Source organism: Streptosporangium sp. NPDC051022 (assembly GCF_040683035.1).
GTDB lineage: Bacteria > Actinomycetota > Actinomycetes > Streptosporangiales > Streptosporangiaceae > Streptosporangium.
Genome location: NZ_JBFBCF010000029.1, coordinates 2,287 through 117,629, shown reverse-complemented (window position 1 = coordinate 117,629; position 115,343 = coordinate 2,287). Strand labels below are relative to the sequence as shown.

Genomic DNA, 115,343 nt, shown 5'->3' with positions numbered 1-115,343 from the left:
TTATCGTTTCACAGGTTTTGCGGGCAGAGCCTTGCCCGTCGCGATGCCCCTGCGGCTCGGCGAGAGGCCGCTTTCGTCCGGGAGCGGAGGAGCCACGAGTCAGCCCCATGCCAGCCCGCTTCCGGCGGCCGTCGACGAGCTGTGGAAACGCAGGGCCCTGCTGGACCGCGGTGACGCGCAGGCACACAGCGTCGTTGTGAGCGCCGTCGACATGCTCGACACCGGTGACGCCCGGGTCGCCGCCGTCTCCGGGGACGGCGAGGTGGTCGTCGACGAACGGGCCAGACGGGCCGTGGCACTGGCCTTCCAGGTGCTCGGCATGGCCAGGTCCCAGGTGGGTGACTTTCACCACAACGATCGGATCCCGCTGAAGACGTCCTTCGACGGTGTCCACGTGGTCCCCGGGGCGATCGCCCGATGGGGCGCCCATCTGGCGCCCGGCGTCGTGCTGATGCCCTCGTTCGTGGACATCGGCGCCCGCGTGGACGCCGGGGCCAGGGTGGACACCTGGGTCTCGGTCGGCTCGTGCGCCCAGATCGGCCGCGACGTCCACCTGCGCTGCGGGGCCGGGATCGGCGGGACGGAGGAGTCCGGCCTGGGCGACGGCGCCGGCGAGGTCGCCGGGTTCTCCCGGACGGACGGAAACGACGGGCTCTCCGGGGCCGACGGGCTCTCCGGGGTCGGCGGGATCGGCGGGGGCACGGTGCCGCCGGGTGCCGCCCGGGACGTCCCGGCTGTCCCGGCCGTCCCCGCCGTCGTCGAGGACGGCGCGCTGGTCGGCAGCCGTGCGCTGGTCGCCGAGGGGGCCAGGGTCGGCCGGGGGGCGGTGATCGGCGCGGGCACGATCCTGACCGCCCGCACACCGGTCGTCGACGCACGGACCGGCGAGGAACTGGGACGCGGGCACGTCCCCGACCGCTGCGTGGCGGTCGGCGGCACCAGGAGCGCCGGGTTCGCCGGGGGCGTCTTCGGGCTGCCCTGCGTCCTGGTGGTCGGGCGCCTGCGACGGGATCCCCGGCACGACAGGGCCGAGCTTGACGAGATCCTGCGCGAGCACGGGTTCGGCGTGTGACCCGCCGGTGACCGGGGCCGCCGCCGTACGGCCCGCCCCGGGAGGTCGCGGCCCGGGGGAGGACGCGACCGGGGACGCCGGGGATAGGGTCGCGAGCATGAGTACGCGTCTGGATCTCACACAGGACGTCGGGGCGCTCACCGCGCGGATCGTGGACATCGAGTCGGTCAGCGGTCACGAGAAGGTCCTGGCGGACGTCGTGGAGGAGTCGCTGCGGGCGCTGCCGCACCTGCGCGTCGACCGCGACGGCGAGTCGATCGTGGCCCGCACCGAGCTGGGCCGGGGTGAGCGGGTGGTGATCGCGGGCCACCTCGACACGGTCCCGGTCGCGGGCAACCTGCCCAGCCGGGTCGAGGACGGCCTGCTGTACGGCTGCGGCACCTCCGACATGAAGGCGGGCGTCGCGGTCGCCCTGAAGCTGGCCGCCGCGCTCACCGGGCCGAGCCGGGACGTGACCTACGTCTTCTACGACTGCGAGGAGATCGAGGCCGAGCGCAACGGCCTGCGCAGGCTCAGCCGCGACCACCCCGACTGGCTCGCCGGGGACTTCGCCGTTCTCATGGAGCCGACCGACGGCGAGATCGAGGGCGGCTGCCAGGGCACGCTCAGGGCCGAGATCACCACCAGGGGCAAGCGGGCGCACAGCGCCAGGTCCTGGCTGGGGGTCAACGCCGTGCACGGGGCCCTGCCGATCCTGCGGGCCCTGAGCGACTACCGGGCGAGGACGCCGGTCGTGGACGGGCTGGAGTACCACGAGGGCCTGAACGCGGTGGCGATCCGCGGCGGCGTCGCGGGCAACGTGATCCCCGACGAGTGCGTGGTGACCGTCAACTACCGCTTCGCCCCCGACCTGTCCCTGGAGGCCGCCCAGGCGCACGTGCGCGAGGTCTTCGACGGGTTCGAGATCCGGTTCACCGACGGGGCCCCCGCCGCACGCCCCGGCCTGACCCATCCGGTCGCCGCCGCCTTTGTCACGGCCGTCGGCGGCACGCCGCGGGCCAAGCTCGGCTGGACCGATGTTTCGCTGTTCTCCGGACTCGGGGTTCCCGCCGTGAACTACGGGCCCGGCGATCCCAATCTGGCCCATCAGCGCGGAGAGTTCGTCTCGCTGGAGAAGATCGCCGACTGCGAGCGGAGAATGCTCGGCTGGCTGGGGTGACACCCGGCTGAGCTGGGCGTCGGCCGGGAGAGGGCGGCCGGAGGGCCGGAAGGCGGCGCCGGTCACCGTGCCGGCACGGGCCGGGCACAAATGAAAGTGGCTTTCCTCGCCGGCCATTTGGCGGGGAAAGCCACTTTCAGTCCCGAGCAGCACCCTCGGCTGTTAGACGCGACCCCCCGGAAATCCGGTTCCCAGTTTTCCGGGAGATTTTTCAAGATTTTTCTGGTAGCGGCGCTAGCGTGTTCGGCATGAAGAAGACACGTCCGGAACGCCGTCAGGGCGCCGCCGTCGTCCGCGGCGACCTCGTCTCCGACTCCACCCATGACCAGCGGCTTCTCGACCGCAGGGGCCCCGCCGACTGGCTGCACATGGACCCGTGGCGGGTCATGCGCATCCAGGCGGAGTTCGTGGAGGGGTTCGGCCAGCTCGCCGAGCTGCCCGAGGCGGTGACCGTCTTCGGATCCGCGCGCACCCCCGAGAACTCCCCCGACTACGAGCTGGGCGTCAAGCTGGGCCGCAGGCTGTCCGAGGCGGGCTACGCCGTGATCACCGGGGGCGGCCCCGGTTGCATGGAGGCGGCCAACCGGGGGGCCAGGGAGGCGGGCGGGGTCTCCGTGGGCCTGGGCATCGAGCTGCCCTTCGAACAGCACATGAACGAGTACGTGGACCTGGGCATCGAGTTCCGCTACTTCTTCGTCCGCAAGACCATGTTCGTGAAGTACTCCTGCGGCTTCGTCGCGCTGCCCGGCGGCTTCGGCACGCTGGACGAGCTGTTCGAGGCGCTGACCCTGGTCCAGACCCGCAAGGTCACCTCCTTCCCCGTCGTGCTGATGGGCACGGAATTCTGGGGCGGCCTGGTCGACTGGATCAAGACGACCCTCGTGGACTCCGGCAAGATCTCCCGGGACGACCTGGACCTCGTCCAGGTGACCGACGACGCGGACGAGGCCATACAGATCATCGTCGACGCCGACCGGGAGCGGAATCGGCTCAGGACGGAGCAGCGGGCGGCCAGGCACACGATCGGCGACGCCGAATAGGGTCTTCCCGTGTTCATATGCGTATTCCTGGCGTCGAGCCAGAAGATCGACCCGAAGTACCTGACGTTGGCGGAGGAGGTCGGGGCCGAGCTGGCCCGGCGCGGACACACCCTGGTCAGCGGGGGCGCCAAGGTCTCCTGCATGGGTGCGGTCACCAGGGCGGCCCGCGCGGGCGGCGCCCGTACGGTGGGGGTGATCCCGCAGGCCCTGGTGGACATCGAGGTCGCGGACGAGGACTCGGACGAGCTGATCGTCACCACCGACATGCGTGAGCGCAAGGGCGTCATGGACGCCCGCTCGGACGCCTTCCTGGTGCTGCCCGGCGGCATCGGGACGCTGGAGGAGTTGTTCGAGGTCTGGACCGCGCGCACGATCGGCCTGCACGACAAGCCGCTGGTCGTCCTGGACCCGTGGGGCGTCTACCGGCCGCTGCGGGACCTGGTCGACGGCATGCACGAGCAGGGCTTCACCCGGCCCAACGTCTTCGACGCGATCTCCTGGACCACCACGGTCGAGGAGGCCTTCGAACTCCTGGAGAAGCGCACCACGCATCTGGTGCCCAGCCCCGAGGAGCTAGGCGAGGCCACGGCGGGTTAGCGCGGGCGGTCGCCGCCCGGCCAGCGACTCGGTCATCTCGACCGCGAGACGCACCTGGTCGGGGCGGGCGGTACGGAAGATCCGGGCACCCGCCCAGGCGCAGAGCGAGGCCGCGGCGAGCTCGGCGGCCTCGCCGGGATCCTCCGGATCCCCGGAGACCCCGCTCCGCCCGCCCTCCCGGGCGAGCTCGGCGGGCGTGACGACGACGGTGCGTCCCGCGCGGACGAGCTCCTCGACCTCGGCGATCGAGTGCGCCTCGGCCCAGGAGGGGTCCCCCCGGTCGCCGGGGGCCAGCACCCTGAGAGCGGTCATAAGGCGATCCTAGATCAGAGGAGTTGTGGCACGATTCGTATGTGCTGGTCGTACTCGCCCTCGCTGCCCTAGTCGTTCTCGCCGGTGTGGTGGTGGTCGCCATGGGCCAGGGAGGTGAGCTGGCCGGATTCGCCCCCGACATTCCTCCACTGGACCTGCCGGAGGCGGCCCGGCTCGGCGCCGCCGACTTCATGGCCCTGCAACTGCCGGTGAGCCTGGTGGGCTACCACACGCAGAGCGTGGACGAGGCGCTGAACCGGGTCGTGAACGCGCTGAGCGAGCGCGACACCAGGATCGCGGTGCTGGAGCAGCGGGTGGCGGAGCTGCTCGCCGGCAGGCTCCAGGCGCGTCAGGAGCTCCACGCGGCCCCGTTGAGCGCGCCGCGCACCGAGCACGAGCCCGCGGAGCCCAGGGGGCCCGAGGGACCCGCCGAGCTTTCCGAGGTGTCAGAGCCTTCTTCGGTGTCTCCCGGTGACGGGGACGAGCCCGACGAGCCCGACGAGTCCGCGGCGCTGGAGGCGCCGGAGGGGCCGGAGGGGCTCGCGGAGCTCTCCGAAGAGCCGCGGCCTTCCTCGGAGTCCTCCGACGAGAGGGACGAGCCCGCGGAGCCGGAAGGACCCGTGCGGCCGGAGGGATCCGTGGATCGGCCCTCCGGGCTCGTGGAGCCGGAGGGGCCCGTGGATCGGCCCTCCGAGCTGCCGGGGTCTCCCTCGGTATCCTCCGGTGAGAGGGAGGGGTCCGAGGAGCTCGCCGAGGTGCCACGTTCTTCCTCGGCGTCCTCCGGAGAGGAGAGCGACGACTCCTCTCCGACGACCGACGCGAAGGAATCCCTGTGGCCGGACGCCAAGAAGCAGCCGTGACCGAAGCCGTGACCGAACCGGTGCGGTGCGGGTGGGTGAGCTCGGCCCCCGAGTACATCGCCTACCACGACGAGGAGTGGGGCCGTCCGGTCACCGGCGACGACCGGGTGTTCGAGAGGCTCAGCCTGGAGGCCTTCCAGTCCGGCCTCTCGTGGATCACGATCCTGCGCAAGCGGGAGAACTTCAGGGCGGCCTTCGCCGGGTTCTCCATCCCCGCGGTGGCCGCGTTCGGCGAGGCCGACGTCGAGCGCCTGCTCGCCGACACGGGCATCGTCCGCAACCGGGCCAAGATCGAGGCCTCCGTCGCCAACGCGCGGGCCGCGCTCGACGTCGGCCTCTCCGAGCTGATCTGGCGGCACGCCGACCCCGACGCCCCCGTTCCGAAGGCCCTCGCGGACGTGCCCGCCCAGACTCCCGGCTCCAAGGCGCTGGCCAAGGAGCTCAAGTCTCGGGGGTTCCGGTTCGTCGGCCCGACCACCGCGTACGCGCTGATGCAGGCCATCGGCCTGGTCAACGACCACCTGGCCGACTGCTGGGTGCGCGGCACCTACTGAGGGGCCGCCAAGAGTCACTGATGGGCCGCTGATGGGCCACTGAGGGTCGCCGAGAGTCACCGAGGGGCGCTGATGGGGCGCTGATGGGGCGCTGAGGGGATCACCGCGGGATCCCGCGAGGCCGCCGCGGAGCCCGGGGAACCCGGGAGCCGCGCGAGGCCGCCGGCCGGGAGGTCCGCCCGGCGGCTCTTCGCTCAGCGGCCCTCGAAGACCGGGCGCTTCTTGTCGAGGAAGGCGTGGGTCGCGTTCAGGTGGTCGGCGGTCTTCGCACACGTGTCCTGGAGGTCGGCCTCCAGCACCAGGGCGTCGGCCAGGGAACTGCTCGCCGCGAACTCCAGGGCGTGCTTCGTCGCCGCGTAGGCGCTCGTCGGGCCCTGCGCCAGCCGTACGGCCAGCGCCCGGGCCTCGGCGGCCAGCTCGCTGGCGGGGACGACCTTGGAGACGATCCCGAGCTCCAGGGCGCGGGCCGCGTCGAAGGGCTCGCCGAGCAGCAGGAGATCGGTCGCGCGGGCCCGGCCGACCAGGCGCTGCAGCGTCCAGGACGCGCCGGAGTCGGGGGCCAGGCCGATGCCGGAGAAGGCCATCGCGAACTTCGCCCTGTCGGAGGCGATCCGCAGGTCGCAGGCGAAGGCCAGGGCGGCGCCCGCGCCCGCGGCGACGCCGTTGACCGCGGCGACGACCGGCTTTCCCATCTCGGCGATCGCCATGACGATCGGGTTGTAGTGCGTGCGGACGGTGCCGTTGAGCCCCAGGCCCGCCTCCAGGTTGGCGGCGTGCTCGTTGAGGTCCTGGCCGGCGCAGAACGCCCGATCCGTCCCCGTCAGCAGTACCGCCCGCACCGCGTAGGCCTGTGAGGCCATGGTCAGCGCCTCGAGCAGTTCGGCCTTCATCCGGGTCGTCAGCGCGTTCATCGCCTCAGGGCGGTCCAGGGTGATGGTGGCGACGGCGTCGTCGACGGAGTAGCGGACGTCGTTCAACGGAAGACTCCTTCTGGGGCTGCTGTGGTCGCCCGGACCTGTCCGGGTTCCGCTCCGAAAGATCTGTTCGTGTGAGGCTGTGACTTCCCACGGTAGATCCGTGGTCTTCCGCGGTCCCGCCGGGTCCCGCGGACCGGTCCAGATGATCGTCTCGACTCGGTAAATTCTCCGTGCCCTCCCGCCGGGGCGGCGCACAGGCTGGGAAACCGCCTCGTAGCGGGCTTCCCGGCGGCCGGGCCGGGGCGGGCAGGACCGGTTGTACGGCTCGCGAGGACAAGTTTGGCCGTCCGAGGGGGCTCGGACAACGGTCTTGATTGCCCGATGAGTCGATGCTGAGGCTGATCGTTCCCATTCCGAGCGCGGAGACGGGATAATAGGACATCACAGAAGACGTGAATGCGTCGGCCACCCTCGGGTCAGTCGGAGATCCGGAGCCCGAAGCAGGAAGGGATACACGCATGGCGGCTATGAAGCCGAGGACCGGTGATGGTCCGCTGGAGGTCGTCAAGGAAGGCAGGGGCATCGTCATGCGGGTTCCCTTGGAGGGTGGCGGCCGGCTCGTCGTCGAGCTCTCGGCGGACGAGGCCAGCGCCCTTGGTGAGGAATTGAAGAAGGTCGTCGTCTGACCTCGATCCGCGACCAGCGGTGAAGCCGGGCCCTGATTCGCTCCGCTCACGGAGCACGACATCCGCCGTGGCCCGCGCGGTTCCGATCGACGAACACGGCCCTGGCCGCAGGACCGCCCGCACGCGGCTCGCGCCAGGGCCGCGGTGTGCCACCCGGCCGATGACTGGAGTTCACATGCCCATCTCCCCGTACGTGCTGCTGCCCCGCGCCTCCTCCGTCCAGGAGACGCCCGCTTCCGAAAAGGGGGGCGGCGGCGCGCCGGCCCCGCTCCTCGGGGACGCCGGTCTGCTCGCGGTGCCCTTCTCCCCGGACCTGGAACCCGAAGTCGGCCTGCCGGTGCCCGTGGCCGCGCTGCTGGCGCACTACGAGGCCGAGGGGGCGGCGGGAGAGATCGTCGAGGTTCCGGTCGCCCACGGCGACGCCGTCGGCCGGGTGCTGCTCTACGGGATCGGCGACGGCTCCGCGAGCGCCCTGCGCAAGGCGGGCGCGGCGGTCGCCCGGCGGGGCAAGGGCAGAGACGCGATCAGGATCCTCCTGCCCGAGGGGCCGGTGGCCGCGCTCGTCGAGGGCGCGCTGCTGGCGACCTACAACTTCCGGATCGGCGAGGCCAAGTCGGCCCCGGTGGCCATCGTCGAGTTCGTCGGAGACGACGTCGAGGCGGAGGTCACCAGGGGCGGGACGATCGCCGAGGCCGTCTCGTTCGCCAGGGACCTGACCAACACCCCCTCCTCGATCAAGACGCCGGCCTGGTTGGCCGAGCGCGCCGTCGAGCACGTCGTCGGCACCCCGGAGGGCGGGGAGAAGGACGGCGGCGACGGCGTCCGGCTCGCCGCGAAGGTGTGGGACGAGGCGGCGCTGCTGGCGGAGCGGTTCGGCGGCCTCCTCGCCGTCGGCCAGGGCTCGGTGAGCCCGCCGCGGCTGGTCGAGCTGTCCTACCGTCCCGAGGGCGCGACCCGCCACGTGGTCCTGGTCGGCAAGGGCATCACGTACGACACCGGCGGCCTGTCCCTCAAGCCGACGGACAACATGAAGTTCATGAAGACCGACATGGCGGGCGGCGCCGTCGTCGCCGCGGTCATCGGCGCGCTGGCCTCCCTCGGCACGCGGATCCGGGTCACCGGCCTGATCGCCGCCGCGGAGAACTCCTTCTCCGGTACGGCCCAGCGCCCCTCCGACGTGATCACGCAGTACGGCGGGCGGACCGTCGAGGTGCTCAACACCGACGCCGAGGGCCGTCTGGTGCTGGCCGACGCGCTGGCCTACGCCGACGCGGAGCTGGAGCCGGACGCCGTGGTGGACATCGCCACCCTGACCGGTGCGATCGGCATCGCCCTCGGCAAGGACCTGGGCGCCGTCTTCGCCACCGACGACGGCCTGGCCGCCGAGCTGACCGAGGCGGCCGAGAGCAGCGGGGAGGGCCTCTGGCGGATGCCGCTGATCGAGGACTACGTCCCGGCCCTGGAGTCGAGCGTGGCCGACCTGGCCAACATCGAGTCCGGGACGACCTTCGGCGCGACCTACGGCGCGGGCTCCATCACCGCGGCGCTGTTCCTGCGCGAGTTCACCGGCGGGCGGCCGTGGGCGCACCTGGACATCGCCGGGGTCGGCCGCAGCGGTGCGGACGAGGGCATCTTCAGCAAGGGCGCGACCGGGTACGGCGTGCGCCTGCTGCTGGAGTGGCTGTGTTGATCCGCGACGCCTGACGGCGTCGCGGACCTGGGCGCTCCCGGGGCGGTGGAACCCCTAGCCGCTGATCTTGATGGCGGCCAGGACACCCTCGCCGAGGGGGATCATCAGGGGCCGTAGCCGTTCGTCGTCGCGGACCAGCTTGCCCAGCTCCCGGATGGCGACGGTGTCCGGGTCGCGCTGCGTGAGGTCGGCGACCCGGTGCTGCCACAGCGCGCCGTCGAAGACCACGATGCCGCCGACGCGCAGCAGGCGGATGGACTCGGCCAGATAGTCGGCGTACTCGTGCTTGGCGCCGTCACAGAAGACCAGGTCGTAGCCGCCGTCCGACAGGCGGGGAAGGACGTCGAGGGCCCGCCCGGCGATCAGGCGGGTCCTGCCGCCGGAGAAGCCGGCCTGGGTGAAGCCCTGCCTGGCCAGGCGCTGGTACTCGGGCTCGGCGTCCACGCTGGTGAGCGTGCCGTCCTGGCGCATGCCCCGCAGCAGCCACAGCCCCGACACGCCACAGCCCGTACCGATCTCCACGACGGCGCGGGCGTTGATGGCCGTGGCGAGGAAGCAGAGCGCGGCGCCGGTGCCGGGCTGGACCGCGTGAGCTCCGACCTCCGAGGCGCGCTGACGCGCGGTCCACAGGATCTCGTCCTCCGTGTGGAATTCCTCGGCATAGGCCAGAGTGGCCTCCAACGGACTTGTCGGCGTCTCGGCCATCGGCCTCTCCTCCCGCTTTCTCCGTACAGAGTCATATAGGGACTGGGTGGCAGCCTAAGGGAGGCAGGCCCGATCGGGAACTCATGTAACGCCCGGTGCGTTGCACGGTTTAAGCGGCCTTTGCCGGTCCTGAAGGTAGTGAGTGCGCACGAAGGGACGAAACCAGGCACTATGGCGATAGCGGTGGTCCCGGAGAGAGGAGTGCTGGTGGACGACTTCGACCACCAGACGGATGCTCCCGTGTCTGACTGGACACCTCCCACATGGGAGGAGGTGGTCCGGACGCACGGTGCGCGTGTCTATCGGCTGGCCTACCGGCTGACCGGCAATGTTCACGATGCCGAAGACCTCACCCAGGAGGTCTTCGTCCGGGTTTTCAGGTCTCTGTCGAACTACACGCCGGGCACTTTCGAGGGCTGGCTGCACCGCATCACCACCAACCTGTTCCTCGACATGGCGCGGCGCAAGCAGCGCATCAGGTTCGAGGGGCTCGCTGACGACGCCGCGGAGCGGCTGCGCGGGCGCGAGCCTTCTCCCGCTCAGGTGTACGACGACACCCATCTGGAGCCGGACATCCAGGCGGCACTCGACGCGCTCGCGCCGGAGTTCCGCGCGGCCGTCGTTCTATGTGACATCGAGGGGCTGTCCTACGAGGAGATCGCCGCGACGCTCGGCGTGAAGCTCGGCACGGTCCGCAGCCGCATCCATCGCGGCCGGGCACAGCTGCGTGACGCGCTGGAGCACCGCGCGCCCCGTGGAGACCAACTCCCCCCGACCATCACCCGCGGGGAGGAATTCGCATGAGAAACCACAGTCATGACACATGTCACGACGAGCCGCTCGGCAAGGAGTGATCATGAGTCATCTCGGAGAACGCGTTTCCGCACTGGTAGACGGTGAACTGAACCATCACGAGCGTGACCGAGCGCTGTCCCACCTCGCCTTCTGCGCCTCCTGCCGGGCCGAGGTCGACGCCGTGCGGGCGCTGAAGAACCGGCTGAGGTCCCTCGACGGGCCGGCCATGCCCGCCGACCTGACCATGGCCCTGCTGCGGATGGCCGACCCCGGCGACCCTTTACCGCCGCGTGACCGGCCCCTCCCGAGCGGGCGGACGTTCGGCGGGGCGCCGATTCCGGGCATGCACAGCGTCGCGCCGCCGGACAACCGGCCGCGGGGCCGCGCCTCGGGGCCGCGCCGCGCGCGCAGGGTCGGCTACGTCGCGGTCGGCGTCGCCTCGGCGGCCGTCGCGCTCGGCACGCTGTTCGTCGTGGGCGGGCCCGACCCCAACCCGCGGGTTCCCCCGGTCGACATGTTCGCCAACCAGCACCGCAACACCGCGCCCTACGGAGGGTCGGCGACGCCGACCTTCTCGCCCACTCCGTGATCCGGCTGCCCGCCTCCCTCATCCTCGCGGTCGTCATGCTGCTGGGGCTGGTGGCGGGCAGTCCGGCGCACGCCGCGCCCCCGGACGACGCCGAGAGCGAGGACCCGGGGCTGCACCTGCTGCGTGAGGCGGCGATCGCCAGCCGGACCCGCGGGTACGCGGGCACGCAGTACGTCACCACCTGGGGCCGCTCCGGCTCCTTCTCCTCCGTGACGGAGGTCCGCAACATCCCCGGGCAGGGGCTGACGGTGCACGCCCAGCCCTCCGGGGTGACCACGAAGGTCGATCCCGGCACTCCCGCGGGGAGCATGGCCGCTCCGTCCGAGACCATGCTGGAGGTGCTGGCCCGCAACTACCGGGTGGTCGTCGCGGGCGTGGGACAGGCCTGCGGCCGTCCCGCGAGCCTCGTGCACGTCCTGCGCGCCGACGGCACGCTCGCCGCCCGCTACTGGCTGGACCGGGCCGCCGGGCTCGCGCTGCGCCGCGAGCTGTTCGACGGCCGCGGCCAGATCGTCCACGTCGGCGCCTTCGTCGATCTGAGCCTCGACCCGGCCAGGAAGATCGCGGGCGGCGCGCTGGCCGCCGGTGGCCTCGACCTGGGGGAGACGCCGCGCCTGCTCGCTCAGGGCTGGCGGTTTCCCGCCGCGCTGCCGGGCCGTCTCGAACTGTTCGCCGCGCACGCCGCTACTACCGGATACTTGTATCTGGGATATTCAGATGGTTTGTCAGTCGTGTCGGTTTTCGTGGAGCCTGGGGTGCTTGATGAGGATCGGCTCCGCGGATGGCATGCCCAGCGGCGCGACGGGCATACGATCTGGATGCGAAACTCAGCCGAGCAGGAGACGATCTGGGCGAGTGGGGGTCATGTCTACACCGTCTTCGCGGACGCTCCGGCCGACACGGTCGACGCCGCAGTGGCGGCACTGCCCCATGAACCCGTACCCAGCCTGTGGAGTCGGCTCGGCCGGGGCGCGCACCGCTTGCTGTCCTGGGTTAACCCTTTCGGGTAAAGCGCGCTTTACGTCTCTCGTATGCCGTTCAGGGGAAAATTACTGGGTTATTCCGGTGAGCGGCCTCGTACGAGGCAAGGAGTGGTGAACATTCGATGACCGACGAGATCCGTCCCCAACAGGCGAACGACGCCGAGGGGCGCGCGCCGTCGGACCTCACCGACGACAGAGGACCGGCCAGGGAGATGTCCCGGCCGGACTTCCTGCCCGCGGGCGAGACGGCTCCCCCCAGCGCCACACAGCCTCGTAACGACGGCTGGAGCCAGCTCGGAGAGCCTCCGCGCTCCGGTGCCTGGGGCCGGCCGGTGGCCCCGGAAGGGGCCGGACAGCCCGGACAGCCCGTACAGCCCGGATACGACGACTGGACCGGCCGTCAGGATCGGCCCGGCCCGGGAGGCGGATCCGGTGGCGCCGGCTGGGGAGATCCGTCGGGCAGGCCCCGGCAGGACACGGCGGTCTTCGCCGTCCCCGGAGGCCCGCAGCCCCAGTTCCCGCCGCCTCCGCCGTCCCAGCCGTTCGGGCTGGGGCCGGGCTGGGCGCCGCCCCCGGCGGTCCCCGGCGTCCCGCAGGGGCCGTACGGCGGCTTCGGGGGAGTCGCGGCACCCGCCCGGCGCGGACCGCGCACCGGCACGTTGGTCATCCTCGCCGTGATGATCGCGTTGCTCGCCTCGATGCTGGGAAGCGTCGGCACCTACCTGCTCACCCGTCCGGCGAGCTCGGGCCTCGATCCCTCCTACCGGCTGGGAACGGCGCCGAGCGGCTCGACCGCACGGGCCCCCGAGTCGATCGCGGGCGTCGCCTCGAAGGTCCTGCCCAGCGTGGTCTCGATCTCGGTCGACGCCGGGACCGGCTCCAGTACCGGCTCCGGCTTCCTGATCAAGGGCGGCTACGTGGTGACCAACAACCACGTGGTCGCCGCCGCCGAGCCCAACAGCGACCAGATCCGGATCCAGTTCAGCAACCGAAAGTCCACCACGGGCCGGATCGTCGGCCGTGACCCCGAGTCCGACCTGGCCGTGGTCAAGCCGGGTGAGACCTTCGGCGCGCCGGAGATCGCCCTCGGCAACTCGGACAACGTGGTCGTGGGAGACCCGGTCGTCGCCATCGGCTCTCCGCTGGGCCTGAGCGGTACCGTCACCTCCGGCATCGTCAGCGCGCTCAACCGCCCGGTCCAGGCCGGGGAGGAGAACAGCACCGACACCACCTGGCTCAGCGCCATCCAGACCGACGCCGCCATCAACCCCGGCAACTCCGGCGGCCCGCTGGTCAACTCCAGCGGCGAGGTCATCGGCGTCAACTCGGCGATCGCCACGCTCGGCAGGTCGGTCGGCGGCCAGAGCGGCAGCATCGGCCTCGGCTTCGCCATCCCGGTGAACCACGCCCGCCGGGTCGCCGAGGAACTGGTGACCACGGGTTCGGCCAAGAAGTCGCGGATCGGCATCACCATCGACTCGACCTACCAGGGCACCGGGGTACGCATCGAGACCGAGGCCAAGCAGGGCAGGCAGCCCGTCGAGCCCAACGGTCCCGCGGACAAGGCCGGCCTCAAGCCCGGAGACGTCATCCTCGAGGTGAACGGCACCGTGCTGCAGGACGGCAACGAGCTGATCGCGCTGATCCGGAACAAGGCCCCCGGCGAGAAGCTGGCGGTCAAGTTTCAGCGCGGCGGCCAGGAGAAGACCGCCACCGTGATCATCGGTGCCGAGCCCACGCAGCCCACGCCCAGTCCATCCTGACCGGTTATGCAACTGGTGCGTGCTATAGCGTGTGGGCGTTAGTCTGGAAACTCTCCGGGCGTGTGTCCGGAGAGCCGCCCTGTCGTTGTCCCGGTAGGAGATCACCGTGTTCGGACTCGGCTGGCCTGAGATCATAGCGCTGGTGGTCATCGCTCTTCTCGTCTTCGGCCCGGAGAAACTTCCCCAGGCCGCCGCCCAGGCGGGTAAGACGTTGCGCAACCTGCGGCAGATGGCCAACAACGCCAAACAGGATCTGCAGACCGGGCTCGGGCCCGAGTTCGCCAACTTCGACCCGTCCGACCTCAATCCCAAGAACTTCGTCCGCAAGCACCTCACCGGTGACATCGAGGACGAGTGGAACGGCGCCAAGAGCGCCGCGGCGTTCAGCACCGCCTCCGCCTACAGCGGCTCCTCCGACACCGCTGTGGATCCGGAGCACGAGCTGGGATACGGCGAGATCCCGCCCTACGACTCCGAGGCCACCTGAGGAGGCCACCTGAGCCTCCGGCCCGTGGGCCGAACACGGCGAGGCCCGGAGGTCGGCGATCGGCCTCCGGGCCTCGGTGATCCGCGGGACGCGGACCGGGTCTAGCGGCCCCGGGTCGGGGAGATGCCGAGCTGCATGCCCTTGAGGCTGCTTGACCTCTTGCCCAGGCTCGCGGCGATGCGGATCAGCTCGGCGGCGGCCGGGGCGTCCGGGTCGGTGAGCACGAGGGGCTTGCCCTCGTCGCCGCCCTCGCGCAGCCGCATGTCGATAGGCACCTGACCCAGGAGCGGCACGCGGGCGCCGAGGGTGCGGGTGAGCGCGTCGGCGACGGTCTGGCCGCCGCCCTCGCCGAAGACCGGGATCCGCTCGTCGCAGTGCGGGCAGGGCATCCAGGCCATGTTCTCGATGACGCCCGCGATCTGCTGGTGGGTCTGGACGGCGATCGTCCCGGCGCGCTCGGCGACCTCGGCGGCGGCCTGCTGCGGGGTGGTCACCACGAGGAGCTCGGCGGACGGCATCCGCTGCGCGACCGAGATCGCGATGTCGCCGGTGCCCGGGGGCAGGTCCATCAGCAGGACGTCGAGGTCGCCCCAGTAGACGTCGGCGAGGAACTGGTGCAGCGCCCGGTCCAGCATCGGGCCGCGCCACACGACCGGGGTGTTGCCGTCGGGCTTGAACATGCCGACCGAGATGACCTTGATGTCATGCGCGACCGGCGGCATGATCATGTCTTCGACCTTGGTGGGGCGCTCGGACACGCCGAGCATGCGCGGCACGCTGTGGCCGTAGATGTCGGCGTCCACGACGCCGACCTTCAGGCCGTTCGCGGCCATCGCGGCGGCCAGGTTGACGGTCACGGAGGACTTGCCGACGCCGCCCTTGCCCGAGGCGACCGCGAACACGCGGGTCAGGGAGCCCGCCTGGGCGAAGGGGATCTCCTTCTCCGGGCCCCGGTTGCCGCGCAGCTTGGTCTGGAGCGTCTTGCGCTGCTCGGTGCTCATGACGTCCATCTCGACCTGGACGCCGGTCACTCCGTCGACCTTGGCGACCGCCGCGGTGACGTCACGGGTGATGGTGTCCCGCATGGGACAGCCCGAGACCGTGAGGTAGATCCCGACGCGCACCGCCCCTTCGGGGGAGATGTCGACGCTCTTGACCATGTCCAGCTCGGTGATCGGCCGACGGATCTCAGGGTCGTTGACGGTCGCCAGCGCGGCCGTCACCAGTTCCGGGGTAGGTGCCATCGAAGTGTCGGCAACAGGCCGTCACCCTTGGGCGACGCGGGCTGCCGTCCCTCCTTGTCTTTTTGTCGTCCAGGCTTTCATCTACGGGGACGTCCGTCGCGACGCCGTACGGCTTGGCGAGGGACCGCTCCCGGCTGGGAGCGGAGGTCACGGCCCCAATGGTATGAACCCGGGGGTGGTACGCGGAATTCCGGATCCCGTTGTCATTTCGGATCCGGACAATTCACTATGTAGATGCACGTGCAACGTTCTAAGGTTACTGCGTGACCGTGACGGCGAGCGAGCCGGTGGAAGCCGTCGGTTCCGGCGAGCCGGTGCTCCGGCTGCCGCTGCGGCGTGTCCGGGCACGCGTCACCACCCGGGGGCGCCTGGGGGGCACCTGGGGGCGCGGAGGGAGACGGCCGCCGGCTAGAGGGTCGGCTGGGGGGCGCCGGGCTGGGATGCCGGCTCCTCGCCCGGTCGCTGCAGGTCCTCCTGCAGGCGCTGGAGCTCCGAGCGAAGGTAGTCGCGGGTGGCCACCTCGCCGAGCGCGATGCGCAGGGCGGCGATCTCCCGGGTCAGATACTCCAGGTCGGCCTGGTTGCGCTCGGCCGCCGCGCGGTCGAGCTCGTTCTGGATCCGGTCGCGATCGTCCTGCCGGTTCTGGGCGAGCAGGATCAGCGGCGCGGCGTACGAGGCCTGGAGCGAGAGCATCAGCGTGAGGAAGATGAACGGATAGGGGTCGAATCTCCCGACTTCCAGCGCGAAGACATTCCATAGCACCCAGAACGTCACGAAGACGGTCATGTACACCAGGAACCTGGCGGTGCCGAGGAAGCGCGCGATCCGCTCCGACAGCTGTCCGAAGGCCTCGGGGTCGTAGTGCGGGCGCAGGCGCAGGCCCTGCTCCCTGGGCTGGTCGAGCCGGTCAGCCATGCTCAGCTCCCGCTTCCTCCTGGTCCCGCTCCCGCCAGTCTTCGGGCAGCAGGTGATCGAGCACGTCGTCCACGGTGACGGCGCCGACCAGACGACCGAGCTCGTCCACCACGGGTACCGCCATCAGGTTGTAGGTGGCCAGGTAGGAGGCCACCTCGTTCAGGGTGAACTCGGGCCTGATCGGGTCGAGCGAGCTGTCCATGACGCCGCCGAGCAGGGTGGAGGGGCGCTCGCGCAGCAGCCGCTGGAAGTGGGCCAGCCCGAGGAAGCGGCCGGTCGGGGTCTCCACGGGCGGCCGGACCACGTAGACCTGGGCTGCGACCGAGGGGGTCACCTTCTGCTGGCGGATGTGGGCCAGCGCCTCGGCGACGGTGGCGTTGGGCGGGAGTATCACCGGCTCGCTCGTCATCATGCCGCCGGCGGTGTTCTCCGGGTAGACCAGCAGCCGCCTGATCGGCGCGGCCTCCTCGGGCTCCATCAACGCCATCAGCGCCTCGGCCTGGTCGGGCGGGAGGTCCTGCAACAGGTCGGCCGCGTCGTCGGGGGACATCTCCTCCAGCACGTCCGCGGCCCGCTCGGGGGTGAGCCTGCTCAGCACGCCGATCTGGTCGCGTTCGGGGAGCTCCTCCAGGACGTCGGCCAGCCGTCCGTCGTCGAGGGCGGCGGCCACCTCGGCGCGCCGCTTGTCCGGCAGCTCGTGCAGGGCGCTGGCCAGGTCGGCGGCGCGCATCGTCTCGAAGGCGACCAGCAGACCGGCCGCGCCCTGGTCCTTCTGCACCGCGCCGAAACCGCTGACCTCGGCCCATTCCACGATCTTGGTCGGGCCGCGCCGCCGCAGTCCCAGTCCCGATCCGCCCCTGACCACGGCGACCTTGGTGATGCTCCACTCCGCGCGCCTGGTCTGCTCCATGGCCAGGTCCAGGACCGTCACGCGCTCGCCGCCGACCTCGACCTCCAGGTCGAGCATCTCGCCGATGGCGAGGGTCTCGGTGGTCCGCTGTTCGAAGCGCCGTACGTTGATCCGGCCGCTGAAGACGACCGATCCGGCCTCGATGCCGCGCACCCGGGTGATCGGCAGGAAGACCCGCCGCCGGGGCTGCACCTCGACGACCAGACCGTGCACGCGTGGCGGCGTGGTTCCGGCGATCGCCACGACCACGTCCCTCACCCGCCCGATCTGGTCGCCGGCCGGGTCGAAGACCGGGGTGCCGGCGAGCCGCGCGACAAAGATCTTCACATTTGCAGCGTAGGTCGCGTTCCGGGGTGGATGGTTCAAGGCGCGCTCACATTTCGGACGCCCCTTGCCGTGCCCCGGCCTGGCATGACAGCATCAAAGCACAGGAACGGTAGTTACATGGAGGATGGCTCGTGAGACGTGACGGTCTGCTGATCGCCTTCGCGTCGTCGTGGTGTTTCGCGTTCTCCGGGCCGATGGCCAAATATCTCGGCGCCGCCGGGCTGAGCCCGCTGGAGGCGGTCTGGGTGCGGATGGCCGGCGCCGGGCTGCTGCTCGTCGGGGTCCTCGTGGCCGTCAGGCCCGGCGCCCTGCGCATCCCACGGTCGCGGCTGCCGTTCTTCCTGGCCTACGCGGTCGTCGCGGTCGCGGGGGTGCAGGCGCTGTACTTCGCGGCGATCACCAGGCTGCCGGTCGGCGTCACCCTGCTCATCGAGTTCACCTCGCCGGTGCTGGTCGTGCTCTGGGTGCGGTTCGTCCGCCGGGTACGGCTGCCGCGCGCCGCGTTCGTCGGCGCGGTGGTCGCGGTGGTCGGCCTCGGCATCGTGGTCGAGGTCTGGACGGGGCTGGCGCTGGACCCCGTCGGCCTGCTGCTCGCGTTCGGGGCCGCGGCGTGCTGCACCGGATACTTCCTGCTCAGCGACGGCTTCGGCGACGACGTCGACCCGCTCGGCCTGATCGCCTGGGGCCTGGTGGGCGCCGCCGTCGCGCTCGCCCCCCTCTCCCAGCCGTGGAACATCCAGTGGGCGGCGTTCGGCCGGACCGTGGCGCCGGGGGACGGGGTCGCCCTGCCCGCGCTGGCGGCGGCGCTCTGGATGATCGTTATCGCCACGGTCACCGCCTACATCCTCGGCGTCACCGCGGTCCGCCGCCTGTCGGCCGCCGTCGGCTCGACCGTCGCCTCACTGGAGGTCATCGCCGGGGCGGTGGTCGCCTGGGTCCTGGTCGGGGAGGCGCTCGGCCCCTTCCAGATCGTCGGCGGCCTCATCGTGCTGGTCGGCGCCTATCTGGCCCAGCGGGCCACCGCGGCGCTGCCCGATCCCGTCGTGGAGGTCAGGGAGCCGGCTCACGTGGCGTGAGCCGTACCACCTGGGAACGCGCGGCCCAGCGCTCCGTCAGGCCCGCGCCGTCGACGGCGTTGAGCCGCTCCTTGGCGAGCGCGGCCACCACCTCCGGGGCCCCCGCCTGGTCGACGACCTCGACGGAGGCCTCGAAGGTGATCAGCCGCACGCCGTTGTCCTTGCTCCTGAGCGTCACCTGCACCCGGTCCGACTCGGTCAGGCGCGGCAACTCCTGCTCACCACCCCCGGTGACCAGGTAGATCGCGCCGTCGTGCCACACGTGCCAGGCCAGCCGGGGCCGGTCCAGTGACAGCCACAGGACCCCCGACTTCCTGGCGCCCTCCTCGATCACACCCATATGACGAATGTACGGCCTGCGCCCTCCCCGGGACCGAGCGCATGGGCCGTGTATGGCCGCCATAGAACGACCCTGTCTGCCGCGTCCGCCCGGATGACCGCTAGCGTGAGGCCATGCGCTCGCGACGTTCGTGCCTGGCGGTACCCGGCAGCAACCCCCGCTTCCTGGAGAAGGCCCAGGGGCTGCCCGCCGACGAGGTCTTCCTCGATCTGGAGGACTCCGTGGCGCCGCTCGCCAAGGAGGAGGCGCGCAAGAACGTCGTGGCCGCCCTGCGCGAGGGCGACTGGTCGGGCAAGACCCGGGTGGTGCGCGTCAACGACCTGAGCACGCACTGGACCTACCGGGACGTCATCGAGGTGGTCGAGGGCGCGGGGGAGTTCCTCGACTGCCTGATGCTGCCCAAGGTCGAGGATCCGGGCCAGGTGGCCTGGCTGGACACCCTGCTCACCCAGATCGAGCGGGCCAACGGCCTCCAGGTCGGCCGGATCGGCATCGAGGCCCAGATCGAGAGCGCCAGGGGCCTGGTCAACGTGGACGCCATCGGCGGCGCGTCCCGGCGTCTGGAGACGCTGGTCTTCGGCCCCGCCGACTTCATGGCCTCGATCAACATGCGGACCCTGGTGGTCGGTGAGCAGCCCCCCGGCTACACCGAGGGCGACGCCTACCACTACATCCTGATGCGCATCCTGATGGCCGCCCGCACACACGGCCTGCAGGCCATCGACGGCCCCTATCTGGCGATCAAGGATCTCGACGGCTACCGCCGGGTCGCCGGGCGGTCCGCGGCGCTCGGGTTCGACGGAAAGTGGGTGCTCCACCCGACCCAGGTCGAGACCGCGAACGAGGTGTTCTCGCCGTCCCAGGAGGACTACGACCGCGCCGAGCTGATCCTCGACGCCTACGACTACTACACGACCGTGGAAAGGCGTGGCGCGGTCATGCTCGGTGACGAGATGATCGACGAGGCGTCCCGGAAGATGGCTCTGGTGGTGACGGCGAAGGGCCGGGCGGCGGGTCTGGCCCGCACCACCGCCTTCACCCCTCCCGCCGTGTGACCTCCGGCAGTCGTTCCCCCTTCACCCCTCCCACGGCGTGACCTCCGGCCGCCGTCCCTCCTTTCACCGTCCCCCCTTTGCTGTCTCCTTTTCGCGGTTCCTCACGGGTTCCGCCGTGTCTTCCCGGCACCCTTCTCCCGTGACGCCTCCCTCTTCCCGAGGGGGTCGGCGGTCTGCGATCTCAGAATTAAAGCCCCAAACCGCGATAAAACCGGCGCTTCGCCGATAAATCTGACTAGAGAGGTCTCGTCATCGCGGCTCCAACGTGCTGCTCTGGAGTGGTACGGCTGGAGCCTTCGCCGTCCGCCCGTTGGAGGTGATCATTTCGGCGGAACGGGGTAGTAATAAGGTCTCGTGCGATTCGCCGTCGCCACAGGGCGCGACGGAAGAGTGTCACGGAGACGAATGGAACGGTCCGGAGTGCCGACTTCGGGCTGAACGGGCTTCCCGCAAGGAGGTGCTGAGCGTGGTCCCGGGCCCCCACGACCCGCGCTCGCGAGAGTGGCCGGCGGATGACGGCGTCCACGGCGACGGGACATACGAAGGCAGGTCCCGGCGGCATCAGGACTCCCCGCCGACGATCCAGCACTTCCCGCCCGGCCCCCAGGACGACAGCCCCCGAGGACTCCCGCTGGCGTCCCCCTGGATGCTGCCCCCGTTCGCCGCCCCGACGCCGGACGACGACGAGCCTCCCCGCGCCCGTCCCGAGGGACTGGGCGGTGAGCGCCGTCGTGCCCACACCCAGCCCTACGCGTCCCCCACCGGCCTCCCCCAGACCGATCCCGTCGCGCGTGCCGCCCCCTTCGACCCCTCCGGCCCGGCGCCTGAGGACACCGAGGCCGGGCAGGGACGCCGCAGGAGGACGACCGACCGGCCCGACCTGCTGGTCGCCTCGGGGGCGCCGCGCGGGCCCGAGGACGCCGGTGGCGCGGACCGCCCCGGCGGGTCCCGTGAGCCGGACGACGGGGACTACGGGGATCTCCTCGGCCCGTCGCGCGGGTCCGGCGACGGCCACGCCGACCCTCTCGGCCCGTCGGGTGGCCGAGGTGACTTCTCGGACACCTCCGGCCGATCGGGAGACGGCGGCTACGGAGACCTCCTGTGGCCGCCGTACGGCTCGGAGGAGGCCGGTCGGGGGGATTCTCCCGGTGAGGCGCGTTCGTCCGGTGACGGCGACTACGGAGACCTCCTGGGGGTGACGTACGACTCCGGCACCGACGGTCGTGACGCCGGCGGTGACTCCGGCGGTGGCCATGGCCGTGACGACGGCCGTGACGACGGCCACGGCGCGCCGTACGGGACCGGGGACACCGGCCACGCCGAACCTCCCGGCGCGCCGCCCGAACCCGGCGGACGCAGGCGCCGGAACCGGCCCGACCTGCTGGTCGCCTCGGGGCCGCCGCGCAGGCCCGCGGACCCGGATCCCCTTGACGGGCCCGACACGCCCGTGACCGCCGTGCCGCACGGGGCCGAGGAGCCGTATCCGGCCGAGAACGATGGGCCGTCCGGCACGGCAGGGGACGACCCGCGGGCCGGACAGCCGGTCCCGGAGACGCGGGAACCGGAGAGCGGGGAGCTCGCCGTCCCCGAGGCCGACGACGACTTCGAGCCGGTGCGCCGCGTCGGCCGCCCGCCGGGCGGCAGGCCGGCCAGACCGGACCTGCTGGTCGCGGAGGGCCCGCCCGGCAGGCGCGGGGCCAACGGCGGCAGGCACCACCGCCCGGCGACCGCGCCCTCCGCGCTGCGGCGCTCCAGTCCGACCAGGCGCGGGCGGCGCAGGGGCCTGGTGGTCCCGGCCGTGATGATCGCGGTCCTCGCCGCCGCCGTGGGCGGCGGCGTGGTGCTGTGGGGCTGGACGAACGGCTCGTTCACCACCGGCCTCCAACTGGTCGGAGACGAGGTGGGGTCGGGCGACGCCGACTTCGTCTCGCCGTCCAACGCCGTCGGCAACGGGTCGAGCCAGGTGCTCAACGCCGTCGCCTCGGCGGGCTCCCTCATGGTCGCCGTCGGCAGCGACACCACCAGCCCCGTCCCCAGGCCGCTGTTCCTGATCTCCCCGGACGGCGGCGCGACCTGGCAGCTGGGCAAGGTGACCGGATCGGCGGGTTACGGGAACGGGCCGACCACGGTCGGCCGCGTCGCGGGCGGCGACGGACTCTGGCTGGCGGCGGGCAACGACCTGCTGGGCTCCGGACGCGGTCTGTGGACCAGCGAGGACGGCTACACCTGGGCCGCCGTCGACCCGGGGAAGCTGGGCGCGTTCACGGCCGGTGACAAGATCATGGATCTGGCCAGGACCTCGTCGGGCTTCGTCGCGGTCGGCACGGCCGTCCTGCAGAACGGCGCCGTCGGCGCCGTCGCCTGGGTCTCGCCCGACGGGCAGAGCTGGGACCGGGTGGACAGCGGGAAGATCGGGGCTCCGGACAAGGTGCGGGGCCTGAAGGCGGTCGTCGCCAAGGGCGACGCCGTGGTGGCCCTGGGAGATCCGGCCCAGGGGCAGTCGAGTGCGGTCGTCATGCGCTCGGCCGACGGAGGCAGGACCTGGACGCGGGCGGGCGCGGCACCGGCGGGCGTCATCCCCGAGGCGGGCGCGCTGGCCACGGCCTCCGACGGGTTCGTGCTCGTTCCCACCCAGCAGCGCAACGACAAGGGCGGCGTCGACGTCTACTGCTCACCGGAGGGCGTCGACTGGACCCGGTGCGGCACCATCACCGGCCTGGCCCGTGACGGCTCCGGGGTCAAGCGGCTGGCCTCGTCGGGCGCGGGGGTGGCCGCGGTCGCCGAGTCCGGCTTCGAACGCTACGCCGTCTACACCAGCGAGGACGGCCGCGACTGGCGTAAGACGACCGACCTCGGCGAGGTGCCGGGTTCGCTGCGAGCCCTGGCCATCTCCGACGACGGCACGCTCGTCGTCGGCGGTGACGAGCGCGCCGCCGACGTGGACAACCGCCTGGTCCTCATCACCGCCCCCAGGGGCGGCCAGGCCACCCCCGTCGCCCTGGACCGGATCGACGGGCTGGCCCGGGCCGCCCGCGACACGGCCAGGGTGGCCGCGGCAGGCGGCGGGTTCGTCGCCGTCGGCGCGGTCTCGGGCGACGCGGGCATCTGGACCAGCGCGGACGGCCAGAGCTGGAAGGCCGCCGGTCCGGCGCAGGTCCTGGGCGGCCCGCGGCGGCAGGCCCTCAGCGACGTCGCGCAGGGCAGGCGGGGCTGGCTGGCCGTGGGCGGCACCATGACCGACGCCTCCTCGACCGGTCCCCTGCTCGTCACCTCGGCCGACGGCAGGACCTGGCGCCGGATTCCGGTCACCGGCCCCCTCGCCCCGGCCGCCGAGCACGACTTCCTCGCCCCCCACGCGGTCGCCGCCGGCCCGTCCGGCTACGTCCTGGCCGGTGAGGACCGCGGCCCGTCGACCACCGTTCCCGTCCTGTGGTTCTCCTCCGACCTCAAGCGCTACACGCGGGCGGCGAAACTTCCCGCGGGCGGTGGTGGGGTGCGCCTCTACGACGTCTCGGCGACCTCGTCCGGATACGTCGCGGTGGGCGGCATGGGCACGGCGGAGCGGGAGACCGGCGTCGTCTGGGTCTCGGCCGACGGGGTCAACTGGGTCGCCCGCAAACCCGTCCTGCCCCCGGGGGCGACGTCGGCCGGCCTGCGGCACGTGGTCCAGCACGGCACCACCATCGTCGCGGCCGGCACGGCCACGACCGGTGACGGGCTGCGGGCCTTCGGCGCGGTGTCCGGCGACAACGGGTCGTCGTGGGAGTTCTCCTGGCTTCCGGCCGACCAGGCGGCCGCCGTGTACGACCTGGCCGCGACGGCCGAGGGCGTGGTCGCGGTCGGCTGGCAGGGGACTCCGGGCGAGGGCGACAGCGTGGCGTGGACCTCGGAGGACGGGCTGAAGTGGCAGCCTCACGCCCCGACCCAGGGCAACCTGAGCGGGGACGGCGCCCAGTGGCTCGGGGCGGTCACGGTCTCCGGGGACCGAGTCGTGGCCCTGGGACGGTCGACCACCTACGACAGCGACCACCTCACGCTGTGGCGTTCGACCCTGACGGCCTCCCGATGATCTCCCAGTCGGTGAGGGCGTCCACGAGGCCGGGGGAGAGCGGCAGCCGTACGAGCTCGTCGTCGGCGAACCACCCGGCCTCGGCGGCGTCGTCTCCGGCGCGGAGTGTGCCGTCGCGGGCCTCGGCGAGGTAGTCGCGGATCTCGTAGACGACGCCGCCGGGGCCGGGACGGTCGACCGTGCCCACCAGGCGCCCCGGCGTGACCGTCAGGCCCGTTTCCTCCAGCACCTCGCGGACCAGCGCCTCGGCGTCCGACTCGCCGGTCTCGACCCGGCCGCCGGGGACGGACCACAGGCCCTGACCCGGTGGGCGGCCGCGACGGATGAGGAGCAGCCGCCCGTCGTCGTCACGGATGATCGCTCCAACACAATTTACGCGCACATGGGCAAGATTACGGCTGTATAACGAGGAGTGCCCTTGACGGAGGGGGCGAGGACAAAGCACCGTGGGTAGGCGTGAGAGCCGAGCCCATCTGCCCGCGTTGTTTCGGCCCCTTGCGTCCGCCCAGTGCCTGGTCGAGCGCGTGGCGGTGTGGGCCGCACGGCGACGTCCTGCCGCTGCAACCGCCCAGGCACCCCTCCGGGGCCGCGGTCGAGGCCCTCGGCGTAAGCGCCCAGGTGCCGGTCTGGCTGCCGTGGCCGTTGCCGCAGGGCTGGCTGGTCACCGGGCTGGCCGAGGCCGGCGACGAACGCAGCGGCGTCAGGGCGACCGTGGTCGCCCTCTCCGGTCCCTCACTGACCCACGGCCCCGCGGACATGTTGATCATCGCGGAGGAGACCGGTGTCGGCCTCGGCGCCGGGTTCGCCGGGCTTCCGGGCACCGACCCCGGCGAGGGGTTCGGCGAGGGGCCGCCGCACGCCAAGGTCGAGATCATGGGCCACCCGACCCCGCTGTGGTGGGTGGACGCGGCTCCCGACCGGGCGGTCTACGCGGGCGAGGCGCTGGGCAACTGGCTGTGGGTGGTCATCTGGCCCCCCGAGGCGGGCTACCTGATGACGCTCGGTGAGCTGTCGATGCGCGACCTGCGGGACCGGGACCAGGCCCTCGATCTTCCCTTCGGAGCCTTCTCTCCGCGCCTGGGTGACGACGGCACCTGAGGCGTCCCGCCGGAAACATTGCATATGTGCCCCTAATACCGAAATCACTCCCTGCTACGAAAGACACCTATGACGGGCCTTTTCGCTATGCAATGATTACTCTATGTGATGGAGTGTCTGGTTTACCATGGGCGTACCCCTCACCGATCGTCGGGGGAAGCGCGTGTTCGACGTCCAGTTCTTCGTTGAGGCGTTCGTCACGATGTTCGTCATCATGGACCCGCCCGGGATCATCCCGCTCTTTCTGGCCTACACCGGCGGGCGTACGGAGAGTGAGCGCAGACGCGTCGCCTGGCAGGCCCCCATCGTCGCCTTCTGCCTCGTCGTGCTCTTCGCGGTCTTCGGCCGGGCCATCCTGGGATACCTGCACGTCGAGGTCGCCTCCATGCAGATAGCCGGTGGCCTGCTGCTCCTGCTGGTCGCCCTGCAACTGCTCACCGGGGAGACCGAGCCCCCGGCCAACACCCTGAAGGCCAACGTCAACGTCGCCCTCGTCCCACTGGGCACCCCCCTGCTGGCCGGTCCCGGAGCGATCGTCGCGACGATCGTCTTCGCCCAGCAGGCCGGACGCAAGGACGGCGGCATCCTGGCCCTCGCCCTGGCCATCGCGGCCGTGCACATTCTGCTGTGGGTCTTCATGCGCTTCTCGGTGACCGTCATCCGCCTCATCAAGGAGAACGGCGTGGAACTCGTCACCCGCGTCTCAGGCCTGCTGCTGTCCGCCCTGGCCGTCCAACTCATCATCACCGCGATCCGCACCCTGGTGGGAGCCCCCACCTGATCTCCGCCGGACCGCGACGCCACGGGTGTCGAAACAACACGGCCCGCGACGCCGACAAGCCTCGCAAAGAAACGCAGTAAAGTTCGGAAGCGTGACAGCGCGTATCGAACGAGTGGTGACCGAAGGCGTCGTCGATGTCGACGGCGTCGAGCACAAGGTCGAGAACAACACCTGGATCGTGGGTGACGATGAGGAGGTCATCGTCATCGATCCCGCGCGTGACGCGGAGCGGATCCTTGAGAAGGTCGGTGAGCGGGAGGTGCTGGCGGTCGTCTGCACCCACGGCCTGCCCGACCATGTGGGCGCGGCCATCGAGGTGGCGGCGCGCGACGAGGCGGTGGTGGCCCTGCACCCGAAGGACCGGCCGCTGTGGAGGCTGACCTGGCCGGAGACCTGGCCGGACATCGAGATGGAGGATGAGGGTCTGTTCGGCGTCGCCGACGTCCAGCTGGAGGTGCTGGCGACCCCCGGCGTCTCCCAGGGCGGTGTCTCGCTGTACTGCGAGGCCCTCGACGCGGTCTTCACCGGCAAGTCCCTGCAGGCCGACGGCCCCGGCAAGATCGGCGGGGAGTACCCCGCGCTGGCCGACCAGCTCACCGCGATCGGCGGCAGGCTGTTCACGCTGCCGCACCGCACCCGGGTGCTGCCCGTGCACGGTGAGGAGAGCACCATCGGCGATCTGGAGCCCCAGTTCGACGCCTGGCTCTCCGGCTCGCTGACCCGTGGTGAGGCGGGCGAGGCGGGCGAGGAGGCCCAGGGCCCGCTGACCGACGGGACGAAGGCGGCCGGGATCCGGCTGAACCGCGACGCCAAGTAGTCCTCCATGGACCAGTTGCCTCTGGAGGGCATGCCGCGGCGGCTGTACTCGTGCACGCCGTCGCGGCTCAACACGTGGCTCGACTGCCCCCGGCGTTACCGGTTCACCTACCTGGACCGTCCGGCGCCGAAGAAGGGGCCGCCGTGGGCGCACAACAGCGTGGGCGCCAGCGTGCACAACGCGCTGGCGGGCTGGTGGCGGGAGCCGTACGACCGGCGGACCCCGGCGATGGCGGGCATCCTGCTCGCCAACGGGTGGATCGGCGAGGGGTTCCGCGACGCCGAGCAGTCCACCGCCTGGCGTGACCGGGCCCGCGAGATGGTCATGGGATACGTCGCCGGTCTCGACCCCTCGGACGAGCCGGTCGGCGTCGAGCGCACCGTCGCCACCAGGACCTCCGTGATCGCCGTCTCCGGCCGCGTCGACCGGCTCGACCGGCGTGGCGACGAACTGGTCGTGGTCGACTACAAGACCGGCCGCCGTCCTCTCACCGCCGACGACGCGCGTTCCTCGCTCGCGCTCGCGGTGTACGCCGTCGCCTCGTCCAGGATGCTGCGCCGTACGTGTCACCGGGTGGAGCTCCACCATCTGCCGACCGCGTCGATCGTCGAGTGGGAGCACACCGACGAGTCGCTCGGCCGTCACCTGGGCCGCGCCGAGGAGATCGCGACCGAGGCCGCGGCGGCCGACGACGCCTACCGGGCCTGGTCGGGGCCCGCGCCCAGGGGTTCCCGTACGGCCTCCGCCGCGTCCGCCGAGCGCGTCCCGCCCTCGGTGCCCCCGCAGGTCGACGCGCTCTTCCCGCCCAAGACCGGCCCCCTCTGCTCCTGGTGCGACTTCCGCGGGCACTGCCCCGAGGGACAGGCCGCCGCCGGCGACCGTCTGCCCTGGGGCGGCCTCGCCGACGAGTGAGGCGGTCTCGCCGCGATCGGGCGGGACGGCCTCACATCGGGAGTGTGTCCGAAGGGGGCGCCCGGAGCCGATGTCTGGGGCACGCGTGTCCGGAATTTGGCGCCCAGGGCACGATGACCACGATCACACGTCGCCGCGTGGCCCGAATACATCGGATGAAATATGTATCAAAAGTGGTAGTTTATTATATTTGCGGCCAATAACGCGAAATAGGTCGGACGTAATTGCCTGCAGCCATTGACGAAAGCGGTGATTTCGGGTCATAACGGTTGTGACCCAAACCGCGCGTCATATGGAAGGCGGGTGCACGCTCATGGCGGAGTCCAAGGAGCAGAGCGTCAAGCAACCTCTCCGGACCCACGGCAAGCAGGTGAGGAGCCGAGGCGAGGAGACCACCTGGCACAAGCCGGGCTACCAGGTCGTCGAGGCGTCGATGGAGATGTCGGCGTACTTCCTGGCGACCAGGTAGGCAAGGGGGGACCTCACGCCATGCGATTGCGAATTCTCGGCACCGCGGCCGGCGGTGGCGTCCCCCAGTGGAACTGTGCGTGCCCCGGGTGTGCCGGGGCACGCACACATCCCGGATGGCGGCGCAGCCACGCGTCGCTGGCCGTCGACGACCACATCGTCAACGCCACCCCCGACATCGCCCAGCACATCGAGGCGTGCGAGTGGCTGCGCCCCGCCCCCGCCGCGAACCCCTCAGGTCCCGGTACCGCCCCCGCCTCGAACCCCGGTTCCACCGCGGGCCCCGATCCCGGACCGGGTTCCGCCACCGGCCCCGGTGGCCCCCTGCGGCCCAGGCCCGTCGTGCGGGTGATCCTCACCGACGCCGAACTCGACCACACGCTGGGCCTGCCCCGGCTGCGCGAGGCCGACGGACTGGAGATCATCGCCACGCCCACGGTCCGCGAGGCGCTCACGCGCGGGCTCAGGCTCCAGGAGGTCCTCTCCCCGTACGCCGAGCTCCGCTGGCGCGACCTGCCGCCGGGCGGCACGGTCTCCCTCGCGAGCGGTGTGCGGGTCCAGGCGGTGCCGGTCTCGGGCAAGCGGCCCCGCTACGCCGCCGGGGAGGGGCCGGACTCGGGCTGGGTGGTGGCCCTGCGCCTCACCGACCCGGCCACCGGCGGGACGTGCCTGTACGCCCCCGCCCTCGGCGTCTGGTCCCCCGCGATGGAGGAGGCCATGGCCGAGGCCGACTGCGTGATCGTCGACGGCACCTTCTGGGACGACGAGGAGCCCCGCCGTACCGGGATCTCCTCCCGCACCGCGACCGAGATGGGGCATCTGCCCATCGAGGCGACGGCCGAGCGCCTCGCCGAACTTCCCGGCCGGTGCCTCTACACCCACCTCAACAACACCAACCCCCTCGTCGACCCGGGCGCGCCCCAGCACAAGAAGCTGGCCGAACTGGGCGTCGAGGTGGCCGCCGACGGAATGGTGATCGAGCTTTGAACGCCGAACCCTGGACGCCCGCCGAGTTCGAGGCCCGCCTGCGGGCCGTGCCCGAGTCGCGCTACCACGACCGCCACCCCTTCAACCTGCGCATGCACGCCGGAGAGCTGACGCAGGAGGAGATCCGCAGGTGGATCCTGAACCGCTTCCACTACCAGCGGCACATCCCGATCAAGGACGCGCTCATCCTCGCCAAACTGGAGACGACGGAGCTGCGCCGCATGTGGATCCGCCGCATCCAGGACCACGACGGCAGGCGCGCGGGCGAGGGCGGCATCGAGCGCTGGCTGCGCCTCGGCGAGGCGGCGGGCCTGGACCGCAAGGTCCTGCTGTCCGGGGAGGGCGTCCTGCCCGGCGTACGGCTCGCGGTCGAGGGGTATGTGAACCTGTGCAGGCTCGGCACGCCCCTGGAGGCCGTCGCGGCCTCGCTGACCGAGCTGTTCGCCCCTGATCTGATGCGGACCAGGATCGACGCCTTCGAGCGGCACTACTCGTGGCTCGACGCCGAGGGCCTGCAGTACTTCCGGGGCAGGATCACCCAGGGGCGCCAGGACAGCGGGGAGGCGCTCGAACTGGTCCTGGAGTGGGCGCGCGACCGCGACGACCAGGAGCGGGCCGTGGCCGCGCTCGCCTACAAGTGCGACGTGCTGTGGGTGCTGCTCGACGCCGTGGACCGGGCGTGACGACCGGCCGGGCGGCGGTGACGGCCGGTGGCCCGGAAACGGTGACCGGCGGCGGCCGGGCGGCGAGGGAACCGACGGCGGGAGAACCGGTGACGGTGACCGCCGGGGCAGGTGATGAGATGGGCGGTGTGACCGGCGAGTGGCGTCCCGCTCTCGCCCCGGCGATCGTCCTGCGGCACGACTCGGTGCGCGGGGCCGACCTGCTGGTGATGCCCGAGCGGATCGTCGTGCTGAACGGCGAGGCGGCGGCCGTGCTCCGCCTGTGCGACGGCGGCAGGACCGTCGCGGAGATCGTCGACGAGCTGCGCGACGCCTTCCCCGGCGCGCCGGTCGCCGACGACGTCCCCGAGTTCCTCGGCCGGGTGCGGACGGAGGGGTGGGTGCGATGAGCGATCCGGTGACCGCGAACCCGTCCGCCGTCCCGGGCGCCCCGGAGACCGCGCGCGAACCCCTCGTCGCGGACGGCCCGGCGGTCGCGGACCGGCCCGCGCCGCCGTGGGCCATGCTGGCCGAACTCACCCACGGCTGCCCGCTGCACTGCCCCTACTGCTCCAACCCGGTCGGCCTCATCCCGCGCTCGCGCGAGCTCGGTACCGCCGACTGGGTACGGGTCCTGGAGGAGGCGGCCGCCCTCGGGGTCATCCACGCCCACCTGTCCGGCGGCGAGCCGCTGCTCCGCGCCGACCTGGTGGAGATCACGGCGGCCGCCGCGGGCGCCGGGATCTACACCCAGCTCGTGACCAGCGGCGTCGGGCTCGACCGGGCGCGGCTGGCGGAGCTGGTCGCGGCGGGGCTGCACAGCGTCCAGCTCTCGGTGCAGGACGCGACGGCCGCGGCCTCCGACCTCATCGCGGGGACCCGCTCCTTCGCGGCCAAGGAGCAGGCCGCGGGGGTGGTGCGCGAGGCGGGACTCCCGCTCGGCCTCAACGTCGTGCTCCACCGGCGCAACCTCGACTCCATCGAGCGGATCGTCGAGCTGGCCGTGGCCTGGGGCGCCGAGCGCGTCGAGCTGGCCAACACCCAGTTCTACGGCTGGGCGCTGCGCAACCGGCGCGCGCTGCTGCCCTCCCGCGACCAGCTCGCCCGCGCGAGGGAGACCGTGGAACGGCTGCGCGAACGCGTCGAGGGCGTCGAGCTGATCTGGGTCGTCCCCGACTACTTCGACGGCGTGCCCAAACCGTGCATGGGCGGCTGGGGGGCGATCTCGCTGACCGTCGGGCCCGACGGCTCCGCGCTTCCCTGCCCCGCCGCCTACGACCTGCCGCTGGAGTTCCCGAACGTCCGCGAGCACTCGCTGGCGTGGATCTGGGAGAGGTCGCAGGCCTTCGAGGCGTACCGGGGCACGGCCTGGATGAGCGACCCGTGCGCGAGCTGCGCGCGCCGTGACCTCGACTTCGGCGGCTGCCGCTGCCAGGCGTTCGCGCTCACCGGCGACGCGAGCCGTACCGACCCGGCGTGCAAGCTCGCCCCCGACCACCACCTGATCACCGAGCTGGTGGAGTCGGCCGGGGACGGGGAGCTGGTCTACCGGCGTCCCGAGCGGGTCACGGGAGCCCGGTCGCACCCGGTGGCCGGCGGCGGGGGACGATCGGCCCCCTGAAACCCTCGCTCACGTCGTGGCCCGCCGCCTCCGGCCGGACGCGGGAGGCGGCCGGCACACTCGGCTCCACGGCCGTGACAGGCTCGGCTCCGCAGCCGTGACAGGCTCAGCTCCGCAGCCGGGACTCCGCCGCGTTCCAGAAGCGGACCAGCGCGGCCGCCGTCGTCTCCGGGGCCTCGACCGCGGGGGAGTGGGCCGCGCCGGGGACGACCACGCACTCGGCGCCCAGCCGGTGGGCCATCTCGGACTGCGTCCGGGGCGGCCAGCCGTCGTCGTGCTCGCCGAACAGGACCAGGGTCGCGACCTCGACCTGGGTGAGCTCGTCGCAGCGGTCGGGGGCCGACAGCACCTCCCTGGTCATGGTGCACATGCCGGTGGGGGAGTTGGCGAACAGGCGCTTGCGCAGGAACGCCATGATCTCGTCCGTCACCCCGGCGGCCAGGGCCTCGGGCTCCATCCGGGTGTACCACAGCTGCTCCAGGCCGGCCTGGGGAAGCTCGCCGAGCATGGCCCGGCCCGCGTGCTCGCGGGGGCCGACGATCGCGGCGGGCCCCGTGCTCATCAGCGTGTAGGAGGCGAACTTGGTGCGGCCGTCGATGACCGCCTCCCGGGTGACCAGCCCGCCGAAGGAGTGTCCCACCAGGTGGACGGGCTCACCTCTGCCGATCAGCTGCGCCAGCACGTCGACGTCGTTGCCGAGCGCCGCGCGGGTGTAGGCGCGGGGATCATCGGGGCCGTCGGTCTCGAACTGCCCCCGCATGTCGATCGCGACGACCTGGCGTCCCGACTGGGCGAGCGTCTGCAGGACCGCGATGAAGTCCTCCTTGCTCCCCGTGAGACCGGGCACGAGCAGAGCGGGCCAGCGCTCGGCGACACCGCTGACCGGCAGCGCCTCCAGTACGGAGAACGGGCCCACGGTCGTGTCGATCCGGCGGGCATGGACGCCTGGAGGCAGGGTCAGAAATCGCGGCGTACTCACGTGGCCCCACGATACCTCTCTTGGAGACATGACTCTGTGCGTCGGAACGTGCGTTCCCAGACGCGAAAAGGGGCGCCACCGTCACGGTCGCGCCCCTTTTCTCATGGTACGACTACCCCTGGCGGCGGGGACCCCGCTGCTGCCCCCTGACCGGCGGGCGACGGCGGTTCTGCGCCCGCTCCGAGGCGGCGGACGGCGCGATCTCGTCGTCGTCGGTCGCGAGGTCCGGCGACTGGAAGATCACCGTGAACGGACTGGCAGGAATGATCTTCTCCGGCTGGGGCCGGGGCGTGGGCGCCTCGTCCGGCTCGTCCTCCCACTGGTCCACGGCCGGTTCGTCCTCCCACCGGGAGACCTCGGCGACCGGCTCACGCCTGCGGCGCTGCCTGACGGTCTCCTCGGTCACCGACTCCTCGCGGGCGTCGGCCCCGGCCTCGCCGGTGAGGCTCACCTCGGGGTTCAGCCCCGCCTTGCGAGGACGGCCGCGGCGCTGCGCGGTCTCGGTCGGCCGGTCGTCACGGATGTCCTTGCGGGCGGTCACATCCACATCCACCTCCAGCTCGGCGAGTTCGACGATCGGGCTCTGGATCTCCGGTGTCCCGGACGGAGCGGCGGTCTCCGCGGAGACACCCGAGACACCCGAGACACCCGAGACGCCCGAGACGCGGCGTGCGCGGCGGCGTCTGGGCTCCTCGGCCCGGTAGGCGGGTTCCTCGGCGGCGGGCGCCGTCTCCACCGTCTCCACCGTCTCCACCGGCTCGACCGGCTGCGCGGACTCGGAGGCCTCCTCCGCCAGCGCGCCGAGCCGGCCGCCGCGGGTGCGGCGCCGTTCCCGGGGAGCGCGGGCGGGGCGCTCGCGGCGCTCCTCCCGCTCCTCGTCACGGCTCCTGCGGGAACCGCGCGAGCGGACCCGGCCGGTCTCGCCGAGATCCTCGACCTCTTCGGCCGCCAGACCCGCCCGGGACCGGTTGGCGTGCGGCAGCACACCCTTGGTGCCCTCGGGAATGCCCAGCTCGGTGAAGATGTGCGGGGAGGTCGAGTAGGTCTCGACCGGCTCGGCGAAGTCGAGCGAGAGCGCGTTGTTGATGACCTTCCAGCGGGTGAGGTCCTCCCACTCGACGAAGGTCACCGCCACGCCGGTCTTGCCCGCCCGGCCCGTACGGCCGATCCGGTGCACGTAGGCCTTCTCGTCCTGCGGGCAGTCGTAGTTGACGACGTGGGTGACGTCGTCGACGTCGATGCCGCGCGCCGCGACGTCCGTCGCGACCAGGACGTCGATCTTGCCGTTCCGGAAGGCGCGCAGGGCCTGCTCGCGCTGGCCCTGACCCAGGTCGCCGTGCACGGCCGCGGCGGCGAAGCCGCGCTCCTTGAGCTGCTCGACGACCATGTCGCAGGCCCGCTTGGTCTCACAGAAGATCATCGTGAGACCGCGGCCCTCGCACTGGAGCAGCCGGCCCACAATCTCGATCTTGTCCATCCGGTGCGCGCGCCAGACGAACTGGGTGGTCTGCGGGGTCGCCTCGGCCTCGGCGTCGTTGTTCTCGGCCCGTACGTGCGTGGGGCGGTTGAGATAACGCCGGGACAGCGCGACGATCTCACCCGGCAGCGTCGCGGAGAAGAGCATCGTCTGCCGCTCGGCCGGGATGAGCTTGATGATGCGCTCGATGTCGGGCAGGAAGCCCAGATCGAGCATGCGGTCGGCCTCGTCGAGGACGAGCGCGCTGATCTGGCCGAGGTCCAGGTGCTTCTGCTTGACCAGGTCGAGCAGACGGCCCGGGGTGCCGACGATCACGTCGACGCCCTGCTTGAGCGCCTCGATCTGGGGCTCGTAGGCGCGGCCGCCGTACACGGTGAGGATCCGCGAGCCGAGCTTGCCCGCGGCGGTGACCAGGTCCTCGGTGACCTGTACGGCCAGTTCGCGGGTCGGCACGACGACCAGCCCGCGGGGCTTCTTGCGGTTCTTCCTGGGCTTGCCGACACGCTGGAGCATCGCCACGCCGAAGGCGTAGGTCTTGCCGGTGCCGGTGCGAGCCTGACCGATGATGTCCTGGCCGTTCAGGGCCAGGGGAAGGGCCATTTCCTGGATGGGAAACGGCGTGGTGATGCCCTCGGTCTCGAGGGCGTCTGCGATCTCTGGTGTGACTCCGAGGTCTCGGAACGTCGTCAGCTTGGCCTGCCTAGTTCTCCGTTGAAGGCAGTCCTGCCGGGACCGCGGGCTGCACAAAAGTTCCCCGTGCCGTGTCCTCGCGGAAGGGCTAGCCCTCTCAATGCCATCAGCGACCGCTGCGGCGTCATGCCGACTTTGGGGGCTTCCAGGGACAGATCCCCCGGATTAACACAGGGCGGTCGCACTTTCACAGAGCAGTGTACTCGATACCACAACGCAGAACCGATTTCTTGGTATTCCAGCTGAATCGGCAGGCGGCTCAACTCATAGGCTGCCTGCATGAGTGATTCCCCTCCCGGCGTCGTCGACCTGCTCGGCGTCCTCGCATACGCCGAGCTGACCGCGTTTCTCAGGCTCGCCGAGGACGCGGCCAGACACGCCCCGACACTGACCGACCGGGCCGCCCTCGGCGACCTGGCCGCGACCGAATATTCTCACTTCCGCCTGCTGCACGACCGGATCGCCTCGCTCGGAGTCGATCCGGAGGAGGCGATGGCGCCCTTCGTCGGCCCGCTGGACGACTGGCACACCCAGACCGCGCCGGCGGACTGGCTGGAGGCCCTGGTCAAGGCCTACGTCGGCACCGGGATCGCGCTCGACTTCTACCGCGAGGCCGCCACCTACGTCGACGCCGGGACGCGTGAGCTCGTCGAGGAGGTGCTCGCCGACGAGGGCCGCTCCCAGTTCGCGGTCGACCGCGTCGGCGCGGCCATCCAGGAGGACCCCAGGCTGGCGGGACGGCTCGCCCTGTGGGCCAGGCGGCTGGTCGGGGAGGCGCTGAGCCAGGGCCAGCACGTGGTCGCCGCCAGGCCGGAGCTCGCCAAGCTGCTGGTCGAGGCGGCGGGGGAGGACATCACCCGGATGTTCGGGCGGCTCACCGAGGCCCACGGCAAGCGGATGGCCGCCCTCGGCCTGACCCCGGGGCCCTAGGAGACGCGTGGGGCTCGGCGGGGTGTCGCAGGTCTCGGATCCGAAGCATCCTGGCGAGACCCACGCGTTGGGGCGTCAAACGGTTGTACCGTGCGAGACATGAGGGCCTCGCGCCGCTACGGCAGTTCCTTGACGAGATGTGGACCGAACCTCTGGACGTCGCGTCCGGTGTTGCGAAGGGGGAGCGCCGACTGTCCGGCCGTCCCCTCGGACGGGCATCATGTCCGCCGGCTTCGCCGTCCCCGCGGCTGCGGCTTCGGGGAACGGGACGAATGTCCCGGAGGGTGCTGAAAACCCTGACGGCCGGTCGGGGACGCGGCCTGCCGGGGAACCGGCCGCCGGTGGTGCGGCCGGTTCACGGACCGCGCCACGGCCGGGGGTGACGACCTGGCGCGAGCCGTACCGGATCCGTCAGAGAGTGCCGCCGAAACCGACGGGGCGCGTCTCCTGTTCGCCGATCTCGACGAAGCCGAGTGCGGCGATGGGGACGAGGACCCTGCGGCCGTTGCTGTCCGCGATGGAGAAGATCCCGCGGTCGGCGGCGAGTGCCTTGCCGAGCTCGTCCTCGACCTGCTCGGCCGTGAGGTCTGTCTCCACCACGAGTTCACGGTGCACTGAACGCACGCCGATCTTGATTTCCATGTTGCTCCCTTTCGACGAGGGCTGCTCGTCCCATGGTCGCCCCAACGGGGACGCGGCGCGCCGGTTGATCGCGTCAAGCGAACAGCCGGGTCAGTGATCGGCGTTGGTCCGGGGAAAGCCCGAGATGCCCCGCCAGGACAGGCGGGCGATGAGCTGGGTGGCGGCGTCCTTGGGGATGGAGCCGGCGCTGCTGATCCAGTAACGCGCGCTGACCTCGGCCATGCCGACCAGGCCGACGCCGAGCAGGCGGGCCTCGTCGCTGGAGCAGCCGGTGTCCTCCTGGATGACCTGGCTGATCATCTCGGCGCTCTCGCGGAGGTTGCGCTCGATGCGCTGGCGGACCGGGGCGACGTTGCGCAGGTCGGACTCGAAGACCAGGCGGAACGCCTCGCCCTGGCCGGAGACGAAGTCGAAGAAGGCGCCGATCGCGGCCTGGACGCGCTGTTTGTTGTCCGTCGTCGAGGCGAGGGCGTCGCGGCAGCGGGCGATCATGTCGTCGACGTGCAGGTCGAGCAGGGCCAGATAGAGCTCCTGCTTGCCGGGGAAGTGCTGGTAGAGGACCGGCTTGCTCACTCCGGCGCGTTCGGCGATCTCGTCCATCGCGGCCGCGTGGTAACCGTTCTCGACGAACACCTCCTGGGCCGCGCTCAGCAACTGACGGCGACGGGCCAGCCGGGGCAGCCGGGTGCCCCGGGGCTTGGCGTCCGGGGTAGTCGTCACGGCGCTCTCCTCGCGAATGCTCTTGCTGTCCTGCCTCATCCTACGCGCGAGTAACGCAGGTCAGCGATAATCGTCCTCGTCGAGATCCACGGCCCGGCTCTGCTCGGCGGCGTCCGCGGGATCGGCCTCCGGCGGGATGTGGTCGGGCCAGCCGGAGCCGTCGTCCCGCAGCGGGCGGTGCTGTTCGGCCGCGTCCGCCTCCGGCGCCCCGAGGTCGATCTCCTCGGCGAGGAGCTCGTCCGGCTCCTCCTCGGACCCTTCACCACGAATATCCATCTCTGACATTCGCCCTCCCCGATCGTTCTCCGCCACTCTCCCGTGAACATCGGACATCGCCCAGCGTACGGCCTCGCTCACCGCCTGCTGAGAAAGGCAGGGCATCGGATCCCCCATGACGGGTACCTGCCCCATTGGTAAGGGTTTGCATCCACGGGTCAATATTTCCGAACACCCGTGCGAAACTTGATGGGAAGTTCCGAGCCGGGGAGACGCCATGCGGAGCATCTGGAACGGCGCGGTCTCGTTCGGGCTGGTGACGATCCCGGTCAGGATGTACGCCGCGACCGAGCAGCGCAACGTCACGTTCAACCTGGTGCACCGGGAGGACGCGGGACGCATCAGGTTCCGCCGGTTCTGCTCGGCCTGCGAGGAGGAGGTCCCCTACGCCGAGGTGGCCAAGGGATACGAGCTGCCGACCGGCGACGTGGTGGTGCTCGACGGCGACGACTTCGAGGGACTGCCGCTGTCCACCGCGCACAGGATCGAGGTGCTGCAGTTCAGCCCGGCCGACCAGATCGATCCGATCCTGCTCGGCAGGTCCTACTACCTGGAGCCCGAGCCCTCCGCCGTCGGGCCGTACGCCCTGCTGCGCGACGCGCTCGAACGTTCGGGACGGGTGGCGATCGTGAAGGTCGCGCTGCGGCAGCGCGAGTCGCTGGCCGCGCTGCGGGTCAGGGAGGGGGTCTTCGTGCTGGAGACCATGCTCTGGCCCGACGAGGTGCGCCCGGCGGACTTCGCCCTCCTGGAGGAGGGCGTCGACGTCAGGCCCCAGGAGCTGGGGATGGCCGAGTCGCTGATCGAGAGCATGGCCGCGGACTTCGACCCCTCGCGATACCGCGACACCTACCGGGAGGCGCTCCAGGAGGTCATCGAGGCCAAGGTCGCCGGCCGGGAGGTCGTCTCCACGGGGCCGCCGCCGGAGCCGGGGCCGACGGCCGACCTGATGGCCGCGTTGCGGGCCAGCGTCGAGGCGGCCAAGAGCAGGCGCCCCGGCGCCTCGGAGGAGACCGGCGCGTCCGCGGAGGGGGGCGTCTCCGGGAGAAGGGAGGGGCGTCCGGCCGGGAGCGGTGAATCCGGTGAATCCGGTGAATCCGGGAGCGGGAAAAGGAGCGGGGGCGGTCCGGGGGCCACGGGGAAAAGCGGATCCGGCGGAGAAAAGGCGCCGGGAAGGGGAAAGGCGAGCCGCCCGGCCTGAGAACGGGGTCACGGGAAACGGTTTTCCGGCGCGGTGCGGGCTCCGGGGACTGTGGAAATCCCCGGAGCCCTTTTCCGGCCGGTCACGGACAACCGAATTCCGTGCCTTCTCGGAAAGCGGAGTCTAGAGTTCGGCTCCCGGGTGCCCGCGTTTCCTGGCGATCATCGTTCCCCGCAGGGACGCGATCGTGGTGAACGCGGGCACCGTACCCCTCCGCCATGGGCCGGGAGCTCTTCGCATCTGTGAATTCAGCCGCGCTCGGTCACATGTCGTGGCCTCGCGCCGCGCTCACCCGAGGCGCGTTCCGCTCAGGCGGCCGGCTGTCCTGGAACTTAACGCTCGTCGCGGTCGCGGTCGCGGTCACGGTCCTCGTTGAAGTTCCGGGCGGCGCCGCCGCCACCGCCACCGCCACCGCCGGCGCCGACGTTGTTGGTGTTGATGATGACGAGCCTGCGGTGGCTACGACGCCAGTTGCTGCCGCCCCAGCCCCAGCCGCGCCGCCTGCCCCAGCCGCAGCCGCAGCTGGTGAAGCCGACGCTGGTCTGGAAGGAAGAGGCGGTGGCCGCGTCGGCGGCGGTCGTCGTGGTGGCCGCGCCCAGGGCGACGACTCCACCCGACAGCGCCGTGCTGACTGCGAGCCCCGTCAGGACACTCTTGAACTTGGGCATTGCGTTTCCCCCTTGATAAGGATCGGTTGCCCCGTAATCGACATTTTCCGAACTAGTTAGAAAATGCCCCGGATGGCCGTTAATGGGTCATCCTTCGCAGTCTTGATTTCCTCGTACGTCCAGCACCAAACGGCGATCGGTCGCTTTTACTCTCTCCTTATCTCTTTATTGACGGCGTTGGACTCTTATTAATTGTTTTGATGCGATAAGTCTTTAATGTCGCTTTTGTGCCCAAGTCGTACGGCGAGGGGCTATCGTCGAAACGGAAGGCGAACAAGGGAGGAAGCGTGGTTGCCGAACCGATTCCGAGCTGGCCGGGAGAGCTGATCGATCTACGGGTCGACCAGGGAAAACAGCGTGTGTACGTGCGGTCGACCCCGCGCGGGCCCGCGGAGACGGCCGTCTACGTGCACGGCCTGGCGGGCTCCGCGACCAACTGGACCGACCTGATGGGCGAGCTGTCCGACGTGGTCGTCGGCCACGCGGTCGACCTGCCCGGCTCCGGGTACTCGCCGGAACCGGCCGACGGCGACTACTCCGTCGCCGCCCACGCCAGGACCGTCGTCGCACTCGTCGAGCACCTGTCCGCCGGTCCCGTGCACCTGTTCGGCAACTCCCTCGGCGGCGCCGTCTCGGTGCGGGTGGCCGCGACCAGGCCCGACCTGGTCCGCTCGCTCATGCTCGTCTCCCCGGCCCTGCCCGACCTGCTTCCCCGGTACGGCCCGACGCGAGTGGCCCTGTCCGCCCTGCCCGGGTTCGGCCGGTGGGTCGCGGACCGGCTGCGGATCGTGCCCGCCGAGCGCAGGCTCAACGCCACGCTCGGCCTGTGCTACGCCGACCTCGCCCGCATCCACCCCCGGCGGCTCGCGGAGGCGGCCGAGGAACTGCGCCGCCGGGACGGCCTGCCGTACTCCACGGGTGCGCTGGTCAACTCGGCGCGGGGCATCGTGTGCGAGTACTTCAGGCGTGGCGAGGACAACCTCTGGAGTCAGGCGGCCCTGGTGACCGCGCCCACGCTGGTCATCCACGGCCGCCGTGACCGGCTCGTCGACCCGCGCATGGCGTTCCGGGCCGGGCGGGCGTTCCGGCACGTCAGGCTGATACTGATGCCCGACGTCGGCCATGTGGCGCAGATGGAGGTACCGGAAAGGGTGGCCCGAGAGGCCCGCCGTCTGATAGGTGAGACTGCCCTTATCCCGATTGGGGAATGACAGGGGCACCGCACTAGGTTGTCAATGGTGCGTGCTGTGCTAGCCGTACCGTCAAGACCCCCTGAAACGGGAGCAGAACTGTGTCGTTGCCACCGCTGGTAGAGCCGGCAGCCGAGCTGACCGTCGACGAAGTGCGTCGCTACTCGCGCCACCTGATCATCCCCGACGTGGGCATGGCAGGACAGAAGCGCCTGAAGAACGCCAAGGTGCTCTGTGTGGGTGCCGGCGGTCTGGGCTCCCCCGCCCTGCTGTATCTCGCGGCCGCGGGTGTGGGCACGCTGGGCGTCATCGACTTCGACGTCGTGGACGAGTCGAACCTGCAGCGTCAGGTCATCCACGGCCAGTCCGACGTGGGCCGCCTGAAGGCGGAGAGCGCCGCGGCCAGCGTCAAGGAGATCAACCCGCTGGTCAACGTGATCGTCCACAACGTGGCGCTCACCACGGACAACGTCATGGAGATCTTCTCCGGCTACGACCTGATCGTGGACGGCACCGACAACTTCGCCACCCGCTACATGGTGAACGACGCGGCCGTCCTGCTCGGCAAGCCCTACGTCTGGGGTTCGATCTACCGCTTCGACGGCCAGGCCAGCGTGTTCTGGGCCGAGCACGGCCCCTGCTACCGCTGCCTCTACCCCGAGCCCCCGCCGCCCGGCATGGTCCCCTCGTGCGCCGAGGGCGGCGTGCTCGGCGTGCTGTGCGCGTCGATCGGCTCCATCCAGGTCAACGAGGCCATCAAGCTTCTCACCGGCATCGGCGAGCCCCTGGTCGGCCGCCTGATGATCTACGACGCCCTGGAGATGAACTACCGCTCGGTCAAGGTCCGCAAGGACCCCGAGTGCGTGCTCTGCGGCAAGAACCCGACCGTCACCCAGCTCCTGGACGACTACGAGGCCTTCTGCGGCGCGGTCTCCCAGGAGGCCCAGGAGGCGGCCTCCGGCTCCACGATCACCGCGGCCGAGCTCAAGTCCTGGCAGGACACGGGCGAGAACATCTACGTGATCGACGTCCGCGAGCCGAACGAGTACGAGATCGTCTCCATCCCCGGCGCCGTGCTCATCCCCAAGGGTGAGTTCCTCAACGGCTCGGCGCTGGAGAGGCTCCCGCAGGACAAGCGCATCGTCCTGCACTGCAAGTCCGGCGCACGCTCCGCCGAGGTCCTGGCGGTCGTCAAGAACGCCGGATTCTCCGACGCGGTCCACGTGGGCGGCGGCGTGCTGAGCTGGGTCAAGACGGTCGACCCGAGCCTGCCGACCTACTGACCGGCCTGCTCCTCACGGCCGGGCCGCCCCGTACGGCCCGCCACCCGCACCACCGGCGCCCCGCCGAGCCACACCGCTCGGCGGGGCGTCCGTTATCCGCGGCTCGGACGGGTGGAACCCCTCTGGCCGCATTAAGGTCGGGGATGTGAACGAAGTCCCAGGTCAGCGGCGACCTGTGTGGCCGGCGCTGATCGTGGTGTCCGCGCTGACGCTGATCTGCGCGGCGGTGGCGGGAGTCGCGCTGAGCACCGCGGCGGCCGAGCTCACGCGCGGTCCCAGCCCGGTGGAGCTCGAACGGGCCGCCGCGGCGGAGATGGCCGGGCGCTGGCTGTTCTGGCCCGCGGAGCGCGTCTTCCCCGAGAGCATCGACTACGCCGCCGAGCAGGGCGGCGAGGAGAAGGCGCACCGCGTGGGCATCTCACCGGAGACGCGGTGCGACAGGGCCGTGGACGCCGGGCTGCGCGATGCGCTGCGGCGGGCGGGCTGCCAGGGGATCCTGCGCGCCACCTATCTCGACGCGCTCCAGGGCGTCGTCGTCACCGTCGGCGTCGTGGCCTTCGCCGGGGAGGAGGGCGCGGCCGCCGCCAAGGCCGCGCTGCCCAGGACGGGACACCCCTCGCCCGGCCTGCGGGCGCTGGCCTTCCGGGGAACGGTCACCGACCGGTTCACCTCGGCGAGCAGGCAGAGCGGCCTGGTGCGGCAGGCCGGGCCGTACGTGGTGATGGCCACGGTCGGCCAGGTCGACGGCAGGCCCGCCCAGGCCGTGGGAGAGCAGCGGCCGACCCTGTTCGCCTTCACCGGCGACATCGCCGACCACATCCTCGCCGACCTGTCGACGCCCGCGCGGCCCGTCTGCGGCTCCGGGCGGTGGCGATGCTGAGGAGAGCCGCCCCGGCCGTCCTGCCCGCCCCGGCCGTCCTGCCCGCCCCGGCCGTCCTGCTCACCCTGGCCGCCCTGGTCGCCCCGGCCGTCCTGCTCGTCCCGGCCGCTCGCGCCGCCCACGCCGACGACGTGCGGGGCAGCCAGCGGGAGGTGATGCGGACCCTGGACCTGCCCGGCGCCTGGCGGATCTCCAAGGGCGGGAACGTCACCGTGGCGGTGCTGGACTCCGGGGTCGACCCCGACCACCGCGACCTGGCGGGCTCGGTCGTCGAGGGCAGGGACTTCACGGCGGGGGCCAACCCGCCAGGCGTGGCCCCGTCGCGGCTGCACGGCACCTACATGGCCTCGCTCATCGCGGGGCACGGGCACGGCCCCGGCGGGACCAGCGGGATGATCGGCGTCGCGCCGATGGCGAAGGTGCTGTCGGTGCGGGTGATCCTGGAGGACGAGGAGCCGGGTTTCCGGGAGTTCAACACCGCCGAGCGGTTCGAGAACGTGGTGGCCAGGGGCATCAGGTACGCCGTCGACCACGGCGCGGACGTGATCAACATGTCGATCTCGAAGGAGCTGGCGACCAGGGAGGAGCGGGCGGCTGTCCGCTACGCGATCTCCAAGGGGGTCGTGCTGGTCGCGGCGGCGGGCAACGAGGGGGCGCGCAAGCCCGGCTCCAGCGGGTACGCCCCCTACTCGTATCCGGCGGCCTTCCCCGGCGTCGTCTCGGTCGCCGCGGCGGACCGACGGCTGCACCGGGCCTCCTTCTCCAACTGGAATCCTTCGGTCCTGGTGGCCGCGCCCGGGGTGGACATCCTCGGCGCCGGTCCCGGCGACGAGTACTGGGTCGGCCGGGGCACCTCCCAGGCGACCGCGCTGGTGTCCGGCGTCGCCGCCCTGATCAAAGCGAGATATCCGAAGATGCCGCCCGCGCTGGTCGCGCAGGCGCTCACCGCGGGGGCGACCAGGCGGCCGCGCGGGGGCTACGACACGGGGATGGGCTTCGGCGTCGTCAACGCCCCGAGGGCGCTCGCCGAGGCGGCCAGGATCTCCCGGCACACCCTCACCGCCAAGGGGGAGGGCACCCACGTCCCCGGCCGCCCGATGGGCGGGGCGCCCGAGCCTCTGCAGGTGATCCGCCGCGACCGCGGAAAGATCGACTTCTACGGGGGAGTGGCCATCGTCGCAGGACTCGGCGCCGCCGCGTCCCTGACGGTGATCGTCGTGTCGGCCGGCCGGACACGCCCGGCTGGCCCGCCAGGCCCTGCCCCGCCGGACTCCGGGGGGCAACGCAACGCGACATCGTAAACACACTCCGGCGATAGGGCGGCGGAGGCTTGCGACGTAGCATCGAACTATGTCGAAGCCCGGGGGGTCCCAGGAGCCTGAGCGGCGGCTGGAATCCTCGGGGCCGCGCACCGGCGGCGGCCGGCCTCCGGCCGGTTCCCGGGCGCCGCGCGTCGGCGGCGGGTTCCCGGCCGGTTCCCGGGTGCCGCGGGCCGGGAGGACGCGAGAGCGGCAGGACGCCGGTTCCGGGACCTCCGCCAGGCGGGTCCGCGCCTGGCCCGCCGCGGGCCGTGACCGCCTGGCCCTGGACCACGCCGAGCGGATGGCCCTGGAGCAGGGGGTCCGCCTGCGCGCGATCTTCCTGATCCTGCTGGGAGTCATCCTGGCGATGGCCGCGAGCGACGTGCTGACCGGCGCGGTCGGGCTGTTCCGCGAGACCAGGGCCCGTCCGCTGACCGCCGCGGAGCAGGACCGCTACATCCGGGACGACATCGCCAGGCGCTGGCACACCTGGTCCGCCGACGTGATCTTCCCCACCGAGCTGCAGTACGTCGGCCTCGGCCGTACGCAACAGTACGCCCGGCGGATCGGGATCGCCCCCGAGACCTCCTGCAGGTCGGGCCTGGATACCCCGGTCGGCTCCGTGCTCACCCAGTACGGCTGCCGCACGCTGCTGCGGGCCACCTACGTGGACCAGACCTCCACGTTCGTCATCACCGTGGGCATCGCCGTGCTGGACGACGAGGAGAAACGGGCCTCGGCCACCGCGCAGCTGGCGGCCGACGACCGGGTGGGGGTACGGCCGGTGGCCTTCCCCGGCACGGCGGCCGCGCTGTTCGGCGCGGCCCAGCGGCAGCGCAACGCCTGGGTGGCCGTCGGCCCGTACGTCGTCTTCTCCACGGCCGGTTACGCCGACGGCCGTACCCGCGAGGCCATTCCCCCCGAGGAGATCCTGCACAGCGAGCTGTGGCCGACCGCCCAGGCGATCACCGGGCGCATCGCCCGCGCCCTGGGAGACGAGCCCAGCGCCGTGCCCCAGTGCACCCAGGGAAACGTGTGTTGAGGCGGCGGCTGCGGGCCGCGGGTGCCCTGGTCGCGGTCTGCCTGGGGGCCTTCGCGCCGGTCGCCGGACCGGTCGGCGCGGCCGGCGCGGCTGGCGCGGCCGATGTGCGCCAGGCCCAGCGCTGGGTGCTGGAGAAGCTGAACATCGAGCAGGCGTGGCGGGTCACCAGGGGAGCGGGGACGACCGTGGCCCTGATCGACAGCGGGGTGGACGCCCAGGTCGCCGAGCTGCGCGGCCGGGTGACCCTCGGGCCCGCCATGGGCCCGGCCGGTCTCGGCGAGGGCGGGCCCGAGGCGGGCTGGCACGGCACCGCGATGGCCTCGCTCATCGCCGGGGCAGGTAAGGGGGAGAGCGGACTGCTGGGGATCGCCCCGGAGGCCCGGATCCTGTCCCTGCCGCTGGTCCTGCGGCAGTCGCCCGAGGAGAGCCCGCCGCCGGGGGAGGATCTGCGGACCCGCGACGACAGCCCGCTGGCCCGCGCGATCCGCTACGCCGCGGAGCACGGCGCCAAGGTCATCAGCATGTCGCTGGGCGCGTACGGCCCGCACAGGGCCGAACGCGAGGCGGTCTCCTACGCGCTGTCGCGGGGGGTGGTGCTGGTCGCGGCCGTCGGCAACGACGGCGGCTCCGCCTACACCGCCGGCAACTCCACGTCCTTCTGGAACTTCCCGGCGGGCTACTCGGGGGTCATCGGCGTCGGCGCGGTCGGCGCGGACGGCAGGCCCGCCGAGTTCAGCAGCGACAACCTGTCGGTCCTGGTCTCGGCGCCCGGCGTCGACGTGCCGGTGGTGATCCCGGGCGGGGAGTACGGCTCCGCGGACGGGACCAGCTCGGCGGCCGCCCTGGTGGCCGGGGTCGCCGCACTCATAAAAACGAAATATCCAGACATATCGCCATACATGGTGTCGCAGGCGCTGACCTCGACCACCACCTCCGCCCCCACCGCCGGATACGACGACCACGTCGGCTTCGGCGTGGTCGACGCGGGCGCCGCGCTCGTCAGGGCCGGGGAGCTCGTGCGCGGTGCGGCCGAGGTGCCGGACGCCGGGAGCAGGCACTTCGGTCAGGGGGTCCCGCTCAGGGAACCCGCCCGTCCGGGACCCGACTCCCTCAGGCTCTGGCTGTTCGGCACCGGCGCGGGCGCCGGGCTGCTCGCGTTCTGCTGGGCCGTGGTGGCCCTCACCCGCCGCGCCGAACGCCCGGGGCGGTCCGCGCGGTTCCCGGAGGAACTCGCCGGGCGTTTCCCGCCGGGGGGCGGGTAGGAGGAGGGCCGACCGGCGCGTACGCCGCCCCCACCCCGGATGTGAGCTCCGAATATGAACCTCGGGCACAAGTCTCGGATACGAACAAGGTTTAATGCGATTCGAACGCGTTTTGGACACTGTTCGGACGCGGTCGGCCCGATGTCGGCGTTCATGGTCCGACAACCTTCGAACATTCGCTAAGGTCCCGCATCATGGGGTACGAGTTGCGCGTGGAGCGCCCGGCGCCTCTCGGCTTCGCGGAACTCGCGACTGTGCTGGGGCAGGCGGGGTTCGAGTTCCGTGGTTCGCAGGAAAAGGGCGAGGTGCTGGCCCGTCACGGTGACGGTGTCCACGCCATCGCGATCTGGGACGGTGCCCTGTCGGGCACGCCGGAGTCCGACTGGCAGGTGGCGCAGCTGGCGCGGGCCTCGGCCCTGCTGGGCGCGCGCCTGGTCGGCGAGGACGGCGAGTCCTACGCCATCCGCGACGGCCTTGTCGAACAGCTGAACGGTTCGGCGGCCTACGAGTTCGGCAAACTCAACGAGATCCTCGCGGCCGGTCCCACCGTGTGGAGGCAGTAGGCCACCTATGGAAGCGGCAGGCCACCCGACCCCGTACGCCGAGCGGGTGCTCGACCTGGTCGAGCGCATCCCGCGCGGCATGGTGATGTCCTACGGCGACATCGCCGAATACCTCGGAGAGGGAGGCCCGCGGCAGGTCGGGAGGGTCATGTCGACCTGGGGCGGCGGTGTGCCCTGGTGGCGGGTCGTGCACGCCGACGGAACCCCTCCCCCCGGTCACGAGGCGCGGTGTCTGGCCGGCTGGCGCGAGGAGGGGACGCCACTGAGGGGCGAACGCGCCGACATGCGGACGGCCAGGTGGGACGGATCACCGGAAATCACAACGTAACCGGCTTCTGTGCGGCCCACTACCATTGCCTAGGACAGCGCTCTGTCCGAAAGGCGGTGCCTCCCCCATGGCCACCGGCGTCACGCCCGCCCGTGCAGGCGGCGATCCCGTCGTCGATCGTCTCCGGGCTGTTCAGGATCTCTGTGACCGGGGAGAACCACTCGAATCGATCGTCTCGGCGGTGCTGGCCGAGGGGCTGACGCCCGCGCAGCGCCGCCGCTTCGACGCGGGGGTGCTCGCCGGTCCGCTCGGCTCCCGCCTGGATCTGGCGGTCAAGCGCGGCGCGGACCGCCGCCGCGAGTTCGTCACGCTCTTCAAGCCCTATCTCACCGGGGTGGACGCGCGGGTCAAGCGGGACCTGCCGGTCGCCCGCAGGATCGTCTTCCACCTGGTCGAGCACCGCGACGTGGACGACCTCGCCGAGGGCGACACGCTGCAGAGGCTCACCACCGCCGCCGCCGAGCCCTCGAAGCGGGTTCGCAGGCGCATGCGTTGGTACGCCGACCTGCCGCTCCAGGACGAGCTTCCCGAGGCCATGTACCGGCTGCGCGCCACCGACCTGATCCCGGTGACACAGGTCGAGGACGTCTCCTGGTCGGACGGGCGGCTGCGGATCAGCGGCCACGCCTACCTGGCGGGCCTGTCGGTCCGCGGCCCCCGCCTCAACCGGGCCACCGTCGTGCTGCGCGGCCCCCGCTGGCTCCCCCCGGTACGGCTGCGCACCCGCCGGGTCTTCCATCCCGAGGCCACCCACGGGGCCAGTGAGCCGGGCTGCAACTACGACTGGTCCGGATTCCTCGCCGAGTCGAGTCCCTGGCCGCTGCGCTGGCGCGGAGGGGTGCGCTCCTTCGTGCACGGGGTCAGGAGGATGCTCCGCCACCGGGCCACCGTCCCCGACGCCACCACCTGGCGCGCCGAGATCGTGATCTGGAGCCGGGGCGCCCGCGCGACCGGCCTGCTCCGCGGCCCCTCCATCGGGCGCACCGAGCGTCCGGCCGGGCTTGAGCTGGGGGGAGGCTGGTGGATACGTCCGGTCTGGACCTCTGACCGCGCCCTCCAGGTCGTGCTCCAGCCGACCAGGGCCGAGCTGACCGGGGTGAGCCTGAACGGCGAGCGCCTCGAACTGACGATGTTCCTGCCGGGTAAGGGCGAGGGGAGAGGACAGGCACGCCTCGACGGCCACCGGATGTCCGCCGACTTCACCAAGGTCGAGGGGGGCACGCAGGTCGTCGTGCCGCTCGCGGTGTCCTCGCTGCTGCAGGAGCGCGACGGCGGCAGGCTCTGGATCGAGCCCAAGGGCGACCCCGCGGCTCCCGTCATGATCGGCACCGCCACGGAGAGCCGCACGATCGTCGGCGACCGGGAGATCACCGTGCTGGGCGACCGGCGGGACCGCGTGATCGTCTCCGCGCACCGCATCCGCCCCGTCATCTCCTCGGCGGTCTGGGACGCCCAGGGCACGCTCACCCTTGAGGGCTCCTACCCGGGCTCGGGGTCGGCCGAGCTGACTCTCAGGCATCGCGGCGGGGTGACCCATGCCGTGGAGATGGAGCGTGCCGACGGGCGCTTCTCCGTGCGGTTCACGCCCTCAGCCATGCCCCGCTTCGGAGAGACCGTGTCGCTGGGCAGCGGGAGCTGGAGCATGTCCACCCGCGCCCCCTCGGGGGAGGTGGTGCCCTTCCGGGTCGATCACGCCATCCTCGCCTCGCTCGACGAGGATCCGAAGATCCGCGAGGGCCGGTCGTACCGCCTGCTCTCCACCCGGTTCGACGTGCCGGTGCTGTCCGTCGCCGAGGAGCGCCCTGACGACGAGAAGGGCGCGGGTGGCCTGTACGCCCTGCAACGCTCGTTCTACCCGGCCGAGCGGGCCCGCGAGCTGACCGAGGCGACGGTCTACGTCGCCTACGACGGCCGCCAGTACGAAGGCAACGTCCGGGCGATCTACGAGGAGCGGGTGCGGCGCGGCGACGACCGTGAGCACATCTGGGTGGTCAAGGACGGCGCGTTCACACCGCCGGGCTCCGCCGAGCTCGGGTTCGGCTCCGACATCAGGCCGAGGGTGGTCAGGGCGGGCAGCCGCGAGCACTACGCCGCGCTCGCGCGCTCGCGGTACGTGGTGACCAACAGCTTCCTGCCGCAGTGGTTCAAGGCCCGCGACGACCAGAGGGTCGTGCAGACCTGGAACGGCAGCCCGCTCAAGCGTCTGGGCAACGACCTGCCGCACATGTCCCGCGACCCGAAGCCGCCGGCCTGGCACCGGCAGGCCGCGGAGGTGCGCGGCTGGGACCTGCTGCTGTCCCAGAGCCCGTGGGCGACCCCGATCCTGCGCAAGGCGTTCGGTTACCAGGGCGAGGTCCTGGAGTCCGGCTTTCCGCGCAACGACGTGCTTTCCGCTCCCGACAGGGACGAGCTGGCGGTACGGGTGCGCCGCAGGCTCGGCGTCGCCGAGGATGCCAGGCTGGTCCTGTACGCGCCGACCTTCCGCGACTACGACCGGAAGAACTCCACGGTCAAGCTGGACCTGAAGCGGGCGCGTCAGGCGCTCGGCCCGGGGCACGAGTTCCTCATCAGGGCGCACTCCATGCAGGCGGTGCCCAACGTCCTCAAGGGACTCGGGCACGATGTCACGGCCTATCCGGAGATAACGGATCTGCTGCTGGTCGCCGACGTGCTGATCACGGACTATTCCTCCGTCATGTTCGACTTCGCCGCCACGGGCCGCCCCATCCTCCTGTTCACCCATGACATGCAGCGTTACTCGGGCAAGCGCGGCCTCTACCTCGACCTGGCCGCCGAGGCCCCGAGCCCGCTGCTGACCACGAGCGCCGACGTCATCGAGGCCCTCCGGACGATCGACGACGTGGCCGCCGCCCACAAGGAACGGTACGACCGCTTCCGGCGCCTGTACGCCCCCCGCGACGACGGCAAGGCGGCGGCCAGGGTGGTCGACCATGTCTTCGGCTCCTGAGGGGCGGGTCAGGTAGAGCGGGCCGAGTAGGGCCGAAAGGGGCGACGAGCTGGTCGGAGCCCCGATCGGTCGCCCTTCCTCAACTGCCGGGAAGACGACTTCCCGCACGTCACCGGCCTGACCGGCCGCGAGAAACCGTCGCGAGCCGAGGACGGGTTCGGTGAATTTCGCGACTGCTACGGGAGGGGACCCCGGCCGGTTAGGATACGACTGTATCCATTCCGAGGGGATGAGGTTCACCGTGCGCGCACCCGACCGGCCGTCGGCCTTCACCGGCGACTCCGCCCGTGACAAGTACCTCGCCGCCTATGACCGAGCGCTCGGCGAGCTGTGGCCGGTGCCGGTGGATGCCATCGACGTCGAGACCCGCGCCGGCAGCGTGCGGATCCACCGGGCCGGGCCCGCCCAGGGGGATCCGGTGATCCTCCTGGCCGGTGCCGGTGGAAACGCGGCGGCCTGGTACCGCTACATCGAGCCGCTGGCACGCACGCGCCCGGTCTACGCCGTCGACCCGCTCGGCGAGCCCGGCCGCTCGGTTCAGAGGCGACCGCTCGCGACCGGCGCCGAGGTCGGTGGCTGGCTCACCGAGGTCCTGGCCGCGGCCGGTGCCGAGCGCGCACATGTGGTGGGGTCCTCCTACGGCGGCTGGACCGCGGTGGAACAGCAGCTTGGCGGGGGCGGCCGGGTCGCGGCGCTGACGCTGGTGGATCCTGTCGGTTTCGCGCCGTTGACCGGGCGGTTCTACCGGTGGCTCATCGTCGGTGGTATGGCCGCCCTGCTTCCCCGCGCGCTGCGACACCGTGTCGCCGGCGCGGTGGGCAACGGGGCGCTGCGCGAGGACGCGCTGATGGAGCTGATGCTGGCCGGACGGTCATTCCGCCGGCGGCTGCCCATCCCGCCCGCCTACACCGACCAGCAGGTGCGTGAGCTGTCCGTGCCCGTACAGGTGCTGCTGGGCGCCCGCAGCGCGGTGCACGACGCGCGGGCGGTGGCCGCGCGGCTGGCCGAGATCGCGCCGTCGTGGCGGGTGGAGATCGTGCCCGACACCGGACACGCGCTGCCCGTCGAGGCCCCGGACCTGGTCACAGAGCGGATCCTCACCTTCCCCGGCCGAGCCCAGGCCGGGATCGCAATGCCGGAGCACGGCACGGACCGCGGCTAGGAAACCGAAATGCCCAAACAGGTGGACCACGACGAGCGGCGACGCCTGCTGACCGAGGCGCTGCTGCGCATCGCCGGCACCCGCGGCCTGCAGGCGGTGTCGATGCGTGAGATCGCCGCCGAGGCCGGAGTCTCGCTGCGCGTCGTCCAGTACTACTTCACCGACAAACAGGCCCTGCTCGACTCCGGCCTCACCGAGCTGACCGCCCGCCTGGACCGCCGGGTCCGGCGGCGGGCCGCCGCCGCCACGGGTGGGCTGTCCACGCGAGGTGTCTTCGAAGCCGTTCTCGGCGCGATCCTGCCTTCCGACGAACAGAGCCAGCTGGACTCGCTGGCCTGGACCGCCTACTACACCGCCGCCCTCACCGACCCGGCGCTCGCCGCGGCCGCGCTCACCCGGCCCGACGCGCTGGAGGACTTCCTCACCACCCGGCTCACCACCGCGCAGCAGGCCGGGGACCTCGCCTCCGATCGCGACCCGCGCACCGAGGTCGCCGCACTTCTGGCTCTCGCCAACGGCCTGACAGCCAGTGTCCTGGGCCGGCAGCGCAGCCACGAGGCCGCCATCGCGATCATCGACTACCAGCTCGACCGTTTCTTCGGACCGGCGGCCACACCACGGCCGCCCCCGGACTGAGCCGCACCGCCGTAGGCTCCTCGTCCGCACCCCGGCCTGCTCTCGACCGTTTGACACGGAGAGGTGCTACATCAATGCGGATCGGTGGCGGGTTCGTACCGCCTGCCGGCGGGAGCCGTCCGGTGCTGCGGTACCGGCGGCGCGGCGGCCGTGGGAACGGGGAGTGTCACCTCCACCGTGGTGCCCTCCCCGGGCCCGCCGCTGACGAGGCAGAGCCCGCCCAGTTCCGCGGTGCGCTCGCGCATGGAGGTCAGGCCGACGCCCGCGCGGCGCTCCGGCGACAAGCCCACGCCGTCGTCGGCGATCAGCAGGCGCAGCGCCTCGGGCTCGCGGCGCAGCTCGACACGGACGCGCGTGGCGCGCGCGTGCCGCCGGACGTTGGTCAGCGCCTCCTGCGCGATCCGGTAGACGGCCACCTCGACGGCGGCGGGCAGGTCGGTCAGGTCACCCTCGACGCTCACCTCCGTGGCGGGGCCCTCGGGGGCGGCCGGTCCGGCCAGCGCCCGTACGGCGGCGGCCAGGCCCAGATCGTCCAAGACGGGCGGGCGCAGGCCGTGGACGAGCTGCCGGATGTCGCCCGTGACCGCGTCCATGCCGGAACGCAACTCGCGCAGCAGCCCGTCCGCCGTCTCCGGGGAGGACTTCAGGGTGAGGCGGGCCATGTTGATGGTCATGGCCATCCCGCTGAGCGTCTGCCCCAGGCCGTCGTGCAGGTCGCGGCGCAGCCGCCGCCGCTCCTCCTCCCGGGTGGTCAGGATGCGCTCCCGGGAGCGCTGCAGGTCGGCCGCCATCCGCAGCGCGTGCGCCACGTCGGCCGCGTACGGGACCAACGTGGCCAGCACCCGCTCGTCGTGCGCGGCGGGGAAGCGGCGCGGGGCGGGCGGGCCGACCAGCAGCCGCCCCACCCGCTCGCCGTGCCAGACCAGCGGCACCTCGCGCGGGGAGTCGCCGACCTGCCCGCTGGCCGTGCTCACCAGGCTGACCTGCTGCCCCGGCTCGCCGCCGGTCACCTCCACCGTGACCCCCTGTACCGCCAGGCCCTCGCGCAGCACACCGATCACCGACGCCAGCGCCTGCGCCGGATCTCCCCGGCGCAACTCCTGGACCAGCCGCTCGGCGAGCACGCGTGGATCGCCGACCGGGCCGTAGAGCAGACGGTCGATGGCACGCTGCAGTATCCGGCGCAACGGCTGGAAGAAGGCGCCGGTGACCAGGGCGGCGGCCAGTCCGGCGATCTGGCCGAGCCCGGACACCAGCAGGCTCGACAGCGCGGCCACGCCGAAGTAGACCCCGGCGACCACGCCGAGCAGCCCCGCGGCGACGAAGGCCCGGCTGATGATGGTGTCGATGCCGTACAGCCGGTAGCGCATCACCGAGAACACCATCGCGATGGGGATGAGCGTCGCCCAGAGGATCGACAGCCATTCCAGCTCCAGTGAGACGACGCTCACGAGCATGAACACGATGTAGCCGGCGAACGCCATCAGCGGCCAGCCGATCTGCCGCCTGCCCACCGGGTCCGCCCGGCGAAAACGCAGCAGCATGGACAGTGCCGCCAGCGGCAGCGTCGCCAGGATCGCCGTCCAGGTCAGTATCCCCAGCGTCGAGTAGTACGGCGCCAGGGCGGGGACCTGCAGCGGGTTGTGGATGACGGCGGGCAACGGGTAACCCACGAGCGGCGGATCCGGCCGCATGAACTGGCGCGCGGTCTCGGCACCGATGGAGACCACACCCAGCAGCACCACCGCCCGCCAGCGCGGCGAGGGCAGTCTGCCGTCCGGGGAGTACAGCGGCAGCAGCATCTCCAGTGCGAGCCCGCTCACCGCCCAGCCCACCTGCGCCGGGAACCTCAGGAACCCCGCCAGCGCGAGATCCCCGCGCGCCGCGGACGCCAGCATCATCGCCTGGCAGAAGTCGTGGACGGCACCGCCGAGCCCGCCCGCGCACATCAGCCACGCCAGCTTGAGCCGAGGCCGATGCGCGATGAGGAACGCGCCGACCGCGGGAAAGATCACCCCCGCCGCCGTCAGCGGCGTGGCCGTCTCCGGCAGCCGCCACTCCTTCGGAAGCCACGCGAAGGTCACCATGGCCGCGACCACGAGCACCGGAGACACCACGGCCAGGACGGCGGCGACCGCCCGGGCTGCCCACGCCATCCCGCCCCCGCCTCCCGTTTTCGCCTGACCTTTAGCGTGCCCGTGGACCGTCACAAATGCCGTGATTCACCGCCATCGTGGCAGGGTCGTTACCGGCACTCCCGGAATCCGGGCAGCCGCCCATCGTCACGTCGAATCTCAGGGATTTTCCTTTGCCGCCGTTCATCGTCTTCAGGAGGAACGCGGACTGCGTCGGACACTGTTCGTTCGCCGGGTGCGGGGTCTGTGCTCGGGGTGATGACGTCATGGTCTCGGCGGTGGTGACGGCCTGATCCGGTTCGCGACGCTCGGCCAGGACGAGCATGAGGCCAGGCCGACAGTGGTCGCAGAGTATGGCGCACCGGGGGCCTTGTGGCAAGACCCGGGGCGTGCTGCAGAATCTCCGACTGAAGCCAGAACCTGCGGAAATCAGGGATTCACGAAGTACATGTGCTTTTGGCGACGTATGGGTCTCGCGGAAGAAAAGGCGGAGTCGATCGGGCAGTCCCGTTCACGCGGTCTGCTGGAGCGTCTGAACAAGTAACCCGTACGCGGCACCCGCCGAAGGCGGGAGCCCGCCGCCCGTGTGACCGTTGCGCGGGCCGGGCAGACCAACTCGTCTGTTCCGTGCACTCCGAAGGAACTGGTGCGGAAAGCCGGGCCAACGGCCTCCCTAGGCGCCGGCCGGACTTGTATCAGATCTGATCAAACCACACTGATAATCAGCATGTTTAGCTGGAAGGCGAACCAGAATGAGGAGAGTCATGATCTCGGTTGAGGAACCGTATCGGAAGCGTCGTATTGAGATAGACGGGCTTGAAATGGCATACGTCGAGGAGGGAGAAGGTGATCCGATCGTCTTTCTTCACGGCAACCCGACTTCGTCGTACGTATGGCGAAATGTAATCCCGTATCTGACGGGCAAGGGGCGCTGCATCGCCCCGGACCTGATCGGGATGGGCGATTCCGCGAAACTCCCGGCCAGCGGGCCGGGCTCATACCGCTTCGTCGAACACCGCCGCTATCTCGACGCGTTCCTTCAGGCCCTCGGCGTACATGAGCGAGTGGTCATGGTACTGCAGGACTGGGGCTCGGCTCTGGGTTTCGATTGGGCGTACCGCCACCCTTCCGCACTCCGGGGTATCGCCTACATGGAGGCGTTCGTGGCCCCGATCCCCTCGTGGAGCGACTGGCCGGAGCCTGCGATCCGGCTCTTTCAAGCGATCCGCTCCGCCGCAGGTGAAGAGATGGTTCTCGACCGGAACTTCTTCGTCGACGACGTCTTGCCCGCAGAGGTGCTGCGAGGGCTGTCGGAGGCGGAGATGGCCGTCTACCGCCGTCCCTACACGGAACCTGGCGAGTCACGCAGGCCGACGTTGACCTGGCCGCGCGAGGTGCCCGTCGCGGGCGAACCACGCGATGTCCACGACGCCATCACGCGTTATGCGGCATGGCTCGCGAAGTCTCCGGTTCCCAAACTGTTCATCGAGGCCGTTCCAGGAACGATGTTCGAAACACACCGGGCCGTCGCCCGGTCGTGGCCGAATCAAGCACACATCACGATTACGGGTGGCCACATGGTTCAGGAAGACGCTCCCGATCAAATCGGAGCGGCCATCGCCTCCTGGCTACGAGATCTCTCCTGAAAACGATGCAATGAGCCCTTCTTCGTGACCTGGCCGTGCCAGGTGAGAATGTTGCGCCCCCGCCCTCCCCTTTTACTCGTTGGAGATATCACCCCTTGCCCTGATACGCAGGTGCATCCCCGGGTTTTATCCTCTACCGGGGCGCGCCGGCAGTCATGGCCTCACCGCGCGTAGACCGTCATGGATCACGCTGCTTAAGGTGGACAAACAATTCGGTCGTCGACCCCAGTGTACGGCGAGTATGTTTTTGGGCAGCTCGTCGCCATTGCGAGTGGAGATGAGCACCGAAAAAATCGCATCACTCCGGCCGGGAACATCGCTTCTCCCCGGGCTGGTCCAGGGCCAGGAGCGGATAGCCCCTTCCTGCGTCACCGGTCACATTGCGTTGGCGGGCACCAACGTCAAGTCGGCGCGTACCAGCTGCTCTACGACGCGGCCCGCAAGGCCCTGTGCGCCGTACTGGAGAACCAGGGACTTCGGGCCAGTAGCCGGGGTGGGCACATCGCCGTGTACGAGGCGGTCAGCGCGCAACTTGATCCACCGCTGGGTCAGAGTTTGCGGCCTTTCGACCGGATGCGTCGGCGGCGAAACGAAATCGCCGATCGTGTTCATCGGCCGTGCCGAGCATCGGTCAAGATCGATCGCTACCCACGCGCGGGGTCACGAGGATCTCGCCCGTCGGCAAAGACAGTGAGTAGCTGGTCGAACTGTCAGCGCTGGGGCAGGCGTTCCGGCGGATCCTCCACGTCCGCGACCCCCTCGTATACCCGGACCGCCAGCTGTACGGCAAGGCGTTCGTCGGCAGCGTCCAGGTCGACGGGCAGCAACCGGCGGATCCGGCCCATCCGGTGCACCACGGTGTTGCGGTGCACGCCGAGCACCGCCGCGGTGGTCGTGGTCGAGGACTCGTGGTCGAGGAAGCAGCGCAGGGTGCGCAGGAGCACGCCGGAGGGGTCCTCCTTCCTGACGGGCTCGATCAGAGACAGCGCGGTGTCGCGCATCGGTCCCGCCTGGTACCAGCCGAGCAGCAGCCGGTTGACCGACATGGAGTCGGTGAGCTCGACGGCGGCGGCCACATCGCGCGTGCGGGCCAACATGAGTGCCTGCTGTGCCTCGTGCAGCGAGGTGCCGATACCGGAGATGCCGGAGTGCGTGCCACCGACACCCGCGCGTACGTCGATCCCGGGGAAAGCCCGGCCGACCGCGATCAGCACTCGCCTGGTCACGGCGGCGATCTCCGCGATGTCCGCCGGGCTGGCCGGGCGGTCCCTGGTGATCCAGAACGCGGAACCGACCGGCCGGGCGACCAGGCCGACGTCGATGCCCGCGCGCCGCAGTTCCTCCTCGACGAAGGCGTTGAGCTCGCCCGGCAGTCGTTGCCCGCCTGCGTGGACACCGATCTGGATCGCGTTGTGCCAGCCGAACAACCGCCAGCCGAGGGCGGTGGCCCGTTCGATGCTGCGGGCGCGTGCGTTGTCTCCGTGTTCGAGGATTTCCGCCAGCAGCAGCGCGCGCTGTCGTTCCTCCCGCTCCACCCTCATGCCCTGGTCGGCCACGTAGACGGAGAACGCCAGGGCGGCCACGGACAGCACCGTGCGGACCGTGTCGGCCATCGCCGCCCCTACCGGCGACAGCAATGCCACCAACCAGAGGTTGGACGGCGCCCCTGGCTGGAGCGTGGCTGGAGAGATCACGGCCACGCCCCCGCCATCCAGGTCGACGATGCGAGAGCGCGTGCCGACCTCCTCCAAGCCGGCCGTCAGGGCAACGAGCGTGACCGGTTCGGCTTCTCCGCCGGCCTGTAGGACGCGACCGCTCCCGTCGATGAGTGCGACAGGTGTGCGCAGCAAGTCGGCCAGGCGCTGGACGAGGTCGCGCTGGTCGCGCGGGAGTCGCAGCATGCGCTCGACCGCCGTGCGCAACGTGTTCGCGGCAGCCAGGGCGGGCGCGCGCACCAACGGGTCGAGCGTGCCGGCAAGCGCGGCCGGGTCAACGTGCGGCAACAGGATGACGGGAAAGGCGAACTTCTCCGCGAGCCGGCGGGTGACCACGGGAACGCCGCTGCGTGGCGTCTCGGCAATCAGCCCGGCGAGGCCCGCGGTCACGGCGCGGCGAATGGCAATGTCGGCCGGTGGTTCCTCCATGGCCAGTTGAGCGCGGGAGAAGACGGCCAGCGCACCGGCCGGCAACCTGCCGACCTCGGAGAGAGATGACCCAGTGGTCACGAGATGCGCCGTCCGGTCGAGGGCGCTCTCACCGCCCAGCACCTCATATTCGCCAACCGTGCCCACGAGCCGCCGGATTGTCACACCATCTGTCCGCATTGTCATACTTTATCGATGATTGTGCACATCGCACAGCTCCACCTCCGATCTTGGGCACTTTGGTCAATGACGGCCTTTCGCGCCACGGGTCTACTGGTCGCAATCACGCAGAGGAGTCGTCTTGCGTCTCGTTCGGGAGTCAGACATCGAGGATCTCGCACTGGGTGCGGTGGTTCTCGGTACTGGCGGCGGCGGTGACCCGCTCATCGCCAAGATCATGCTGCGGCAGGCCATCGAACGCCATGGCCCCGTGCGTGTGATCTCCGCCGGTGAGATCGACCCCGACGGGTTGGTGCTACCGATCGGCATGATCGGAGCTCCGACCGTGATCGTGGAGAAGTTCCCCAGCGGCGACGAGGCACGTACCGTGCTGCACGCCATGGAGGCCCGGCTGGGCCGTACGGGCGTGGCGATCATGCCGATGGAGATCGGCGGCATGAACTCGCTGTTCCCGCTGGCCGTCGCCGCCGAGTTGGGGCTGCCGGTGGTCGACGCCGACTTCATGCGCAGGGCGTTCCCGCAGCTGGAGATGACGCTGCTGACGCTCGCAGAAGTGCCGGCCTCGCCCGCGGCGTTGTGCGATACCAAGGGTAACAGCGTGCTGTTCGAGGCCGTGGACAACCGGATGAGCGAACGGCTGCTGCGCGCCAGCGTGGCCGAGATGGGGATGATCGCCGTCTTCAGCGCCTACCCGATGACCGCGTCCCAGGTGGAGCGGCACGCCGCCACCGGCTCGCTGACCCTGTGTCATGAGATCGGGCGCTCCCTCACCGCCATCCAGGCCAGCGCACCCGGTGCTTACGAGCGGTTCCTTGCCGTGAGCGACGCTGTGATCCTCTTCTCCGGCAAGGTCCTCGACATCGAGCGCCGGACCACCGCCGGCTGGGCCCGCGGCACGGTGGCCCTGGAGCACCTCGATCAGCCCGACCGCGTCATGCGGGTCGAGATCCAGAACGAGAACCTGATCGCCCTGGAGGACGGCGAGCCCGTCGCCACCGTTCCCGACCTGATCTCGCTGATCGACATCGAGACCGGCATCCCGATGACCACCGAAGCTCTTCGGTACGGCCAGCGTCTGCACGTCATCGGCATGCCGGCCGAGCACCGCTGGCACACCCCCGAGGGCATCGCCCTGGCCGGCCCGCGCGCCTTCGGCTACGACCTCGACTACTTCCCGATCAGGCGTGACCGATGAGGCGCCTACGCATCGGCGTCGACGTCGGCGGAACCAGCACCGACGCCGCGGTGGTGGACGGTGCCGGTCAGGTCGTCGCCACTCACAAAGCCGCCACCACACCCGACGTGCTGGAAGGCATTCGCACCGCGCTGGCCGCGGTCCTGCGCCCGTTCGCTCCCGGCGACGTCGAGCAGGTCATGCTCGGGACCACTCACCCGGTGAACGCGATCATCGGACGCAGCGGGCTGGCCCGGGTGGGCATCCTGCGCATCGCGGCGCCCGCCACGCTGTCAATCGAGCCGCTGGCCGGCTGGCCGAAGGACCTGGCCGCGATCGTCGGCGGGCACCGGGAGATCATCAGGGGCGGTCACGAGTTCGACGGGACCGAGATCGTCCCGCTGGACGAGGGCGCCGTGAGCGCCTTCGCCCGTGCCTGCCGGAATCGTGTCGACGCCATCGCGATCACCGGCGCCACCTCGCCCTCCAACCCGGACCACGAGATCCGCGCCGCACAGATCGTCCGCGACGTCCTCGGTCCCGGCACCCCCGTCACACTCGGGCACGAGGTGGGCGGCCTCGGCCTGCTGGAGCGCGAGAACTCCGCCACCCTCAACGCGGCGCTCACCTTCATCGGCCGCGGCGTGGTCGCCGCGCTGGAGACCGCCTTGCTCCACCACAACCTCAACGCCGACATCTACCTGACCCAGAACGACGGCACGCTGCTGTCGGCGGTCGAGGCGAACCTGCGTCCGATCCTGACCATCGGCTCGGGCCCGACCAACTCCATGCGCGGCGCGGCCTTCCTGACCGGACTGACGGACGCCGTCGTGATGGACGTCGGTGGCACCTCGACCGACGTCGGGCTGCTGGTCGACGGATTCCCTCGCACCTCCGCGATGGCCGTGGAGATCGGCGGCGTGCGCACCAACTACCGCGTCCCGGACCTCATCTCGATCGGCATGGGTGGCGGCACGATCGTCCGTCCCGGCGCCGATCCCCTGGTCGGCCCCGACAGTGTCGGCTATCGCCTTCACGAGGAGGCCCTGGTGTTCGGCGGGGACACGCTGACCCTGAGCGACGTCTCCGTGCTGGCCGGTCGCGCCACCTTCGGCGACCCTGCTCGCGCGGAGGGTACGAACCCCGCCCTCGCGCGCCGGGCGCTGGCCTGGGTGGACGAACGGGTGCAGCAGCTCGCCGAGCGGATCAAGGCGGCCCGAGCCGAGCTACCGCTGATCGCGGTGGGCGGCGGAGCGCATCTGATCCCCGGGGGCGTCCCCGGTATCAGCGAGGTCGTCAGGCACGAGCACGCCGCTGTCGCCAACGCGATCGGCGCCGCGATCGCCGAGGCCTCGGGCTCCGTCGACCGCATGTTCCAGTACGACAAGTCCAGTCGGCAGGCCTGTCTGGCGGCGGCCAAGGAGCTGGCGACCGAGGCCGCCATCCGCGCCGGAGCCGACCCCGCACTGGTGCGGGTCACCACGGTGGACGAGATCCCCATGTCCTACATGCCGGGCAACTGCGCGCGGCTGGTCGTGCGCGCCGCCGGCCCCCTGCTCAGCCGCCCCTGAATCCCCCCGAAAGGTAGCCCCATGCCGAACAGAGTTCTCCCCGCCGTCGCCGCGCTCGCGGTGGCCTGCCTGGCCACCGCCTGCGGGGGCTCCACCGCTGCCACCGAATCGGCTGGCTCGTCCTCGTCCGCCTCGGGCAAGACGATCTGGTACGCCGATGTCATCGAGGCCAACCCGGTCTCGCAGGCCATCACCCAGGCCGTCAACACGCCGCTCACGTCCGCGGGCGTCACCATGACCCGCTCGTTCTCGGTCAACAACACGACCGGCTCGATCGACCCCGCGGTGCAGGCCGAGGCACTGACCCGCGCGATCGGCACGCAGCCCGCCGCCATCGCCTACTTCGTGCTCGACTCCAAGTCGATGAAGCCGCAGGTGCAGCGGGCCCGCGACAAAGGCATCCCGGTCTTCGCCGCGCTGGGCAAGCCGGAAGGCTTCGACGTCAACGGCTACATCACCAACCCCGACGAGGAGCAGGGCTACCAGGCGGCCAAGTACCTGGCCGATCATCTGCCGAAGGGCGCCAAGATCGCACTCATCGGCGGGCCCGTGACGCCGAACGTCACCGCCGAGCTGGCCGGCGCCCAGCGCGCGCTGGAGGAAGCGGGCGCCACCATCGTCGGCAACCTCGACCAGCAGCGCAACCTGCAGGACAACGCGGCAGGTGGCCAGACGGTCATGCAGGGCATCCTGCAGCGCGAGCCGGACGTCCAGGGCGTCTTCGTCTACAACGACGACAGCGCGCTCGGGGCCATCGCCGCCGCCAAGCAATCGGGCAAGAAGATCGTGTTCACCAGCCGGAACGGCACGGCCGACGCGGTCGCCGCGATCAAGGCCGGAGACCTGCTGGCCACCTGCGACCTGAAGCCGGTCGAGGTCGGCAAGGCGCTCGGCCAGGCCATGGTCGACCACCTCAGCGGCGTCAAGTCCTACGACAACAACGCGCAGATCCCCGGGCCGCCGGCCGACCAGTGCATGGTCGACAAGGACAACGTCGCGAACTGGAAGCCCGCCGAGGAACTGATCAAGTTCCAGACCATCAAGACGGGCTGAGACCGGATGCGCCCGCTGATCGGCCTCGACCAGGTGTCGGTGGCCTTCCCGGGAACGCTCGCGCTCGACCGGGTCTCGTTGCAGGTGTTTCCCGGTGACGTGCTCGCCGTGATCGGGGCCAACGGCTCCGGCAAGACCACGCTGCTCACCACGCTCACGGGACTGCGCGCACCAACCGGCGGCACCGTGGTCGACGCCGACGGCCCGGTACGGCTGCGCGGCCCGGCGGACGCTCTCGCCCGGGGCGTGGCGCTGGTGCCGCAGGAGCCGCAGCTCGCCACCTCGCTGCCGGTCTGGGAGAACCTGCTCATCGGGCACGGCGGTCTGCGCGGCGCCGCTCCCGGGCGTGCGGCTCGGGCCAGAGCGCGCGCTCTCGTAGCTGAGGCGCTTCCGTACGTCGACCCCGGGACGCCTGCTGGGCAACTACGCAAGGCCGACCGGGCGATCGTGGCGTTGCTGCGCGCGCAGTCGTCGCAGCCGAAGGTGCTCGCTCTGGACGAGCCCACCGCTGTGCTCGGCGACCGCGGCGTGGAGATCGTCGCGGAGGCCACCTCCAGACTTCATGCCGAGGGTGGGGCGGTGGTGCTGGTCAGTCACCGGTTGCGGGACATCGTCCGGCTGGCTACCCGGGTGGCTGTGCTGGTGGACGGCCGGCTCGTGCACGACGCCCCCATCGGCGAGGTGTCCGTCGAGGAGCTGGTGGAGACCATGGCCGCGGGCCGTCCTGCTCCGGCGCAGGTCACCGCCCGCGTCACCGGTGAGCGCCCCAGCGGCGGCTCCGCCGTACCCAGAGCACGTGAACACAGGCTGCCGGTCGAAGTACTGGCCGTACGCGGGCTTCGTGAGCACGGCCTCTCCGTGGACGAGCTGAACGTGCGGGCGGGCGAGATCGTCGGGCTGGCCGGGCTGGCAGGCAGCGGACGGTCGCGGTTGTGCCGGCTCGTCGCCGGAGCGTCGGGCGGGTCGGCGTCGGTGACGTTCCTCGATGGACCGCTCCCGAGCGACACCCGGGCCTCGCGCCGCGCAGGCATCGCCTACCTGCCCGAGGATCGGGCGAACGAGTCGGTGTTCGCCAGCCTGACCGTCGCCCGCAACCTGGAGATCGCCGACGTGGTGCCGTCCGGGCTGGGCGCCCTGTTCGGCCCGAGGCCCGACCGGAGCCGCACAGCCCGGACGATCTCCGAATTCGGGATCAAGACAGCCTCCCCCCAGACCGAGATCACCGCGCTGAGCGGCGGAAACCAGCAGCGGGCCGTACTCGCGCGAGTTCTCGCCCACCAGCCCAGGCTCCTGGTCGCCGACGAGCCCACCCAGGGTGTGGACCGGACCGGCCGCGCGGCCATTCACACGATGATCCGGCGGTTCGCCGAGTCCGGCGGCGCCGTACTGGTGGTCAGCTCCGAGTTCGAGGAGCTGCAGGAACTCGCCGACAGCCTGCACGTCATCAGTGACGGCCGGGTCGTCGCGCGGCGACCGCCTGACTGCGAGTACCGCGAGCTGGTGGCTCTGGCCACCGGAGCCCGCGACGAGAAGGAAGCAGAGCAATGACCGTCGACCAGGCCGTGACCACCTCCAGCCGCCCGAGGTTCCGCGCCTCGGTCGAGCTCGCCTTCCCCGCGGCGCTGCTGGTGCTGCTGGTAGGAGCGGTGATCGCCTTCCCCTCGTTCCGGGTGGTCGGCACCTACCTGGACATCCTGTCCTTCTCCTCCGTGCTCTTCATCATCGCGATCGGCCAGACGCTGGTGGTCATCGGCCGCGGCGTCGACCTGTCGGTCGGGTCGATGGCGGGCCTGGCCGGCGCGGTGTTCGCCACACTGACCATGAGCGGCTGGCCGTCGGCTGCGGCTGCCGGAGTCGCGCTGCTGCTCGGGCTGGTCGTCGGCGCGATCGCGCACGGCCTGCTGATCACCAAGCTGGGCATCTCCTTCATGATCGTGACGCTCGGTACCTACTCCCTGCTGCGCAGCCAGGCCCAGGTGGTCCTGGAGGGCAAGAGCATCACGATCGACGTGGGCTGGCTGGACGCGCTGTCGAACGGCCGCGTGCTCGGCATCCCCTCGGTGGTGCTCCTCGCCGCCGGCCTCTACCTGGTCGCCGTGCTGATCCTGCGCTGCACCGGCTTCGGCCGGGCCCTGTACGCCACCGGCTCCAACCCGCTGGCCGCCAGGCTCGCCGGGCTGCCGATCGACCGGGTCACCATCATCGCCTTCGCGGTCAGCGGCCTGTTCGCCGCGCTGGCCGGGCTGCTCACCGTGGGCCAACTCGGATCGGCCCAGCCCGGCGGCGGCGCCGGGCTGGAGCTCACCGCGATCGCCGCGGTGCTGCTCGGCGGCACCCGCTTCTCCGGCGGGTTCGGCAGCGTCACCAGGACCCTGGTCGGCGTCCTGTTCCTGGCCGTGCTCAACAACGTCCTGTACGCCGCCGGGGTCTCCTCCTTCTGGCAGGGGACCGCCTCCGGCGCCGTGCTGATCGCTGCCGTCGCCATCGACCGCAGCCGCAAGGAATAAGCCCCCTCAAGGAGTCTGTCAGTGAAACTCGGAATCGATGTCGGTGGCACGAACACCGACGCGGTCCTGCTCGACGGGCATGCCGTGCTCTCCTCGGCCAAGGCGCCCACCAGCCCCGACGTCACACGCGGCATCGTTGAGGCCATCCAGGCCGCGGCGGGCGAGCGCGACCTGTCGCGGATCGAGGCGGTGCTGATCGGCACCACCCACTTCATCAACGCGATCACGCAGGCCAGGGGCTTGACCGAGGTCGCCGCGATCCGCATCGCCACGCCCCCGCAGACGCTCCCGCCCATGGTGGACTGGCCCGCGGACCTGGCCCGGGCGCTCGGCCGGCACGTGTTCGTGGTGCGCGGAGGCTCTCAGTTCGACGGCCGTCTGCTCAACCCGCTCGACGAGGACGGCCTGCGCGAGATCGCCACCGAGATCCGCGGGCTCGGCCTGACCCAGGTCGCGCTCAGCTCGGTCTTCTCTCCCGTGAACGGCGAGGCGGAGGAGCGCGCGGCGGTGATCCTGCTGGAGGAACTGCCGGGCGTCTCGGTCACCTCCTCGGCGGAGCTCGGCCGGATCGGCATCCTCGAACGCGAGAACGCGGCCATCCTCAACGCCGCGCTGCGCCCCCTGGCCGAAGAGGTCGTCGGCGGCTTCGAGCGGGTGCTTCAGGATCTCGGCATCGCCGCGCCCATCTACCTGTCGCAGAATGACGGCACCCTCATGAGCCTGGACGAGGCGCGCCGCTACCCGATCAGGACCATCGCCTCCGGCCCGACCAACTCGATGCGCGGCGCGGCCTTCCTGTCCGGCGTCGAGGACACGCTGGTCGTGGACATCGGCGGCACCACGGCCGACATCGGCGTGCTGCGCGGCGGGTTCCCCCGCGAGTCCACCGTCGCGGTCAGCCTGGGCGGCGTCAGGAGCAACTTCCGCATGCCCGATGTGCTGTCGCTCGGCATCGGCGGCGGCAGCGTCGTGCACGACGATGGGCGCAGGGTCGGCCCGGACAGCGTCGGCTACCGCCTCACCTCGGAGGCGCTCGTCTTCGGCGGCGACACGCTGACGCTCACCGACATCGCGGTGGCGGCCGGCCTGGCCGACATCGGCGATGCCTCCCGCGTCGCCGACGTTCCCGAGTCCGTGGTCCAAGCCGCTCTCGCCGACGTGCGGACCCGGATCGGCCTGGCGATCGACCAGGCGAAGCTGGCCGCCGCCGACCTGCCGGTGGTCGTCGTGGGCGGCGGCGGGGTGGTCATCGACGAACTGCCCGGCGTCACCACGCTGCTTCGTCCTGCTCACTCCGGGGTGGCCAACGCCGTGGGCGCCGCGTTCGCCCAGGTCGGCGGCGAGGTGGACAAGATCTACACACTGGCGGAGATGACCCGGGCGCAGGTCGTGTCCGACGCGCGCGAGGAGGCGGTACGGCGGGCGGTCAAGGCCGGCGCCGTACCCGAGACGGTCCGGATCGTGGACACCGAGGACGTACCGCTCACCCACATGGCGGGCGGCACGGCGCTCCGGGTCAAGGCGAAGGCGATCGGCGAGCTTCGCCGAGAGGAAGGAAACTGATGCGTTACATCGACGAGGCCGCGCTGGCCGACATCACGATCGGCTCGACGATCCTCGGCGCCGGGGGCGGCGGCGACCCGTACGTCGGCATGCTGCTCGCCCGCGAAGCCATCCGCGAGCACGGCCCTGTCGCGATGTGCGACCTGGACGAGGTGCCAGACGACGCTCGGGTGGTGTTCATCGCCGGGATGGGTGCGCCGGGTGTGCTCGTGGAGAAGCTGCCGCGCAGCGTGGACGCCGTGGCCGCCCTGCGCGAGCTGGAGGCCTACGTCGGCTACAAGTTCACCCACGTCGCCCCCGCCGAGGCGGGCGGCCTGAACGCGGTCACGCCCTTCTCCACGGCCGGTGCCGGACTCCCGGTCGTGGACGCCGACGGCATGGGCCGCGCCTTCCCCGCGCTCGAACTGGTCACCCCCACCCTCTACGGTGGCAAGGCCACCCCGCTCGCCATGGTCGACGAGCACGACAACCGGATGGTCATCAACACCTCCGACAACACCTGGGCCGAGAACCTGGCCCGCGCCGCGACGCTGACCTCCGGCTGCGTCACCATGATGGCGCTCTACCCGATGACCGGCCGCCAGGCCAAGGACTGGCTGGTCAAGGGCGCGCTGTCGCTCGCCGAACGCATCGGCAGGACCCTGCGGGAGGCCCGCGCCGCGCACGAGCCCCCGGTCGAGGCCGTCATGCGCGCCAACTCGGGCGTCTCCCTGTTCGAGGGCAAGGTGACCGAGGTCGACCGGCGCAATGAGGGCGGCTGGACCATCGGCGAAGCCGTCATCGAGGGCAGCGGCGCCTACGCCGGCTCGTCGATGACGCTGCACTTCCAGAACGAGCACCTCGCCGCCGTCCGCGACGGCCAGATCGTGGCCACCGTACCCGACCTGATCATGGCGCTCGCCGTCGACTCCGGTGAGCCCATCCCGGCCGAGGAGATCCGGTACGGCTACCGCGTCGCGGTCATCGGCATGCCGTGCGACTGGCACTGGAGAACCCCGGAAGGGCTCGCCCTCTCCGGCCCCCGCCGGTTCGGCTACGACATGGACTTCGTCGGCGTCGAGGAACGGGCGGTGACGTCGGCATGAGGACGGTCCTCACAGGCGGCGACGTCTTCGACGGCACCGGCGCCCCCGCCGCACGCGCCGACGTCGCCGTCGAAGGCGACCGGATCGTCGAGGTCGGCACCGGCCTCGACGGCGACGTCACCATTGACGCCACCGGCTGCACGATCATGCCCGGCCTGATCGACGCCCACGTTCACGTCATGTTCTCCGGGATGGATCCGCTCGCGCTCGCCTCCGAGCCGTTCTCCTACGCCTTCTACAAAGCCGAACAGAACCTGCGCACCTCCCTCGACCTCGGCGTCACCACCGTCCGCGACGCCGGCGGCGCCGACCTCGGCGTCAAACAGGCCGTCGCCGACGGCCTGATCGACGGCTCCGACCTGGTCATCGCGGTGACCCCGCTCAGCCAGACCGGCGGCCACGTCGACGGGTGGACCGTGCACGGCGAGGTCCACTCCCTGCTGGTCCCACACCCCGGTCGCCCCCACACCGTGGTCGACGGTCCCGACCAGATGCGGCTTCGAGTCCGCGAGATCATCCGCGCCGGGGCCGACGTCATCAAGATCTGCACCTCCGGCGGAGTCATGTCGCCCCGGGACGATCCTCGCCACCCCCAGTTCAGCGAGGAGGAACTGGCTGTCTGCATCTCCGAGGCCGCGGCCTCGGGCATCGGCGTGATGGCCCACGCCCAGGGCACGCCCGGCATCCGAAACGCCGTCCTGGCAGGTGTCCGCTCCATCGAGCACGGCATCTTCCTCGACGACGAGTGCATCGACCTGATGCTGGCCCGCGGCACCTGGCTCGTGCCGACCCTGCTGGCGCCGGTCGCACTCATCCGCATGATCGAGGCAGGCACCCGACTGCCTCAGGCCGTGGTCGACAAGGCCCACTCCGTGGCAGGCACGCACATGGACGCGATCAGGCGGGCTGTGGACGCTGGTGTGAAGATCGCCATGGGCACTGACAGCGGAGTCTTCCCGCATGGGCTCACGCCCGAGGAGCTTCAGCTCATGGTCGAGGCTGGGATGTCACCGTCACGCGCCCTGGCCGCGGCGACCTCCTCCGGGGCTGACCTGCTCGGGCTGGGTGAGCTGACCGGGCGGATCACCCCCGGCCTCCGCGCGGACATGGTCATGGTGGACGGTGATCCCTATGACTTCGGCACCCATGCTCAGCGGGTGCGGCATGTCATCAAGGGCGGCCGCATCGTCCGCAGTCGCCTGGCAGCGGCGTGAACGTTTGACCCGACCGCTCGAACGTTGGTCATCGCCATGCCGGAGGTCTTTCCCCGGGTGCGTCACCTCACTCCCTCCGAACTGCGAGCCTTCACCCTCGAGCTGGTCGAGGCCATATCGGCGGCACCAACGTCAAGCTAGGCGACCCGTCGGGGTGGGGCGCCTGCCAGACAGGCTTGGTCCCGACCGAGGAGCAGCTTCACGGTGCTCCGCCGGACGGCTCACGCTCGCCTTCCAGGCGTGAGCCGTCCTGCCGTCCGGCCACACTTGATCCGCGATCGTCCGCCGCGTCGGCTTTCCGGCGCGTCGGGGGCGAACCAGGTGATCCGCCTGGCCGTCTCAACAGAGAACAGCGGACGCGGAGCCTCCGCGCGATCCCCAGCTACGGGCAGAACGGATTGTCATGCGTGTCGCCACCTTCGTCACCGCCGCCACCGTGGTCGTGGTCGTGGGAGCCTGTTCCCCCGCCCCGTCAACGCCCGTCAACGCCCGGTACGCGCCCGCGAGCGGCACATCGCGGCCCGGCGCGATCCAGCATGCCGCGCCCGGCTGGTGGATCGCCAAAGTCAGCGACCTTCCCGGGAACGACGTGTTCAACGACGTGACGGTCCTGCGTGGAGGAACGGTATGGGCGGTCGGGCACCGAGAGGAGGACGGTGTGAAGCGCGGCCTGGTCGAGCGGTTCGACGGCAGATCGTGGAAGTCGGTCGCGGACGGCCCGCCCTTCGGCCTGAAGGTGATCACCGCCACCTCGGACTCGGACGTGTGGGTGTTCGGCAGCAGTCTGGGGGTGCACTGGGACGGGCGCTCCTGGACGAACCACTCCCTGGGTGGTTCCCTGGGCGGCGGCTTCACCGCCACCGACGCGGCCGGCGTACGTGGGACGGACGTGTGGGCCGTCTCATCGTCGCTGCTCGCGGCCAGGCACTGGGACGGCACCAGGTGGACGTCCGTACCCGTGCCGGGCACCCTCCAGGCCATCGACGCGCATGCCGACGGAGAGGTTTGGGCGGCGGGGTCCAAGGGGCATCAGCCCCTCGTCGTCCGCAGGAACGGTACGGCCTGGGCGGAGGTCCCCCTTCCCGAACTGAAGCTCCCGTCGACTGACGCCCTGGCAGACCTGGACGACATCGCGGTGCTCGGGCCGAAGGACGTGTGGGTGGTCGGCAGTCTCAGCTGGAACAGACACGAGGACAAGAAGCCGCACTCCCGGAGGCTGAGTGCGCATTGGGATGGCACCGCATGGACGATGGCAGTGGGCACGGCCGACGGCCGGCGGCTCAGCCAGGTGGAGGCGGACGGCACCGGCGGAGTCTGGATCGTCGAGTCCACATGGAGCCAGAACACCATCCTCTGGCACGTGACCGGCAAGACGTGGACGAAGGTGCCGCTACTTCCCAACGCTGGGACGGGCACCGTGCTGTCCTCACTCGCGCGTCAGCCCGGGACGTCGACAGTGTGGGCGGTGGGGTCCACGGCCTCGCCGCGGGGCAACCCGGACGGCCTCTCTAACGGTACGTTTTGGCGCATCTTGTGAGAACGCGCATGACGGCCTGAGATCTCCTTGACTCAGGGCGAGCTTCCCCTGCTTCCACGAAGCGCTCGTAGTCAATCTCCTGCCCGAACGGCTCTGAACATGGGATCGAAGACGCGTCTCGTGCCATGTACACGTGGTGGTTACCGCGGTATAGGGGGACGAACGTAACCGGATCATGAGGTCACCTGCCGGGAGATCTCCTCCCTATGCGGCTCTTGCCACGGCGAGCTGGGAAAACGGATTGTCCGGCGGGTTCCTCACCTGTGAGGATGCGAGGGTGGGACGTGCTTTCGAGGAGTTGGTGGCCGAGGCCGAGGCCGCACCGGTCGAGGGGTGGGACTTCTCCTGGCTGGACGGGCGGGCGACCGAGCAGCGCCCGTCATGGGGATACCAGCGCCTCATGAGCACCCGGCTCGCCCAGGTCACCGCCGCGCTGGACGTCCAGACCGGTGGCGGGGAGGTACTGGCGGGCGCCGCGAAGCTGCCGCCGACGATGGCCGCCACCGAGTCCTGGCCGCCGAACGTGGCCAAGGCCACCGGGCTGCTCCACCCGCGGGGTGTCGTGGTCGTCGCGGCTCCGGACGAACCGCCGCTGCCGTTCGCCGACGAGGCGTTCGACCTGGTGGTCAGCCGTCATCCCGCGACCGTGTGGTGGAGGGAGATCGCCCGGGTGCTCCGGCCGGGTGGGACGTACTTCGCCCAGCATGTCGGCCCCGCCAGCGTGTTCGAGGTGGTCGAGCACTTCCTCGGGCCGCAGCCCGAGGAGATCCGCCGCAGGCGCCACCCCGACGACGAGAGCGCCGAGGCCAGGGAAGCCGGCCTGGAGATCGTCGATGTCCGCCTGGAGCGGCTGCGGATGGAGTTCCTCGACGTCGGCGCGGTCGTCTACTTCCTGCGCAAGGTGATCTGGATCGTGCCCGGTTTCACCGTCGGCCGTTACCTCGACCGGCTCCGCGAGCTGCACGAACGAATCCAGGAAACCGGCCCGTTCGTCGCCCATTCATCCCGGTTCCTCATCGAGGCTCGGAAACCGGCCTGACCCCGGCCCGAGGCGGGACCCGCGAGGAGGGGGTGCGGCCCAGGCCCCTCCTTCCCGGGCCGCACGATCATGAGGTACGGCGGCGCGGCCGTACCGAGGTTTCGCCAGTGGGGTGGTCGCTTACCTTCGCCGTGTTCGTGACCGTCTGCGCGCCGGTACGGTGAGTGGTGAAGCGGGGCGGATCGGCGCCGATGAACGGCGTCCGGCCCGGTGAACGTTCCCGGTCACAGCACTGGCCGGGATGGTTTCCGGCGGGGTGTCGGGGCTCAGGCGGCTCTGAGCTCGGAAGGGCGCGCGATCTCCGTCTCCCACATCCGGTCCCGTACCTCCTCGGCGGTGTCTCCCTCGACGATCACCGGTCGTGGGGCGGCCCAGGTGGCGATGGCGTAGAAGCGGCGGTTGCCCAGGCTGTAGAGCACGACCCAGCAAGGATGGGAACGTTCCAGAAGCTCGGCCTCGGCGCGGGGCGGACCGTCCCAAACCCTGCGATGCACAGGGGAGTACGGCTGACCGCTACGGTGACGTCCCGGCGTACGGGAGGAACGTGGCCGGATCATGAGGTCACCTGCCGGGCGATCTCCTCCTGTTGCTCCACCGCCGCCTGGACCTCGGAGAAGGTGTCGGCGTCCACCGCCGGGTCCGCTCCGGCCCGCATCGCCTCGATGCGGAACGGCGTCTGACGTAGTGCCCAGAACCGTCCGGCGTCACTGATGATCAGCCGCCACCCGGGAATCGTCTGTCGTGCAGGGGCGGGCATAGCATTTTCCACGGATCGCACCTCCGTTGCGATCAAGGCCCCGTCCGAGCGTCGCGAGCGCCGGGCGGGGCCGTCGTTTTGATGTATGGCCATTTCAGTGGAGCGATAACGTGACGTCGAGGTATGGCGGTGGGGATACTGGGAGTAAGAGCAGCGTTTACCCACCTGCGGCGAGGTATCGGTGGCCACAAACGACAAACTTCCTAAATGGGCCAGGCAGCTACGAGCTGAACGCGAAATACGTGGTTGGGGGCGTACCGATCTCGCCCGCGAGATGCTGAAAGCGGCTGACCCATACACTCTGCCCGGTCTGAAGTCAGTGGTGGCCAGCATCAAGGGGCACGAGGCTGGGCGGCACAAGCCGGACGAACCGTATCGGCCGCTGTATCGCAAGATATACGGCAAGACCGACCATGAGCTCTTCGGTGCTTTCCCTGGGAGTCATGCGCTCGTCTCTCGGAACGATGGTGACGTGCTGTTTGGGGGTGATTTTTCCCCATTTATGGATTTGACGAAACCGCGTCCCGCCGATACCGAATATGTGCTCACTCTGCGAACCGTCAATCAGCAGCTCGTCGCGCTGGACAATACTTATGGCGGGGCAGATCTGGTGCCGATCGCCTGTCGTGTTTTCCGTAGTGCATACAACAGACTCGCCACGGGCCAGTACCTATCCGCCGTCGAGCGTGACCTCCAGGCAGCAGCCGGTGAGACCGGAGAGATCGCCGCATGGATCGCCTATGACGCCGACCGTCAGTCTTTGTCTCGCCAGCTCATCCATGAGGCCATGTTGATAAGCAGACTCGCAGGCGATCGTGGCATGGAGCTGTTTCAGACCTCTCACCTGAGCATGCAAGGCGTCTACCTTCGCCGATCGCGTGAAGCCCTACGGGCGGCGGACTCGGTGCTCGACCGAGGACGCGTGTCGGGCAGGACCGCAGCACTCTTTCACTTGCGACGGGCGCGGGCGCTCGCACAGCTCGAAGAGGAAACGGGGGCCTTCAACGCTCTCGGCGCCGCCCGCGCACAGATCGGTGACGGTGTACATGGCGACGACCCGCAGTGGACATGGTGGCTTGACGATCACGAGTTGTCCCTTCACGAGGCTGTATGCCACAGCGGTCTCGGCTCGTGGGGTCGCGCGGTTGAGGCGATCGGGCATGCCGTGGAGGGGTGCGAAGCCGGGAGAACACGCTGTCATTTCAACGACCGGTCTCAGCAGTTGGAAATCCTCGTCCAGGCGGGCGCATGGCAGGAGGCCGAACCGGTGTTGATCACGCTGCTACCGGACGTCGGAGAAGTGGGCTCGCTACGCACTGTCGGCATCCTGGCTGCCGCCGCCAAGCGGCTTGAGGCGTCGCGGGCAGCCTTGTCATCCACGCTTTCCGATGCCACCACTGAGCTGAGAAAGCGGGTGGAAGCGGTACAGACGGGCATCTGATGTCATCTTCGAGCCGGGCTCTGGAAGCGTTCACCGGGTTGAGCGCCGTTCATCGGCGCCGACCCGCTCCGCCTCACTGCTCGCCGTACCGGCGCCCGAACGGCTGCGCACGCGGTGAGGGAGGGGTGCGCGTGGTGAGGGAGGGGGTGTGCGCGCGGGGATGACGAGGTGATTCCGCTGGCCGGTCTCGCTGCGCGGAGTACCACGCGGGAAGGTGAGTTCCCTTGCAGTCCCGTATGGCACGAGCCTGTCGGGAAGCGGCCATCTCCCACATCGGTGGCGACTATTTCACCGCGAGCAAGGCGACCATCTCACCACCAATCGCTGGCTGCCCGGTCCGGCCAGCTTCTCGTCGTTCAGTCACTGGGCCGGGACCTCGGTCTGCCCGGCACCACCACCGCCAGATTCCTGGCGCTGCTGGAAGAGGTCTTCCTGATCAAGCGAGTCCCCGCCTGGTCGAAGAACATCAGCAGCCGGGCTGTGCACACCCCCAAGGTCGCCTTCGTCGACTCGGGCGTGGCCGCGAACCTGCTCGGCGTCGATGCCCGCAGCCTCCTCCGGCCCGGTTCCGCGTTCGGTCCGCTGCTGGAGGGCTTCGTCCTGATGGAACTGGCTCGCCAGGCGACCTGGGCGGACACCCTGGTCGACCTGTACCACTACCGGACCAAGGACAAGGTGGAGGTGGACGCCGTCTTGGAGAGCCGCCAGGGGCAGGTCGTGGGCATCGAGATCAAGGCCGCCTCCACCGTGCGGCCGGACGACTTCAAAGGGCTTCGCCACCTAGCCGAACGGGTGGGCACCGACTTCGTCGCCGGACTGGTTCTGCATACCGGCACGCAGACCTTCTCCTTCGGGGACCGGATGCTGGCCGTTCCAGTCAGTGCCCTATGGGAGACGGCGCCCAAGGGCCACCGCATAAACGCCTGACCGGACACGCCGCCACTTCAATGACCGGTCCCACTCGCCATGTCGAGTGCCGCCCTTTTGCCGCCGCCCTGTGTCCAGCGCTGGTCCTCGGGGTGTCCGTGCGTGGCCGGACCTGCTCCACCCCGGCCGTCGCCGTTCCGGGCGCCGCTCGCCCAGCCGGCACCTCTCCCCGCCCGGCCCCTGGTAGCACCGGTCTTTCAAACTCAGAAGCGGCCATCGGAAATGTTTCAAGCAGCCATCAGAAATGATTCGGGCACGTATCAGGAATGTCGCGAGTAGCCATCAGAAATCAGGACTTTACTTAATTCATTGCCCTTACTTCATGGCGCGAAGTACGGTCTTCCCCATGCCAAGAAGATCATTTGCGGCCATACCCATGGCCGCCCTGCTGGCGTGCGCCCTCGGCGCCGCCCCGCTTCAGGCACAACCCGCTCTCGCCGAACCCTCCGGCACGGGCAGAACGAACGGCCCCTCGGGCGCGAGCGGAACGAACGGCGTGACCCTGATCACCGGCGACCGGGTCACCATCGCCGGCAGGGGATACCACATCGAACCCGGCCAGGGCAGGAACGTGGGCTTCACCCGACAGGTGCTCGGAGGACACCTGTACGTGATCCCGTCCGACGCCCGCCCCCTGATCGCCGACGGCACCCTGGACCAGCGGCTGTTCGACATCACCCAGCTGCTGGAGTGGAGGTACGGCGACGCCGACCGCACCGACATCCCGCTGATCACCCAGACCACCGGCGAGCAGGCTCCCGCCGCCCCGCAGGGCGCCCTGCAGGCCCGGCCCCTGGCCGGCCTGGGCATGACCGCCCTGCGAGTACCCAAGGCGAACACCGCCCAGGCCTGGAAGGACCTGACCGGCGGACCCCACGCCCTGTCCGCGGGCAGGACCAAACTCTGGCTGGACGGCCGCCGCTCCTTCACCCTGGACCGGAGCGTCGAGCAGATCGGCGCCCCCCAGGCCTGGCGGCAGGGCCTGACCGGCAAAGGTGTCACCGTCGCCGTACTCGACACCGGCTACGACCCCACCCACCCCGACCTGAAGGGCGTGGTGACCCAGGAACGCAACTTCAGCGACGAACCTGACATCCGCGACACGTTCGGCCACGGCACCCACATCGCTTCGATCATCGCCGGCGCCGGGCAGAAGTACCGGGGCGTGGCACCGGACGCCAAACTCGCTATCGGCAAGCTCGGCGGCAGGGACGGCGGCACCGACTCCGCCATCCTGGCGGGCATGGAGTGGGCAGCCGTCGAGGTCAAGGCCAAGATCGTCAACATGAGCTTCGGGTCGACCGACACCCCGGAGCTCGACCCGGTGGAGCAGGCGGTGAACACGCTGTCGGAGCGGACCGGCACACTGTTCGTCGTGGCCGCCGGCAACTCGGGGAACGACGGGCCCACAGTGGGCAGCCCCGGCAGCGCGGACGCGGCGCTGACCGTCGGCGCGGTCGACCACCGGGACAAGGTGGCCGGCTTCTCCAGCGCGGGGCCGCGCAAGGGCGACCACGCCATCAAACCGGACGTCACCGCGCCGGGCGTGGACATCACGGCCGCGGCGGCCGCGGGCACCGCCGACGGCCCCTACGTCACCAGGTCCGGCACCTCCATGGCCGCCCCGCACGTGGTCGGGGCCGCGGCGATCCTGGCCCAGCGCCACCCCGACTGGACCGGGCAACAGCTCAAGGCCGCCCTCATCGGCAGCGCCGCCCCCGCCGCAGGCGCCACGGCCTACCAGCAGGGCGCGGGCCGCATCGACCTGGTGCGCGCCCTGGCCCAGCAGGTCACCGCGGAGCCCGGCAACGTGTGGGCCGCCTTCCCCTGGAACACCGAGCGGGTGAACACCAAGACCATCACCTACACCAACTCCGGTGACTCACCGGTCACTCTCGACCTGACCGCCGAGGGCGAGGTGCTCAAACTGCCGACCCGGCGTCTGGAGGTGCCCGCGGGCGGAAAAGCCTCGGTCACCCTCACCCTCGACGCCACCGGTAAAGCACCGGGAGACTATCCCGGGACCATCACCGCCAAGTCAGGCCAGACCGTGGTACGTACGCTGGCCGGGGCCTACGTCGAGCCGGAGTCCTACGACGTGACCGTCACCCTCCTGGGCAGGGACGGCGAACTCTCCGACGGCTCCGCTGAGCTGTACGACCCGAAGACCGGCGACCGCCGCCCGCTCTCCTTCGAGAACGGCACGGCCAGGCTCCGGGTGCCCGAGGGAGAGTGGGGTCTGCACGCATCCATCTCCCAGCAAGAGAGCGGGATCACGATCGCGAACACCACGCTGAAGGTCGACGGCGCGGACCAGCGGATCACGGTGGACGCCCGCCAGGGCAAACAGGCCCGTCACGCGATCGACGACCCCGCTGCGGCGCTCCGCCCCGGAGTGGAGATCGGGATCGCCGAGGGCGCCTGGAACCAGATGGAGTGGGATCCCACGTTGAACGCCAACGAGGAGGTCTTCTTCGTTCCCGCCCGCAAGGCGGGGCTGGAGTACATGATGCGAACCGTCTGGGACGGCGCTAAGAGCTCGCAGGCCCCGTATCTCTACGACCTCGCCGACCACCGCACCGGCGGAATCCCGGACAGCCCCACCTACGCGGCAAGGCGGCACGACCTCGCGAAAGTCACGACGGCTTACCCGGCCTCCGGCGTGACGGCCACCGGCGTCTCATACTCCGGCCCCCGCTTCCACGACCTGGACTTCTCGCGGCGCCAGGGAGAGGTGAACCTGCCGGGCACGTTCACCTACTACCGCACCCCCGGGCTGGTATGGGACAGCGCGCTCCGAGTCGGCACATCATGGCTGTACGACAACGGCGGACACGCCAGGCGTGGGCACACCCACGAGACGTGGAACGCCGCGGTGAGCGGCCCCTCCTTCACCCTGCCCGGCGGTGAACGCACCGGCGACCACCTGATCTTCCCCGCGGACAACCTTTTCGCTGACGGCGCCACCGGCAGGCTCGGCGCCGACGACGCCGCCACCGGTACCGCCACCCTCACCCGTGACGGGCAGGTCCTCGCCAAGACCGACCTGACCGGCTGCGCGACCGAGCAGACCTGCGAGCTCGACGCCGACCTGCCCGCCGAGGCCGCCGCCTACACCCTCACCACCTCGGTGCGCAGGCAGGTGCCGCACTCGACCCTGTCCACCGCCGTCGAGGCCGTCTGGACCTTCCGCTCGGCCAGGACCGACGAGGCACAGCCGCTGCCGCTGAGCGCGGTGCGCTACGCCCCCGCCGGACTCGACGAGTTCAACCGCGCCAAGCCCGGCTCGCTGACCCGGCTGCCGATCCGCATCGAGCGCAATCCCGGAGCCGCCCAGGCGGCAACGGCCCTGACCAAACTGGAGGTCTCCACCGACGACGGCACCACCTGGCAACGCGTCCCCGCCATCAGGACCACCACCGGCTGGACCGCCACGGTACGCAACCCCGGCACGCCGGGATTCGTCTCCCTGCGCGCGACCGTGACCGGCCCCTCGGGCACCGGCCTCACCCAGACCATCACCCGCGCCTACGCCATCGGGTAAACGAAACCGGCCCCGGCCTCGCGCGACGCGAGGCCGGGGCTCCGGCCGAGACATCAAAGGAAAATCACACGTCATTCGCCCCGGAAGCACGCCCGTCCTGGGTGTCCTGACCGGGGTACGCCATGCCGTGGCGGCCGACTCGGCACGATCATCGCCCGGGATCTGGTGGAATGACGAGTTGTGAGTGGTCAAGGCTGGCGGTTGGTACGTCGTGAGGATGCGGGGAAGGCTGTTGTCCCCGTGCTCGACGAGCACCAACGGGCCGTGGTCGCCCACGGGAGCGGTCCGTTGCTCGTCCTGGCAGGCCCCGGGACCGGCAAGACGACCACGATCGTGGAGAGCGTGGTCGACCGCGTCGAACGCCGCGGCGCCGACCCCGAACGGGTGCTCGTCCTCACCTACAGCCGCAAGGCGGCCGAGGAACTGCGCGAGCGCATCACCGGCCGGATTCGCCGCACCACCCGCACCCCCCTCGCGCTCACCTTCCACAGCTACGCCTACGCGCTGCTGCGCCGCGAGGCCGTCCACAGGGGAGAACCCGCGCCCAGGGTGCTCACCGCGCCCGAGCAGCTGTTGGAGATCCGCCGCCTGCTCCACGGCGAGCTGGAGGACGGAGGCCTGCTGTGGCCGCAGGACATGCGCGAGGCGCTCAAGACCCGCGGTTTCGCCCAGGAACTGCGCGACTTCCTGGCCCGCGCGGCCGAGCGTGGCCTCGACGGCGCCGACCTGGTCGGGCTGGGCCGCGGGCACGGCCGCGCCGACTGGGTGGCCGCGGGCTGGTTCGCCGACCGCTACCAGGCCAGGTTCGACCTGGACCTGGAGCCCGTGCTGGACTACTCGGAGCTGATCCGCGCCGCCGGGGGCCTGCTCACCGACCCCGAGGTACGGCTGCGCGAGCGCTCCGCCTACGACGTCGTCTTCGTGGACGAGTACCAGGACGCCGACCCCTCCCAGGAGTTCCTGCTCCAGCAGCTCGCGGGGGAGGGGCGCGACCTCGTCGTGGTCGGCGACCCCGACCAGTCGATCTACGGTTTCCGTGGCGCCGAGGTGCGCGGGATCATGGAGTTCCCCGACAGGTTCCGTGACGCGGACGGCGAGAAGGCCCCCGTCATCGCCCTGCGCGTCTGCCGCCGCAGCGGTTCCGAGCTCCTGAAAGCGACCAGGCGCGTCACCGCCCGCCTGCCCGTGACCCCCGGCGGCGCTGCGCACCGGGACCTGAAGGCCCTGCCCGACGCCGACCCCGGCGAGGTGCGGGTGCTGGTGGCAGACGGGGCCACGCAGGAGGCCGCGCTGGTGGCCGACACGCTGCGCAGGGCCCACCTGCTCGACGGCGTCCCCTGGTCGCGTATGGCGGTGCTGGTGCGCTCGGCCACGCGCCAGGTGCCGCTGCTGCGCAGGGCCCTGGTCACGGCCGGGGTCCCGGTCGTGGTCGGCGGCGGTGAGCTGCCGCTGTTCCAGGAGCCCGGCGTCCGTCCACTGATCAGGCTGATCCAGGTCGCGCTCCACCCGGAGACCCTCGACGAGGCGATGGCGGAGGAACTGCTGACCGGGGTGCTCGGCGGTACCGACATGATCGGCGTGCGGCGGCTGCGCAGGGCCCTGCGCATCGCCGAGCACGAGGCCATGACGAACCCCGACGAACGCGACCTGGAACGGGGCCGCGACCGGAAACCCGGCCGGGACCCCGAACAGGACCCCGAACAGGATCTTGGACAGGATCTTGGACAGGACTCCGAACAGGGCTCCGGGCGGGACCTCGGACAGGGCCTCGACCCGGATCCCGGCCGGATTCCCGAGCGGGACCTTGAGGAGGATCCCGCCCGTGAGCTTGAGCGCGATCCCGACCCGGACCTTGAGCTTGAGCAGGACGCGCATCTTGAGCTTGAACGGGACGCGGATCTTGAGCTTGAGAGGGACGCGGACGGGCGGCCGGACGGGCGTGACGCCTCGGGGCCGCGCTCCTCGGGACAGCTGCTGGTCGCCGCGCTGAAGGACGAGCGGGAGCTGATCCGCGTCGAACCGCACGTGGCGCTGCCCGCCGAGCGGCTCGCCCGGCTCATCGCGGGCGCGGCCGACGTCGTACGGCGCGGCGGCACCGCCGAGGACGTCCTCTGGGGCGTCTGGAACGCCACCGGCCTGGCCGAGAAATGGACGGAGACCAGTGTCTCCGGCGGCTTCCGGGGCACGATGGCCGACCGCGACCTCGACGCGGTCGTCGCGCTGTTCGACTACGCGGCCAGGTTCGTCGACCGGCTGCCGCACGCGGGCGTCGAGGTGTTCGTCGAGAACCTGATCGCCCAGGAGATCCCCGGCGACTCCCTCGCCGAGCACGCCCCCGACAGCGACACGGTGCGCATCATGACCGCCCACCGTTCCAAGGGCCTGGAGTGGGACGTCGTGGTCGTGGCCGGCGTCCAGGAGGGGGCGTGGCCGGATCTGCGGCTGCGCGGATCCGTGCTCGGCACCGACGACATGGTCGCCAAGGCGGCGGGCTCCGAGCACGAGAACCCGGCCGCCGTCTCCGCCGCGCTCGCCTCCCAGCTGCTGGCCGAGGAGCGCCGCCTGTTCTACGTGGCGGCCACCAGGGCCAGGACCAAGCTGGTCGTCACCGCCGTCGGCGGAGAGGACGTCGAGGAGCGGCCCTCCAGGTTCCTCACCGAGCTGGCCCCGGGCGAGACCGGGGAGACGGTCATCGACGAGCGCTCCCGCTGGCTGAGCATGTCCGCCCTGGTCGCGGACCTGCGCTCGGCGGTCTCCGACCCGACCAGGCCCGGCCCGCTCCGCGAAGCCGCCGCCCGGCACCTGGCCAGGCTCGCCGCCGCCGGGGTGCCCGGCGCCCACCCCAACGAGTGGTACGCCCTCACACCGATCTCCGACGACCGCCCGCTGAGCTGGCCGGACGACATCGTGCGGATCTCGCCGTCGGCGGTCGAGAGCTTCAGCAAGTGCGGCCTGCGCTGGCTGCTGGAGACCTCCGTCGGCGCGGGCGGTACCGACGTCGCCCGGGGGCTCGGCACGGTCATCCACGCCCTGGCGGTGCTGGCCGCGACCGGCATGCCCACCGAGGACACCCTCGGCAAGCGTCTCGACGACGTCTGGCACGAGCTGGACTTCGGCGGCGCGTGGTACAACCGCAAGCAGCGCAAGGTCGCCGAGGAGATGATCTCCAAGTTCGTCCGCTGGCACCAGGACAACCCCAGGGAGCTGGTCGGTCTGGAGGAGGCGTTCACCGCCATGGTTTCCGAGGGCGTGCAGATCAAGGGCCGGGTCGACCGGGTCGAGCGCGACGGCGAGGGCCGGGCGGTGATCATCGACATCAAGACCGGCAAGAACGGCCCCAAGGACGTCGACCTCGAACGTCACCCCCAGCTCGGCGTCTACCAGCTCGCCGCGCTGCTGGGCGCCTTCGAACGGCACGGCATGACCGAGCCGGGCGGCGCCGCCCTGGTCCAGGTGGGTGACGCGGCGGGCAGGAAGGACGCCAAGGAGCAGATCCAGGGCCCGCTGTCGGAGGACGCCGATCCGGGCTGGGCCCGCGACATGGTCGACACCGTGGCGATCGGCATGTCGGGGCCGTTCTTCCAGGCCAAGGTCAACGACGGATGCCGCACCTGCGCCGTGCGGTCCAGCTGCCCGGTCAGCAAGAACGGAGACCAGGTGTGCTGAGCCGTACCGCCGGGGCCCGGGGCGGGGTCCCGTGCTGAGCCCTACCCAGCTGGCCGCCAAGCTCGGCATCCTCCCGCCGACGCCCGAGCAGGCCGAGGTGATCGAGGCCGGGCTCGAACCGATGGTCGTGGTCGCCGGGGCCGGATCGGGCAAGAGCGAGACCATGGCGGGGCGGGTCGTCTGGCTGGTGGCCAACGGGCTGGTCCGTCCCGAGCAGGTGCTCGGCCTGACCTTCACCAGGAAGGCCGCCGGAGAGCTGGCCGTGCGCGTCCGAGAGCGGCTCAACGGCCTGGTCGCGGCCGAGCAGGTCCCCGCCGACCTGCTGGCGGGCGAGCCGACCATCTCGACCTACCACGCCTACGCCGCCCGGCTGGTCACCGACCACGCCCTGCGGGAGGCGCTGGAGCCGACCATGCGCCTGGTCAGCCCCGCTGTCTCCTGGCAGCTGGCCGGGCGGGTGGTCAGCGGCTACGACGGGCCGATGGAGCAGATCGAGTGGGGCCCGGCCACCGTCACCCGCGCCGTGCTGGAGCTGGCCGGAGAGCTGGCCGAGCACCTGCGCACCCCGCGGGACGTGCGGGAGATCGGCGCCTGGCTCACCGAGCGGCACCAGAGGCTGCCCGGCCGGCCCATCCAGCTCCAGAACAGGCCCCTGGCCACGCAGCGGGCCAGGGAGCAGCTGCTGCCGCTGGTCGAGGCGTACGACCGGCTCAAGCGGCGCCGGGAGGTCGTCGACCACGGCGACCAGATGGCGCTGGCCGCCCGGATCGCCGCCGGGCACCCCGAGGTCGGTGAGATCGAGCGGGGCAGGTTCGCCGTCGTCCTGCTGGACGAGTACCAGGACACCAGCCACGCCCAGCTCGTCCTGCTCCGCTCGCTGTTCGGCGGCGGACACCCGGTGACCGCCGTCGGCGACCCCTGCCAGTCCATCTACGGCTGGCGCGGCGCCTCCTCCGGCAACCTCACCCGCTTCCCCCGCGACTTCAGGACCGCCTCGGGGGAGCTCGCCCCTGTCCGGCGCCTGTCGGTGAGCTTCCGCAACGGCGACGCCGTCCTCGACGTCGCGGCCAGGGTGCAGATCCCGCTGCGTCTGGAGGCCCGGGAGGTGCCGGTACTGGTGCCCGGGGGCAACCGCGTCGAGCGGGGCCGGGTGGTGTGCGCCTTCCACGAGACCGCCGACGAGGAGGCGGAGTGGGTCGCGGACAGGATCGACAAGCTGCTGGGGACCGAGAGCGCCCCCGACGGGCTGCCCTGGGGCGACGGCGAGCGCAAGAAGGCCAAGCAGAGCGCCTGGGGCGGCCCGCAGTGCCTCCAGCCCAACGACGTGGCGATCCTGGCCCGCAAGCGGTCGCAGTTCCCCGCGCTGCGCCGGGCGCTGGAGGCGCGCGGCATCCCCGTGGAGGTCGTCGGTCTCGGCGGCCTGATGACCGTGCCCGAGGTGGCCGACATCGTCGCGACGCTGCGCGTGATCTACGACCCGTCGGCCGGGGACGCCCTGGTCAGGCTGCTGTCGGGCCCCCGCTGGCGGATCGGTCCCGCCGATCTGAAGGAGCTGGGGGAGCGGGCGCGGGAGCTGAACAGGGAGAACCACGAGAGGGGGCCGGGAACGGCCGACCCGCTGGACCAGGTCGTGGCGGACATGGCCGAGGAGCGCGGCAGCCTGGTCGACGCCCTCGACGAGCTGCCCGACCGGCCCGAGTGGCAGGACCTGTTCTCGCCCCTCGCCCGGGTACGGCTGGTGGCCCTGGCCCAGGAACTGCGGATCCTGCGCGCCCACACCGGCCAGCCGCTGCCCGACCTGATCGTCGAGATCGAGCGCAGGCTCGGCCTGGACATCGAGGTCGCCGCCCGGGGGTCGGCCGTCGGGGTGTTCGCCGCCCGCGCCGACCTGGACGCCTTCCTGGACGCCGCCGCCCGTTTCGCCGGAGACTCCGAGGACCCGACGCTGGGTGCGTTCCTGGCCTTCCTGAAGGCGGCGGACGAGGAGGAGAACGGTCTGGACGTGGGCCGGGTCGGCGAGAGCAACAGCGTCAAGCTGATGACCGTCCACGCCTCCAAGGGACTGGAGTGGCCGGTCGTCGTGGTGCCCGGCATGTCCCAGGCGCTGGCCAAGTCCGGGGCCCTGACCGTCGGCACGATCTTCCCCGCCCGGCCCGTCACCAGCCCCAAGTGGACGGAGAACCCGCGCAAGCTGCCCTACCCGCTGCGCGGCGACGCCTCCGACCTGCCGCAGCTGGCCGGGCTCTCCAAGGAGGAGCTGGTCGAGTTCGACGAGCGCTGCCGTGACCGCGACCTGATGGAGGAGCGCCGCCTGGCCTACGTCGCCGTCACCCGGGCCCACTACCTGCTGATCGCCTCCGGCTACCGGTGGGGCAGCGCCTCCAAGCCCCTGGAGCCCTCGGACTTCCTGATGGAGATCCGCGAGACCTGCGGCCGGGTGGCCGTCTGGGCTCCCGAGGCCGAGGAGGGGGCGACCAACCCGCTCCTGGCCGACCCCGCCGAGTCCCCCTGGCCGGTCACCCCGGACGGCCTGCGGTACGAGGCCGTTCTCGACGGCGCCACCATGGTCGAGGCGGCCCTCGCCGCCCTGTCCGCCTCGTCGTCCGGCCCGGCCGTATCGAAGGGCAGGACCGTCCCGGCGGGTTCCCGGCCGACGGGACCGGTCGTAGACCTTCCCTTCCTCGACTCCTTCCCCGATGATCCCGGCGCGGACGGCTCCGTCCCGGTGGACGAGGACGTCCCGTTCCCCGAGGACTTCGCGGATCACGGGGATTTCGCGGCGTACCCCGACGACGGGGACGAGGACCACGGCGGCTTCGAGGCCTACGGGAACTTCGACGACCTCCCGGAGGCCCCGCCGAACCGGGGCCCGGCTTCGCGCCCGGGAGACCGGGACGCGGCCTCAGGCACGGTGGACGACGCCCCCGCCCTTCCCGCATCCGGACACGAACCCGCACGGGACACCGAAGACGGACCCGAGCATGATCGGGGCCCCGAAGACGGACCTGAACGCGATCGGGGCCCCGAAGACGGATCCGAGCGCGAGCACGGGCGTGGGCCCGTGGCCGACCCCGCCACGGCTCTCGCGGAGCTGCGCGGATGGGACAGGGAACGGGCGAAGGCCTGGGAGCGTGACATCGAGTTGCTGCTCAGGGAACGCGAGACGCGCCGGCGGCGTGGTCCGGGCAAGGTCGAGCTGCCCGTCCACCTGACCGTCTCGTCCCTGGTCACCCTGGCCTCCGACCCCAGGTCGCTGGCCCGCCGGATCCGCCGTCCCGTGCCCAGGAAGCCCGCCCCGCTGGCTCGCAGGGGCACCTCCTTCCACAGCTGGCTGGAGTCCCGCTGGGGCCAGCAGCGGCTGATCGACGAGCTCGACCTGCCCGGCTCCTCCGACGGTGTCGAGGAGCTCGCGGACGCCCATCTCGACGAGTTGCGCGAGCGGTTCGAGGAGAGCGAGTGGGCGGGCAGGGAGCCACTGGACATCGAGGTCCCGTTCGAGACGATGATCGCCGACCGGCTGGTCAGGGGCCGGATGGACGCGGTCTTCGAGACCCCCGACGGCGGCTACGAGGTCGTCGACTGGAAGACGGGACAACGGCCCCCGGGCAGGAAGGCCGAGGCGGCCGCGGCCGTACAGCTCGCCGCCTACCGTCTGGCCTGGTCCCACCTGGCCGCCGTGCCACTGGACCGGGTGAGCGCCGCCTTCCACTACGTCCGCTCCAACGAGACGGTCCGCCCGGCCAACCTCCTCGACGAACGCGGCCTGGTCGCCCTCATCGAGTCGGTCCCCACGATCGGCTGAGCGGCCGACGCGTCAAGTCGCCGTTACTCCAGCCGTCCTTCGTGATCGGGTGATGGGCCGTCGCAACGACGGCCCATCACGGGCTCGTCTTCGGTGACGGAAACCGGCGGTCACCAGGGGAGTTCGAGGAGGTATTCCTCGACGGTCTCCCCGCGTGCGTTGGAGAATCCGCTGTCCTCGCCGTAGATGCCGAACCCGCACTTTTGCAGGACCCGCAAGGATCCCAGATTGTCCTCCGCGACCCGGGCGAACAGCGGCCGCACCGGATGACGGGCAAGGAACTCCGCAAGTGCTCGGGTGGCGATGCCGTGACCCCAGTGCTCCGGGGCGATCCAGTAGGTGACCTCCAGCTCGTCGGCCTGGCCGTAGGTCAGGACATGACCCACCACCTCGCCGTCGAGCACGATCGTCTTTTTGACGCTGCCGTCGTCGTTGAGAATTTTGGTCCAGCGGGTGGTGAAGGCGTCCAGGTCCGCCGGGTCCTTGACGGTGAAGGCCGCCATCCGGTTGGCCACCGGGTCCAGCTGATGCCGGTAGAACGCCTGAAGGTCGCTCTGGATCATGTCACGCAGTACGAGATCGCTCATGCCGTGCTCTCCTTGCTGTCTTGACGTGTCCCGAACTCGTCAGACCTCGCGTGACCAGAAGGCTCCCGAGGTAAGAGTGAGCCGAGAGGAGGGTACGGACAGGAACCGACAAACCGTGGGGACCCGGCCAGGCGGCGGGCGGGGGATCCGTCCAGGCGTGCGCCCGGCTCAGGCCGACGGGGGATGTGGCCGGAAGAACGCCCGGAGTTCGGCCGCGACGCGTTCGGGGGCTCGTTGGGGGCCTTCGTGGGACAGACCGGGCATCACGGTGATCTGTGAGTGGGGGATCAGCGTGGCCAGCCGTTCGGCCGCGCCACGCAGGTAGCCCGCCGTACGGTCGCCCGCCAGGAGGAGGACGCGCGCGGTGACGCCGGCGTACTCCTCGCCCGTCGAGTCCAGTCCGAGCCCCGCGTCGACCTCCGGCGGCATGGTCGGCATGATCTCCCTGAACTCGCGTCCCATGCCCGTGACCACCATCAGGCCGCCCAGCCAGGTCAGCACCGGCAGGGGGAGGCGGCCGAGCGGCCCGGAGAGCCCCAGCCCCTTGACGAGCAGCGCCATGGCGCGGGCCGGTCGGTCCGCGGCCACGGCCTGCTTGAAACCCGGTACGAACCAGGTCGGGAAGGAGCCGTCGATCGACACCGCGGGTTCGAACACGGCGGCCGCATCGACGGGGTGGCGCAGTGCCGTACGCAACACGACGAGGCCGCCGTAGCTGTGCCCGAACAGGTTCCTCGCGCCGGTCCGCTCCATCACGGCGACGACGTCGTCGCACTCCTTGCCGATGTCGTAGTCGCGTCCCTGCGGCCCGCTGGCTCCCCGTCCGCGCCGGTCGACGACGTGGACGGTGAGGGGGTCGGCGAGACGCGTCGCCAGGTCCCGGTAGTAACGCCCGGAAAGCATGCTGCCACCCACGACGACGACTCCGGGGTCGTTTCCGGCGCCTTTGTAGGTTTCGTAACCGATAACCGTCCCATCGGCAGACTTCACGTATGAGCTTTCGGCCATCACAAATCCTTTCGTGTCCGAATATGCGGCGGTATGCCCGCCTGGCGTGGATCGAACGGTCTCCCGGCGGCTCCCGGTTTCCCGGTCGGCCGGTCGAATCCGCTGTCGGGGAAAGCCGAGGAATGTGTGCCCTTCTTCGGAGGAGGACGGGGGTGGCCTGTCCGGCCGTTCACTTCCCCCGGTGAATCCGCCCGCCCGGGGGAAGTCGCTCCTTTGATGTAATTCCATTCTGTTCGCCGAATGCGCTTCCGCGTCGTTTCACCCTGGAGAAGTGGAGAATTCTTCTCCCGGTTCCCCGTACGGCAGGTTTCTCGTACGGCGAGCCGCCGGCCCGGGCGCCGCCGGGATCGGCGCGGGAGTCACCGGTCGACGTCGCCCTTCCCCGCAAGGCCGCCCAGATGGTGGGCGAGGATCCGCAGTCCCTCGGCGACGCGCTCGGTGCGGGCGGCGCCGTAGCCGAGCACCAGGCCGGGGCGCGGCCGGTCTCCGGGATCTCTCCCCGGTCTCTTGGGACGCCGTCGACCGGAGGCCCCGTTGAGCTGGGGCTTCACTTTTCCTGTCGGGGCGGTGGGCGGTTCCGCCCGGGGGACGCCCGGCCGTACAGGGAGCGTGAAGCCCCTCGATCCAAGCTGCTCCCCATGGCGGCGGGCATGGCCGCCCTCGACAGGAAGGCTCGTGAGATGAGCATAGGAGTTAGGATCACCCGGCTCTTCACGGTCGGCGCGTTGTCGGCGATGGCGCTCGCGGCCGCTCCGATCGGCTCCGCGAACGCCGCCGCCTACACCCCCGAGGGGGTGTGCGGTTCGGGGTTCTCCCGCGTCAGCGACGGCACCCGGGCCGTCAAGGAGGTTCACACCGGCGAGGTGCTCGGCTACGTCTACCTGCTCTACAACAACGGCACCGGATACAACTGCCTCGCCACGATCAAGACCAAGTACGTGGGAGTCGCCACCACGGTGACCGCCATCCTGGGCATCCAGGGCGGTGACGGCGGCTACGACTCCGACGAGTACAAGTACTTCGCCAAGGCCGTCGCGTATGGGAAGGGCAAGTGCGCCAGCATCTGGGGCGGCATCCACGGCACGTCCTCCTCGGTGTACGGCGAGGGCGTCAGGGGCTACGGCAACTGCGGCTAGCCGGAACAACGGGTGCCGTGCCCGGCCGACCGGGCACGGCACCTCCCGCGTCGTCGACGATTTCGGAGAATCAGGACTCCGGTGTGGATCTTCGTGGGCCCTCCCGCACGGACGGCCTACAGGTAGTGGAAGCCCGGCGCCGGATGCATCAGGAAGTCGTGGTGGGAGATGTTCCACGCGTACGCGCCGGCCATGGCGAACTCGACGACGTCCCCGACGGCCAGGCGCACGGGGACGTGGCGGGCCAGGACGTCCTTGGGCGTGCAGAGCTGGCCGACGATCGTGATCGGCTCCCCCTCGGGAAGAGCGCCGGGCGCGGACAGGGGCTGGGAGTGCCCCTTGGCCGCCGGGGTGCGCAGGTGGTGGGTGCCTCCGGCGACCACCGCGAACAGCTCGCCGTGGACCCGTTTGACGTCGATCACCCGCGTCACGTACCGCCCGCAGTAGGCGGTCAGCGCCCGCCCCGGCTCGATGCGCAGCACCTCTCCCGGGCGGCGCAGCTCCGCCAGGCCCTCGCCGTAGGAGCGCCAGTCGAACCGTGCGCCGGGATCGGCGTAGGACACCGCCATGCCTCCGCCGAGGTTGATCTCCGAGACGCCCAGTTCCCTGGCGTGCTCCAGTACGGCCCGCGCCAGTTCCAGCAGCGCCGGGGCGTCGAGCCCGCTCGCGAGGTGGGCGTGGATCCCGCGCAGCCGTACCGGACTCCGACCGGCCAGATCCGCCTGATCCGTCCGATTCACCTGATCCGCCAGGGCCGCCCGGTCCATCTGATCCGGCCGATCCGCCGGGGGCGTCCGGTCGTCCGGCAGGAGGGCCACGCACTCGGCGATCCCGTCGGGGTCCATGCCGAACGGGGTCGCTCCGCCGCCCATGGCCAACGCCGCCCCGGTCACCGGAACGTCGAGGTTGACCCGGAGCAGCACATCGACCGGGCGCCGATCCTCCTGCCGAGTGTCCCCCAGCCGAGCGTCCCCGGGCCGAGCGTCCCCTCGCGGGACATCCCCCCGCGAGGCGTTCTCCCGTAGACGCCCCTCCAGCAGGCGCCGCAGCTCGCCGGGGCTCTCCACGTGCAGGCGGGTGACGTCGGCGGCCAGGTCGGCATCGGTCTTCCCCGGACCGCCCAGGGCCACGGGCATGCCGGGGAACAGCGCGCGCACGTGGGCCAGTTCGCCTCCCGACGAGACCTCGAAACCGTCCACGTGCCGCGCGAGCACCCGCAGCAGCCGGGGATCGGGGTTGGCCTTGACGGCGTAGTAGATCTCGACCTCTCCCATCGCGGCCCGTACGGCCGCCGCGTGCGCGTCGAGCGCGCCCAGGTCGTAGACGTAGGCGGGCAGGTCGTCGGGGACGACATGGGCGGGCAGGCCGTCGGGAATCGGGATCAAGACAGCACCGCCAGCGGGTTGGCCACCGGGACGTACCCGGCGGAGCGGTCGGCCGAGCGCGCCCACCTGACCGAGAGGTTGGCCTTGGCGGGCAGCGGCGCCCCGGCCAGCAGGTCGGCCAGCGGCGGCGGCCACCCCAGGGAGCCCGCGTATCCGGCCAGCACCCCCCCGGCGACCGCCCACAGCTCCCGCACGGAACCCGTCCCGGCCAGGGAGGCGGCGACCTCGGCGAGATGGTTGACCATCAGGCAGTAGACCACCCGGTCCCAGCCGCTGCCGGGATCGTAGGTGAGCGCCTCGGCGACCCGGCCCGGCAGCCCCGACAGGTCGTGGCGCCCCGCGACGAGCTTGGTGCCCTCCAGATCGCGGAAGACCGCCTCGACCGGCAGTCCCGACGCGTCCACGCCCACCAGCACGTTCTGCAGGTGGGGTTCCAGCACCACGCCGTGGTTCAGGTACGCCTCCAGCACCGGCGGCGCGACGCGCTCCACGTAGGCGCGCCACCAGCGCACGGGGTCCGCCGGGGGGCCGCCGGGAACGGCCCGGAACCCCTCGGGGACGGCCAGCGCGCCGCTCAGCAGGGGGGTCACCCCCGGCCTGCAGACCGACCACGGACTGGCACGGATGATCACGCCGAGTCCCTCCAGGAGCCGGACGCCCAGGTCGGCGGAGCGGTATCCGGGCTCGGGAAGCCATCCGGTTCCGGGAAAGGCGGCCGACAGCTCCTCGAACACCGGCCCGAGGCGACGGGTCAGCTCGACCGCCCCCGCCAGCTCGTACCAGGAGTTCTTCCTGACGCAGTTGGTGATCCGCACGTCCAGGCTGAACTTCAGGCACCGGTCGAGGCGCGGCTCGTAGACCGTGCGGACCGACGAGGTGGGGATCGCGGGGCGGGAGCCGTACCCCAGGTCGACGAGCCGCCCGTCGGCCAGCGGCGCGGCGAGTTCGGCGGCGAGCAGGTCGAGCTGCCACGGGTGCGCGGGGAGCGTCGAGTAGCCCGGCGGCGCCGGGGCGAGGTCGTCCAGCGGGCCGGTCTCACCCGCCTCGGCCAGCACGTCGTCGCGGACGCCGAGCAGCCTGAGCGGGAAGCTCGCGTGCGCCTCCGGGGCGTAGCGCAGCCAGCCCGCGCCGTCACGCGCCTTGGGGCTGGGGTGGAAGGGGTGCCCGAAGACCAGCCGCTGCTCGGAGGCCAGCCACGGGTCGGCGGGCGCGGGGGTCCGACGCCTGGCCGTGAGCAGCGCGGCCATGGCCTCCCGGCTGGCGCCCACCTGGGCGGCGAACTCCTCGTTCGTCCCGCCGAGCTCGGTCTCCACGAGCCCGACGAGCCGGTCGGCGTCCAGCGGCTGCCAGCACCCCCGGTCCAGCCACTCGGGCCGCCCGTCGAACCGCAGCGCGAGCCCGCCGTGGGTCCTGCCCCGCAGCAGGGTGTCCGCCACGCGCAGCAGCACGTACGGCCCGGCGTGCCAGACCTGCCCGCGAGGCCCGGCCACCTCCCTGACACAGCAGCGCAGCAGTGCCGCCAGCGACGCCTCCTCGGCGGCGGTGACGGGGCAGGAGTCGAGTGCGAGGCTGGTCATGACGTCCTTCGCGTGATCGCGTTCCGGATGGCCGGTGGGGGTTGGCGCAGGTAGTTGGGGCCGCTGGTGCCGTAGAACTTGTTCACGTCGCGCGCCCCGGTGCGCGCCTTGTCCACCAGGGTTCCCGCGGTGATCATCGACTTGCCGACGAGCCTGGCCGCGTCGAGGGTCCTGGCCCGCAGCAGCCTGGCCATCGGGTCGTCCCCGTGTTCGTCCAGTGCCTCCGCGAGCGTCTCGCGGAGCAGCCCGGACGCGCGGGCGGGCGGCAGCGCGCCGAACGTCACCGCGGCGGCGGCCAGGTGCAGCGTGATGGTCACGAACACGTCGGCGAGCGCGTGCGGGTCGTCGGTCAGCATCCGCTCGTCGGTGAAGCGCGGTACCGCGACGCCCGCCGCCCGCAGCCGGTCGGGTGAGGTCAGCAGGCCGTCGTTGTCCTTGATCAGCAGCTTGGGCGGGCCATCTCCCAGGACCAGCGAGAGGTTCTGCTGGTGGGTCTCCAGGGCGGTGCCGTACCGGACGAAGAGCCGGACGTGGAAGCCGAACAGCAGCCGGAGGTACTCCCCGAGCATCCGCGCCACGTCGCCTCCGTACCGGCGCCCGGCCAGCCCCTCGACGACGGTGCCGCCGCCGGGCAGGGGCGCGGGCAGCGCGGCCACCGGGACGATCTCGCCGGGCGGCAGGCGGCGGACGAGCCAGCCGAGGTACTCGTGCCCGGCGTGGCCGTAGGTCTGCTCGTCGGCCAGCAGTACCCCGGGGTGGGGCATCCGGCGCAGGAGCAGTTCGGCCCGTGCCCCGTCGGCCAGCGTGCCGGGCTTGATCGAGCGCCGGTTGCGCATGCCCAGCGTGCTGGTGGCCAGCGGCAGCTTCACGTGCGTGCCGTCGTCGACCGCGACCGTGCGCGTCGACAGCGTCGGGCTGACCTCCAGGTACGGCTCCGCCCCGACGACCGCCCACGGGATCTCCTCGACCACGGGGACCGTCAGCGGGTGCACCGGGAACAGCACGTGTGTCGCGGCGAGGGACGCCGGCAGCCCGGCGGCGGGGAACCCGGGCGCGCCCGGCATCGCCGTACCGGTCACCCGCTCCCGGGGCACGGCCGCCCACCGCAGCCGGAAGGAGGGCGCGAACTCCGGCGTGTAGGCCGTCAGGTCCTCGTCGGAGAGCCCGGCCCGGCACCGTGCCGTCGGGTAGACGGGATGGTCGACGAAGGCGGCCAGCGTCTCGTAGCGCGCGGCGCGCGGCCGCGTCTCGTCGCGGAGCCGGGCCAGCACCCCGTCGCGGTGGGCGTCGTGGAGGTCGTGGGCGCGCAGCGCCTCCCGGCACTCCCGGGCGAACGCCTCGACCCCGGTGCCGTCGGCCGGGGCGGCGATCTCCTCCAGGGTCCGCAGCACCTCCCCGAGGCCGAGTGTCTCCTCGGGGGCGACCACGAAGTCCTGGAACAGCGAACCCGGCACCAGCCGTATCCGGCGTCCGCCGGGCAGGACCAGCGCGACGCCGTCCTTGCCCCGCGTCATCCGCCCGGCCAGGCCGCCGTAGTCCTCGCGCAGCAGCGCGTCCAGCACGCGGGAGGCGAGGTACGGCTCCCGCCCGCCGCCGGTCACGCGATCACCCACGGACCGGCCGTCTCGAAGGCGGCCAGGGCCGCGTCGACGCTCGCCCGGTCCGGGCCGATCGCGCGGACGACGCCCAGGTAGTCGCGGTTGGTGTTGCCCGGCTCCACACGGTCGCCGACGGCGCGCAGCGGGCGGTGCCACAGGCGCACCGGGTCGCCGGGGGCGGGGACGACCGTTCCGGGGGACGCGACCACGGTCCCCGGCCGGCGGGCGACCACGCTCAGCGCGGTCGCGTGCCCGCCGGCGCGGCCCGGCTCTCCGGCCGCCGCCCCCAGGTGGACGCCGAGGACGCGCTCGAAGAGCGGGACGCCCAGCAGGTCGCCGAGCAGGAAGTCGCAGTGGTCGCCGATCACCCGGTAGTTGACCTCGACGATCCTGGGGCCCGCCTGCGTCATCACGTATTCGGTGTGGCAGGCCCCGAACCCCGCCCCCAGCGCGGCGAGCGCCCGCAGCACGTGCTCCCGTCCGGGCGGCGGCTCCCAGTCGAGCCGCTCCTCGACGAAGTACGGCAGCGGCCCCAGCGTGGTCCTGAAGCCGCCCAGCACCAGCGGCTCCCCGCCGTCGCCGAGCGTCTCCAGCGTGTGCAGGGGCCCTTCGAGGTACTCCTCGACGACCAGCGCCTCGCCGGGGCGCCGGGCCCGGATCGCCCGCAGGGCCGCCGCGAGCTCGCGGTCGTCCCGCACCAGCACGACGTCCTCGCTGGCGACCCCCTCGCGGGGCTTGACGACCGCGGGGAAGGGCATGTCCGGCGGGGCGGGGTCGCCGGGGGCCAGCCGTACCGAGCGGACGGTCTCGACGCCCGCCGCCGCCAGCCGCCTGCGGGTGAGCGCCTTGTTCTTGGCCGCGACGCAGGCCCGCCAGTCCTTGCCGGGCAGGCCGAAGTAGGCGGCGGCCAGAGCCGTCTCCGCCTGGAGGTGGTCGGAGTTGGAGAAGACGGCGTCCGGCGCGTGGTGGTGTGCGATGACGTCGATGACCGCGCGGGCGTCACGGACGTCGCAGCCGAGCACCTCGGCACCCGAGTCCAGGTGCCGCTCCGGCCGGTCGGTCAGAATGGTGACGTCGCAGCCCAGTGCCCGTGCCGCGGGGAGGAAGCCGTCGGTGACCGAGTCGGTCGGCTTGAGCGCGGTGAGGTACAGGCGCAATGCGGGACCCCCGATAATCAGGTAAGCCTAACCTAACTCGGTGCATCCTAGTCGCATGGAGATCATCTCGCTGTTGTGATCGGATATTCACCGTATATGTCCGGTGCGCGCGGTGGCTGTCTCCAAGATTCGCCTCGGGCGGAGGCGGCGGGACCCGGGCGAGTCGTTCGCGTTCCGCGGCATAAGATGGCCAATCGGTCTGGGAAGCGGGGACGGCGTGGACATCACCACTCAAGAAGGACTACTGGGACCGCTGCTGCTCGCGCGCAGCGCCATCGACCGCTCGGCGCCGCTGCGCGGCGACACCGCGTGGCTCGAACGGGCGTGGGCGGACGGTGCCACCCGGGTCGTGGTCGTGGACGACGGGCAGGCGCTGGTCAGGCGGCGCGGGCAGGGAGTCGGGCTGGTCCTGCTGCCGGCGGCCGACGCGCCCCCGGGGGAGCGCTACCTGCTCGGACTGGACGCCGAGGGCATCGCCTACTTCGCCGTGGCGGCCCCGCTGGCGGGCGCGGCGCTGCCGAACGCCTCCGGGCGGGGCGTCGCCCCCGTCGCGCTCTCGGCGCTACGGGATGGGGAGACCGTCGCCGCGGGGCTGCGCCAGGTCGGCTCGCTGCTGGAGGACCTGGACGCCGGACTGCTGGTCTACGCGGTCGCCCTTGAGGCCTGGCACGCCACCCACGAGTTCTGCCCGCGCTGCGGCGGCCGTACCGAGGTGCGCTCGGGCGGGCACGTGCGCGTCTGTCCCCAGGACGGCAGCCAGCACTTCCCCCGCGTCGACCCGGCGGTGATCATGCTCGTGCACGACGACGAGGACCGATGCCTGCTGGCCCGCGGGCCGCAGTGGCCGGAGGGGCGCTTCTCGGTGCTCGCCGGTTTCGTCGAGCCCGGCGAGTCGCTGGAGAACGCCGTCGCCCGCGAGGTGGCGGAGGAGGTCGGCGTACGCGTGGTCGAGCCCCGCTACCTGGGCAGCCAGCCGTGGCCGTTCCCGCGCAGCCTGATGCTCGGTTTCTTCGCCAGGGCCGTCTCGACGGAGTTCGTCCTCGACCGGGAGGAGATAGCGGAGGCCCGCTGGTTCAGCCGTGCGGAACTGCGGGCCGCGCTGGACAGCGGTGAGGTGCGCCTGCCGTCCGAGGTCTCGATCGCCCGCAGGCTGATCGAGACCTGGTACGGCGAGCCGCTCACCGGAGACTGGTGATCAGGCGTTCAGCCTGGCCTTGACCTCGATCACCGAGGGGTTGGTCACGGCCGTGCCGTCCGGGAAGAGCACGGTCGGCACGGTCTGGTTACCGTTGTTGACGCTCATGACGAACTGGGCGGCGTCGGGGTTCTGCTCGATGTCGATCTCCTGGTAGGAGATCCCCTCGCGGGTGAGCTGGGTCTTCAGCCGCCTGCAGGGGCCGCACCAGGTGGTGGTGTAAACCGTCAGCGCCATTTGTGGACTATCCCCTCATTTGTGAGAAGTTCGGCGCTCATTGCCAACAAGGTGAGAGCGTTTCATCTTCCCGTCGCTCAGAGGAGCTTTCCGGCGATCCAGTCCTGGACCGTCTCCGCCACACCGGGCAGCCGGTACATCGGCGAGCTGTGCTCGGCGCCGGGCTCGGTCAGCACCGTCACCGGCACGCCGAACGGGCGCAGGCGCTCCTTGAGCTGCAGGCTGTGCGCGGCGGGCACGAACTCGTCCTCCGAGTGCAGGGCCAGCATCGGCGCGTCACCGCGGCTCGCGTGCCGTGACACCTCCATGCTGGCCCAGATCTTCGGGCACTTGGCCGGCTCGCAGCCCCCGGCGAGCTGGATGGCCGCCTCGCGCAGCTTGCGCCTGCTCAGGTCGAGGGTGTCCGCGCCGTCCTCGTAGGCCAGCATCGGCGAGGTCACCGGGGAGATGCCGACCACGCCGCGCAGACCGGGCAGGCCGTCCCCGTAGGTGCCGACGGCGGCGGCCAGATGACCGCCCGCGGAGAAGCCGACGACCACGTAGTTGTTGGGGTCGAAGCCCCACAGGGCGGCGTGCCTGCGCGCGGTGGCGATGGCGTCCAGTGTGTCGGTCCGCTGGGCCGGCCAGGCCGCGTCACCGGAGAGGCGGTAGTTGATGTTGAAGACCGTGTAGCCCTGCTCGGCGTAGCTCCTGGTGATCTCGGTCATGTACTTCTTGTCGCCGCCGGACCACCAGCCGCCGTGGACCAGGAAGATGCCGGGCCGCTTGAGGCCGTCGGTCTCGTGCCAGACGTCCATCCGCTGGCGGGGGTGCGAGCCGTACGAGACGGTGTTGACGACGGTGCCGGGGAGCTGCGGATCGGTCGTCGCGGTCGGCGAGGGGGACGGCGTGGGCCCCGGCTTCTTCGGCTTCGCGGTCGCGGCCGCGGACGCGGACGGAGACGCGGTCGAGGTGGGAGTCGGGGTCGGGGTCGGAGCGGAGGTCGGGGCGGCCTTCGCCCGTTTCGCGCTTCTGGCCGTCCCGGCCGATGTCGCCGTCTTGGCCGACCCCGCGGCCCCCGGCGCGCCCGCCGATCCCGTGGTGGAGGCGCCGTCCCGCCCGGAAGAGCCCGAGGAGCCCGAGGAGCCCGGGGAGTCCGGGGAACCGGGGGACCCGGAAGAGCTCGGGGAGCCGGTGGAGACCGAGGAGATCGAGGAAGCGTGCGCGGCAGGGGACACCTGCAAGGCGGCGGGGCCGATCACCAACGCCGCCAGGGCGAGAGCACTCACGGTTACCGCAGTTCGCACAGTCCTCTTCCTTCACTCGGGGCTGAATTTGCCCCCCATTGTGGAGTAACTGCCCTTTTTCCGCATCTTCATCGAACGACATAGGTTGACGGCGGCATGTTGCCAGAATGGTCGGTGCTTGGCCACCGGCTGGGAGGATGCTTCCGTCTGGCCTGTTCAACCCGTGTAAGGAGGCTGCGTGCAGTCCGACGATGTCCTGGGCGGCCTGGATCCCGAGCAGCGCGAGGTGGCCGAGGCGGTGCGCGGCCCGGTCTGCGTGCTCGCCGGCGCGGGGACGGGCAAAACACGGGCGATCACCCACCGCATCGCCCACGCGGTGCGCAGCGGTGTGGTCGACGCCCAGAGCGTGCTGGCCGTGACATTCACCACACGGGCCGCGGGCGAGCTCAGGCAGAGGCTGCGGCAGCTCGGCACGCCGGGAGTACAGGCCCGCACCTTCCACGCCGCCGCGCTGCGCCAGCTCACCTACTTCTGGCCGCGCGTCATCGGAGGCGACCCGCCCAAGGTGATCGAGTCGAAGCTGCCCCTGCTGATCGACGCCTGCCGTTCGATCAGGAGGAACCCCGACCGGTCCGAGCTGCGCGACATCGCCTCCGAGATCGAGTGGGCCAAGGCCGTCCAGATCGGCCCGGAGGACTACGCCGAGGCCGCCAGGAAGGCCGGCCGGACCCCGCCCGTCCCCGCCGAGGACATCTTCCGGCTCTACGACGCCTACGAGACGCTCCGCCGCGACCGGCACCTCGTCGACTTCGAGACCGTTCTCGAGCTCACCGCGGCGGTGATGACCGAGCACCGCGAGGTCGCGGCGCAGATCCGCCAGCAGTACCGCTACTTCGTCGTGGACGAGTACCAGGACGTCAACCCGCTGCAGAAGCTGCTGCTCGACACCTGGCTCGGCGGGCGCGACGACCTGTGCGTGGTCGGCGACCCCAACCAGACGATCTACTCCTTCACCGGCGCGACCCCCCGATACCTGACCGGCTTCCCGATCGAGCATCCGAACGCCACCGTGGTCAAACTGGTCCGCGACTACCGCTCGACCCCCCAGGTCGTGTCCCTGGCCAACCGGCTGCTCGACCGGTCGAAGACCCCGCACAAACTCGCCCTGGTCGCCCAGCGTCCCGACGGCCCCGAACCTGCCTTCGTCGAGTACGACGACGAACAGGCCGAGGCGGAGGGAGTGGCGCGCGCGGTGCGCAAACTCGCCGACGGCGGCGTGCCGACCCGTGAGATCGCGGTGCTCTTCCGGGTCAACGCCCAGTCGGAGACCTACGAGCAGGCGTTCAGCAAGGCGGGCATCCCCTACCTGCTGCGCGGCGCCGACCGGTTCTTCGAGCGCCCCGAGGTCCGGCACGCGGTCGTCCTGCTGCGCGGGGCCGCCCGCTCCGCCGCGCGGGACGACGAACTGGCCCTGACCGTCCACCACATTCTCAGCGGCATCGGCCTCACCCCCGAGGCCCCCGGCGGCGGCAAGGCCCGGGAGAAGTGGGAGTCGCTCAAGGCCCTCGCCGACCTCGCCGAGGACATGGGCGCCTCGGGCGCCGACCTGGCCGCCTTCGTAGTGGAGCTGGAGCGCAGGGCCGGCGAGCAGCACGCGCCGCCGGTCGAGGGCGTCACGCTGGCCTCGCTGCACGCGGCCAAGGGCCTGGAGTGGGACGCCGTCTTCCTGGCCGGCGTCACCGACGGCATGATGCCCATCATCTACGCCGAGACGCCCGAGCAGATCGAGGAGGAGCGCCGCCTGCTGTACGTCGGCGTCACCCGGGCCCGGGCCCACCTGACGCTGTCGTGGGCGCTGGCGCGCTCGCCGGGCGGCCGCAGGTCCAGGAAACCCTCCCGTTTCCTGGACGGCCTCACCGGGCGTTCCGCGGCGCGGAGCCGTACCTCCCCGGCATCCCCGCTCGCCTCCGCCGAACGGCGCCCGGTCGCCGCGCCGGTCAGCTGCCGGATCTGCGGCAAGACCCTGACCGCCGCCGCCGAGCAGAAGCTCGGCAGGTGCGCCACCTGCCCCGCCGACTACGACGAGGCCCTGCTGGAGAGCCTGCGGGCCTGGCGCACCGCGGTCGCCAAGGAGGCCAAGATCCCGGCCTACGTGGTGTTCACCGACGTCACCCTCCAGGCCATCGCCGAGCGCGCGCCGCTCAGTGAACAGGACCTGCTGGCGATCACCGGAATCGGACGCGTCAAACTAGACCGGTACGGCGAGGCGGTGGTGGCCCTCTGCCGTGCCGCGGCGGACCGGACGGAGGACATGTGAACCAGGCGCTCAAGGAGCTGCTCGACCTGCTCGACCTGGAACAGATCGAGCTCGACATCTTCAGGGGCCGCAGTCCGGAGGAGCACATCCAGCGGGTCTTCGGCGGTCAGGTGGCGGCCCAGGCTCTGGTGGCGGCGGGGCGGACGGTCCCCGGCGACCGGCACGTCCACTCGCTGCACGCCTACTTCATCCGGCCCGGCGATCCGGCGATCCCGATCGTCTACAACGTCGAGCGCGTCAGGGACGGCCGTTCCTTCACCACCCGCAGGGTCGTGGCCGTCCAGCACGGCAAGGCGATATTCACCATGTCCGCCTCCTTCCACATTCCCGAGCCCGGCCTGGAGCACCAGGCGACGACGATGCCCGACGTACCCGGGCCGGAGGAGCTGACGCCGTTCCAGGACCGGATGCGGGAGGCCCTGTGGGACGTGCGGGAGGAGTCCCCGTGGCGGGAGTTGCTGGCCAGGCCGCGCCCGGTCGACGCCCGTTACGCGACCCCCCTCACCTGGGAGGCCCTGCGCGATCCCGCGCTGATCAGTTCCGCGACGAACGTCTGGTTCCGCTACGACGCGGAACTGCCCGACGACCCGCTGCTGCACGTGGTGCTCGCCGCCTACACCTCGGACTTCACCCTGGTCGACACCGTACTGCTGGCCCACGGCCAGGCATGGGGGACCCCGAACGTCTCCGGAGCCTCGCTGGACCACGCCATGTGGTTCCACCGCCCCTTCCGCGTGGACGACTGGATGCTGTACGCCCAGGAGTCGCCCTGGTCCGGCGCCGCGCGCGGGCTGGCGAGGGGAGAGATGTTCACCCGCTCCGGAGACCTGGCCGTGTCGGTGGTTCAGGAGGCGATGATCCGCGTGAATCAGTTGTAAAACTGCAGGTAGAAAATATGTTGCCCGCCCCGGGGACCGGGGTTTAGGGTCATGGTCAAGCGAGTCGGACACTCCTGTCCGACGATCCACGAATGGAGGTGAGTCCACTGTGAAGAACGTGCTGATGCTGTCGTCCCAGTCGGGGCTCGCTTCCATGCGTCCCGGCACGTCCCTGTCCTTCGGCTGCCACGCCGTCCTCGCTGACGCCGCGGCTGCCCGGATTCGACGGGAAATCCAGCTCCGACAGGACATCCAGCTCCGACAGGACGTTCAGCTTCAGCGGGACGAGTATGTCCCGGCCCAGGTCCTGGCCGGTCGACCGGCACTGGTCGCCTTTGCGGCGACGGGTGTCGAGACGGCCGCCCCGGCTTCTGAGGCCGACGGCTACGCACTGACCAAGCACACCGGAAATGGTGGTTGGCGTGGTCCGCACTCCTGGAGGCGACCTCCGGTCATAACCTGACCGAGAGCAGAGCCCCCAGGCCGCGGATCCGCACCAGGATCCGCGGCCTTCTTGTTTGTCCGCGTTATTCCTGTCCCCCCACCCAGAGGTAACCGAAGATCAACACCTAACTGAGAGGTGAAGCAGATGGGGGCCCAGACGATCATGGACCTGATCGACGAAGCCGCAATCCCCTGTCGTACCGACCCCGACCTCTGGTTCGCAGAGTCTCCGGAGGATGTGGAGTTCGCCAAGGCGCTCTGCGGAGGCTGCCCGATCCAGCAGGCCTGCCTGGCCCGCGCGCTCGAGCGCGAGGAGCCGTGGGGAGTCTGGGGCGGCGAGCTCATCCTGCGGGGCGCGATCGTCCCGCGGAAGCGCCCGCGTGGCCGTCCCCGCAAGACTCCGGTCGCTGCCTGACCGACCGAGAACACGATCAACCGAGAACTTCGAAATTCCTGGAAGGACCTACTCCGATGACCTACCTCAACAGCACCAGTGGTCTCGACATGTTGTCTGTGCAAGAAGAACTGGTTCGGGACCGAATACGAACCCTCCACCGGGAGGCGGAGGAGCACCGTCGCGTATCCAGCGTCCTGCGCCTGCGGCGCGCCCGTCGTGACGCGGAACGCGTCTCCTCACGCCTCCGGCACGCGCTCCTGCGCCTCGTCTGACCGCTGAGGCCCGCGACCCACCGGGGTTCGCGGGCCCGCTGAGAACCCCGGATCGGCGAAACTCACAACCGGCCAAGGGGCGGCCCCTCGAACGGGCCGCCCCTTTCCCGTGTCTCCGGCAGCCGCTTTGGCGTTCTGTCCGGCCACCGGGACCCATGCCCGGCCGGGGTCCGTGGGCCTGGCGGGAACTTCAGGCCGGCGAAGCCCACAACCGGCCAAGGGGTGGTCCTTGGATCGGGCCGCCCTTTTCCGCGTCTCCGGCACGCGCTTCTGCACCTCGTCTGACCACCGGGATCCACGCCCGGCCCGGGTCCGTGGGCCGGTGAGGAGCACAGGCCGGTGAAACTCACGGACGATCAAGGGGTGGCCTTTCGACCAGGCCCCCCTTCCTCATGCGGCGCTCCTTCGCCCGGTGCTTCGGAGGTCGCCTGCTTAACCGGTGACCGCCTGCTCAACCGGCGACTGCCTGCTCCTCTGGCTCTCCCGGTCCCTCGGGATCCTCCTCGACGAACCCGGGAACCCAGCGGATCACCTCTTCGCGGAAGCGGGCGGTGGCGCCCAGCTGACAGAGCACTCCCACTCCGGCGGCATGCACACGGTGGATGAGAACGTAGGAGACCGGCAGGTTGAGCTGGCGCACCACATTGCCGGGGCGCAGGTCGGTGACCGTGGCCGCCTGCTCCTGCAACCACTCGCGGCTGAAAGTGAACTCCTCCACCGCGGTCGGCTCGACGTAGGGGGAGAGGAACGCCCGCAGCGCCTCGGTGTCCACCTCATCGATGTGGGGCAGGATGAAACCCTCGTCGCGCAGCCCCTGGACCACGTTCTCCATGTCGCCGTTGTTGAAGATGCGGGTCAGCTTCCCGAAGGCGGGGGGATAGCCGTCGGGCAGCCGGTTGACCGCGCCGAAGTCGAGCACGCACAGCCGGCCGTCCTCGAGGACCCGGAAGTTGCCGGGGTGCGGGTCGGCGTGGAGCATGCCCACCCGGGCGGGGGAGGAGAACAGGAAGCGGACCAGCTGGAGGCCGGCCCGGTCGCGCTCCGCCTTGGTGCCGTCGCTGATGATCCGCGACAGCGGGATGCCGTCCACCCACTCGGAGATGAGCAACTGCTCGTTGGCGGCGATGACGTCGGGGATCAGGAAGTCGGGATCGTCCTTGAACTCCAGGGCGAAGGCGTGCTGGGCCTCTGCCTCGTGCAGGTAGTCGAGCTCCTCGGCCACCCGCTCGCGCAGCTCGCTGAGAACGGCCTTGATGTCGAGCCCGGGCAGCAGCACCCCGAAGAGCATGCCGAGCCTGGAGATCTGGTTGAAGTCGGACAGGAGCGCCTTACCCGCGCCTGGATACTGGATCTTGACCGCGACCGTCCGGCCGTCGTGCCAGACGGCCTTGTGCACCTGGCCGATCGACGCGGCGGCGGTCGGCCTGTCCTCGAACGACTGGAAGTTCTCCCGCCAGTCGTCGCCCAGCTGCTCGACGAGGACCCGGTGCACGGTCTTGGCGGGCAGCGGCGGGGCGGCGTCCTGGAGCTTGGTGAGGGTCGCGCGGTACGGTCCGATGACCTCGGTGGGCAGCGCGGCCTCGAAGATCGACAGTGCCTGGCCGAGCTTCATGGCCCCGCCCTTGAGCTCTCCCAGCACCTTGAAGATCTGCTCGGCGGTGCGTTGCTGGATCTCCTGGGCGACGATCTCGGCGGACTTCCCGCCGATCCGTTTGCCCAGCCCAAGGGCGGTACGGCCGGCGAAACCGATCGGTAGGGCCGCCAGTTTGGCGGATCGTGTGACTGCGCGGCACGGAAGGTCACTCACCTTGGCTTGCGGCGTGTCCGCCGTTCAGCGAGACGCCGCTCCCTCCCTTCGGTGTGGTGTCTATCAGCGGCAGGTAGCCGACGCGACCATTGTTAGCGAACCCAAGTCGTTTCGGAAGCAACGACATTGTGGATGAACACTCCAGGATCGTCGCCTCCATCTCCAATCGGGAAACACATCTGTTGTGCTGTTGGTCACAGCCGGCTCCCGCCCGTCGATCCAGGCGAGAGCGTGCCCGGCGGCCATGGCCGCGACCAACGTCGACACGACCGTGCCGCAGCCGATCTCTCCCGCGGGGAACCCCCCGAGACGGGCGCTGACGACCGGCCAGCCGGGATCGCGATCGCGTCGCGTCAAATCTAGGCATCGCAGGCAGGTGCTCTGACCGGGCAACACCAGCGGGCCTACGGATCCGACCCCCTCGTAGGCGGTCACCAGCAGGTGCGGGACTCCCCAGGACTGGAGCTCGTCGACCAGCAGGCCGTCCAGGGGCCCGACCGGGGCGAGCACCGCCAGGTCGGGCGGCCGCGCGCCGTCCGCCGGCCGGGCCGCGTGGTCGCCGGTCCACGCGATGACCGACGGTGCCAGCCGCCTGGCCACGGCGACCGCGCCGTCCTGCCTGCTCATGCCCACCTGTTCCCAGGTCAGCCCGCCGGGGACGACGTCCTGGCGGCGGGCCGTACCGGGATCGACGACGCACAGGCCGCCGACCCCCGAGGCGGCGAGCAGGGCGACGACCTGGGCGCCGACCCGGCCCGCGCCGTACACCCGCACCCGGGTCCGCCGCCTGCGCGCCAGTGTGGCGAGCCCGCCGTCCGTCGTGCCGGGGACCAGGGACAGCGCGTCCAGGTCGGGCTGGAGGCGGTCGCGCTCGTCCAGCGGCAGCGCGCGCAGCGGGCCGGGCGGCGCCGAGGCGTCGTCGACCACGCCCCGGTCGATCAGCGACTCCAGCAGCGCGCGGCCGTCCTCCCGCCCGATCCCCGCCTCGGCCGCCCCGGCCAGCACCCCGGCGACGTCGCGCACGCCGTCCAGGCTCTCGACCCACCGGCGGACCTCGGGTTCGAGATCGGTCAGCATCACCGCGTGCCGGGGACGCAGACCGAGCTGCAGGGTGCGCTCGTCACGCGCGATCCGGCGCAGGACGGGCTTCAGACGTGGCCTCATCGGGACCGCCTCTCCTCGGGGCCGTCAACGGCCCTACGGGCTTCGGGGCGTGTCAGCGTGTCACGCCCCCGCAGGATCCCGGACGGGTTTCCCGCCGCCTGTGGATAACTTCGGTGTACTACGCTCCCGGGCATGGACGAGCTCTTGATCGACCGGCGGGACGACGGCGTCGTGGTGCTCACCCTGAACCGTCCGGACCGGCGCAACTCGATGACGGACGGCATGACGGAGCAGTGGCGGCGGACCGTCTCGGGGCTGCGCCACGACAAGGACGTGCGGTGCGTGGTCGTCACCGGAGCCGGCGGCGCGTTCTGCTCGGGCGGAGACCTGTCCTGGCTCGCCGAACGCGGCGCCGAGAGCGTGCCGGACCTGCGCGACAGGATGCTGGGCTTCTACCGGACCTGGCTGGCGATCGCCGACCTGGAGGTGCCGACCGTCGCCGCGGTCAACGGCGCCGCCGTCGGGGCGGGGCTCTGCCTCGCACTCGCCTGCGACCTGGTGTACGCCGCCGAGGAGGCCAAGCTCCTGGCGCCCTTCACCTCGCTCGGCCTGCACCCGGGGATGGCGGCCACCTATCTGCTGCCCAGGGTCGCCGGGGTAGGGGTCGCCAGGGAGATGCTGCTGACCGGCCGGACCGTGCAGGGCGCGGAGGCCGCGGCCATCGGGCTGGTCACCAGGGCCTTCCCCCGCGAGACGCTGATGACCGAGGTGCTGGGGATCGCGTCCCGGATCGCCGCCAACGCCCCCGTCGCCACCCGGCTCACCAAGGTCGCCCTCGCCGGCGGCGGCCACGCCGACCTCGACGCCGCGCTGCGCTGGGAATCCCTCGCCCAGCCGCTCACCATGGCCTCCGACGACCTGCTCGAAGGACTGGCGGCGCAGCGGGAACGACGGGCCCCGCGTTTCGGCGGCTCCTGAGACGACCGATATCCCCGGTTAATTCGATAAGCCGCGGCCATAACCGATCGGTCTTGCTGAACAATCGACGAACAGGGATTGACCAGCCAGAACGTCTTCGGCCCTCTGGTGTGAATTCGTCATTCTCGGCTACCGTTCATATGTGCCCCCCGAGACAGTCGAGGTCCGTCGAAGTTCTCGTCGCCGGCGGACGGTTTCCGCGTACCGCGACGGCGAGAAGACGATCGTGCTGCTGCCCGCCGGACTCAGCATCACGGACGAGGAGCAATGGGTACGCCGGATGCTCGACCGGCTCGCGGCCAAGGAGCAGCGAAGACGCCCCTCCGACGACGACCTGTTCGAGCGGGCGAGTGAGCTGTCGGCGCGCTATCTCGACGGCAAAGCCACCCCGTCGAGTGTCCGCTGGGTCGACAACCAGCAGCACCGCTGGGGTTCGTGCACTCCCGATCATGGCACAATCAGGATCTCCACACGACTCCGGGGCATGCCGTCGTGGGTGGTCGACTACGTGATCATGCACGAGCTCGTGCACCTGCTGGTGCCGAGCCACGGCCCCCGTTTCTGGGCATTGGTGGAACAATATCCCAAAGCCGAACGGGCGCGAGGATTCCTGGAGGGATTCTCCATGGCGGCCAACGGCGCCGCGGAGGAATGTTGACCGAGGAGCGAGTGGTCGGGGTCGTCGTCACGCCCTCGATGTCGGCGGCCGCCCCGCCGGGGGTCGATCCGGCGCGCTTCCTGACGGCCGCGGCGGAGGACACCTACGAGCTCGTCGCGGCCCTCGACTTCGTCACCCCGGTCCTGGTGACGAGCGTGCCGGGCATGGAGGAGATCGTCTGGCCGGGCACCCCGGTCGTGGAGATCCCCGACCTTTCGGGAGCCGCCCTGGTCGCGGCCGCCTTCGAGGCCCTGCCGTACGGCGGGCAGGCGGTCCTGGTGAGCGGCGACGCGCCCGACCTGCCACCCCTGCTGATCGGCAAGCTCTTTCGCGAGCTGGGCAGGGCCCGCGTCGCCGTCTGCCCGGCCGCGGACGGTGGCGCCGTGGCGATAGCCGCCCACCTGCCCTATCCCGGCTGGGCCGCCGTGGGGTTCGACGACCCCGAACCGGTCAGGGCCCTGCGCGCCTCGGCCCCCGCTCCCAGGACGGTCGCCACCGGGCCGGGCTGGCACCGCCTGCGCACCCCCTGCGACATCCACAGGCTCGACCCGGGCCTTGAGGGCTGGGACAACACCCGGGCCCTGCTCTCGGTGTGACCGGCGTGACCGGCGTGACCGGTGCCAACGGCGCGGACGAGACGAACGGGGTGAGACGAGACGAACGGGGCGAACGGCGTGGGCGGTGCTCAGGACGAGGGCTGACCGGGCAGGCGCAGGTCGGCGAAGACGGCCCGGTGGTCGGTCCCCGGGACGGTGTGGACGCTGACCTCGTTCACGTTCACCCGCCGGTCGACCACGACGTGGTCGATGGTGATGAGCGGCGGCATCCTCTGGTTGGCGGGCCAGGTGGGGACCAGCCCCTGGCCGACGCGTTCCGCGGCGTCCGCGTACCCCTGATCGAGGAAGCGGCGCAGCGCGGCGTGGTCGAGGCTGGCGTTGAAGTCGCCGGCGAAGACGCGGATCCGGTTCGCCGAGGCGGGCGGGAAGGCGGCCAGGGCGGCCGTCCACTCGTGCACCTGGCTGCCCAGCGGGGGGAAGGGATGCACGTCGACGAGCTCGATGTCCCCCGCCCCCGGGACGCTGAGCACGGCGGCCGGCATGTTGTGCCCGATGGGCCGGAACAGGTTCTCCAGCGGGGTGAGCGAATACCTGGAGAACAGGCCGCTGCCGCTCGCGCTCCACGCCGTCTGTAGCACCCGGTGTGGCATGACGTCCTTCAGCCCGGCCGCGTCCAGTTCGTCGGCCATGCCCGGGGTCAGCTCCTGGGCGCTCAACACGTCGGGCTTGAGCCGCCTGACCAGGTCCATCACCGCCTCGGGGTCGGCGTGACCGAACAGCATGTTGAGGGTGAGCACCCGCAGCGGCGTTCCCGTAGGCTCGGCCGATCCGACGGTCCGGGGAAGAACGCTCAGCCCGAACGCCGCGGTGGTGACCAGCGCCACGGCCGTGGCCGCGCGGCTGCGGGTCACCGCGGCCAGGAGCAGGGGGACGAGCGAACCCGCGGCGGCGTACGGCGTGGCGGTCATGAGCTGGGTGGTCAGCGAGCCGCGTTCGAGACCGGTCACCCTGGCCGCGGCCCAGGCGGCGAAAGGGGTGACGGCGGCCCAGACCAGGGCCCGGGGGACCCTGGGAAACCGCCGGCGTCGCCGGGCCGCCGCCCTGATCGCGCCGCCGACCATACCTCTGTCGGCTGAGACGTCCACGCTCACGCTGCCTCGTTTCGCTGGCTCACCTCGACGGGGATGACGATATCCACGGCCGTGTGAGACGGGTGTAAAACGGTCCAATCATGCGGGATCGTTCACCGGAACCACTCCGCAGAGCCCAGCGGACATGTGGAGTCGTTCACCGGAACCACTCCGCGGTGCCCGCCGGATATGTGGAGTCGTTCACCGGAATCCGCCCGCGGAACCCCGCCGGCACAGTTGAGGTCTGTCGTCCGGGGCCGCCGGATGAGGTTCACGTCCGTGGGACGCCGCCCGGAACCCGCCGGCGTTCGCCGCGCACCTTCGCCGTGTCCGCCCAGGACGCCGGTACGGCGAGCGGTGGCACGGAGTGGATCGGCGCCGGCGAGTGGTGCCCGGATCGGTGAACGTTCGTGTTCACCGATCCGGGCGGTTCATCGAGCCTGGGTGGAGCGCATCGCCTCGCGGGCGCGCCTGGCCAGCCTGCGGGTCGCCTCGTCGGAGAGCTCGGGGATCTCGTCGATCGGGAACCACCGCAGGTCGAGGGACTCATCGCTGATCACGGCCTCGACGTCCGCCGGGGCGACCGCGCCGTACTCCACGTCCAGGTGGTGGCTGTGCGGGGGATGACACCAGACCCGGTGCCGGTCGAGGGCCAGCGGCCCGGGCAGCAGCCGCAGACCGGGGATGCCGGACTCCTCCACCGCCTCCCGCAGCGCCACGGCGTCGAGCGAGGCGTCGTCCCGCTCGCAGTGGCCGCCCATGGGAAGCCACATCCCTGCCTTGGGGTGCAGCGTCAGCAGCACACGCTCGCCGTCGTGGGAGACGACCGCGGTCGTGGCCGTCAGGTGGCCGGGCACGCACTCGCGCCACATCGAGTCCTCGTGGGCGTGCACATGCTCCAGGAACTCCTGGCGCAGGCGCTCCTCCTCCGCCGTCGGCGCGCTCCACGTCGCGAGCACGTTCCGGGCGTGCGCGCGCAGGCTCACGCGCTCTCGCCCCCGCCGTCGTCCTGGGAGTCCTGTGAATCCTGTGAGCCCTGGGAGCCCTGGGAGTCGCCGGGCCCCTTCGAGCCCTCGGGCCCCTCGCCCTTCTCCGGTGCCTTCCGCTCGCCGGACGCCTCGCCCAGCGCCGCCTCCAGGGAGGAGAGGTCGAACTCCGGCTCGCCCCGGACGAATCGGCTGGGATTGTCGAGATCGTCGGCGGTCGGCATCAGGTCGGGGTGGCTCCAGACCGCGTCGCGGCCGTCGATGCCCCGGTCGTTCTCCAGCGCCTGCCACAGGGCGGCCGCCTCGCGCAGACGGCGGGGGCGGAGTTCGAGGCCGACGAGCGTGGCGAAGGTCTGCTCGGCCGGGCCACCGGTCGCCCTGCGGCGCCGTACGGTCTCGGCCAGCGCGGCGGAGGAGGGCAGCTTGCCGTCGGCGGCGCCGTCGACGACCGTGCCGACCCAGCCCTCGACCAGGGCGAGCATGGTCTCAAGACGCGTGAGGGCGGCCTTCTGCCGCTCGGTCTCCTCGGGCTTGAGCAGGTTGCCGCCGCTCAACGCCTGCTGGAGCTGCTCGGGGTTGTTGATGTCGAGCCCGCGCAGCTGCTCCTCCAGGGCCGACACGTCGACCGTGATCCCCCTGGCGTACTCCTCGACGGCGCCCAGCAGATGCGAGCGCAGCCACGGCACGTGCTGGAACAGCCGGTGGTGCGCCGCCTCGCGGAGGGCCAGGTAGATCCGGATCTCGTCGGCGGGGGTCTCCAGCCCCTGGCTGAACGCGGCGACGCCGCCGGGCAGCAGGGCGGCGTTGCCGGACAGCGGCAGGCCGATGTCGGTCGAGCCGACCACCTCGCGGGCGAGCGAGCCGAGGGCCTGGCCGATCTGCTGGCCGACCATCATGCTGCCCATCTGCTTCATCATGCCCATCAGCGGGCCGGCCATAGCCTGGGCCTCGGCGGGCAGGCCCGCCGCGCCGAGCGTGCCGCTCATCGTCTCGACCATGCGGGCCGCGATCGGATCGCACAGCTGCTGCCACACCGGGACGGTTTTCTCGATCCACTCCGACCGGCTCCACGCCTGAGGGTTGTTCACCCCGCTCGGGAGCGAGGTCGCCTCGTTCAGCCACAGGTCGGCGAGGTTGAGCGCGTCCACGATCTGGCGCCGCTCGCCTTCCATGACACTCGGGTCGCCTTCGGCGGCCACGACGTGCCGGGCGATGTTCTTCGCCATGTCCCAATTGACGGGCCCTGAGCTCTGCGGCGCGGACAGCATGTCGGCGAACTGACGCATGGCCGCCGCGATCTGCTCCGGGTCGCCGAACATGGCGAACGGATTCTCGTTGGGGTCGTTTTCCCGACCTGGCAAGTCAGTCACCGCTCTACCTCGTGCAGGATGGAGGAGTCCACATCCGCCACGTTATCCGTCGCATGGTGGGTCAGTGCAAAGTGAGGACCTGGTGCCTACCTCGAAACGCCCCCGGCTCCCGGTCGTCGCCGTAACCGGCGCGGCCTCGGGTATCGGCCGTGCCTTCCTCGCGAAGGTCGCCTCGTCTGCGGATTTCCGCAGGGTCGTGGCCATCGACGAGCAACGCGGCGACGTCCCCGACGTCACCTGGAGAGTGCTCGACGTCAGAGATCCGCTCTTGGCGAACCGGATCTCCGACATCGACGTGCTCGTCCATCTGGCGGGTGACTACGCGCTCGACGCCGATCCGGCGGAGCGGCGCGCCTACAACCTGCGCGCGGCACAGACGGTGCTCACCGCCAGCGCCGCCGCCAGGGTGCGCCGCGTCGTGCTGGTCACCAGCGCCATGGTCTACGGCGCCGCGCCCGACAACGCCGTTCCGCTGCCCGAGAACTCCGCCGTCGCCGCCGAGCCCGACACCGGGATGGTCGGCGACCACCTGGAGATCGAGGCGCTGGTCCGGCGCTCGCTGCGCAGCCACCCCGGGCTCGAGGTGACCGTGCTCCGCCCGGCCGCCGTCGTCGGTCCCGGCGTGGACAGCGTGGTCACCCGTCACTTCGAGGCGCCCCGGCTGCTCAGCGTGAAGGGCTGCAGTCCCCGCTGGCAGTTCTGCCACGTGGACGACCTGGTCTCGGCGCTGGAGATGGCCGCGCTCGGCGCCGTCTCCGGCGTGGTGGCCGTGGGGGGCGACGGCTGGCTGGAGCAGGAGCAGGTCGAGGAGCTGTCCGGGCTGCGCCGTTTCGAGCTGCCCGCGGGGCTGACCTTCGGCACCGCCCAGCGTCTGCACCGGCTCGGTGTGACCCCGGCGCCCGCCACCGACCTGCACTACGTCGTCTACCCCTGGGTGGTGGACTGCGCCGCGCTCCGTGAGGCGGGGTGGAAGCCGGCGTGGAGCAACGAGGCCGCGTTCACACAGCTTCTCGAGCTGCGTGAGGGCAAGCACGCGGTGGTCGGCCGACGGCTGTCCGGCAAGGACGCCACGCTCACCGCCGCGGGCGCGACCGTCGCGGTCCTCGGCACCGCGGCGATCGTCCGCGCCGCCCGCAAGAAGCGCCGCGTCTGAGCCTCGCGGCGTCCTTGCGGCGTCCTTGCGGCGTCCTTGCGGCGTCCTTGCGGCGCCCTGCGGCACTCCGCGGCCGGAGCCTCGCCGGTACGGCCGGGCTTCTCGCGGATTGCCGGGATTCCACGAGTACGGTCACCCCCCGGGAAACGGTTTTTCCGGGGCGGTAGCCTTTGTGCCGTGAATGTCATCCGGTTGCTCGGCATCCGCGACAGCGCGCTTTCCGTGGACGAGGTGCTCTCCGCGATCGGCGACCACGCTGCGGGCGGTACGACGATCTTCGTCGGCACGGTGCGCGACCAGGACCACGGCAAGCCGGTCACCAGGCTCTCCTACTCGGCGCACCCCAGCGCCGAGAGCGAGCTGCGCCGGGTCGCCGAGAAGATCGCCACGGACTTCCCGATCACCGCGCTGGCCGCGGTGCACCGGGTGGGCGACCTGGAGCTCGGCGACATCGCCGTCGTCGTGGCGGTCGCGGCCCCCCACCGTGGCGAGGCGTTCGCGGCCTCGCGCCGCCTGATCGACGACCTCAAGAGCGAGGTCCCCATCTGGAAGAACCAGCTCTTCACCGACGGCTCGGCCGAGTGGGTCGGGGCCTGCGACTGAGCGTGAGAGGCATGGGTCGTACGATCCGGAATGGAACGGCCGGAAAGATACCGGCGCGTACGTGCGGCTTCTTGACCGGTCACACGGAATAGGCTTCCTCCCATGTCCCGACGAGCGCTGACATTGATGGTGGCAGGCTTCCTCACGCTTCTGTTCGGCGTTGTCGGCGCCCTGCTGCCCGTGCCGTACGTCGTGCTGAGCCCAGGGCCGACCGAGAACACCATCGGTGACGTCAAGGGCAAGCCGGTGATCAGCATCGAGGGGCACCAGACCTACCCGGCCGACGGGAAGCTGAGCCTGGTCACCGTGGCCTACCAGGGCGGTCCCGGTAACAGGATCGATCTGTTCAGCGCGCTCAAGGGTTGGATCGATCCCACGGTCGCGGTGGTGCCCGAGGAGACGATCTTCCCGCCGACGAGCACGGCCGAGGAGGTCGAGCAGCAGAACACCCAGGAGATGACCAACTCCCAGGACGACGCGACCGCGGCGGCGCTGACCGAGCTCAAGATCCCCTACACCTCGGTCGTGACCGTGGCCTCGACCCAGAAGGGGCTGCCCGCCGACGGGAAGTTCAAGACCGGCGACGAGATCGTCTCGGTGGACGGGGTTCCCGCGGTCGACAGGGAGAGCGTCTCCGGCATCGTCCGCAAGCACAAGGCGGGGGAGACGGTGACCTTCACCGTCAACCGCGGCGACCACAGCATGACCGTGGCCGTCCCGACCGTCGCGGCCAAGGACGGCACGCCGATCGTGGGCATCACCATGCGGATCAGCTACAAGTTCCCCTTCAAGGTGAGGATCAACGTCGGTGACGTCGGTGGCCCGAGCGCGGGCATGATGTTCTCCCTCGGCATCGTCGACAAGCTCACCCCCGGCTCGATGACCGGCGGCAAGTCGATCGCCGGGACCGGGACGATCACTCCGGAGGGCAAGGTCGGCCCGATCGGCGGCATCCAGCAGAAGATGGTCGGCGCCCGCAGGTCGGGGGCGACGGTCTTCCTCGCGCCCGCGGACAACTGCGCCGAGGCGGTCAGGGCGGTCCCCGACGGGATGAAGCTGTACAAGGTCAGCACGTTGCACGACGCCGTCAAGGCGATCGACGTGATCCGCTCCGGCTCCGGCACCGTACCGGGGTGCTCGGCGAGCTGACGCCCCTCCGGACGGCGGGCGGCGGCGGGCTCCGCGGCCGGCCGGCCGGGGACGCGGGGTTTCGGGGTGACCGAAGCCACTGACCGTTTTCCGGCTACAAAAGCGACATCTGGGCACTCATCTGAAATCTCGTGCGTTGGCATTGTTGAAGCCGAGACCTGCGCGGGGTTGTGGCCGGACCGTGCCCAAGGGGCCAGGCGCGACCGTATCCCTGCCGGTGTAGGTTTCCAAACACGGACCGTGCTCTTACGACAAGGGGTTGGCCTTGAGCTTCCGGACCCCCGGAGCCGGTAGGGCGATGCGCTTGCCCCGCCGGCCACGACTGCTGCTTCCTGTCGCGATCGCCATAGTCGCGGTCGTTGCGTTGTTCTTCCTCTTCGCAGGCATATTCACCGACTACCTGTGGTACGAATCGGTCGACTACACGGCCGTCTTCTCCGGCGTGATCGTCACCCAGATCCTGCTCTTCATCGTGGGCGCCGTGCTGATGGTCGGCCTCGTGGGCGGCAACATGTTGCTGGCCTACCGGGTGCGGCCCATGTTCGGCCCCGGGATGTTCGGCGGCGCCAGCGGCGCGGACCGTTACCGGATGGCCCTCGACCCGCACCGAAAGATGATCTTCCTGATCGGTGTCGCGGTGCTCGCCCTGTTCTCCGGATCGTCCTTCGGCGGGCAGTGGAAGACGTGGCTGGAGTTCCTCAACGCCACGCCGTTCGGGGAGAAGGACGCCCAGTTCGGCATGGACCTGTCGTTCTTCATGTTCACCTACCCGTTCCTGCGGATGGTGCTGAACTTCCTGTTCACCGCGGTGGTGCTGTCGACCATCATGGCGGCGGTCGTGCACTACCTGTACGGCGGCTTCAGGCTCCAGTCGCCCGGCGTCCACGCCTCCCGCGCGGCCCGGGTGCACCTGTCGGTGCTGCTCGGCGTGTTCGTGCTGCTGAAGGCGGTGGCCTACTGGACCGACCGGTTCGGCCTGGTCTTCTCCGACCGGGGTTTCGCCTACGGCGCCTCCTACACCGACGTCAACGCGGTGCTTCCGGCCAAGACCATCCTGGCCATCATCGCCCTCATCTGCGCCGTCCTGTTCTTCGCCGGAATCGTACGGCCGGGCGGCATGCTGCCCGGCGTCGCCTTCGGCCTGCTGGTGCTCTCGGCCATCCTGATCGGCGGGGTCTATCCGGCCCTGGTCGAGCAGTTCCAGGTCAGGCCCAACCAGCAGGACCGCGAACAGGTCTACATCAAGCGCAACATCGAGGCGACCAGGAAGGCGTACGGGATCGACAAGACCGAGATCACCGAGTACGCCGCGCAGGGCGACGCCTCCAAGGTCAGCGTGACCGCCGACAGCTCCATCTCCGGCGTACGGCTGCTCGACCCCAACCTGGTCGCCAAGACCTACCAGCAGAAGCAGCGCATCCGCGGCTACTACGACTTCCACGACCCGCTCGACGTCGACCGCTACCCCGACGATTCGGGCAAGATGCGCGACACCGTGGTCGCGGTGCGGGAGCTCACCGGGCCGCCCAGGGAGCAGGACAACTGGATCAACCGGCACCTCGTCTACACCCACGGCTACGGCTTCGTCGCCGCGCCCGGCAACGAGGTCGACTCCCAGGGCCTGCCCGACTTCGACGCCAAGGACATGCCGGTCACCGGCTCGCTGGCCGAGCGGACCGGCCTGAAGGAGTCGCGGATCTACTTCGGCGAGTCCTCGGCCGCGCCCGAGTACGTCATCGTCGGCGGCGACAGGAAGCAGGGGCAGGAGCTCGACTACCCCGAGAGCAGCGGCACCGGTCAGCAGAACACCACCTACACCGGCAAGGGCGGCGTCCCGGTCGGCTCGTTCGTCAACCGCCTGCTCTACGCGGCCAAGTACGGCGAGACGAACCTGCTGCTGTCGGGTGACATCAACGACAAGTCCAAGATCCTCTACGAGCGGAACCCGCAGGAGCGCATCGCCAAGGTCGCGCCGTTCCTGAGCCTCGACGACAACCCCTACCCCGCCATCGTCGACGGCAAAGTGGTCTGGATCGTCGACGCCTACACCACCTCCAACTCCTACCCCTACTCCGACAGCAGGAGCCTGGAGTCGATGACCCGCGACACGGTCACCGACCCGCGCCTGGTGGTGCAGCAGCCGCGCGACAACATCAACTACATGCGCAACGCGGTCAAGGCCACGGTCGACGCCTACGACGGCACGGTCACCCTGTACGCCTGGGACGACAAGGACCCGATCCTGCAGACCTGGCGCAAGGCCTTCCCCGGCATCATCAAGCCGAAGACCGAGATGTCGGAGAACCTCAAGCAGCACCTGCGCTACCCGGAGGCGCTGTTCAAGGTCCAGCGTGACGTGCTGTCCCGCTACCACATCGAGGACCCGAACGCGTTCTACAGCGGTCAGGACTTCTGGAACGTCCCGAACGACCCGTCGTCCGGCGGACGTGGTGACATCAAGCAGCCGCCGTACTACCTGTCGGTCAAGATGCCCAACACGTCGGAACCCACGTTCTCGCTGACCACCACGTTCGTGCCCCGCCAGGGCCCGAACCTGGCGGCGTTCATGGCCGTCGACGCCACGCCGGGAGAGGACTACGGAAAGCTGCGCATCCTGCGCATGCCCTCCAACACCACGATCCCCGGCCCCGGCCAGGTGCAGAACAACTTCCAGAACAAGTTCGCCGGCCAGCTGAACCTCCTGGGCCTCGGCGGGGCGAAGATCCGCTACGGCAACCTGCTGACCCTGCCGTTCGCCGACGGACTGGTCTACATCGAACCGGTCTACGTGGAGACGGCCGCCTCCTCCGGCCAGGAGCCCTACCCGATCCTCCGCCAGGTCCTGGTCTCCTACGGGGACAAGGTCGGCTTCGCCGACACGCTCCAGGGCGCCCTGGAACAGGTCTTCGGTCAGGGAGCCCAGTCGAACAGGCCGGAAACCAAGCCCAACGTGCCCGTCCAGTCGAACACCGCGCTGAGCGCGGCGATCGAGGAGGCGCAGAAGGCCTACGACAAGGCGCAGCAGGCCCTGACGGCCAACCCGCCGAACTGGACGGAGTACGGCAAGGCGCAGGACGAGCTGAAGAAGGCCCTGGAGAAGCTGAGGGGCGCCTCGGTGCCGCCGGTGGCCCCGACCCAGACTCCGGCGCCGACCTCCTCCGGGAGCCCGTCTCCGACCTCGTCGGCGACTCCGGCCCCGCTCTCCTCGGGGACGGTCACCCCGACGCCGTCCCCCTCACCGTCGTCGAGTTCCTAGATTCGGCGGTCTCCCGGGGCTCGTCGAGCCCCGGGAGACCGGGCGGAGTCATTTGATTCGCGTTCACAGCCGAAGCCGGGTAGTCTCTAGACACACACCGACGCGGGGTGGAGCAGTTCGGTAGCTCGCTGGGCTCATAACCCAGAGGTCGCAGGTTCAAATCCTGTCCCCGCTACCAATGAGAAGGCCCTGATCTCTCTCCAGAGATCAGGGCCTTTCCCGTTCGCCCGGGACTCCGTGTCCCGCCTCGGGATCCTCGCCCTTCGCAGCGGAATCCCGGTCCTGCCCCGGCACCCCGTCCTCTCGAAGTCCCGTATCCCCGGAAACCCCGTATCCCGCCCCGCGCCATGTGCCGCGCGACCGGTTCGCGGGCAACCAGTTTGCCCTTGGCGGCGGGGCCGGGTAATCTTCAGACACACACCGACGCGGGGTGGAGCAGTTCGGTAGCTCGCTGGGCTCATAACCCAGAGGTCGCAGGTTCAAATCCTGTCCCCGCTACCAATGAGA

Annotated in this window: 101 protein-coding genes and 2 tRNA genes; 70 read left to right on the top strand and 33 right to left on the bottom strand. The window is 71.0% G+C overall.

The annotated features are described in order from the left end of the window. Positions 1–43: 43 nt before the first annotated feature. The 4 genes from AB0N02_RS35735 (at position 44) to AB0N02_RS35720 (ending at position 3,868) form a co-directional block, all read left to right on the top strand. Entirely contained in the window at positions 44–1,072 is a 1,029-nt protein-coding gene (locus AB0N02_RS35735) for a DapH/DapD/GlmU-related protein (protein WP_363955845.1), read from the top strand. Between the two features lie 97 nt (positions 1,073–1,169). Next, on the top strand, positions 1,170–2,231 hold the full coding sequence (gene dapE, locus AB0N02_RS35730) for a succinyl-diaminopimelate desuccinylase (protein WP_363955842.1): 1,062 nt from the start codon (positions 1,170–1,172) through the stop codon (positions 2,229–2,231). 248 nt (positions 2,232–2,479) lie between these two features. Next, positions 2,480–3,271 (top strand): TIGR00730 family Rossman fold protein, encoded by a 792-nt coding sequence (locus AB0N02_RS35725; protein WP_363955840.1) that lies wholly within the window; start codon positions 2,480–2,482, stop codon positions 3,269–3,271. A gap of 9 nt (positions 3,272–3,280) precedes the next feature. Then, positions 3,281–3,868, top strand: a complete 588-nt coding sequence (locus tag AB0N02_RS35720) for a TIGR00730 family Rossman fold protein (RefSeq protein WP_363955838.1) — start codon at positions 3,281–3,283, stop codon at positions 3,866–3,868. Here AB0N02_RS35720 and AB0N02_RS35715 read toward each other — a convergent pair. After that, a complete protein-coding gene (locus AB0N02_RS35715) occupies positions 3,845–4,180 on the bottom strand; it encodes a hypothetical protein (RefSeq protein ID WP_363955835.1) in 336 nt (111 codons plus the stop codon). The two genes, AB0N02_RS35720 and AB0N02_RS35715, sit on opposite strands and share 24 nt — an antisense overlap. Positions 4,181–4,221: 41 nt before the next feature. Here AB0N02_RS35715 and AB0N02_RS35710 point away from each other — a divergent pair, with 41 nt between their 5' ends. Together AB0N02_RS35710 and AB0N02_RS35705 are read left to right on the top strand one after the other, a co-directional pair. Beyond that, complete coding sequence (locus AB0N02_RS35710) at positions 4,222–5,040, top strand: hypothetical protein (RefSeq protein WP_363955832.1); 819 nt, start codon at positions 4,222–4,224, stop codon at positions 5,038–5,040. Then, on the top strand, positions 5,037–5,594 hold the full coding sequence (locus AB0N02_RS35705; protein ID WP_363955830.1) for a DNA-3-methyladenine glycosylase I: 558 nt from the start codon (positions 5,037–5,039) through the stop codon (positions 5,592–5,594). Before AB0N02_RS35710 ends, AB0N02_RS35705 begins: the two co-directional genes overlap by 4 nt. Before the next feature lie 194 nt (positions 5,595–5,788). On the opposite strand, the gene AB0N02_RS35700 is transcribed toward AB0N02_RS35705, so the two are convergent. Next, complete coding sequence (locus AB0N02_RS35700; RefSeq protein ID WP_363955827.1) at positions 5,789–6,571, bottom strand: enoyl-CoA hydratase-related protein; 783 nt, start codon at positions 6,569–6,571, stop codon at positions 5,789–5,791. Between the two features lie 458 nt (positions 6,572–7,029). Between AB0N02_RS35700 and AB0N02_RS35695 the strand changes: the two genes are divergently transcribed. Beyond that, positions 7,030–7,197, top strand: coding sequence for a DUF3117 domain-containing protein (locus tag AB0N02_RS35695; protein ID WP_012894793.1), 168 nt, complete (start codon positions 7,030–7,032; stop codon positions 7,195–7,197). Positions 7,198–7,372: 175 nt separating this feature from the next. After that, a complete protein-coding gene (locus AB0N02_RS35690; RefSeq protein ID WP_363955823.1) occupies positions 7,373–8,887 on the top strand; it encodes a leucyl aminopeptidase in 1,515 nt (504 codons plus the stop codon). A 54-nt stretch (positions 8,888–8,941) separates the two neighbouring features. Here AB0N02_RS35690 and AB0N02_RS35685 read toward each other — a convergent pair whose 3' ends face one another. Continuing rightward, positions 8,942–9,592, bottom strand: coding sequence for an O-methyltransferase (locus AB0N02_RS35685; RefSeq protein WP_363955820.1), 651 nt, complete (start codon positions 9,590–9,592; stop codon positions 8,942–8,944). A 171-nt stretch (positions 9,593–9,763) separates the two neighbouring features. On the opposite strand from AB0N02_RS35685, the gene sigE reads away from it, so the two are divergent. From sigE to AB0N02_RS35660, 5 genes are all read left to right on the top strand, one after another. After that, a complete protein-coding gene (gene sigE / locus AB0N02_RS35680) occupies positions 9,764–10,396 on the top strand; it encodes an RNA polymerase sigma factor SigE (protein ID WP_363955817.1) in 633 nt (210 codons plus the stop codon). Positions 10,397–10,448: 52 nt separating this feature from the next. Then, entirely contained in the window at positions 10,449–10,976 is a 528-nt protein-coding gene (locus tag AB0N02_RS35675; RefSeq protein WP_363955814.1) for a zf-HC2 domain-containing protein, read from the top strand. Then, on the top strand, positions 10,973–11,986 hold the full coding sequence (locus AB0N02_RS35670; RefSeq protein ID WP_363955811.1) for a sigma-E factor regulatory protein RseB domain-containing protein: 1,014 nt from the start codon (positions 10,973–10,975) through the stop codon (positions 11,984–11,986). Before AB0N02_RS35675 ends, AB0N02_RS35670 begins: the two co-directional genes overlap by 4 nt. 95 nt (positions 11,987–12,081) lie before the next feature. Continuing rightward, positions 12,082–13,722 carry a trypsin-like peptidase domain-containing protein gene (locus AB0N02_RS35665; protein WP_363955808.1) on the top strand — a complete coding sequence of 547 codons (1,641 nt, stop codon included), beginning with the start codon at positions 12,082–12,084 and terminating at the stop codon, positions 13,720–13,722. A gap of 106 nt (positions 13,723–13,828) precedes the next feature. Then, positions 13,829–14,209 carry a sec-independent translocase gene (locus tag AB0N02_RS35660; RefSeq protein ID WP_363955805.1) on the top strand — a complete coding sequence of 127 codons (381 nt, stop codon included), beginning with the start codon at positions 13,829–13,831 and terminating at the stop codon, positions 14,207–14,209. Positions 14,210–14,310: 101 nt separating this feature from the next. On the opposite strand, the gene AB0N02_RS35655 is transcribed toward AB0N02_RS35660, so the two are convergent. The 3 genes from AB0N02_RS35655 to AB0N02_RS35645 form a co-directional block, all read right to left on the bottom strand. Beyond that, positions 14,311–15,453, bottom strand: coding sequence for a P-loop NTPase (locus AB0N02_RS35655; protein WP_363955802.1), 1,143 nt, complete (start codon positions 15,451–15,453; stop codon positions 14,311–14,313). 408 nt (positions 15,454–15,861) lie between these two features. Beyond that, on the bottom strand, positions 15,862–16,368 hold the full coding sequence (locus AB0N02_RS35650) for a DUF1003 domain-containing protein (protein WP_363955799.1): 507 nt from the start codon (positions 16,366–16,368) through the stop codon (positions 15,862–15,864). After that, a complete protein-coding gene (locus AB0N02_RS35645) occupies positions 16,361–17,605 on the bottom strand; it encodes a CBS domain-containing protein (protein WP_363955795.1) in 1,245 nt (414 codons plus the stop codon). The genes AB0N02_RS35650 and AB0N02_RS35645 overlap by 8 nt, the downstream gene beginning before the upstream one ends. A 131-nt stretch (positions 17,606–17,736) precedes the next feature. On the opposite strand from AB0N02_RS35645, the gene AB0N02_RS35640 reads away from it, so the two are divergent. Then, complete coding sequence (locus AB0N02_RS35640) at positions 17,737–18,681, top strand: DMT family transporter (RefSeq protein ID WP_363955792.1); 945 nt, start codon at positions 17,737–17,739, stop codon at positions 18,679–18,681. Here the strand turns inward: AB0N02_RS35640 and AB0N02_RS35635 are convergent. Next, the gene (locus AB0N02_RS35635) at positions 18,656–19,021 is read right to left on the bottom strand and encodes a hypothetical protein (protein WP_363955789.1); all 366 of its coding nucleotides are present in this window, start codon (positions 19,019–19,021) and stop codon (positions 18,656–18,658) included. The genes AB0N02_RS35640 and AB0N02_RS35635 overlap by 26 nt on opposite strands. Before the next feature lie 113 nt (positions 19,022–19,134). Between AB0N02_RS35635 and AB0N02_RS35630 the strand changes: the two genes are divergently transcribed. Together AB0N02_RS35630 and AB0N02_RS35625 are read left to right on the top strand one after the other, a co-directional pair. Further along, complete coding sequence (locus tag AB0N02_RS35630) at positions 19,135–20,076, top strand: CoA ester lyase (RefSeq protein ID WP_363955786.1); 942 nt, start codon at positions 19,135–19,137, stop codon at positions 20,074–20,076. A gap of 457 nt (positions 20,077–20,533) precedes the next feature. After that, positions 20,534–24,145, top strand: coding sequence for a hypothetical protein (locus AB0N02_RS35625; RefSeq protein WP_363955782.1), 3,612 nt, complete (start codon positions 20,534–20,536; stop codon positions 24,143–24,145). Here AB0N02_RS35625 and AB0N02_RS35620 read toward each other — a convergent pair. Further along, entirely contained in the window at positions 24,108–24,527 is a 420-nt protein-coding gene (locus AB0N02_RS35620) for an NUDIX domain-containing protein (RefSeq protein ID WP_363955779.1), read from the bottom strand. The genes AB0N02_RS35625 and AB0N02_RS35620 overlap by 38 nt on opposite strands. A 74-nt stretch (positions 24,528–24,601) precedes the next feature. Here AB0N02_RS35620 and AB0N02_RS35615 point away from each other — a divergent pair, with 74 nt between their 5' ends. From AB0N02_RS35615 to pqqE, 9 genes are all read left to right on the top strand, one after another. Further along, positions 24,602–25,243 carry a DUF6758 family protein gene (locus AB0N02_RS35615; RefSeq protein ID WP_363955777.1) on the top strand — a complete coding sequence of 214 codons (642 nt, stop codon included), beginning with the start codon at positions 24,602–24,604 and terminating at the stop codon, positions 25,241–25,243. 127 nt (positions 25,244–25,370) lie between these two features. After that, complete coding sequence (locus AB0N02_RS35610) at positions 25,371–26,024, top strand: MarC family protein (RefSeq protein WP_363955774.1); 654 nt, start codon at positions 25,371–25,373, stop codon at positions 26,022–26,024. 91 nt (positions 26,025–26,115) lie between these two features. After that, the gene (locus AB0N02_RS35605; RefSeq protein WP_363955771.1) at positions 26,116–26,841 is read left to right on the top strand and encodes an MBL fold metallo-hydrolase; all 726 of its coding nucleotides are present in this window, start codon (positions 26,116–26,118) and stop codon (positions 26,839–26,841) included. 6 nt (positions 26,842–26,847) lie between these two features. Further along, positions 26,848–27,753, top strand: a complete 906-nt coding sequence (locus AB0N02_RS35600) for a PD-(D/E)XK nuclease family protein (protein WP_363955768.1) — start codon at positions 26,848–26,850, stop codon at positions 27,751–27,753. Between the two features lie 313 nt (positions 27,754–28,066). Continuing rightward, complete coding sequence (locus AB0N02_RS35595) at positions 28,067–28,222, top strand: hypothetical protein (protein WP_363955766.1); 156 nt, start codon at positions 28,067–28,069, stop codon at positions 28,220–28,222. Positions 28,223–28,242: 20 nt separating this feature from the next. Further along, positions 28,243–29,208: an MBL fold metallo-hydrolase gene (locus AB0N02_RS35590; RefSeq protein WP_363955763.1), complete on the top strand. Its 966-nt coding sequence runs from the start codon at positions 28,243–28,245 to the stop codon at positions 29,206–29,208. Further along, positions 29,205–29,891: a pyrroloquinoline-quinone synthase PqqC gene (pqqC, locus tag AB0N02_RS35585; RefSeq protein WP_363955760.1), complete on the top strand. Its 687-nt coding sequence runs from the start codon at positions 29,205–29,207 to the stop codon at positions 29,889–29,891. The genes AB0N02_RS35590 and pqqC overlap by 4 nt, the downstream gene beginning before the upstream one ends. Next, complete coding sequence (gene pqqD / locus AB0N02_RS35580; RefSeq protein ID WP_363955757.1) at positions 29,888–30,280, top strand: pyrroloquinoline quinone biosynthesis peptide chaperone PqqD; 393 nt, start codon at positions 29,888–29,890, stop codon at positions 30,278–30,280. Before pqqC ends, pqqD begins: the two co-directional genes overlap by 4 nt. Next, positions 30,277–31,491: a pyrroloquinoline quinone biosynthesis protein PqqE gene (pqqE, locus tag AB0N02_RS35575; protein WP_363955754.1), complete on the top strand. Its 1,215-nt coding sequence runs from the start codon at positions 30,277–30,279 to the stop codon at positions 31,489–31,491. The genes pqqD and pqqE overlap by 4 nt, the downstream gene beginning before the upstream one ends. A gap of 106 nt (positions 31,492–31,597) precedes the next feature. Here pqqE and AB0N02_RS35570 read toward each other — a convergent pair whose 3' ends face one another. Both AB0N02_RS35570 and AB0N02_RS35565 read right to left on the bottom strand, forming a co-directional pair. Continuing rightward, on the bottom strand, positions 31,598–32,470 hold the full coding sequence (locus tag AB0N02_RS35570) for an alpha/beta hydrolase (RefSeq protein WP_363955751.1): 873 nt from the start codon (positions 32,468–32,470) through the stop codon (positions 31,598–31,600). 112 nt (positions 32,471–32,582) lie between these two features. Then, complete coding sequence (locus AB0N02_RS35565) at positions 32,583–34,547, bottom strand: DEAD/DEAH box helicase (RefSeq protein WP_363955748.1); 1,965 nt, start codon at positions 34,545–34,547, stop codon at positions 32,583–32,585. Positions 34,548–34,916: 369 nt separating this feature from the next. Between AB0N02_RS35565 and AB0N02_RS35560 the strand changes: the two genes are divergently transcribed. Next, entirely contained in the window at positions 34,917–35,567 is a 651-nt protein-coding gene (locus tag AB0N02_RS35560) for a ferritin-like fold-containing protein (RefSeq protein WP_363955745.1), read from the top strand. Between the two features lie 411 nt (positions 35,568–35,978). Here the strand turns inward: AB0N02_RS35560 and AB0N02_RS35555 are convergent, their stop codons facing one another. From AB0N02_RS35555 to AB0N02_RS35545, 3 genes are all read right to left on the bottom strand, one after another. Then, positions 35,979–36,209: a DUF3107 domain-containing protein gene (locus AB0N02_RS35555; RefSeq protein ID WP_363955742.1), complete on the bottom strand. Its 231-nt coding sequence runs from the start codon at positions 36,207–36,209 to the stop codon at positions 35,979–35,981. Between the two features lie 90 nt (positions 36,210–36,299). Then, the gene (locus AB0N02_RS35550) at positions 36,300–36,929 is read right to left on the bottom strand and encodes a TetR/AcrR family transcriptional regulator (protein ID WP_363955739.1); all 630 of its coding nucleotides are present in this window, start codon (positions 36,927–36,929) and stop codon (positions 36,300–36,302) included. A gap of 60 nt (positions 36,930–36,989) precedes the next feature. Continuing rightward, positions 36,990–37,214, bottom strand: coding sequence for a hypothetical protein (locus tag AB0N02_RS35545; protein ID WP_363955736.1), 225 nt, complete (start codon positions 37,212–37,214; stop codon positions 36,990–36,992). Between the two features lie 208 nt (positions 37,215–37,422). On the opposite strand from AB0N02_RS35545, the gene AB0N02_RS35540 reads away from it, so the two are divergent. Next, the gene (locus tag AB0N02_RS35540) at positions 37,423–38,403 is read left to right on the top strand and encodes a Ku protein (RefSeq protein ID WP_363955734.1); all 981 of its coding nucleotides are present in this window, start codon (positions 37,423–37,425) and stop codon (positions 38,401–38,403) included. Positions 38,404–38,735: 332 nt separating this feature from the next. Here AB0N02_RS35540 and AB0N02_RS35535 read toward each other — a convergent pair whose 3' ends face one another. Continuing rightward, positions 38,736–39,071: a hypothetical protein gene (locus AB0N02_RS35535; RefSeq protein WP_363955732.1), complete on the bottom strand. Its 336-nt coding sequence runs from the start codon at positions 39,069–39,071 to the stop codon at positions 38,736–38,738. Positions 39,072–39,358: 287 nt separating this feature from the next. On the opposite strand from AB0N02_RS35535, the gene AB0N02_RS35530 reads away from it, so the two are divergent. The 11 genes from AB0N02_RS35530 to AB0N02_RS35480 all read left to right on the top strand — a co-directional run bounded on the left by AB0N02_RS35530 (position 39,359) and on the right by AB0N02_RS35480 (position 51,686). Next, complete coding sequence (locus AB0N02_RS35530) at positions 39,359–40,282, top strand: alpha/beta hydrolase (protein WP_363955729.1); 924 nt, start codon at positions 39,359–39,361, stop codon at positions 40,280–40,282. 80 nt (positions 40,283–40,362) lie between these two features. Further along, positions 40,363–41,544 carry an adenylyltransferase/sulfurtransferase MoeZ gene (gene moeZ / locus AB0N02_RS35525; protein WP_363955726.1) on the top strand — a complete coding sequence of 394 codons (1,182 nt, stop codon included), beginning with the start codon at positions 40,363–40,365 and terminating at the stop codon, positions 41,542–41,544. A gap of 145 nt (positions 41,545–41,689) precedes the next feature. Further along, complete coding sequence (locus tag AB0N02_RS35520; RefSeq protein ID WP_363955723.1) at positions 41,690–42,424, top strand: hypothetical protein; 735 nt, start codon at positions 41,690–41,692, stop codon at positions 42,422–42,424. After that, entirely contained in the window at positions 42,418–43,725 is a 1,308-nt protein-coding gene (locus AB0N02_RS35515; RefSeq protein ID WP_363955720.1) for a S8 family serine peptidase, read from the top strand. The genes AB0N02_RS35520 and AB0N02_RS35515 overlap by 7 nt, the downstream gene beginning before the upstream one ends. A 49-nt stretch (positions 43,726–43,774) precedes the next feature. Next, the gene (locus AB0N02_RS35510; RefSeq protein WP_363955717.1) at positions 43,775–44,767 is read left to right on the top strand and encodes a hypothetical protein; all 993 of its coding nucleotides are present in this window, start codon (positions 43,775–43,777) and stop codon (positions 44,765–44,767) included. Beyond that, on the top strand, positions 44,761–46,029 hold the full coding sequence (locus tag AB0N02_RS35505) for a S8 family serine peptidase (protein WP_363955715.1): 1,269 nt from the start codon (positions 44,761–44,763) through the stop codon (positions 46,027–46,029). Before AB0N02_RS35510 ends, AB0N02_RS35505 begins: the two co-directional genes overlap by 7 nt. 194 nt (positions 46,030–46,223) lie before the next feature. Further along, complete coding sequence (locus AB0N02_RS35500) at positions 46,224–46,592, top strand: hypothetical protein (protein WP_363955712.1); 369 nt, start codon at positions 46,224–46,226, stop codon at positions 46,590–46,592. 7 nt (positions 46,593–46,599) lie between these two features. Then, positions 46,600–46,920, top strand: coding sequence for an MGMT family protein (locus AB0N02_RS35495; protein ID WP_363955709.1), 321 nt, complete (start codon positions 46,600–46,602; stop codon positions 46,918–46,920). A gap of 67 nt (positions 46,921–46,987) precedes the next feature. Continuing rightward, a complete protein-coding gene (locus AB0N02_RS35490; RefSeq protein WP_363955706.1) occupies positions 46,988–49,888 on the top strand; it encodes a CDP-glycerol glycerophosphotransferase family protein in 2,901 nt (966 codons plus the stop codon). Between the two features lie 241 nt (positions 49,889–50,129). Continuing rightward, the gene (locus tag AB0N02_RS35485; protein ID WP_363955703.1) at positions 50,130–51,050 is read left to right on the top strand and encodes an alpha/beta fold hydrolase; all 921 of its coding nucleotides are present in this window, start codon (positions 50,130–50,132) and stop codon (positions 51,048–51,050) included. Positions 51,051–51,059: 9 nt separating this feature from the next. Beyond that, entirely contained in the window at positions 51,060–51,686 is a 627-nt protein-coding gene (locus AB0N02_RS35480; RefSeq protein WP_363955700.1) for a TetR/AcrR family transcriptional regulator, read from the top strand. 71 nt (positions 51,687–51,757) lie between these two features. Here the strand turns inward: AB0N02_RS35480 and AB0N02_RS35475 are convergent, their stop codons facing one another. Both AB0N02_RS35475 and AB0N02_RS35470 read right to left on the bottom strand, forming a co-directional pair. Then, the gene (locus AB0N02_RS35475) at positions 51,758–53,842 is read right to left on the bottom strand and encodes a sensor histidine kinase (RefSeq protein WP_363955697.1); all 2,085 of its coding nucleotides are present in this window, start codon (positions 53,840–53,842) and stop codon (positions 51,758–51,760) included. A 31-nt stretch (positions 53,843–53,873) separates the two neighbouring features. Further along, the gene (locus tag AB0N02_RS35470) at positions 53,874–54,146 is read right to left on the bottom strand and encodes a hypothetical protein (RefSeq protein ID WP_363955695.1); all 273 of its coding nucleotides are present in this window, start codon (positions 54,144–54,146) and stop codon (positions 53,874–53,876) included. Positions 54,147–54,585: 439 nt separating this feature from the next. Between AB0N02_RS35470 and AB0N02_RS35465 the strand changes: the two genes are divergently transcribed. Beyond that, positions 54,586–55,467 carry a haloalkane dehalogenase gene (locus AB0N02_RS35465; RefSeq protein WP_363955692.1) on the top strand — a complete coding sequence of 294 codons (882 nt, stop codon included), beginning with the start codon at positions 54,586–54,588 and terminating at the stop codon, positions 55,465–55,467. A 710-nt stretch (positions 55,468–56,177) separates the two neighbouring features. On the opposite strand, the gene AB0N02_RS35460 is transcribed toward AB0N02_RS35465, so the two are convergent. Further along, a complete protein-coding gene (locus tag AB0N02_RS35460) occupies positions 56,178–57,758 on the bottom strand; it encodes a helix-turn-helix domain-containing protein (protein WP_363955690.1) in 1,581 nt (526 codons plus the stop codon). Between the two features lie 154 nt (positions 57,759–57,912). On the opposite strand from AB0N02_RS35460, the gene AB0N02_RS35455 reads away from it, so the two are divergent. The 10 genes from AB0N02_RS35455 (at position 57,913) to AB0N02_RS35410 (ending at position 70,534) form a co-directional block, all read left to right on the top strand. Next, positions 57,913–58,986 (top strand): DUF917 domain-containing protein, encoded by a 1,074-nt coding sequence (locus AB0N02_RS35455; protein ID WP_363955687.1) that lies wholly within the window; start codon positions 57,913–57,915, stop codon positions 58,984–58,986. After that, positions 58,983–60,536: a hydantoinase/oxoprolinase family protein gene (locus tag AB0N02_RS35450; protein ID WP_363955685.1), complete on the top strand. Its 1,554-nt coding sequence runs from the start codon at positions 58,983–58,985 to the stop codon at positions 60,534–60,536. Before AB0N02_RS35455 ends, AB0N02_RS35450 begins: the two co-directional genes overlap by 4 nt. Before the next feature lie 21 nt (positions 60,537–60,557). Further along, positions 60,558–61,589 carry a sugar ABC transporter substrate-binding protein gene (locus AB0N02_RS35445; protein ID WP_363955682.1) on the top strand — a complete coding sequence of 344 codons (1,032 nt, stop codon included), beginning with the start codon at positions 60,558–60,560 and terminating at the stop codon, positions 61,587–61,589. A gap of 6 nt (positions 61,590–61,595) precedes the next feature. Continuing rightward, entirely contained in the window at positions 61,596–63,137 is a 1,542-nt protein-coding gene (locus AB0N02_RS35440) for an ATP-binding cassette domain-containing protein (RefSeq protein WP_363955679.1), read from the top strand. Then, a complete protein-coding gene (locus AB0N02_RS35435; RefSeq protein ID WP_363955676.1) occupies positions 63,134–64,096 on the top strand; it encodes an ABC transporter permease in 963 nt (320 codons plus the stop codon). Before AB0N02_RS35440 ends, AB0N02_RS35435 begins: the two co-directional genes overlap by 4 nt. Before the next feature lie 21 nt (positions 64,097–64,117). Then, positions 64,118–65,659 carry a hydantoinase/oxoprolinase family protein gene (locus AB0N02_RS35430; protein WP_363955673.1) on the top strand — a complete coding sequence of 514 codons (1,542 nt, stop codon included), beginning with the start codon at positions 64,118–64,120 and terminating at the stop codon, positions 65,657–65,659. Beyond that, positions 65,659–66,744 carry a DUF917 domain-containing protein gene (locus tag AB0N02_RS35425; RefSeq protein ID WP_363955670.1) on the top strand — a complete coding sequence of 362 codons (1,086 nt, stop codon included), beginning with the start codon at positions 65,659–65,661 and terminating at the stop codon, positions 66,742–66,744. The genes AB0N02_RS35430 and AB0N02_RS35425 overlap by 1 nt, the downstream gene beginning before the upstream one ends. Then, a complete protein-coding gene (locus AB0N02_RS35420) occupies positions 66,741–67,958 on the top strand; it encodes an amidohydrolase family protein (RefSeq protein ID WP_363955667.1) in 1,218 nt (405 codons plus the stop codon). Before AB0N02_RS35425 ends, AB0N02_RS35420 begins: the two co-directional genes overlap by 4 nt. Before the next feature lie 403 nt (positions 67,959–68,361). Beyond that, complete coding sequence (locus AB0N02_RS35415; RefSeq protein WP_363955664.1) at positions 68,362–69,495, top strand: hypothetical protein; 1,134 nt, start codon at positions 68,362–68,364, stop codon at positions 69,493–69,495. A 277-nt stretch (positions 69,496–69,772) separates the two neighbouring features. Beyond that, complete coding sequence (locus AB0N02_RS35410) at positions 69,773–70,534, top strand: class I SAM-dependent methyltransferase (RefSeq protein WP_363955662.1); 762 nt, start codon at positions 69,773–69,775, stop codon at positions 70,532–70,534. Between the two features lie 266 nt (positions 70,535–70,800). Here AB0N02_RS35410 and AB0N02_RS35405 read toward each other — a convergent pair whose 3' ends face one another. Both AB0N02_RS35405 and AB0N02_RS35400 read right to left on the bottom strand, forming a co-directional pair. Beyond that, positions 70,801–71,028, bottom strand: a complete 228-nt coding sequence (locus AB0N02_RS35405) for a hypothetical protein (RefSeq protein ID WP_363955659.1) — start codon at positions 71,026–71,028, stop codon at positions 70,801–70,803. A gap of 59 nt (positions 71,029–71,087) precedes the next feature. Further along, a complete protein-coding gene (locus AB0N02_RS35400; protein WP_363955657.1) occupies positions 71,088–71,291 on the bottom strand; it encodes a hypothetical protein in 204 nt (67 codons plus the stop codon). Between the two features lie 322 nt (positions 71,292–71,613). Here AB0N02_RS35400 and AB0N02_RS35395 point away from each other — a divergent pair, with 322 nt between their 5' ends. The 5 genes from AB0N02_RS35395 (at position 71,614) to AB0N02_RS35375 (ending at position 84,671) form a co-directional block, all read left to right on the top strand. After that, a complete protein-coding gene (locus tag AB0N02_RS35395) occupies positions 71,614–72,732 on the top strand; it encodes a hypothetical protein (RefSeq protein WP_363955654.1) in 1,119 nt (372 codons plus the stop codon). Positions 72,733–73,008: 276 nt separating this feature from the next. Beyond that, positions 73,009–73,659: a DUF4143 domain-containing protein gene (locus tag AB0N02_RS35390; RefSeq protein WP_363955651.1), complete on the top strand. Its 651-nt coding sequence runs from the start codon at positions 73,009–73,011 to the stop codon at positions 73,657–73,659. Positions 73,660–74,005: 346 nt separating this feature from the next. After that, positions 74,006–77,203 (top strand): S8 family serine peptidase, encoded by a 3,198-nt coding sequence (locus tag AB0N02_RS35385; RefSeq protein ID WP_363955649.1) that lies wholly within the window; start codon positions 74,006–74,008, stop codon positions 77,201–77,203. Positions 77,204–77,443: 240 nt separating this feature from the next. Then, positions 77,444–80,869: an ATP-dependent DNA helicase gene (locus AB0N02_RS35380; protein WP_363955646.1), complete on the top strand. Its 3,426-nt coding sequence runs from the start codon at positions 77,444–77,446 to the stop codon at positions 80,867–80,869. 31 nt (positions 80,870–80,900) lie between these two features. Further along, the gene (locus AB0N02_RS35375) at positions 80,901–84,671 is read left to right on the top strand and encodes an ATP-dependent DNA helicase (RefSeq protein WP_363955643.1); all 3,771 of its coding nucleotides are present in this window, start codon (positions 80,901–80,903) and stop codon (positions 84,669–84,671) included. A 110-nt stretch (positions 84,672–84,781) separates the two neighbouring features. On the opposite strand, the gene AB0N02_RS35370 is transcribed toward AB0N02_RS35375, so the two are convergent. From AB0N02_RS35370 to AB0N02_RS35360, 3 genes are all read right to left on the bottom strand, one after another. Further along, a complete protein-coding gene (locus AB0N02_RS35370; protein ID WP_363955640.1) occupies positions 84,782–85,258 on the bottom strand; it encodes a GNAT family N-acetyltransferase in 477 nt (158 codons plus the stop codon). A gap of 168 nt (positions 85,259–85,426) precedes the next feature. After that, positions 85,427–86,266, bottom strand: coding sequence for an alpha/beta hydrolase (locus AB0N02_RS35365; protein WP_363955638.1), 840 nt, complete (start codon positions 86,264–86,266; stop codon positions 85,427–85,429). A 359-nt stretch (positions 86,267–86,625) separates the two neighbouring features. After that, positions 86,626–86,817, bottom strand: coding sequence for a hypothetical protein (locus AB0N02_RS35360; protein WP_363955635.1), 192 nt, complete (start codon positions 86,815–86,817; stop codon positions 86,626–86,628). 129 nt (positions 86,818–86,946) lie between these two features. Between AB0N02_RS35360 and AB0N02_RS35355 the strand changes: the two genes are divergently transcribed. Continuing rightward, positions 86,947–87,402: a hypothetical protein gene (locus AB0N02_RS35355; RefSeq protein ID WP_363955632.1), complete on the top strand. Its 456-nt coding sequence runs from the start codon at positions 86,947–86,949 to the stop codon at positions 87,400–87,402. A 116-nt stretch (positions 87,403–87,518) separates the two neighbouring features. On the opposite strand, the gene AB0N02_RS35350 is transcribed toward AB0N02_RS35355, so the two are convergent. From AB0N02_RS35350 to AB0N02_RS35335, 4 genes are read right to left on the bottom strand one after another with little or no spacing between them, the layout of a single operon-like run. Continuing rightward, positions 87,519–88,787 carry a type III PLP-dependent enzyme gene (locus AB0N02_RS35350; RefSeq protein WP_363955629.1) on the bottom strand — a complete coding sequence of 423 codons (1,269 nt, stop codon included), beginning with the start codon at positions 88,785–88,787 and terminating at the stop codon, positions 87,519–87,521. Next, positions 88,784–90,364, bottom strand: a complete 1,581-nt coding sequence (locus AB0N02_RS35345) for an IucA/IucC family protein (protein ID WP_363955626.1) — start codon at positions 90,362–90,364, stop codon at positions 88,784–88,786. The genes AB0N02_RS35350 and AB0N02_RS35345 overlap by 4 nt, the downstream gene beginning before the upstream one ends. Then, a complete protein-coding gene (locus tag AB0N02_RS35340) occupies positions 90,361–91,977 on the bottom strand; it encodes an IucA/IucC family protein (RefSeq protein ID WP_363955623.1) in 1,617 nt (538 codons plus the stop codon). Before AB0N02_RS35340 ends, AB0N02_RS35345 begins: the two co-directional genes overlap by 4 nt. Then, positions 91,962–93,119, bottom strand: a complete 1,158-nt coding sequence (locus AB0N02_RS35335) for an ATP-grasp domain-containing protein (RefSeq protein WP_363955620.1) — start codon at positions 93,117–93,119, stop codon at positions 91,962–91,964. The genes AB0N02_RS35340 and AB0N02_RS35335 overlap by 16 nt, the downstream gene beginning before the upstream one ends. 217 nt (positions 93,120–93,336) lie before the next feature. Between AB0N02_RS35335 and nudC the strand changes: the two genes are divergently transcribed. Further along, positions 93,337–94,314: an NAD(+) diphosphatase gene (gene nudC, locus AB0N02_RS35330; protein WP_363955617.1), complete on the top strand. Its 978-nt coding sequence runs from the start codon at positions 93,337–93,339 to the stop codon at positions 94,312–94,314. On the opposite strand, the gene AB0N02_RS35325 is transcribed toward nudC, so the two are convergent. Next, positions 94,315–94,551, bottom strand: coding sequence for a mycoredoxin (locus tag AB0N02_RS35325; protein ID WP_363955615.1), 237 nt, complete (start codon positions 94,549–94,551; stop codon positions 94,315–94,317). It abuts the gene before it with no gap. A 77-nt stretch (positions 94,552–94,628) separates the two neighbouring features. After that, the gene (locus AB0N02_RS35320) at positions 94,629–95,348 is read right to left on the bottom strand and encodes an alpha/beta hydrolase (RefSeq protein ID WP_363955612.1); all 720 of its coding nucleotides are present in this window, start codon (positions 95,346–95,348) and stop codon (positions 94,629–94,631) included. 34 nt (positions 95,349–95,382) lie between these two features. Here AB0N02_RS35320 and AB0N02_RS35315 point away from each other — a divergent pair, with 34 nt between their 5' ends. From AB0N02_RS35315 to AB0N02_RS35295, 5 genes are all read left to right on the top strand, one after another. Then, entirely contained in the window at positions 95,383–95,886 is a 504-nt protein-coding gene (locus AB0N02_RS35315; protein WP_363955610.1) for a hypothetical protein, read from the top strand. Positions 95,887–96,015: 129 nt separating this feature from the next. Beyond that, a complete protein-coding gene (locus AB0N02_RS35310; RefSeq protein WP_363955607.1) occupies positions 96,016–98,094 on the top strand; it encodes an ATP-dependent DNA helicase UvrD2 in 2,079 nt (692 codons plus the stop codon). Continuing rightward, positions 98,091–98,972, top strand: coding sequence for an acyl-CoA thioesterase II (tesB, locus tag AB0N02_RS35305; protein ID WP_363955604.1), 882 nt, complete (start codon positions 98,091–98,093; stop codon positions 98,970–98,972). Before AB0N02_RS35310 ends, tesB begins: the two co-directional genes overlap by 4 nt. Positions 98,973–99,081: 109 nt before the next feature. Further along, a complete protein-coding gene (locus AB0N02_RS35300; protein ID WP_363955601.1) occupies positions 99,082–99,435 on the top strand; it encodes a hypothetical protein in 354 nt (117 codons plus the stop codon). 126 nt (positions 99,436–99,561) lie between these two features. Continuing rightward, positions 99,562–99,831 carry a WhiB family transcriptional regulator gene (locus AB0N02_RS35295; RefSeq protein ID WP_184718892.1) on the top strand — a complete coding sequence of 90 codons (270 nt, stop codon included), beginning with the start codon at positions 99,562–99,564 and terminating at the stop codon, positions 99,829–99,831. Positions 99,832–100,536: 705 nt separating this feature from the next. Here the strand turns inward: AB0N02_RS35295 and AB0N02_RS35290 are convergent. Continuing rightward, positions 100,537–101,892 carry an AarF/UbiB family protein gene (locus tag AB0N02_RS35290; protein ID WP_363955598.1) on the bottom strand — a complete coding sequence of 452 codons (1,356 nt, stop codon included), beginning with the start codon at positions 101,890–101,892 and terminating at the stop codon, positions 100,537–100,539. A 63-nt stretch (positions 101,893–101,955) separates the two neighbouring features. Then, positions 101,956–103,056, bottom strand: a complete 1,101-nt coding sequence (locus AB0N02_RS35285; protein ID WP_363955595.1) for a ThiF family adenylyltransferase — start codon at positions 103,054–103,056, stop codon at positions 101,956–101,958. Positions 103,057–103,188: 132 nt separating this feature from the next. Between AB0N02_RS35285 and AB0N02_RS35280 the strand changes: the two genes are divergently transcribed. The 3 genes from AB0N02_RS35280 (at position 103,189) to AB0N02_RS35270 (ending at position 105,228) form a co-directional block, all read left to right on the top strand. Further along, positions 103,189–103,974, top strand: coding sequence for an enoyl-CoA hydratase-related protein (locus tag AB0N02_RS35280; RefSeq protein WP_363955592.1), 786 nt, complete (start codon positions 103,189–103,191; stop codon positions 103,972–103,974). 142 nt (positions 103,975–104,116) lie between these two features. Further along, on the top strand, positions 104,117–104,632 hold the full coding sequence (locus tag AB0N02_RS35275; protein WP_363955589.1) for a M48 family metallopeptidase: 516 nt from the start codon (positions 104,117–104,119) through the stop codon (positions 104,630–104,632). Further along, positions 104,629–105,228, top strand: coding sequence for a DUF2064 domain-containing protein (locus AB0N02_RS35270; protein ID WP_363955586.1), 600 nt, complete (start codon positions 104,629–104,631; stop codon positions 105,226–105,228). Before AB0N02_RS35275 ends, AB0N02_RS35270 begins: the two co-directional genes overlap by 4 nt. Positions 105,229–105,317: 89 nt before the next feature. Here AB0N02_RS35270 and AB0N02_RS35265 read toward each other — a convergent pair whose 3' ends face one another. From AB0N02_RS35265 to AB0N02_RS35255, 3 genes are all read right to left on the bottom strand, one after another. Continuing rightward, positions 105,318–106,340: an endonuclease/exonuclease/phosphatase family protein gene (locus AB0N02_RS35265; protein WP_363955583.1), complete on the bottom strand. Its 1,023-nt coding sequence runs from the start codon at positions 106,338–106,340 to the stop codon at positions 105,318–105,320. A 410-nt stretch (positions 106,341–106,750) separates the two neighbouring features. Continuing rightward, entirely contained in the window at positions 106,751–107,305 is a 555-nt protein-coding gene (locus AB0N02_RS35260) for an NUDIX domain-containing protein (protein WP_363955580.1), read from the bottom strand. Continuing rightward, positions 107,302–108,624 carry a zinc-dependent metalloprotease gene (locus AB0N02_RS35255; RefSeq protein ID WP_363955864.1) on the bottom strand — a complete coding sequence of 441 codons (1,323 nt, stop codon included), beginning with the start codon at positions 108,622–108,624 and terminating at the stop codon, positions 107,302–107,304. Before AB0N02_RS35255 ends, AB0N02_RS35260 begins: the two co-directional genes overlap by 4 nt. A 130-nt stretch (positions 108,625–108,754) precedes the next feature. On the opposite strand from AB0N02_RS35255, the gene AB0N02_RS35250 reads away from it, so the two are divergent. From AB0N02_RS35250 to AB0N02_RS35225, 6 genes are all read left to right on the top strand, one after another. Beyond that, a complete protein-coding gene (locus AB0N02_RS35250) occupies positions 108,755–109,828 on the top strand; it encodes an NAD-dependent epimerase/dehydratase family protein (protein WP_363955861.1) in 1,074 nt (357 codons plus the stop codon). Positions 109,829–110,005: 177 nt separating this feature from the next. Next, positions 110,006–110,431: a molybdenum cofactor biosynthesis protein MoaE gene (locus tag AB0N02_RS35245; RefSeq protein WP_363955578.1), complete on the top strand. Its 426-nt coding sequence runs from the start codon at positions 110,006–110,008 to the stop codon at positions 110,429–110,431. 102 nt (positions 110,432–110,533) lie between these two features. Next, positions 110,534–111,580 carry a PDZ domain-containing protein gene (locus AB0N02_RS35240; RefSeq protein WP_363955575.1) on the top strand — a complete coding sequence of 349 codons (1,047 nt, stop codon included), beginning with the start codon at positions 110,534–110,536 and terminating at the stop codon, positions 111,578–111,580. Positions 111,581–111,878: 298 nt separating this feature from the next. Continuing rightward, positions 111,879–114,836, top strand: a complete 2,958-nt coding sequence (locus AB0N02_RS35235) for a UPF0182 family protein (RefSeq protein WP_363955572.1) — start codon at positions 111,879–111,881, stop codon at positions 114,834–114,836. A 101-nt stretch (positions 114,837–114,937) separates the two neighbouring features. Further along, positions 114,938–115,014: transfer RNA gene (locus AB0N02_RS35230), tRNA-Met, on the top strand. Between the two features lie 246 nt (positions 115,015–115,260). After that, positions 115,261–115,337 (top strand) — tRNA-Met (locus AB0N02_RS35225). Positions 115,338–115,343 lie beyond the last annotated feature (6 nt).

What these genes read in the sequence shown, in the direction of transcription:
- AB0N02_RS35255 (WP_363955864.1), bottom strand. Translation starts at nt 108,624, where the DNA reads ATGTTCGGCGACCCGGAGCAGATCGCGGCGGCCATGCGTCAGTTCGCC.
- AB0N02_RS35420 (WP_363955667.1), top strand. Translation starts at nt 66,741, where the DNA reads ATGAGGACGGTCCTCACAGGCGGCGACGTCTTCGACGGCACCGGCGCC.
- AB0N02_RS35465 (WP_363955692.1), top strand. Translation starts at nt 54,586, where the DNA reads ATGATCTCGGTTGAGGAACCGTATCGGAAGCGTCGTATTGAGATAGAC.
- AB0N02_RS35515 (WP_363955720.1), top strand. Translation starts at nt 42,418, where the DNA reads ATGCTGAGGAGAGCCGCCCCGGCCGTCCTGCCCGCCCCGGCCGTCCTG.
- AB0N02_RS35320 (WP_363955612.1), bottom strand. Translation starts at nt 95,348, where the DNA reads ATGGACGTCTGGCACGAGACCGACGGCCTCAAGCGGCCCGGCATCTTC.
- AB0N02_RS35285 (WP_363955595.1), bottom strand. Translation starts at nt 103,056, where the DNA reads ATGAGGCCACGTCTGAAGCCCGTCCTGCGCCGGATCGCGCGTGACGAG.
- AB0N02_RS35445 (WP_363955682.1), top strand. Translation starts at nt 60,558, where the DNA reads ATGCCGAACAGAGTTCTCCCCGCCGTCGCCGCGCTCGCGGTGGCCTGC.
- AB0N02_RS35545 (WP_363955736.1), bottom strand. Translation starts at nt 37,214, where the DNA reads ATGTCAGAGATGGATATTCGTGGTGAAGGGTCCGAGGAGGAGCCGGAC.
- AB0N02_RS35665 (WP_363955808.1), top strand. Translation starts at nt 12,082, where the DNA reads ATGACCGACGAGATCCGTCCCCAACAGGCGAACGACGCCGAGGGGCGC.
- AB0N02_RS35500 (WP_363955712.1), top strand. Translation starts at nt 46,224, where the DNA reads ATGGGGTACGAGTTGCGCGTGGAGCGCCCGGCGCCTCTCGGCTTCGCG.
- AB0N02_RS35400 (WP_363955657.1), bottom strand. Translation starts at nt 71,291, where the DNA reads ATGCCCGCCCCTGCACGACAGACGATTCCCGGGTGGCGGCTGATCATC.
- sigE (WP_363955817.1), top strand. Translation starts at nt 9,764, where the DNA reads ATGGCGATAGCGGTGGTCCCGGAGAGAGGAGTGCTGGTGGACGACTTC.
- AB0N02_RS35735 (WP_363955845.1), top strand. Translation starts at nt 44, where the DNA reads ATGCCCCTGCGGCTCGGCGAGAGGCCGCTTTCGTCCGGGAGCGGAGGA.
- AB0N02_RS35715 (WP_363955835.1), bottom strand. Translation starts at nt 4,180, where the DNA reads ATGACCGCTCTCAGGGTGCTGGCCCCCGGCGACCGGGGGGACCCCTCC.
- AB0N02_RS35385 (WP_363955649.1), top strand. Translation starts at nt 74,006, where the DNA reads ATGCCAAGAAGATCATTTGCGGCCATACCCATGGCCGCCCTGCTGGCG.
- pqqE (WP_363955754.1), top strand. Translation starts at nt 30,277, where the DNA reads ATGAGCGATCCGGTGACCGCGAACCCGTCCGCCGTCCCGGGCGCCCCG.
- AB0N02_RS35725 (WP_363955840.1), top strand. Translation starts at nt 2,480, where the DNA reads ATGAAGAAGACACGTCCGGAACGCCGTCAGGGCGCCGCCGTCGTCCGC.
- AB0N02_RS35565 (WP_363955748.1), bottom strand. Translation starts at nt 34,547, where the DNA reads ATGGCCCTTCCCCTGGCCCTGAACGGCCAGGACATCATCGGTCAGGCT.
- AB0N02_RS35415 (WP_363955664.1), top strand. Translation starts at nt 68,362, where the DNA reads ATGCGTGTCGCCACCTTCGTCACCGCCGCCACCGTGGTCGTGGTCGTG.
- AB0N02_RS35635 (WP_363955789.1), bottom strand. Translation starts at nt 19,021, where the DNA reads ATGGGTGTGATCGAGGAGGGCGCCAGGAAGTCGGGGGTCCTGTGGCTG.
- AB0N02_RS35490 (WP_363955706.1), top strand. Translation starts at nt 46,988, where the DNA reads ATGGCCACCGGCGTCACGCCCGCCCGTGCAGGCGGCGATCCCGTCGTC.
- AB0N02_RS35510 (WP_363955717.1), top strand. Translation starts at nt 43,775, where the DNA reads ATGTCGAAGCCCGGGGGGTCCCAGGAGCCTGAGCGGCGGCTGGAATCC.
- AB0N02_RS35630 (WP_363955786.1), top strand. Translation starts at nt 19,135, where the DNA reads ATGCGCTCGCGACGTTCGTGCCTGGCGGTACCCGGCAGCAACCCCCGC.
- AB0N02_RS35295 (WP_184718892.1), top strand. Translation starts at nt 99,562, where the DNA reads ATGGGGGCCCAGACGATCATGGACCTGATCGACGAAGCCGCAATCCCC.
- AB0N02_RS35600 (WP_363955768.1), top strand. Translation starts at nt 26,848, where the DNA reads ATGGACCAGTTGCCTCTGGAGGGCATGCCGCGGCGGCTGTACTCGTGC.
- AB0N02_RS35235 (WP_363955572.1), top strand. Translation starts at nt 111,879, where the DNA reads ATGCGCTTGCCCCGCCGGCCACGACTGCTGCTTCCTGTCGCGATCGCC.
- AB0N02_RS35560 (WP_363955745.1), top strand. Translation starts at nt 34,917, where the DNA reads ATGAGTGATTCCCCTCCCGGCGTCGTCGACCTGCTCGGCGTCCTCGCA.
- AB0N02_RS35370 (WP_363955640.1), bottom strand. Translation starts at nt 85,258, where the DNA reads ATGAGCGATCTCGTACTGCGTGACATGATCCAGAGCGACCTTCAGGCG.
- AB0N02_RS35280 (WP_363955592.1), top strand. Translation starts at nt 103,189, where the DNA reads ATGGACGAGCTCTTGATCGACCGGCGGGACGACGGCGTCGTGGTGCTC.
- AB0N02_RS35240 (WP_363955575.1), top strand. Translation starts at nt 110,534, where the DNA reads ATGTCCCGACGAGCGCTGACATTGATGGTGGCAGGCTTCCTCACGCTT.
- AB0N02_RS35590 (WP_363955763.1), top strand. Translation starts at nt 28,243, where the DNA reads ATGCGATTGCGAATTCTCGGCACCGCGGCCGGCGGTGGCGTCCCCCAG.
- AB0N02_RS35595 (WP_363955766.1), top strand. Translation starts at nt 28,067, where the DNA reads ATGGCGGAGTCCAAGGAGCAGAGCGTCAAGCAACCTCTCCGGACCCAC.
- AB0N02_RS35355 (WP_363955632.1), top strand. Translation starts at nt 86,947, where the DNA reads ATGAGCATAGGAGTTAGGATCACCCGGCTCTTCACGGTCGGCGCGTTG.
- AB0N02_RS35675 (WP_363955814.1), top strand. Translation starts at nt 10,449, where the DNA reads ATGAGTCATCTCGGAGAACGCGTTTCCGCACTGGTAGACGGTGAACTG.
- AB0N02_RS35440 (WP_363955679.1), top strand. Translation starts at nt 61,596, where the DNA reads ATGCGCCCGCTGATCGGCCTCGACCAGGTGTCGGTGGCCTTCCCGGGA.
- AB0N02_RS35480 (WP_363955700.1), top strand. Translation starts at nt 51,060, where the DNA reads ATGCCCAAACAGGTGGACCACGACGAGCGGCGACGCCTGCTGACCGAG.
- AB0N02_RS35690 (WP_363955823.1), top strand. Translation starts at nt 7,373, where the DNA reads ATGCCCATCTCCCCGTACGTGCTGCTGCCCCGCGCCTCCTCCGTCCAG.
- AB0N02_RS35325 (WP_363955615.1), bottom strand. Translation starts at nt 94,551, where the DNA reads ATGGCGCTGACGGTTTACACCACCACCTGGTGCGGCCCCTGCAGGCGG.
- AB0N02_RS35450 (WP_363955685.1), top strand. Translation starts at nt 58,983, where the DNA reads ATGAGGCGCCTACGCATCGGCGTCGACGTCGGCGGAACCAGCACCGAC.
- dapE (WP_363955842.1), top strand. Translation starts at nt 1,170, where the DNA reads ATGAGTACGCGTCTGGATCTCACACAGGACGTCGGGGCGCTCACCGCG.
- AB0N02_RS35425 (WP_363955670.1), top strand. Translation starts at nt 65,659, where the DNA reads ATGCGTTACATCGACGAGGCCGCGCTGGCCGACATCACGATCGGCTCG.
- AB0N02_RS35695 (WP_012894793.1), top strand. Translation starts at nt 7,030, where the DNA reads ATGGCGGCTATGAAGCCGAGGACCGGTGATGGTCCGCTGGAGGTCGTC.
- AB0N02_RS35535 (WP_363955732.1), bottom strand. Translation starts at nt 39,071, where the DNA reads ATGCCCAAGTTCAAGAGTGTCCTGACGGGGCTCGCAGTCAGCACGGCG.
- AB0N02_RS35435 (WP_363955676.1), top strand. Translation starts at nt 63,134, where the DNA reads ATGACCGTCGACCAGGCCGTGACCACCTCCAGCCGCCCGAGGTTCCGC.
- AB0N02_RS35470 (WP_363955695.1), bottom strand. Translation starts at nt 54,146, where the DNA reads ATGCTCGTCCTGGCCGAGCGTCGCGAACCGGATCAGGCCGTCACCACC.
- AB0N02_RS35540 (WP_363955734.1), top strand. Translation starts at nt 37,423, where the DNA reads ATGCGGAGCATCTGGAACGGCGCGGTCTCGTTCGGGCTGGTGACGATC.
- AB0N02_RS35495 (WP_363955709.1), top strand. Translation starts at nt 46,600, where the DNA reads ATGGAAGCGGCAGGCCACCCGACCCCGTACGCCGAGCGGGTGCTCGAC.
- AB0N02_RS35685 (WP_363955820.1), bottom strand. Translation starts at nt 9,592, where the DNA reads ATGGCCGAGACGCCGACAAGTCCGTTGGAGGCCACTCTGGCCTATGCC.
- AB0N02_RS35610 (WP_363955774.1), top strand. Translation starts at nt 25,371, where the DNA reads ATGGGCGTACCCCTCACCGATCGTCGGGGGAAGCGCGTGTTCGACGTC.
- AB0N02_RS35555 (WP_363955742.1), bottom strand. Translation starts at nt 36,209, where the DNA reads ATGGAAATCAAGATCGGCGTGCGTTCAGTGCACCGTGAACTCGTGGTG.
- AB0N02_RS35650 (WP_363955799.1), bottom strand. Translation starts at nt 16,368, where the DNA reads ATGGCTGACCGGCTCGACCAGCCCAGGGAGCAGGGCCTGCGCCTGCGC.
- AB0N02_RS35365 (WP_363955638.1), bottom strand. Translation starts at nt 86,266, where the DNA reads ATGGCCGAAAGCTCATACGTGAAGTCTGCCGATGGGACGGTTATCGGT.
- AB0N02_RS35655 (WP_363955802.1), bottom strand. Translation starts at nt 15,453, where the DNA reads ATGGCACCTACCCCGGAACTGGTGACGGCCGCGCTGGCGACCGTCAAC.
- AB0N02_RS35345 (WP_363955626.1), bottom strand. Translation starts at nt 90,364, where the DNA reads ATGACCAGCCTCGCACTCGACTCCTGCCCCGTCACCGCCGCCGAGGAG.
- AB0N02_RS35475 (WP_363955697.1), bottom strand. Translation starts at nt 53,842, where the DNA reads ATGGCGTGGGCAGCCCGGGCGGTCGCCGCCGTCCTGGCCGTGGTGTCT.